The sequence below is a fragment of the Paenibacillus sp. ov031 genome, from assembly GCF_900143165.1.
Classification (GTDB): domain Bacteria; phylum Bacillota; class Bacilli; order Paenibacillales; family Paenibacillaceae; genus Paenibacillus; species Paenibacillus marchantiae.
Window position 1 is genome coordinate 1,386,796 of record NZ_FRDO01000001.1, and the last position, 115,343, is coordinate 1,502,138.

A 115,343-nucleotide genomic window follows, 5' to 3' on the forward strand; every position below is an offset into this window, starting at 1 on the left:
TGCCGCAGGCAAAGCACTTGCGCAAAGCCGCAAGGACGCAGTGGCTGAAGTTTACACAGGTATGGCTGATAACCAAAATCACTAATTTAATTTAAACCTAATTCATATCCGTTGAGATAAATATATTGACCCACATAATAGCGGTCTTAAGTTGTTTTGGAAGCGCTATATCAATTGGGAACACGAAGGGAGTCCACGCATGAAAACAATGAAAGTAGGCATTATTGGCTGCGGTAAAATCAGTGGTATTTATATGGAGAACTGTCACCGATTTGAGGTGCTTGATCTTGTAGCGGTTGCAGATCTAGATCGGAACAGGGCAGAGGAGCAGGCGGCTGCTTATCATGTTCCTAACGTATACACGGTAGATGAAATTTTGGCAGACCCTGAGATCGACTTGATTATCAATCTGACAATCCCTGCCGTTCATGCGGATGTATGCTTGAGAGCGCTCGAAGCAGGCAAACATGTCTACGTGGAAAAACCACTCGCAGTCACACGTGAAGAGGGTCAGGCGGTCCTGGAAACGGCTAAGCGCAAAGGGCTGCTGGTAGGCTGTGCGCCAGAGACGTTCTTTGGTTCAGGCATTCAGACGGCACTCAAAGTGGTAGAGGATGGTGTCATTGGCAAACCTGTGGCCGCTACCGCATTCATGATGAGCCGTGGGCATGAGCATTGGCATCCAGATCCGGAGTTCTACTATGCAGCCGGTGGCGGGCCGATGTTTGATATGGGGCCCTATTACCTGACTGCGCTCGTACAATTGCTGGGACCAATCAAGTCCATTGCTGGCATGACGGGCAAAGCGATGGAACAGCGGACGATCACGAGTGAGAAAAAGCGGGGTCAGAGCATCCCTGTTGAAATTCCGACGCATGTAGCCGGATTGTTGCAATTTGAGCAGGGAGCTATCGGCACGCTGATTACGAGTTTTGACGTATTTGGCGGAAGTGTGTTGCCACCGATTGAAGTATACGGCACGCATGGAACACTACAGGTTCCTGATCCAAACACATTCGGTGGTCCAGTTCGTTATCGCTTGCTAGGTGATGAGGAATGGACTGAGGTACCGCTTCTGCCAGGATATCAGGAAAATACACGTGGCATCGGTGTTGCAGATATGGCTTATGCCGTGGGCAGCGGACGTGCTCATAGAGCAAGTGGAGAGCTGGCCTACCATGTGCTTGAAGCGATGTGGGCGTTCCATGATTCTTCGGATGAGCAGACTTTTTATAAAATGGATAGCACATGTCAGCGCCCAGCTGCACTGCCGGCAGATCTTCCATTATACACACTTGATCAATAATCGATTAAGTTAGAAGTATAGCCCTGACTCCCGATACGTGGGAAGCAGGGCTATTTTCAATTTATATCAAGCATGATTAGGGTTCGAATCCTGCCTGGCTAATCCATATTTCATGTTCCTCAAAATGCGCCTTCATTCGCTCGACTACCATTTTGTATGCCTCAGGACTGAACCAATCTTCCTTGCCCACTTGTTCGTAAAGTGGCTTCATGCCAAGTCTCCGGGTTCGCTTGCCCTCACTGCCATCTCCCATAAAGTAATCATCAATGCATATACGATCAACAAGCGGCCTCAGAATGGCTGCAAAGCTTTCGCTGCTGGGCAATACTGGCGCAATAGCAGCTTGTGTGGGGATACCGGCATCTTGCAGTTGTTCCAGGGCACGCAATCTGCCCGCGATTGGCGGAGCTGAAGGACTGAACTGCTTGCGGATATCATCCAGATCCGTTTCCACGGTCATGCTAACCCGGACCCGGTCACCCAACTTTTTCAGCAGATCGATATCTCGGGTCACCAATGGGCTTCGGGTTTGAACCAATATAAAATCGGGTTGATGCTCAGCCATCACTTCTAGCAAAGACCGCGTGATTTGCTCCTTATATTCAACGGGCTGATACGGGTCTGTACTGGATGACATAAAAATAGTGACTTTACCTTTCGATTTCGCACGCTTCAGCTCCTTGGCAAACACATTGGCGGCTTCCTGTTTCACATCAACCCAGCTCCCCCATGGCTCTTTGCGAAATAAAGATATGGGCATTTGCCTGACATAACAGTAGGAACAGCCAAAAGCGCAGCCTGTGTAGGGATTCAGCGTATGCGTATAACCATTAAGGAAGCCGGTTCCTTTGTTCAGCAACGTTTTGGGTACTTTGTATACTAAGCTGGTCTTCATAATTGATCACGCCTTTGTTCACGATAATTGGCAGGTGTGCATCCTGTATGTTTTCGAAATACTGTAATAAAATACGCCGGATTGGCTATGCCAACCTGTCGACCGATATCTGTGACGGTAAGCCGGGTGCTTTCAAGCAATTTCCGGGCTTCGGTGACTCGTTTTTCCTGAATATACTCCACCGGAGTTAGGCCGGTAATCCGTTTGAACACCCGATGCAGATGATATGGACTTCCGTGACTCACATTTGCAAGAATATCTAGTGTGAGGGGCTCGGCATAATGATGTTCAATATAGTCTGTTACAACGGAAATCCATTCCTGATCGGGGACTCGCTCGCCCGTTGGTTTGCACCGTTTGCATGGACGGAAATGTCGCGCCAAAGCTTCTTCGGGATTGTTAAATATAGAGACATTCTCATATTTGGGTGCTTTCGACTTGCAGGAAGGTCGGCAAAAGATGCCTGTTGTTTTGACACCATAATAGAATTCCCCATCAAAGTTGCTATCGTTGTGGATAATGGCATTCCATTGTTTTTCATCTATAGGAACTGAATCTGATTGATAGGAATTGTGACTTTCCAAAAGAATCACCTCAAGTCTCATTATACCCCTGATTTATGGGAATCGACGAAGTTTCAAACAAAAAAGCAAGATATCAATATGTTGGAAATGGACATCCCTTCAATCTGGTTGAAATATAGGCTACAATGTACAGGATGGCAAGCTGTTTAATTGTGAAATTTATTTACGAAAGAGGTAGATTGAATGGTTCGTTTTGGAGTGGTAGGTACCAACTGGATTACAGAGAGACTTCTTGAGGCCGCTGCACAAGTCGAAGGATTCGAATTGACCGCCGTGTACTCAAGAACTGAAGATAAAGCTAATGCATTTGCAGATCAATATCACGCTGCACTTCGATTTACTAGCCTCGAAGAGATGGCTGCGAGTGATGGGCTCGATGCCGTGTACATTGCTACACCGAATACCTTTCATGCGGAGCAGGCAGAGTTGTTTCTGAGAAACGGCAAACATGTACTGTGCGAGAAGCCTTTGGCCGCCAATGGAGCAGAGGTCCGTCGTATGATTGATACAGCGCAAGAACATGGAGTTCTGCTCATGGAGGCCATGAAATCGACCCTTGTTCCCTCGTTCAAAATGGTACAATCTCACCTACATAAAATTGGGCCGGTACGTAAATATGTGGCGAGCTATTGCCAGTACTCTTCCCGGTACGACAAGTATAAGGAAGGAATCGTCCTGAATGCGTTCAAACCCGATCTTGCTAATGGAGCGTTAATGGATCTTGGTGTGTATTGTCTCTATCCATTGATTACGTTGTTTGGTGAGCCTAAACAAGTTCAGTCCCAGGCATTGATGCTGGAATCAGGGGTAGATGGACAAGGCAGTGTTATTCTGAATTATGATGAGATGGAAGCGGTAGTGACGTACTCCAAAATCTCCAATTCTCACGTTCCAAGTGAAATTATGGGCGAACGCGGCAGCATCCTCATTGACAAAATTGGTTCACCCGAACATGCGGAGATACGCTACAATGATGGTACGGTGGAAAAACTCACTGCCGAGCAAATTTACCCGTCGATGTATTATGAGGTGGAGGAGTTTGTCAATCTGATTCAGCAGGGCAAAAAGGAATCGGATATGAACACGTATGAACGTTCCTATGTTACCATGCAGGTGATGGATCAGATCCGGCAGCAGATTGGTCTTGTTTTTCCTAATGATAGTGAGCTGAGACGAGATGAGCAGAGATGAGCAGAAGAGCAGAGTAGCCGGCCTGGAGCTGGCACAGATTATTTTTATCGGGCGAACCTTCGAGGAATATATGAAGATGTTCAACCTGACCGTAGAAGAGATTAAAGGTAAGTCCATTCTCGATTGTCCGGGTGGGGCTTGTTCATTCAGTAGCCATGCGCGAGAGTGGGGTGCAGATCCCATGGCAGCGGATATCGCCTATGAACATGAGATCAGCCAACTGGAAGTGAAGGGACTTCAGGATATTGAACATACGATGAAACAAATGGAACAAGTACAAGACAAATATAGATGGGATGATTTCGGTTCTATTCAAGGCTTGAAAGAAGAACGTAGACGTGCAATCACATACTGTGTAGCGGATATGAAACGTTTCCCTGACCGTTATGTGGCTTCTGTACTGCCGGAGTTACCTTTTGCCGATGAACAATTCGACCTAACATTGTCAGCACATTTCCTGTTTACGTATGCAGATCGCCTGAATGCCGAATTCCATCTACAGACGATCCTTGAGCTGTTGCGAGTAACCAAGCGGGAGCTGCGTATCTTCCCTACAGTAGACTTGTCTGGCAAACGTTATGAGCACATGGATGAACTAAAGGCTATACTGGAAGAACGCGGATATATTACTTCTGAAGAGAAAACATCATACGAATTCCAGCGGGGAGCACATACGATGCTCCATATTTTGAAATCCCGGTAAACATACCTGAATTGCAACAGCACAGACAGCACTTCATTCATATGGAGGTTTTAATAAGATACGCATGACCAGAACAGGTTAGGAGGTTTTATCGGATGAAAAAAGTACTTATACTTGGTGGGACACGGTTCTTCGGCAAACGTCTGGTTGATCATTTGCTGCGGGAAGGAAAGTCTCAGATCACAGTCGCAACTCGCGGCAAAACGGATGTAGACTTTGGGCCTGAGGTCAACCGGATTAAAATGGATCGTGAAGACCCGAAATCTCTTGCCGAGGTTGCCCAGACCGACATGTGGGATATTGTCTATGACAACATCTGCTACTCGCCAGATGCCGCGAAGTCGGCTTGTGAAGCTTTTGCGGGACGTACCCAAAGATACATTTTGACATCAACGCTCTCGGTATATGGAGAGCCCAAACCTGGATTTACCGAAGCCGATTTCGATCCATACACCTACCCGGTGCAATACGGAAGCCACGAAGATTTCTCCTACGGCGAGGGTAAACGTCTAGCGGAAGCTGTGTTTTTCCAGGAAGCGGATTTCCCGGTGGCAGCGATGCGCATACCAATTGTACTCGGGATTGATGATTACACGCGAAGACTTCATTTTCATATTGAACATGTGCAAAAAGGAAAACCTATCGGCATGCCCAATCCGAACGCCGAGATTGGATTTATCAATTCCACCGAAGCCGCGAGATTTCTCGCTTGGCTTGGACATTCATCCATTACTGGACCTGTGAATGCAGCGTCCAAAGGGACGATAACACTTTCCGCCATGATGCATCTGATCGAAACGGTAACAGGCATGCAATCACAGGTATTGACCGAAACGATCAAAGAAGACATGTCACCCTTTGGAATTTCGGAATCCTGGACAATGGATACATCCAAAGCAGAGCAGGCGGGATATACATTCGAAGCATTAATGGATTGGTTCCCGGGTCTAGTTCGAGAAGTCGCTCTGGCACTTCAATCTGAAGGCTAGAATCCATATATATAAGAGGTACATTTCATAAAAAAACAGGACGCAATTCAGAGATATATTCTCCGATGCGTCCTGTTTGTATTTGCTTCAACAAAACAGTTTCTCTCAAGTCAGGGTTGGTCTACGACTGATTTTCCTTTTATTCGCAAGGTACAGAGGCCGAAGCGCGAATACGCAGCTCCGATGGCATAATGACGGTCTGTGGTTCCTCAGGAGCCTTGCCTTCAATTCGGTCAATCAGCATTTGCATGCCGATGGCACCAAAATCATAGGCAGGCTGTGCAGCAACCGTGAGAAAGGGATCAAAGGCAGAAGCCAAATCCAGGTCATCAAAACAGACGACCGAGATGTCTTCAGGCACACGCAGCCCCCGTTTACGTAAAAGTCGAATGACGCCAATGGCGAGCATGTTGTTTGCTGCAAATATGGCTGTAGGTTTGTGCTGATGTGCAAGCAAACTGTCGATACCCACTTCATCGCTGAAATCCCGGTAGCCTGTTCGAAGGATTAATCCTTCATCAAAGGGCAGCTGGGCTTCCCGGAGTCCCTCCATGTATCCTTCTTCTCGCAGCCGCGCAGTCGAAACTTCGGAAGAACCATTAACCAGAGCAATGCAGCGATGTCCGAGATTCGTCAGATAACGAATCAATTGAAGCGCACCATCTCGGCTGTCCCCAGCGATAACATCAGATGTAATTCCCGGGACAGTACGGTCCAAAATAACAAACGGAATGCTACGTTCCTGCAGCTGCTTCAAGTGATTCAGCGAGCGGTCCCCTGCAGGTGCAAATAGCACACCATCGACGCGAGTCGACAGAATGGTTTCCACATAATTTTTCTCCTTGTCGTAATCCTCGTCGCTATTACTGAACAAGAGCCGATAACCACGCAGATTTGCAGCGTCCTCAGCCCCCCGGGCCAGCGTTGTATAGAAGGGGTTCGTAATATCCGTAATCAGCAGTGACAGCATATGAGTCCGTTGCAGCACAAGACTGCGCGCATTCGAGTTGGGTATGTAACCAAGTTCTTCGATGACCTGTTGTACACGCTCGCGTGTCGCCGGGCTAATACGACCTGTTTGATTAATGACTTTGGAGACGGTCATGGCGGAGACGTTGGCTTTTTTGGCAATATCATAAATGGTAATCAATAGGATCTAACCTTTCCGCAACATAGTCTTTCCATTCTATAGGATAATGCCGATTGACAGCAACATAGGCTCATGCTATCTTAGGGTTACCGATAACCCTAATCATAAAAAAAGTTGATTTATTTCAGTCTCACCGCTCTTCATTTTGCTCACATCGCTTCCTTCACACTCCATAATAGGACAGCATAACGGAGTCAATAATATAGAGCGGTTTATTAAACTAATTATTTGTAAACGCATTCATAATGAGAAAAAGAACTGACCGTTGGCATGCAATGCTAGTGTGTTACCTCGGGTATCGGTGAAGAGAAGGAACAGAATCCCTAATTTGCCCCAACAAAATACACACGGACAAGTCACAAGTAATTCGTACCTATTCTATGAAACCATTGAAGGAGGACGTTTTAGTATGACACATCAGGATTATCGTTATAAACAGGCATTTCCCAAGATTGGTATTCGTCCCACGATTGACGGAAGACGCAAGGGTGTTCGTGAATCATTGGAAGAGCAGACGATGCGCATGGCGACGTCCGTTGCCGAGCTGCTCGCAACAGAACTTCGGTATCCCGATGGTTCGCCGGTAGAATGCGTCGTTGCCGAGTCCTGTATTGGCGGTGTGAACGAGGCAGCGGCAGCAGCGGAACTATTCAGTCGCTCCAACGTGGGCGTGACCATTACCGTTACACCATGCTGGTGTTATGGAACAGAAACGATGGATATGTCTCCTTCTATTCCTACAGCTATCTGGGGCTTTAATGGAACCGAACGTCCGGGTGCAGTATATCTGGCAGCAGTGCTCTCTGCCCATGCACAGAAGGGGATTCCGGCTTTTGGTATCTATGGCGAGGATGTGCAGGATGGAGGAGATACGACGATTCCTGATGACGTTCGTGAGAAATTGCTACGCTTCAGCCGTGCGGGTCTTGCCGCTGCAACCTTGAAGGGTCGTGCTTATCTGTCTATCGGCTCGGTATCCATGGGTATTGCCGGCTCCATCGTGAACGATTCTTTTTTCCAGGAGTATCTGGGCATGCGGAACGAATATGTGGATATGAGTGAACTGACTCGTCGTATAGAAGAAGAAATCTACGATCCTGAGGAGTATAAGCTGGCGCTAGCATGGGTGAAGGAGAACTGTAGTGAAGGACCGGACAACAATCCTGCCCATCTGCAGACAGACCGCAAACGCAAAGAGTATGAATGGGAAACGGTTGTGAAAATGACGCAGATCGTACGTGACCTGATGGCTGGCAATCCGAAGCTTGCGGAGCTGGGATTCACTGAAGAATCTATGGGCCACCACGCGATTGTCTCCGGATTTCAGGGACAACGACAGTGGACGGATCATTCACCCAACGGAGATTTTCTGGAATCCATCCTGAATTCTTCCTTTGACTGGAATGGCAAACGCTCGCCTTATCTGGTGGCAACAGAGAACGACAGCCTGAATGGTGTGTCGATGTTATTTGGTTCCCTGCTTACACATACCGCGCAGATCTTCGCAGATGTACGCACCTATTGGAGCCCGGATTCGGTAAAACGCGTGACAGGGCACCAGCTGGAAGGAAACGCAAAGGACGGTATTTTGCATCTGATCAACTCCGGTTCTGCGGCATTGGATGGTACAGGGCAACAATCAAGAGCGGGTGAGCCTGTGCTCAAGCCTTTCTGGGAAACTACAGACGAAGAGGTTCAGGACTGCCTGAAAGCCACCTCATGGCGGCCGGCATCCGTGGAATATTTCCGGGGCGGCGGCTATTCGGCTGATTTCCTGACCAAGGGCGGCATGCCTGTTACGATGACGCGTCTCAATTTGGTTAAAGGACTAGGGCCAGTACTGCAAGTGGCTCAAGGTTACACCGTCGACCTGCCTGAGGATGTGCACGATACGCTGGATCAGCGGACAGATCCGACTTGGCCTTCCACCTGGTTTGCACCTGTTCTGACGGGCTCAGGGGCTTTTACTTCGGTCTATGAAGTAATGAATCAATGGGGCGCGAACCATGGCTCCATCTCTTATGGACATATCGGAGGGGATTTGCTAACACTGGCCTCCATGCTTCGTATCCCAGTGAGTATGCATAATGTACCGAAATCCGAGATTTTCCGTCCACGTGCCTGGGGACTGTTCGGCACAAGTGAACCGGAAAGTGCCGATTACCGGGCATGCAGCGTCTTTGGACCGTTGTATCGTTAACATCCAAACGGCTTGTCGCGGAAGCGAAGGAGGCATGAGAGATGGGAACTCAGGCAACACATGTGCTTGCTGCCGATTACGGCGCCGGAAGCGGCCGGGTGGTCCGTGGGTCCTTTGACGGGAGTAAGCTCTCGTTAGAGGAAGTGCATCGATTCAGTAACGATCCTGTGCACCTGGGAGATGGATTGTACTGGGATTTCCTGCGACTTTTCCACGAACTGAAACAAGGGATTGTAAAGGGCATACAAGGCATCTCCCAACCGGTCCGTTCCATCGCTGTGGATACGTGGGGAGTCGACTATGGATTAGTGGACGGGGAGGGAAGATTATGCTTCACCCCCCGCCATTACCGGGAATCGCGTAATGCAAAGTGGATGGAAGAAGCCCTGCGCATGGTGAATGAAGAAGAGCTTTATTCCATGTCCGGTGTCCTGCCACAACAGATAAATACCGTATTTCAACTGCTTGGAAGTGTGCGCGAGCACTCGGAAGGTCTGCGGCCAGATGTGCGCATGTTATTGATGCCGGATTTATTTAACTATTATCTATCTGGTCAGCAGGCCTGCGAGTACACAATTGCCAGTACAAGCGGACTATTGCATGCCGGAGATGCTCGATGGAATGAACAATTGATTGGCCGACTGGGTATCCCTGAGACGTTATTCCCACCTCTCGTACAGCCAGGCACGGTGCTGGGGCAATTAACGGATGACTTGTGTGCAGAGTTGAAGATTGAACCGATGCAAGTGATATCTGTAGGTTCACATGATACAGCATCTGCATTAGCAGCCATTCCTGCGACAGATTCGGAATTTGCCTTTATTAGCTGTGGCACCTGGTCTCTCATGGGCGTGGAACGTGACATTCCTGTATTGGATAATCGTAGTCGTCAACTAGGGTTCACCAATGAGGGCACGGTAAATGGCAAAGTGCGAACCTTGAAGAATCGCTCAGGCCTGTGGTTATTGCAGGAGTGCAAACGGCAGTGGGAACGGGAGAATCAACGTTTTACCCATGAGGAACTGGTCCAGCTCGCTGCTTCGGCAACCGCTCACCAATGTTATGTATCGCCCGGAGACGGGGTGTATTTGGCACCAGGCGATATGCCAGAGCGAATCCGGCAACAGTGCAGTGTTAGCGAGCAAGCAATACCTGAAACGACCGGAGCCATTGTACGTTGTATTCTCGAAAGTTTGGCACTGGAGTTCAGACAGACTCTGGATGAACTGGAGCTAATTACAGGCACTCGGCCACGGGTGATTCATATGGTCGGTGGCGGTGTGCATAATCGCTTATTGTGTCAATTTACGGCGAATGCAGCAGGGATTCCGGTGATAGCGGGTCCTGCCGAGGCAACTTCAGCCGGAAATTGCATGCTGCAATTTCTGGCACATGGCGAAGTGAGCAGCTTGTCCGAGGTGCGAGAAGTTATGGCTTCTTGCTTTTCTCCCGAAACCTATGAGCCAGAAGACACCGCAAGATGGCAGGAAGCCTACGTAAGATACCAAAACCTGAATCAAACATTGGCGAGCAAATCCAATTAGATGAGCATTTTGTAAAATGCTTAAAAAGAAAAGTCAAAGGAGTGGAGCAGAACATGTCTGAACAACAGGTAAGGGAAGAATTGACCAAATATGCCCGCAGAGCGGTTGCTCAGGGACTGGTGGTTGGACCTGGGGGGAATCTGAGCGCCCGTTTCGAAGGAACGATGCTTCTTTCGCCGAGTGGTTACGCACTAGAGGATCTGGAACCTGACGAATGGATCGCGATTGATATTGCGACAGGAGAGACACGTGCCGGATCAACACGCCCTTCCTCCGAGGTGTTGATGCATCTGTATAGCTATCGGGTCAACCCTGACATTCAAGCCATTGTGCATACACATCCGGCATACACCATCGCCCTGAGTCTCGTTTTCGATGAATTGCCTCATTTGTTCCCTGATCAGTCGGCACTGGTAGGCGATATTGGCTTTGTCCCTTATGTTCTGCCCACAACCAAACTTCTTGCTGATGCGGTGGCTGCCAAGGTTGAAGAGCACACAGCGCTTATTCTGGTTAACCACGGATTGGTCACGACAGGTAAAAACCTGCGCGAAGCCTACTACCGCACCCAGGTGGTGGAGGAAAGCGCCAAGGTGTACATGATCGCCAAGGCAGCAGGGGAGCCTAAAGTGCTTACTGCGGAAGAATACAAGGAGATCCAATCTCTTGAAAGTGAAGCCTACCGCGTACAGCTGCTGCAACAACTCAAGTCGTAAATGAATATTTATAATTAAACGAAATTTAAAGGTTATCTCAACAAAGAGCAGATTACGTCCTCCAGAAAAAAAATCTGGAATACAGGATGTGAATTGCTCTTTTTTTATTTTGGATCAAACGGGGAGTACATGGTGAGAAAAATAATACATAGTAATTGGGTAAGAATTATTGAAATTATTGTCGATTGAAGGTATACTGTCGTTAATCATCAGTGAGTAACAACAAAAAAACTACAATTATTTATATATGAGGAGTGAATTTAGTGGGTCCTGAGCTAAACGAATTGGAGTTGGAATACGAACTGCTGAAGCAGCTTCGGGACGCGAGCGCTCCCATCGGGGCCAGCACGTTGGTTCATACCCTGGGCAAAACGTACGGTCTAAGTCAGGCTACAATCGGAAGAAGACTTATGGAGATGGACGTTGAAGGTTTCACGATACTGGAGGGCCGGAGGGGAAGGGTTCTGACCGAACAGGGGCTGGAACGAATCAAGATTCTGGAGAAGGATTTACAGCAAAAAAGTGTAAATTCCCAGCTCATTCAGATGCTGAACCATTCCGGTGAAAAGGCTCTGCTCGATGTCCTTGTAGCCAGAAGGGCTCTGGAACGGGAAATTGCTTCCCTGGCAGCACAACGAGCCTCCAAAGAATACATAGTGCTACTGGAAGCCTCTATTGCTACCCAGCATCAATTGCTTTCCCAGAATATTATTCCTTACGAGGAAGACCGGGAATTTCACAGGCTACTGGCTTATGCGGCTCAAAACCAGATTCTGCTGCATGCGGTTGAACTCGTCTGGGAGACAAGCCGTGATTTCCTGGAAACAGCTTATATTAGGCAAAGAGTAGGTAGCGAACTGGTCGTGGACCACCAGCGGATTCTGGAGGCAGTAGCAGCAGGCTCCCCGGAACAGGCTGAAGCGGCAATGGTGAATCATATTAACCAGATGATTGAGGATGTCAAACGATATTTTGCCATGCAGAACCTTAATATAACTTCGGATGAGACCCGGTGATAAAGGAGTTGAACTTGTGAAAACAATTTATCGATTAGGTATAGATATCGGAGGCACATTCACGGATGCCCTAGTTATGGACAATCATGGCAGGGTGATTGCGGCACTGAAAACGCCATCGATTGCAGCAGCTCCGGAACAGGCGATTTTTAATGCACTTGATCAGCTCAAGGAAAGCGGAATCGATCTTCATGAGATCGATCTGTTTGTGCACGGAACAACACTTGGGGTTAACACCCTAATTGAGCGTAACGGCGCAGTTACAGGTCTGTTGGTCACCAAAGGGTTCCGGGATATTCTCGAGATTCGGAGGCTACGACTCGAGGATACAACCAATCTGTATGGTGACAAGACCGATGCGCTTGTTCCGAGACATCTCGTTAAGGAAGTGGATGAGCGAGCACTTGCGAGCGGTAGCATACTTCAACCACTGGATCAGAAGCAACTGCTTCAAGCGGTAGACGAGCTAGTGGAAGAGGGGGTTACTGCCTTGGCGATCAGTTTTTTGCACGCTTATATCAATCCTGCTCATGAGCAGCTTGCGGAAGAGTTAATCAGAGAACGTCATCCGCACCTGTTTCTCTGCAGAAGCAGTGCCATTTGGCCGCAGCAGCGTGAATTCGAACGTACACTCGCCACAGCCATGAATGCATATGTTGGGGAACGCATGGGATCATACTTTCTTCGTCTGCAAGAAGGAATTGGCGCTTACGGTCTGAAAGCCAATCTGCTGTCCACGATGTCCAATGGTGGAATCATGACGGCGGCCAGAGCGGCCAAAGAGCCTGTACGTACTCTTCTGTCTGGACCTGCTTCCGGCGTAATCGCAGCAACCCATATTGCCGAGCAGGCCGGCATCCATCAAGTCATCACGTTTGACATGGGCGGGACAAGCGTTGATGTTGCCCTCATCGATAAAGAGCCTGCCTATTCTACCGAGAATAAGGTTGGGGATTTTCCAGTCATCATTCCCGCTGTGGATGTAACCGCGATCGGAGCGGGTGGGGGCTCAATTGCCTGGCTCGACTCCGTAGGGGTACTCAAGGTGGGACCACGAAGTGCAGGAGCCAATCCAGGTCCAGCCTCCTATCATCGTGGGGGAGAAGAGCCAACAACAACGGATGCTTATCTGCAACTGGGCATTTTGCAGGCTGATCGATTCCTTGGCGGACAGATGAATCTTTACCCCGAGCTTGCAGAACGTGCTCTGGGCAATCTTGGCGAACGGCTTGGACTAAGTCCCACGCAAACTGCACAGGCCATTCTTGATGTGGCCACCGCCAATATGTATGCCCAGTTCTCTCCGCTCATGGCACGCAAGGGGGTTGATCCCCGGGACTTTACGCTGCTCGCCTATGGTGGAGCTGGGCCAATGCATGCTTTTCTCATGGCGCGTGAAGTGGGCATCCGCCGAGTGCTGATCCCACCATCTCCAGGAACACTTTGTGCCATGGGCTGCACGGTTGCCAACCTTCGCAATGATTTCGTTCATACCTTGCACAAAAGCAGTCAGACGCTTGAGCCTGGTGAGTTATCGACTCTTTACACCAGACTGGAGAATCAAGGTCGTAGTTGGGTTGAAGAGGAAGCCCGCGGCGGAGTGAAACTGGAACATATCTATTGCTTATACAGCGCCGACATGCGCTACGAAGGTCAGGCCTTTGATTTGGAGGTTACGCTCACATCCGAAGAAATCGCCGATCCTGAGAAAGCAAGGATCAAATTCCATATGTACTACCAAAATGTGTTTGGCATCAGCCAGCCGGAAGCTGATGTGATGTTCGTTAGTCTGAGAGCGACCATTGTTGGCATTCTGCCCACCCAAAGCACAGCATCTCCGGCAGAGTTGCCATTCGATGAGAGTGAAGCAGAAGAACGGATCATCACTTTTGACCACGAACAGCGAATAGCAAAAGTTCTAAAGAGGGGACAGATCCCACTGGATATGCCCATTCTTGGGCCCGTTATTGTGGAGGAATATGATACAACCATTTTCATCCCGCCTGGGTTTACGGTATACCGGGATGGTAACGGTAATGTGATTGGGGAGGTGGAGCAATGATTGGCGACAAGGTTTTTCTTGAAATTTTCAACAACCGGATTCAGGCTGCGGTGGAGGAAATGGCCAATGTCGTGCTGCGCACGGGATTCACCGCTTTTGTTAAAGAAACGGGCGATTTTGGAACCTACCTCTTGTCACCATCCGGGGAAACGTTTGGGTCGCCATTGGAGACGGGTTACAATCTGTCCCTTGGCATCCCTGCTGCGGCGACCATAAACAGCATTACAGACTGGAAGGAAGGCGATCTGGTCATCTGCAATGATCCTTATTCCACCAAAGGCATGGTGACACATCTACCGGATGTTCATCTGATCAAGCCCTATTTTCACAAAGGGGAAATCATCGCATACGGCATGTGCTTCGTTCATTCTTCCGATGTAGGTGGTAAGGTACCGGGGAGCGTATCTCCAAGCGCCTACGATATTCATATGGAAGGCATTCGAATTGCGCCAGTCAAGCTGTATGAAGCAGGCGTTCTTAATGAGCAGATACTGCGCATGTTTCTGGACAATAGCCGCATTCCGGAGCAAAACCTCGGTGATCTCAAGGCACTGATGGCAGCCTTGAATCGGGGGGAGCAGCGACTAGAGGAGCTTATCGGCCGCTACGGTGTAGAGAGGATTCAACAGGGTATTAAGCAATTGCTGGAATACGCTGAGTTGAAGGCCCGCGCCATCGTACAGGAGATCCCGGATGGTTCGTATGAGTTCTGGGACTATCTGGAGAAAGGTCCTGGCGGTTATCCCATCCGATTGCGCTGCAAAATGACAATCGCGGGCAGTGATATTCATCTGGACTTTAGCGGAACCGACCCTCAGGTCAGAGCTTCGTTCAATATTCCTACCCACAATCAACAGGGGCATTACATGTTGGTTCCCGCACTCATTCGTTATTTCCGTACGCTCGATCCAACAATTCCATGGAATTCGGGCATGATTCGCATGGTTCGAAATTATGCACCACCGGCTTCAGTTCTCAACCCGGAGCCGATGGCAGCGGTTGGCGCACGAGCAGCTACCTTTATTCGGCTAATGGATGTCATCACAGGTGCTCTTGGAAAAGCTCAGGCAAGTAAGGTTCCCGCCGCAGGAGCAGGACAGGCATGCATCGTTATGATGGCGATGACAGATGCGTCAGATGGCAAAAAAAAGGTTGGCGTGATCCAGCCGATATGTGGCGGTTCAGGAGCAAGACCGATGAAGGACGGAATTGATGGCATGGATTTTGCCGTGGGTCATCTTCGAAACATTCCTGCGGAAACAGTAGAATCCGAAATGCCTGTGCTCATAGAGCATTATGGCCTTCGTGCTGATTCTGCTGGTGCTGGAACCTTCCGTGGTGGAAGCGGAATCGACCTGTGTGTCAAAATTCTTACACCAGATACCGTAATGACCGCCAGAAATATGGAGCGTATGGAGTTTCATCCGTGGGGCAGGCTTGGCGGAGGTGTTGGTACCCATGGGGAAGCGATTCTCAATGCTGGACGTGCAAGTGAACACCATCTGGGAAGAATTGATGAGTTGCTGCTCCAACCCGGAGAGACGGTGACGTTCCTGTCACAGGGCGGAGGTGGATATGGCGATCCATTTGATCGGGATCCAATGCTGGTTCTGGAGGATGTTAGAAGAGGACTGGTATCGACGGAAAAAGCTCTTGAACTGTATGGTGTCGTCATAGAAGGCCGGAACCTGAACGTGAGTGAGACCAGACAGTTGCGGGCCAAGCGGGAACGGCAGCAGGAAGAATTCGATTATGGCTGGACAAGGAAACAGTTCGAGGCCATATGGACTGACGAGATGCAAGTATCGCTGAATCAGGCGCTGCTGAATGTTCCGCTGGCACTCAGAGACTACCTGAAGCGTCAGACCATGGGAGCCGTGGAGGAGAAGCAAACTGCGACCGTATCCGTATCTCCACATGAGATATCAGGCATTATGGAAGGATTGCGTCAGAAAATAGGATTGCATTGATAAGGTACATGAAGGAAAAACGAATTAATTTTTGTCAAATTCATAAAACCAACTAAATCGATGGGGGAAATTCTCATGTTTAAATCAAACAAGAAACGCTTTCTCAGTCTCGCCTCACTGACACTGGCCGGTACACTGGTTCTCTCTGCATGCGGTGGAGCAAGTAGCTCCAGCAATACAGCAGGAGGATCCGATTCTTCTGGAGGAAGCGGAGACAAGGTTAAACTGACCATGTTTATCTGGGCTGGCTCCAATCAGGATGTCGTTCCAAAAGAAGTGGTTGCAAATTACGTCAAAGAGCATCCAAATGTTGAAGTTACTTTTGAAGAATCATCCAATGCAGTCATGTATCCGAAAATGGTCGCTGGCAAGCAGGCTGATCCCAACAATCCAGTTGTCAACTTTGGTTACTTCAACGCAGATGCGACGGCAAAAGGCTTGAACGATGATATGTGGGAGCCACTGGATACAAGCATCGTGACCAATATTAAGGATTTCCCGGAGCAATTCCACAAGCCTGACAACAAGGGTGTCGTGTGGGGAGTTTCGAGCTTCGCGCTTGTCTATAACAAAGACCTTGTAAAAACACCGCCAACAAGCTGGAATGATCTGTGGGATAACGAGGAATTCAAAGGGAAAACGGCACTTTGGGACTACATGTTCTATTCCTATATCTCTCCACTTCTTGCAGTCAAAGGACAGGAGCTTGGCGCATCGTATGAGAATCCGGAGCCAGCATTCCAGTTCTGGGCAGATCACAGTGACCAGATCGGCACATTGGTTACATCCAATGACCAGTTAAAGGCTCTTCTGGAGTCGGGAGATGCTCTGATTGCTCCTTTCAGTGCACAGGTTGCACAGACATGGATTGACGGCGGTTCTCCACTCGCTGTAGCGTATCCGAGCGAAGGAGCTATTTCCTTCCCGTACACACTTCAGGTTGTGAAGGGGTCAACACCTGAGCAGACACGTGTAGCCAACGAAATTATCAACGAGCTGCTGAGCGCAGAGGCGCTGTCACAATATGCAGAAGCAACAGGTACACCGGTAACCAGCACGACTGCTGCCGTTCCGGACAAATACAAGGACGATCCTTCCTTCTCCGTGGAAACACAGAGCAACGGGATTAGTCCTGACTGGGATGTTCTTGCTCAAAACAGCTCTTCCTGGAAGGAGCTATGGGACCGACTCGTCAAAACCAAACTTCAATAAATGATGGTTTTCAGACAAACCACGATAACGGGTTCTATTTCGAACCCGTTATGGACGGGAGGGAAACAGAGATGAGCAGTGAACAAGAACTCATTTCCATTGAAACACGAGAAGTCACAAAGACCTACGGAGAGCGAGCAGCGGTTAACCATGTGTCACTACAGGTGAAGAAGGGAGAATTCGTTTCCCTGTTAGGTCCGAGTGGCTGTGGCAAAACAACACTGCTGCGGATGCTTGGCGGACTTGAGCAGCCGGATCAGGGGTGCATTATGCTAGGAGGTCGGGATGTAACCGGCATCCCGGCCTACGGACGCAACAGCAACATGATTTTTCAGCAGCTTGCGCTATTCCCACATATGGACGTATTCAACAACATCGCCTATGGGCTAAAGGTGAAGAAGTTACCGAAAGCCGATATCAGGAAGCAGGTACACGAAATGCTTGAGCTGGTACAGCTCGGAGATTATGGCAGACGAGCTGTTTCCCAGTTATCCGGGGGGCAGGCTCAACGCGTAGCCATTGCTCGCGCGTTAATCAACAGACCCGAAGTTTTGCTGCTCGATGAGCCACTTTCCGCACTGGATATGCAGCTGCGTCTGGATATGCAGCGCGAACTGAAACGCATACAACGAGAGTTCGGCGGTACGTTCATCTTTGTAACGCATGATCAGAATGAAGCCATGAACATGTCAGATCGGATCGGCGTCATGCGCGCTGGCAAGCTGCTGCAATATGCTACGCCTGATGAAATCTATGAAAGACCGGCAGACAGCTTCGTGGCCAAGTTCATCGGCGATACCAATCTTCTGGCAACAACGGTGCTTGGACAGGATACGAATGGAATCCGGGTTGAATGCTTCGGGTATTCGCTGCTGGTGAAGACAAATGAGAACACCCCGGTTGCCCTAATAGGTGACCGGCACTCGTTGTCCATTCGCAACGAATATATTCGACTTGGAGAGGATGCGAACCCTTGCCTGAACAAACTGGATGGACGTGTCATAGAAGCAGTGTATGGCGGGGCAAATATTCGTTACACGATCCAGATTGCTGAGGGGTTTCTGGTTCAGGCCAGTGTACTGCATCAGCGAGGAGCCTCACGTTTTAGCCCGGGGGAGCCAATCCAGATTGGCTTTGATCCGGAGGACGCGCTCTTGTTATCCGAACCTTTGCTGCTTAATCCGGTACAGGAGGAAGGGATATGAATCGGGTTACGGATCGGATCGTGAATCTGTATTCATCCAAAAACCGCCGATGGATTACCCAGTTGCTTCTTCTGCTACCCGCTCTGACCCTGATGGGCATCGTGTATCTGGGTGGTCTGCTCATCTTTGGCAGGTACAGCTTTGATATCTATGAAAATGGCAAGCTCATCCGGGGCTGGGAGTGGGATGCCTATCATGCTTTTCTGTCCGATCCGTACTATTGGAAGCTGATAGGCACCACATTTCGCGTTGCCTTCAAGGTCACGCTATGGAGCCTGCTGCTTGCATACCCGCTAGCTTATTGTATTGCCAGCCTGAAGAAACCGGGCATGAAGCAATTGTTGCTGCTGCTTACGTTTCTTCCGCTGCTGGTCAGCGCGGTTGTTCGATCCTATGGCTGGCAGCTGCTGCTATCCAAACAGGGGTTCATGAACTGGCTGTTCATACGGCTTGGAATCACGGATGAAGGCTTCAGTATGATATATAACGAGACTGGTGTGGTTGTCGCTCTTGTTCATATTTTTCTGCCGTTCATGGTCTTTCCGATCCTGAATGTATTGTCACAAAGTGACGCTTCGCTAAAAGCGGCTGCACAGGATCTGGGAGCAGGAATCTGGCGGACATTCCTCACGATTACCCTGCCTTTATCAGCGAGAGGTATTGCTAGCGGGGTACAGATTGTATTCACGCTATGCCTCACGGCCTTTACAACGCCCCAACTGATTGGCGGAGGCAGAGTCATGACACTGCCGGTATTTATTTACCAGCGAACACTGGATACCAACTGGCCGATGGCTGCGGTAGCAAGTATATTCTTGCTCGTTTCTTCCATCATCGTTTCACTTTTGGTCAATAAAGGAGCCGAAATGCTGATGTTCCGTCGTTCCAGGAAGGGAGAGCAGGCTTATGGTTAAGTCGAAAAGGTTCACTAAATTGCTGCTCTATATATTTGCAGGGGCTGTAGCAGTTTATCTGCTGTTGCCACTGCTTATGATCCTATTGACATCAGTAGGTTCCGGATCGGCCAGTAAATTCCCGCCGGAAGGTCTTACCCTGAAGTGGTATGCGAATCTGGGAGAGCAGACTCAATTTCTCGTTGCATTCAAGAACAGTCTGATTGCCTCCACTGGAGCGGTATTGCTGGCGCTGATTACCGGAACACTTGCGGCGCTGGCTATCGTACATTACCCTTTCCCGGGTGCTGGCATCTTAAGAGCCTTTTTTGTATCCCCAATGGTTATGCCGAAAATTACGCTTGGTATTGCGTATCTAATTTTGTTCTCCAAAATGCATATTGCAGGCGGATTGTTCGCTCTTATTTTGGGTGAAGCGGTCATCGTGCTTCCATTCGTGCTAACGCTTGTAGGCAGTGCATTGGCCAACCTGCAGTCCGCACACCGAGAGGCGGCAGCAGACCTTGGAGCAGGGCCACTGCGTATCTTTTTTACAATCACATTGCCACAGCTTAGACTATCTCTGCTCCTTTCAGGGTCAATCGCATTTGTCTTCACTTTTGACCAGGTAGAGGCTGCACTACTGCTGCTTCGTCAGGACAGCTACACTCTGCCGATACAACTGTTTCTTTATATGGAAAAGTGGCAGGACCCGACGATCGCTGTTGTATCTGTCGTACTTATCGCTTTTGCACTGGCCTTGTTCATGATCATCAAGCTGGTATTGCGCTCAGTACCTGGACTTGAGAGTTTGTTTGGGGGCAGGAAAAACAAAAGGAGGTCTGAATCATGAACAATTCACATCATATATCCCACAGCTCGGGTCTCAACCGGGACCGGGCGGAAGACGTAATGAAAACTCAGGGACTTCGTGCCCTGATCGCAACAACTCCGGAAAATATTCACTATGTCATCGGCTCCCAGCTACGCGCAAGCAACTGGACCATGCAGATTTACGCCATTCTACCTGCCGACCGATCCGCTCGACCATGTATCGTCATTCCGACGAATCGTTTGGGCGTTGTGGCCCAATTCGGTATCACTGGAGTAGATATATTTGCCTACAGTGACTTCTTCGTGGAAGGTTCGATCGAAGGCAAACCTTCTACGGATGACATTGATCTGTTCTACTCTCTGCTACAAACGACAGTCATTCATCCAGGACCGATAGAAGCGCTTAAAGCTGCACTGAAACAACTCGACATCGAGAATCAACCGATTGGAATCGATGAGATGCGAATCGCTCCTGAACTTTTGGCACGGATCACGGAGGATGCGCCTCAAGGAGCAGTTGTTCACGCGTACAAGCTATTTCGCCAAATCCGCTTGGTTAAGACGCCTTTCGAAATCGAGCAGCTCCGACAGGCTGCCCAAGTCAATGAACGGATTGAGCAAGAGCTGATTGATCTGATCGCAGCCGGTGTTCATGAGAAGCAGCTTGCCGACCATTATCGGCTATCTGTGATGAAAGCAGGTGGGACTCCTGCAATGACTGCGGTAGGGGCGGGTCCGCGCAGTGCGCTGCCGCTCATCGAAAATTATTTTCATATCATCGAGCCAGGTGATCAGATCCGCTTTGATCTGTGCTTGCAACTGGAAGGATACTGGGGAGATACAGGGCGTACCGTTGTGGCAGGAGAGCCAACTCCCTGGATGAAAAAACATTTTAATGCAGTAAAAAGTGGATGGGAGACGGCACTTGAAACCGTACGCCCTGGCGTCAAGGCTTCCGACGTCTTTCATGCGGCTGTGTCTCGCGTGCAACGTGAGGGAATTCCGCATTACCGACGTCAGCATGTTGGTCATGCCATTGGCTTGGAACTGTATGACGACATGACCCTCTCTTCCGGCGACCAGCGCATACTGGAGCCCGGCATGGTGCTGTGTGTAGAGGTACCTTATTATGAGCTCGGCGCTGGTGGCTTCCAAATCGAGGACACGGTTGTTGTAACTCCAGATGGATATGAGTTTTTGACTCATATGGAGCGTAAACTGTTCATCAAATAACGATTAATGGAAGGCTTCAGCCAAGCGATCAGTCAGCAGCCGATCATGGAGCTTTCCTACCGAGAAAGTTGGAATATCATGATTCAGCAGGGAACTAAGACGTTTCGTAACATTAGCCTTGCGCTGTTTGCCGGAGGTTTTGTAACTTTTGCGTTACTATACAGCCTCCAGCCCCTGATGCCCGAGATTAGCGAGGCATTTGCGATCTCGCCTGCACATTCCAGTCTTACCCTCTCAGTTACGACGATTGCCATGGCACTGACCATGTTGTTTATCGGTTCCTTATCTGATTCATTGGGAAGACGATTTATTATGACAGCAGCTTTAGTTGTTTCATCTATTATTGCTATGATTAGCGCGTTTAGCCCTGGATTTACCGAGTTGCTTCTACTTCGAATTCTCCAGGGAGTTGCACTTGCCGGGCTGCCCGCGACAGCCATGACATATCTGTCTGAAGAGATTGAGCCTGCCAGTCTAGGGTATGCCATGGGCCTCTATATCAGCGGAAATTCGATCGGGGGTATGGCTGGTCGTTTTATCAGCGGCGTGATCACAGACTGGTTCAGTTGGCGTGCTGCAATTGGTTTTATCGGTATTCTTGGCCTATGTGCGGCTGTTATTTTCTGGCTTGTCATCCCGCCATCCCGCCATTTTGTCAAAGCGACTCCTGGATTCAAAAAGATCATTCCGCTTTTGTGGTCACAGTGTCGGAATCCACGTCTACTTTGCCTTTACGGATTGGGATTTCTTCTGATGGGGAGCTTCGTGACGTTATTCAACTACATTGGATTTGAATTGACAGGAGAACCTTATCATCTTAGCCAGTCCATCGTCGGTAGCCTTTTTGTCGTGTACCTTATGGGTACGTTGAGCAGTACCTGGATGGGCAGGCTTGCAGATCGGTATGGAAGATCGAATGTCCTTGGAATCGCGCTAGGTATTATACTGGCCGGTGCAGTCTGTACCATTCACCCCGAACTTTGGGTCAAAATAATTGGACTTGCCCTGTTTGCCTTTGGTTTCTTTGGCGGACATTCCATCGCCAGCAGCTGGGTTGGACTCGTGGCGGATCAGCATAAATCCCAGGCCAATGCCTTGTATTTGTTTTTCTACTACGTGGGATCAAGTGTCAGCGGAACTGGAGGGGGACTACTTTACAGCCATCTGGGTTGGATTGGCATTGTGGGCATGATTGGTCTGTATGTGGTAATCGGCTTTATATTGTGTCGGTTGCTTATAGAAAGGGTACAAGAACATAAGCTTACTTTTTAGCTAAACATAGATCGAAAGTTCGGTAATAAAAAGCACTCATTTTGACCCATAATCACCCAATAGTCCCTAATACAATAACTAACTTTTTTCGACAAGTATTGCATATCCCGAAATACCGAGTATAATACTGGGTAAATAGATGCAAAGGGGATGCAATAAACGATGAAAACACATGCCGAACTGAACTCACTTCTTGTTGACGATTATCTGGATCTCCTGAACATAGCGAAACAGCTAGGTGATGAGGAGTGGAAAGAGGCCATTCTGCAAGCATTGAAAGAAGAAGTGGATGCTAATCATCATCTGGATTCAACCGAGGTTAGACAGGATCTTTGGAGTCAATTTGAAGGTATTAACGAACAGATGCATGATCTGTTAATGCAACTGAAAAATGCCGAGGGTCCCGAAGAGAAAGAACAGATTATTGAAGCCATTTGGGGACTGAAAGTGGACCGCCATGCCATTACTCGCAAACTTGAAACCATGAGCCGTGCCAGCGCTGGACATCAATAAAGCTCTAACGTTTATTATAAAAAAATAAAAACCCGCATGCCGCCCTATGGAATTAATAATTCATGGGTTGGCATGCGGGTTTTGTGTTTGTTACTGTATTTGTTTAGTTAAGGGTTAAAACTGTTTAGCGAGTGTACGTGCCTCTTCAATGGCTTGCTGTTTGATCTCATCTGCCCGTTCCTTATATTGGTTATGTCCTTCCACAAAAATGCCTTCAAGCTTCGGAACACCCAGGAAAGACATGATAATGCTCAGGTAACGATGACCAGATTCCATCTGAGCCGCAGGCCCTTCGGAATAAATGCCGCCACGAGCCTGAATATGCAGTGCCTTTTTATTGGAAAGCAATCCAACCGGGCCTTGTTCCGTATAACGGAACGTTTTACCAGCCACGCAGATGGAGTCGATATAAGCCTTCATAATTGGAGGAAAAGAGAAGTTCCACATCGGTGTCACAAAAACATATTTGTCAGCAGAGGCGAATTGATCCGATAATTCATTCAAACGTTGAACCTTAGCCTTTTCTTCAGAAGTCAATTCGCTGCCGGATTGAAGTTTCCCCCAACCACTGAATACATCTGCATCAATATGAGGAATATCCGAGCGATACAAATCCAGATGAATAACCTCATCCGAGGAATGGCTTTCACGATATGCATCCACAAACGCTTTACCTGCAGCCATGCTGAAGGAAGTTTCATGATCATGAGGATGGGCAGTAATATACAATAATGTAGACATTCGGTTCTTCCTCTCTATGATGTTTTTTGCCAAAAAGGGCCGACATTAATAAGCGACCGATGTAGTATGCATCGTTTATAACGTTTTATACTTGGATAGTGACCTGGTACTCAATCATGTATAATACAATGGTGTAAGGTGAATCGAACGATAATAGGAATGAGTGAGATGAGCGCATATGGGAATGGATCTGGAGAAGCAACGATTAAGCATTGAAGCAGCGAAATTGTATTATCAGTCGGATTACAGCCAGCAGGATATTGCGGTCAGGCTGGGCGTGTCACGTCCAACGGTATCTCGGTTACTTCAGTATGCGAAAGATCGCGGTTACGTTCGCATTGAAATTATGGACCCGCTGGAGGATATCGACATTATCGCCGGGGAACTCAAGGCCAAGTATAATCTGGATACTGCGCTTGTATGTTTTGCCCCGTTGAAGAGTGATGAAGAAATTTTGAAACATATAAGCAAAAGAGCAGCAGATTACTTACAAGATACGGTGCAAGATGCGGACATTATTGGGGTAACCTGGGGGACAACCATGAACGCCGTAGCCCGTCAGCTTCGTCCCAAGCAAGTCAAAGGCGTGGAAGTGGTTCAACTTAAGGGAGGCGTAAGTCATTCCCACGTGAATACGTATGCGGCAGAAATTGTTCATTTATTTGCGGAAGCTTTCCATACGGTTCCCCGATATTTGCCTTTGCCCGTGATCTTCGATAACATTGAAGTCAAAAAAATGGTAGAAGCAGACCGACATATTGGCAGGATCGTGGAGCTTGGCCGACAGGCGAATATTGCCATGTTTACCGTAGGTACAGTGAAGGAAGATGCACTTTTGTTCAGACTGGGGTACTTTAATGATGAAGAACAGCAATTGCTGATGCATTCAGGTGCAGGTGACATTTGTTCACGTTTTTTTGATGCCGAGGGCCGATTGATCAGTGAAGAAATTAACAACAGAACCGTCGGAATTGATCTGGCTGAGCTGCGAAATAAGGAAAAATCGATTCTCGTGGCCGGTGGAAAACGTAAAATAGAAGCCATTCATGCTGCGCTCAAAGGTCATTACGCCAACATTTTGGTAACAGATCAATACACAGCTCAGGCTTTGCTTCGATTATAATGCAATGGATGACAACATCTGCCACGCAACATGGGCGGATGTTTTGCTTTCTTAGGCAGAAGCTATATTATACGGTTCCTCCCAGTGAGCGAAGTCATTTGTTTAGTGAAGTTTCCATGGAATGTGTTTAAATTTCAAGGTTGAACAAAAGTTCATATTGATTTTTACATATGTTCATGTTAGGGTAGGGATATAGAAAATAACTAGTTCAGATAAGGGGAGATTGAATTGACTACACCACAATTAGCCAAAATGATAGATCATACCTTGCTTCGTGCAGATGCAACACAAAGTGAAATGGCCAAATTGACCGAAGAAGCGAAACAATATCAATTTGCTTCTGTATGTGTTAACCCAGGCTGGGTTGCTTATGCTGCTGAACAGCTTCAAGGTACTGGCGTAGATATTTGTACCGTTATTGGTTTCCCTCTGGGAGCTTCCACTTCCGAGACCAAAGCATTCGAAACTAAAGACGCGATTGCTAAAGGTGCTACTGAGGTGGACATGGTCATCAACATTAGTGCTTTGAAAGACGGCAAAGATGAGTTTGTGGAACAGGATATTCGTGCAGTTGTTGAAGCAGCAGCGGGTAAAGCTTTGGTGAAAGTCATTATTGAAACTTGTCTGTTGACGGATGAAGAGAAAGTACGTGCATGTCAGGCAGCAGTAAAAGCTGGAGCTGATTTTGTCAAAACGTCCACAGGTTTCTCTACGGGTGGAGCAACACCAGAAGACATCGCTTTGATGCGTCGTACCGTAGGTCCAGATGTAGGCGTTAAAGCTTCCGGCGGCGTGCGTAGTCTGGAAGACATGCAAAAAATGATCGATGCAGGAGCAACTCGGATTGGCGCAAGTTCCGGTGTGAAAATCATGCAAGGCGAACAATCTACATCTAATTATTAAATCGTGAGTAATTTAGCTCGATAAATTCCACTAGATGGAATGCTTGGATGCTTTAAAAGGGTTTAACTTGTTCTTCATATCTATAAATGGATGTGGAGAACAAGTTTTAAAGCTGATCCAAATTTTCTATATTTTTAATTAAAACAGAATCATAAAAAACCGAATTTATTGTAAGCGCTTCAACCGTTTTCTGAAAGGTTAATTCATCACATATATGGGAAACCTTTGAGCTGAATGATCATCCGGCTTAACTACCTTCAAAGGAGAGATAGAATGAAATTCCTAATTGCCCTTCTTGGTATACTTGTTGTCTTTGGACTAGCTTATCTGGTCAGCAACGGTAAGAAGAAGATCCGATATCGTCCACTAATTATCATGATTGTTTTGCAAGTTATATTGGGATACGCATTGTTGAACACAGAAATCGGTACGTTTTTGATTGGCGGTTTCGCGACTGTATTTGAAAGTTTGCTTGGCTATGCAAATGACGGTATCTCATTTGTATTCGGTGGCTTGACTACCGTTGGTGCAGACAGTGGGGGCGCGCCGTTTTTCCTCAGTGTATTGATGCCGATCGTCGTCATCTCAGCGCTCATTGGGATATTGCAGTATATCCGAATCTTACCTTTTGTTATAAAATATATTGGTCTGGTATTAAGCAAAGTCAACGGAATGGGCAAACTGGAATCATATAACGCGGTTGCTTCGGCTGTATTGGGGCAATCTGAAGTGTTCATTTCTGTGAAAAAACAAATTGGGTTGCTGCCGAAACATCGGCTGTACACCTTGTGTGCCTCGGCGATGTCCACGGTATCGATGTCGATTGTCGGTGCCTATATGTCCATGATTGATCCGAAATATGTGGTTACGGCACTTGTGCTGAATCTGTTTGGCGGTTTTATCATTGCTTCCATCGTGAATCCTTATGAGGTTTCCGAGGAAGAAGATATATTGGAAGTACAGGAAGAAGAAAAACAATCCTTCTTCGAAATGTTGGGCGAGTACATTTTGGATGGTTTCAAAGTTGCCATCGTCGTAGCAGCAATGTTAATCGGTTTTGTTGCTTTGATCGCACTGGTTAACGGGATCTTCAGTGCAGTGCTCGGCATTTCGTTCCAGGAACTGCTTGGTTATGTGTTTGCACCATTTGCCTTCATTATGGGTGTTCCGTGGAAAGAAGCGATTCAAGCGGGAAGTATTATGGCTACCAAAATGGTATCCAACGAATTCGTTGCCATGCTTGATCTGACCAAACAGACTACATTGTCTGCCAGAACAACAGGTATCGTATCCGTCTTCCTCGTATCGTTCGCCAACTTCTCCTCTATCGGTATTATTGCCGGTGCGGTGAAGGGACTTCATGAGAAACAAGGTAATGTGGTGGCCCGCTTCGGTCTGAAACTGCTTTACGGTGCATCGCTTGTCAGCGTGCTGTCTGCGATCATCGCCGGACTGTTCTTGTAAAAGCCGGATTATTGGAAGGAGTGCTTAAGTTATGTCAACATTCAAAAGAGTACATCTGATCGTTATGGATTCAGTGGGAATTGGTGAAGCGCCGGATGCAGCGGAATTCGATGATTTCGATGTCGACACCTTTGGTCACATTGCACGTGAACGCGGAGGATTGAAGATGCCGCATATGGCCAGTCTTGGACTGTCCAATATTAAGGAAATTGAAGGTGTGCCTGTAGCGGATGCACCAAAAGCCTTTTACACCAAGATGCAGGAAGCATCCAGAGGAAAAGACACCATGACGGGTCACTGGGAACTGATGGGCCTGTACATTGATACCCCATTCCGCGTGTTCGCAGACGGATTCCCGGATGAGTTGATTCAACGCATTGAGGAAAAAACAGGCCGTAAAGTGATCGGTAACAAACCGGCCAGCGGCACGGAAATTCTGGATGAGCTGGGTGCAGAGCATGTTGAAACTGGCGCGCTCATCGTATACACATCCGCGGATTCGGTTTTGCAAATTGCAGCCCATGAGGATGTTGTTCCACTGAAAGAACTGTATGAAATCTGTGAGTTCTGCCGTGAAATTACACTTGAAGATCCGTATATGCTGGGCCGCATTATTGCACGTCCATTTGTAGGTGAAGCGGGTGACTGGAAGCGTACAGCTAACCGTCATGATTACGCGCTCAAACCTTTTGGCCGTACCGTGATGAATGAACTTAAAGATGGTGGATTTGACGTGATCGCTTTGGGTAAAATCGCAGATATCTACGATGGCGAAGGTGTAACCAAGTCTGTACGTACCGTCTCCAACATGGATGGCATGGACAAACTGTCCGAAACGATGGATGAGGCGTTCACTGGACTCAGCTTCCTGAACCTGGTTGACTTCGATGCCCTGTTCGGTCACCGTCGTGATCCACAAGGTTATGCTCAAGCACTTGAAGAGTATGATGCTCGTCTGCCAGAGATCTTCAGCAAAATGACAGACGATGATCTGCTGCTCATCACAGCTGACCATGGTAATGACCCAACCTACCGCGGAACGGACCATACACGTGAGTATGTGCCACTGCTTGTGTATTCTCCACGCTTCAGTGGGGGCAAAAAGCTTGAACTGCGCAGTACGTTTGCGGATGTTGGAGCAACAGTAGCTGAGAACTTCGGAGTGAAACTGCCTGAATATGGCACAAGCTTCCTGAAGGATTTGAAATAGTCAACATTTTTATCTTTAACTGAACTTGGGGAAAGCTGTTATTTTCTTGAAGCATAAAGTTGGACAGGATAACCACGGGGACAGCTTCGGCTGTTCCGGTTCCTGGCCTTCATTCAATCATATGGATAACTGGAGGAGATTTAATCATGAGTACACATATTGGAGCTAAACCCGGAGATATCGCAGAAACAATCCTTTTGCCAGGAGATCCATTGCGTGCAAAATTTATTGCAGATACGTACCTTGAAGATGTCGTTTGTTACAACGAAGTTCGAGGAATGCTCGGATTCACGGGTACATATCAAGGACACCGTATCTCGGTGCAAGGCTCGGGCATGGGGATTCCATCGTTCAGCATCTATGCTAACGAACTGATCAGCGAATACGGTGTAAAAAACCTGATTCGTGTCGGAACTTGCGGAGGTATGCAAGAACATGTACGTGTTCGTGATGTTATCCTTGCTCAAGCTTCATGTACCGATTCCAGCATGAACAAGCTCGTATTTGGTGGATATGACTTCTCCCCGATCGCGTCGTTCTCCCTGCTGAAAGAAGCCTATGACCGCGCAACTGCCAAAGGCATGAAAATTCACGTCGGTAACGTATTCAGCTCGGATTCCTTCTATCGTGACGATCGTTCCGTGACTGAGAAATTGATGCAGCACGGCGTACTGGGCGTTGAGATGGAAACAACTGCACTGTACACACTCGCAGCCAAATTTGGCGTAAACGCACTCACGATCCTGACTGTAAGTGACCACTTGCTGACAGGTGAAGAGACTTCCGCCGAAGAGCGCCAAAAAACGTTCAACGACATGATGGTAGTAGCACTGGATACAGCAATTACGCTGTAATTGTTGCTAAGCATCATTTGATTTTGATCGAAACTTTTGTTTCAAGCACGTAGTGGAGGACCCGGAATCGATTCTAAAGAAGCGAAGCGTTCGCCCTATAACAAAACATAAAATTTACACGATCACGAAGAGGGCAGAAAAAACCTGAAGAAGCGAAGCGTCCGCCTTTAGCACCGGATTTTCCCTTTAGAAAAGGGAATCAGAAAAATCTGGGGATAACAGCGGTTGGAAGGTTGTTCTGCCATCGGAGTGACCCGTGTAAATCACCCACAACGAAGGAGAGATCATCATGAGAATGGTAGACATTATTGCTAAGAAACGCGATGGAAAAGAACTGACAACAGCTGAGATTGATTTTGTTGTTCAAGGATACACACAAGGCGAAATCCCTGATTATCAAGTCAGCGCTTGGGCGATGGCTGTATTCTTCAAGGATATGACTGATAAGGAACGCGCAGATTTGACCATGTCCATGGTGAACTCGGGCGAGACCATTGATCTGTCCGCAATCGAAGGTATCAAGGTAGACAAGCACTCCACAGGAGGCGTTGGCGATACTACAACGCTGGTACTGGCACCGCTTGTTGCTGCTCTGGATGTTCCAGTTGCCAAAATGTCCGGACGTGGATTGGGTCACACTGGTGGTACAACGGACAAACTGGAATCTGTTGCAGGTTTCCACGTCGAGTTGGAGAAAGAAGAGTTCATCCGCCTCGTTAACGAACATAAAGTTGCCGTTATCGGTCAAAGTGGCAACCTCACGCCGGCAGACAAAAAGCTCTATGCATTGCGTGACGTTACAGCTACCGTTAACTCCATCCCACTGATCGCAAGCTCTATCATGAGTAAGAAAATTGCAGCAGGTGCCGATGCGATCGTATTGGATGTCAAAACGGGTGCTGGTGCATTCATGAAGACAACAGAAGATGCAAAAGAACTGGCACATGCCATGGTAAGCATCGGTAACAATGTAGGACGTAAAACAATGGCTGTCATTTCCGATATGTCTCAACCACTGGGCCTCGCTATCGGTAACGCGCTTGAAGTGAAAGAAGCCATTCTCACGCTGCAAGGTAAAGGACCGAAAGATCTGGAAGAACTCTGTCTGGCGCTTGGACGTCAAATGGTATTCCTTGCTGGTAAAGCAGACTCCTTGGAGCATGCTGAGGAGAAATTGAAAGAAGTGATCCAGAACGGTAAAGCGCTGGAGAAATTCAAGGACTTCCTGGCAAATCAAGGCGGAGACGCTTCAGTTGTAGATCACCCAGATCGCTTGCCACAAGCGAAATATCTGGTTGAAGTACCAGCGGATAAAGACGGATATGTAGCTGGTATCGTCGCTGACGAAATCGGTACTGCAGCAATGCTGCTCGGCGCAGGCCGTGCAACAAAAGAGTCCGAGATCGATCTTGCTGTGGGCTTGATGCTCAACAAAAAAGTGGGTGACCAAGTTAAAGCTGGTGAATCACTCGTAACCATCCATGCGAATCGTGAAGACGTAGCAGACGTAATCGCGAAGATCAAAGAGAACATTACTATTGCAGATCATGCAGATGCTCCTGTATTGGTGCATGATATCGTAACTGAATAATATATCAGGCAAACAAGGTTAACCTGATGCCGGAATAAAATTTAAAGCCCCGAAGTTATGCATTCCATAGCTTCGGGGCTTTTCTTATTTATTTTGCAATTCATCATACGTCACAACTGAATCTGCACTGGTATAAATGTATGGGGTAGATGGCTGATCGACCGGAGTTACCTTCGTCGCCCGAATCTCAATGGTGTCCTCACCATTCACTTGAGCAGAACCAATGGTGCCATCGATTTGTACCCAGCTGTCTGTAGGATAGCTGTCTGCATTCGGGACATGAATCATCACACCAAAGGGTGCCGCGTCTGCTGGGCAGCACATCACGAGAAATCGCCCTAATGCAAAATGAGATTCATGCTCCATACTTTTGTCTCGATATACAAACCCGGTAAGGCTGATAGCCTTGCCTGCAAATTGTCGTTGGAACATATCGATCGAACCTAATGTCTCGGAGAAAATTTCAGGATATACCTTTATGACTGATTCCGCATATAACTTCTCTGCCAGTTCGGCAAATTCACGACTGTACTCATCCGGGGGAACGAATTGTACTTTCGTGGCAGGCACAGATGATTCAGCATTTGCAGTTTTTTTGGATAGATCTTTAATGTCCAGTTCTACTGTATCAGGTAAGGGTTCTTTTCGACGAATTTCCGGAGGTCCATAGGTTAGGGACATGCCTTTTTGACTGGCCATAGAACTGCCTAGTGCCTGATCCGGCAAAAGAAAACCAAGTACTAATGGAATGGCAATCAATCCATACATCAGCGAGCTGCGTCCCCATCCTGAAGGAGGCGGATGCTCACAGTCGCAATGGAGCTGGCTATTACCGAATAGTCCGTGCCAGGCCATGATGGCGGCAATGAACAAAAAGGGAACAGGGCAGCAGAGTAACAATCGCTGCATCGTCGGCGCCAAGTAATAATGAAGAGAATCCGTTGTATTCAAATGAATGATGTATACGGCGAGCCCGCCGATCCACAGCGCACGAATCAGGTTATGCCACTGGATAGGGTGAGATTTGGTAACCGGAGCTTTGGTCACTGTATAACCAGGATGGTTCATGTAATCACCTCTTTTGATCAGATAATACATTCATACATGCTCATGCCAAAAGGTTAATCAACCACGATCCCGCGAAAACCAACGCAATAATCACCAGGCTCAAGCCAATAACAAACCGGGTGCGGAAGGTGGAGAGCAGCATCAATGTGCTTTTGAAATCAAGCATTGGACCGAGAACGAGAAAGGATAATAGCGGCCCTAACGCAAACGTGTGAGAGAAGGCTGAGGCTACGAACGCATCGGATGTCGAACAGAGAGACAATACATACGCAAAACCCATCATGAAGGCATAGGAGGCAACAGGCCCGTTACCCAGAGAAATGAGATCACTGCGGCTGATAAAGGTTTGAATGCAGGCTGTTATTAGAGCACCAATCACCAAATATTTGCTCATATCAACAAATTCGTCACCCGCATGGATGAAAAAGCTGCGCCAGTTTTTATCGTGCACGTGATCATGATCGGTAGAATGGGAATGAGGCTGTGCCATTTTAAATCCGGGATGTGTCTTGACCTCCGTCACTGTAGCCTTCGGTTTACGCAATGGATTCTGGCGGACGAACATATACACCAGACCACCGATCGCAGCTGCTACAGCAAAGGCCAGTCCCATACGGGCGATCGTAATTTCGGGATGGGAAGGAAAAGCGAGCAGGGTCGCGGTAAAGACAATTGGATTTACTACAGGGCCGCTAAGAATAAAGGTCACCGCGATATAGGGGGGCATGCCTTTATGCATCAACCGTCGAACGACCGGAATCATGCCACATTCGCAGATGGGGAAAACGATTCCCAGCAGACCCGCTACCAGCACACCTCCGACGGGGTTCTTAGGCGTTAGTTTGCGAATCATTTCCTCAGATACAAACCATTGCATTAGCGAAGATAACAGCACCCCTATGAGCAGAAATGGAGCGGCTTCGAGGAAAATGCTGATGAATACTGTTTTCATATTTTGTAAGGCTTCACTGTTCCATGCTCCTTTCAGATTGGGAGCCATCGTAATCAACACGGGAACAAGAAATGCACAGGGAATCAGGAATGACAGGAGCTTAAGATTGGCTGCCATTTTCATGGGATAAACCTCCAGAACCGGGACTTTGGTAAAATATATGCTTGTACCGTCCCCATCATACTCGTTCGCAGTAATTAATCAACATTTTTACGATTTACATATCTGGACCTTAAAAACTTCTAATGTTGACAAAAGAAACGATGTTCAGTTATAGTTTATTTTGTTAATCGTAATAATTACTATTAATTGGTGATTATTTTCAGCCCATCGGTCGAGTGTAAGCTACATAGCATTCCGATTTTTTTAGTTTTAAGAGGATAAATGGAAGGGAGTAATTAAAATGACAGAACAACAACAAGTACTACCCCGAGTTCCGGTTACGGTTTTAAGTGGATATCTGGGCGCAGGCAAAACGACATTGCTTAACCATGTGCTTCATAATCGAGAGGGTATGCGAGTCGCTGTCATTGTGAATGACCTGAGTGAAGTCAATATTGACGCTGGTTTAATCCGGGATGGTGGTGGATTGTCACGTATTGATGAGAAGCTGGTGGAGATGTCCAATGGTTGCATCTGCTGCACGCTGCGTGAGGATTTGCTGAAAGAGGTGGAACGGCTTGCGCTGGACGGTTCTTTTGACTATATATTGATTGAATCGACAGGTATTGGAGAGCCAGTCCCCGTTGCCCAGACATTTACGTATATCGATGAAGAGCTGGGGATCGATTTAACGAAATTTACGCGGCTCGATACGATGGTGACGGTAGTGGATGCTGCCCAGTTCTGGCGTGACTTCAATTCCAAAGAAACGTTGAAGGATCGGGGGCAGGAAGCCGGGGAGGATGATTTACGGGGGATCGTTCATCTGCTGACGGATCAGGTTGAATTCTGTGATGTGCTGATTTTGAACAAGTGTGATCTGGTATCGGAAGATGAATTACTCAAACTTGAGAAAGCACTACACGCGATGCAGCCGGAAGCCCGACTTATTCGCACCACACATGGACAGATTGACCCAAGGGAGATATTGAATACCGGACGGTTTGATTTTGAAAAAGCAAGCCAGTCTGCGGGCTGGATCCGCGAATTAATGAAGGAAGAGCACACACCTGAGACAGAGGAGTATGGCATTCACTCATTTGTGTACCACCGGAAACGTCCGTTTCATCCGGAGCGTTTGCTGCGTTGGATTGCGAAATGGCCTGATAGTATTGTGCGTTCCAAAGGCTTAATGTGGCTGGCTACACGTAACCATATGGCGATATCGTTCAGTCATGCGGGAACATCCAAGCAGTTGGGACCAGCCGGGTTGTGGGTAGGCGCGATGAGTGACGAAGAGCGACAAATGCATTTTGGTGATACTCTTCCGCCTATTCCGGATTGGGATGAGCAGTGGGGCGATCGGGTTACGAAACTGGTGTTTATCGGGATAGACATGGACCGAGCGGAGATCGAACGGACGTTAGATGAGACACTCCTTACCAACGAAGAGATGCAACTGAACTGGCGAGAACTGAAAGATCCATTTCCAGCGTGGAGTTGAAGTGAAAAGAAAAAGATCTTCAAGTTCAATGGTGCACCTGAAGATCAATGATTGTATTGGATTAAGGATTTTAGCTAAAGTACAAATCGCCAAGATAAAAATCGCCGTTGCCGCTTTTTTGCGGACTAAACACAAAGGAAAGATATACTCCAAAAGAACCCGTCCACCCTTGTGGATAATAAATGGCTTTGTAACTTTGACTTATTTTGGTTTTGTCATTCATTGAAATCACTTTAAAATCAGCTGATTTGATGTTAATCAATTGATCTGCATATTTGGTCAGTGTTTTTTTATCATTTGCTTCAATGAGACCTTTAACTTTAGTCTTGAATTTATCTTTTTGATACTGCTTGCCTCGATCAAAAAAGTCAATCTCGGCATTTTCAATGACTTTGTCATCTATGTATTTATCAAACTCACTAGTACTGCCCGTTTTAAGTGCTTTACCATACATTTTAATCAGTGTTAGAGATTCTTTTTGCAATTTGGCTATCATCTGAGCATCAGTTCCAGTCATCTTGATTGAGCCTGAAGTGCTCGAACTACTTGTTTTACTTGAATCTTCAGAACCTTTAGTACCTGTACTGCTGTTATTATTACTTGAACTACTAGACTTACCGCTACCTGAATTAGTAATACTTACAACTTTGTTGCTAACATTCAGAGATACGTTGGCTCCCAATGCTTCTGCTGTGGTACTTACAGGCAAGTAAACATCACCGTCATAAACTAATGCATTCAGTTTGTCTCCAGCTTCATTCTTGGGTGTCCAAGACAAACCGTTTACTTTAAAGCTAATGTTGCTGTCGAGTGCTGCTTCAATATCCTGAATTCCGTTTGAAGCTGCCACACCCAGGGCACCGAAAGCCAAACTGCATGCTACCAATGACCCAATAAAAGTTGATTTTTTGATCTTCATCTAGTTCCTCCGTAGGTAAATTATAATGATACCAAAGCAGTATATCATATGAAATTGTAATGTGCATACAAAATTTTACTTTAGTAGGTGAGGGGTTGACAAACATAAAAGCATGGGCTAAACTCATTAAATAGTAATTATTACGATTAAACAGATCAAAGGAGGCCATATCCATGAGAGTCATTGTAACCTTAGCCTGCACCGAGTGCGGAGATCGCAACTATACAACAACCAAGAACAAGCGTAACCATCCGGAACGGATCGAATTGAAGAAGTATTCACCACGATTAAAGAAAATGACCATTCATCGGGAAACAAGATAATTTTTTTGTCGTTTTTAAATCGTAATATTTACGAAAAGAGGAAAAACATGATTCTATCTTCCATGCGTGATGTGGTATTCGGATACGGCAAAGAGCCAGTCATTGACCAACTGTCGCTGGATATCCATGTGGGGGAGTTCGTCGGCATTACAGGACCGAATGGTTCTGCGAAAACAACCATGCTGAAATTGCTGCTGGGGCTGTTACAGCCCTGGAGCGGCACGGTACATATGAATGTGCAGTCCGTACGTGGCAGTAAGCTGAACATCGGATATGTACCCCAACAGGTAGCATCGTTCAACAGTGGATTTCCCAGTACGGTGATCGAACTGGTGCGATCCGGATGTTACCGCAAACTCGGCTTGTTCCGCAGATTCACATCCGAGCAGGAAGCCATTGTGGAACGCAGCTTGCGGGAAGTCGGCATGTGGGAATACCGCAACGTTCGGGTTGGAGAACTATCTGGTGGACAAAAGCAGCGAATCTGCATTGCCAGAGCCTTGGCAGGCCAGCCGCAGGTACTCGTGCTGGATGAACCGACTACAGGCATGGACCGGCGCAGCCGTGAAGGGTTCTATGATCTGATGCGCCATTATGCAGACGTTCATGGACTGACCATTATTATGGTCACTCACGGATTAGAAGAGATGGGCAACCGGTTGGACCGGACGATTACCCTGGAGCGGCAAGAAAGTGAGGAATGGCAGTGTTTGAGTACGAATTCATGCAGCGTGCTTTCTGGGCAGGCGGACTGATCGGAGTTATTGCTCCAATTTTAGGAGTCTATCTGATGCTGCGACGGCAGGTGCTAATGGCGGATACGTTGTCCCATGTTTCATTGGCAGGGGTTGCCCTGGGTTCTGTGATGAACCTTGATCCGGTGATCTGTGGATTTGCGATTGCGATTATCGGCGCATTGCTGGTGGAACAACTCCGGCGAAATTACCTGACATATAGCGAGGTGCCTGTAGCGATCATTATGACGTCGGGTCTGGCCCTTGCTGTGGTGCTCATGAGTCTGAAAACCAATCTGTCCAAGACATTCAGCTCTTACCTGTTCGGTTCTATCGTTGCCGTTAGTGATATGCAGTTATGGATTATGGCGGCTGTGTGCGTCATCGGACTGATTTTTTTCATCGTGCTCAGAAGGCCACTGTACAATTTAACGTTTGATGAAGAGACAGCTTCCATTGGAGGCATTCAGGTTAAAGGTTTATCCTTTGCATTTGCCGTTCTGACAGGAATGACCGTTGCTTCAGCCATGCCGATTGTCGGCGTATTGCTTGTGTCTGCTTTAATTGTACTGCCCGCTGCCCTGGCACTGAGATTGTCACGCAGCTTTGCAGCAGCGATCCTTATTGCAGTCGTCGCCGGATTAATTGGTATTTTTAGCGGACTGACAACCTCTTACCATCTAAACACACCACCGGGAGGAACGATTGCTCTCATCCTGTTGGTCTTTCTATTGATTGGCATATCAGCACAAAAGCTGATTGGACGATATAACCGTAAACGTCATCGTAAAGAGAGAAAACAACAACGTGCAACTCTATTCATACATTCAAGGGAGAATACGTCACATGAAATTCAATAAAAAATCAGCTCTTGCACTATTATTCAGTCTTACACTTATCGTAGCCGGTTGTGGACAAAATCAATCCGCTTCCGATTCCAGTACCAGCTCGGCCAGCACGCCGGTACCATCAGAGACCGAGGAAGCCAAACTGAACGTTGAAGTCAGCTTTTATCCGATGTATGAATTCACGAAAAATGTAGCGGGCGATCTGGCTAATGTTCATACACTCGTTCCTGCGGGTATGGAGCCACATGATTGGGAGCCGACACCACAGGATATTGCGAGCATCGAAAAAGCGGATGTGCTTGTTTATAATGGGGCGGGAATGGAATCCTGGATCGATCAAGTTACGGATAGTCTGAGCAATGCCAAACTCATTCAAGTGGAAGCGAGTCATGGGATCGATCTGCTGGAAGGATCGGAAGAAGAGGAGCATGATCACGAACATGCCGATACAACCGACACGCATGACCATGCGGATGAAGCGACAGCAGAGGAGCATAATCACGATCATGACGCCGAAGCAGAAGAAGGACATACACATACACATGATCATGATCACGGTGGACTTGATCCCCACGTTTGGCTGTCACCTGCACTTGCCGTGAAGGAAGTACGGAATATCGAGGCTGGACTCGCACAGGCTGCGCCTGAACATGCGGAGCAATTCAAGCAAAATGCCGACGCCTATGTTGCCAAACTGGAGGCACTGGATCAGGATTTCAAGGCAGCTGTAGCAGACAGCAAACGTAAAGATTTCATCACACAGCATGCTGCGTTCGGTTATCTTGCAAAGGAATACGGTCTGCAGCAAGTACCGATTGCCGGTCTGTCTCCTGAACAAGAGCCTTCTGCAGCTCAAATGGCATCCGTTATTGATTTTGCCAAGGAGCATCAGGTGAAGACGATTTTCTTCGAAACGTTGGTTTCATCCAAAGTATCAGAGACTATCGCCAGTGAAGTAGGGGCCAAAACGGCTGTATTGAACCCGATTGAAGGGTTGACGGAAGAGGAGATCGCTACAGGAATGGATTACATCGGCGTAATGCGGCAGAATTTGGAGGCACTGAAACTGGCACTGAATGAATAGCGGTTTTGCTACTTTAACAAGTTGAATTCACGAAAAAAGAGAACCCATTTGATGCCTGTCATCGAAAAAGGTACAATAATACAACATGCTGAGGAATGGCACAGCCATTCCTTTGCCTTTGGCCACGCAGAGAGCACAGGGATGTGCTCTTTTCGTTGTTCAAGGTGACGGAAATCATGCGGGGAACGGGAGGAAACGCCTTATGGATTCAGATGAAGAACAGGAAGTACTATTAAGCCAGCAGCCTGCCCATCTATGGAGAAGACGCAAGCTGGAGTTAATGCAGTGGACGGAACGCGAGAAGCAGACCGTGGCAGCGAAGAGAACGGAGATTTGGAACGATGTCGAAGTGGATGCTGAGTTAGTTGATGCCTTGACTTTGCTTCACAGAGCGGGCGTACGTACCGAGTTTTCTTGTGCTGGTGTGAGCCCGCTCGATGAGCCGATAGATCATTCCCTTTATGCCTATGTTACACTTATACAAAATGAGGCAGCCGATCGATTTGTGACTTATGCGCTGTCGCAGATGCGCAATAGATTGCTTGCCACACTGGAGACAGGAACGGGTCGATATGATCTGTCTTCTTTTTTCATAGGTCATAACCGGAGTTTCTGCTGGTGGATGCAATATTGCGCCGCGCATTTCATGGATCGAAACGATTTAAGTGTAGCCACGTAGTATAGTGATAGGTATTTTTACTCGGAGGCAAGGGAGGTAGGACCGGATTGAATAAATGGCTCAAAACCATACTGTTTCTGGTGGGTTCAGCGCTACTGACCCGCTTTATACCATTTTCTTCATTGTTCCGTAACCTGGATACGATGATACACGAATTTGGCCATGCACTGGTAACACTGTTGTTATCCGGCAAAGTATTGCGCATTGAGTTATACGCTGATCACAGTGGCGTTACATATTCATCCATGCTGACACCAGGCAGATCTATATTGGTTTCCTTAGCGGGGTATGTCACGGCGTCTCTCTTTGCCTGGCTGTTATTCTATCTTTACCGGAAAGGACGGCACATGTGGGGGCTCGGCATTATGACGGGTGTAGCTCTTGTGTCGCTTCTCTTCTATGTAAGGGGAGAATTCGGCATGCTCTGGCTTACAGGCTTTAGTGCGCTGAATGTTGTGATTATGATCTTTGGTGCCAAAATCGCGAAATTCTATTATTTGTTGCTGGCTTTCCTCACACTGGAAGAGTCCGTAGTTAGTGCCATGTATGTTGGGCTAATGTCCTGGACACAGCCTTCCCGGGCAGGGGATGCAGCCAATCTGGCTCAGCAGACATTTCTCCCGGCACTGTTCTGGGGAACGTTATTTGCACTGTTTGCACTGTGGTGTGCGAAGGGAGCACTGACGCTCTTTTTCCGAAAAGAAAGCACGGTCCGCACGTCAAAATCCCGTGGATTACGCGGGCGTAATGTTTAGAAAATAGAGAAGGCACTTCCTTTTTTATTAAAGGAGAGTGCCTTTTTGCGTGTCTTCGTGTCAATCTCCAAGATTGTCCCATAACACATAAAAGTAATAAATTTCTTCCATGATCGCCTTATCATCCTCAGCGGCAATACCGCCCTTCATCCGTGCAAGGGTACCCAGAATATCGTAAATCGTCTCACGCTCCACACTGAACTGTATGCGATTGACGATCTTGTCCCAGGCTTTCATCGCGTAATCGATTTGGGACTTGGCTTCAGTCCATTTTTTGCCCTCAACCTGTTTCTGCAATGTTTGTACAGATTCAAGCAAGCGATCATCAGCACCAAAGGGCTTTTTGAGAAGGGCTCCGCTTGCCATTATCGCAACGAACACAAGAATGAGGCAGATCGGAAGCACATACAGCAACCAGAAACGCGATTTCATTCAATCGCCTCCTTCATGTAAATTTAGAAAGGCCCCTCATAATCGCCCATATCGATTTTTTCGGTGATCTTATCTTTAAATAGATCAATATACAATTTATCGTTAGGCAATATGGCGGCAAAAGCAATATCCTGTATCGTCACTTTTTGCTTCTTAAGCTGCTCGCTGAGCCAGTTCGTATCTTTGTTTCGTTCCTCCAGATTTTGCTTAATCAGCACGCCATCAATGATAATCTCGGTCATCAGCTTACTCTTGGCAGGATGCATATGCATGTCCTTCGCGGTTACCGGTTGATTCTCTGGTTTCAACACAACAGAGAGACTGCCGTCCGGTTCAAGAATGGCATAATCCAGCGTAGTGATGTCAAATACATCCTTTTGCCGCAGCATCATGGTCAATTCGTCGAATTTCACACGCATTTTACTCAGGTTTTGTTCGAGAATTTTACCATTCTGGATGATCAGTGTGGGGTCAGAGTCCATCAGTTTGGAGATGGTACGATTTTTCAGCGTAATATACTGAAAAATAATCGTGATAATGGTGAAAATGGTCAAGGCCACAAAATGAATCCACGCCTTGGAAGATAGATCGGTCGCAAATGTACCTGCGATGGAACCGATCGTAATACCGTTAATGTAATCAAAATACGTCAAGTTGCCCATTTGTTGTTTGCCCAGCACCCGGGTATAGATGATCAGGGTCAGAAAGGCGATAATCGATCGCACAGCAACAACCCATGTTTCTTCCATCATGTATGTATCACCTTCCTTCGCTTCATCTTACAGATTGAAAATGTGAATGCTTGAAGCCATTCTTTAATTCCACCCAGCATATTTGTGGGCTATAACAAGCTTTTCCTAGGCTGGATAATCTTATTCTTGAACGCAAAAAACCGAAACCCGGCTAAGTGCTCCAGGCTTCGGTTAATCATTCGTTACATATCTTTAATTCGGTAAATCCATGGAATAGTAAATAGAATAGAGGTCATACACCCGAGTAAGCCATAAACCCTCCATCTACAGGAATAACCGTACCTGTAACAAAACCGGACTGACGTTCATCTGCCAGCCACATCAGCGTGCCTAGAAGATCTTCCGGTTTGCCGAAGCGGCGCATTGGCGTGTGCGCAATGATTTTACTTGAACGTTCGGTCGGCGAGCCATCCGGCTTAAGCAGCAGATTACGGTTTTGTTCAGTCAGGAAGAATCCTGGTGCAATGGCGTTTACTCGGATTCCCGATTCGGCCAGATGTACCGCAAGCCATTGCGTGAAATTGTTAATCGCCGCTTTGGCTGCACTGTACGCAGGAACTTTGGTCATGGGCGAAGGGGCACTCATGGACGAAATATTAATGACGGTAGCTGGAACATCACGTTCTATCATTTGTCTTGCGAAGATTTGGGTAGGGATGAGGGACCCAACAAAGTTCAGATCCATCACCTGACGGAATCCCTCGACACTTACATCAAAAAAAGTAGTGATATCCGGCTTCTCCAAATCTTCCTGTCTGAAAATTTCATTCGTGGTATTGGCACTGGCATGGTTGCCACCCGCTCCGTTAATAAGGATATCGCAAGGTCCTAGCTTCTCCTGAACAACAGCTGCTGCCGCTATTACACTATCGGCCTGGGTCACATCACAAGCTACAGCGATCGCTTTTCCACCCGCAGACTCGATTGCCGCAACAACTTCTTCCCCTTTGGATACGGTACGGTTCAGAATGGCTACACTTGCGCCATGTCGCGCGAGCTCTTCAGCCATAGAACGACATAGAACACCTGCCCCGCCAGTAATTACAGCTGTTCTGCCTTCCAGACGAGTTGATCTTTCTTTGGTAAATTCACTCATGCTTTTGACCTCCTTTGCAGAGAGTCCCAGACGCCCCACAGATACATAATCCCCAGAGCCCGATCATAGAGTCCATATCCCGGTCTGCATTGTTCTCCCCAGAGATGACGTCCATGGTCCGGTCGTGCATAACCTTCAAATCCAATATCGTGGTAGGCTTCCACAACACCGGCAATATCGACATTTCCATCCTGACTGCGGTGGGATGTCTCGATAAAGTCTCCATTATCATAGATTTTTACATTACGGATATGAGCAAAAGGAATACGGTCCTTGAACTCGTGGATCATACCGATAATATCATTGTTTGGATTAGCTCCAAGAGAGCCACTGCACAACGTTACACTATTGTAAGGGCTATCATACAAGTTCAGATATTTGCGAACATTGTCTTGACTCGTAATAATTTTCGGCAGACCAAAGATCGGCCAAGGCGGATCATCCGGATGAATGGCCATTCGAATACCTAACCGTTCAGCAGTAGGAATGATCTCCTGCAGGAAATAAAGAGCGTGTTCCCACATATCTTCCTCTGTTACATCCTTATAGGCTTCGAACAGACCTGTTAAATACTGCAATCGTTCCGGTTCCCAGCCGGGCATCGTCAATGCGGAATTTTCGGTAATGCGTCGAACCAATTCCAGCGGTTCAATATCGGCAATTTTGCTATTCTCGTAGAAGAGGGCGGTAGAGCCATCTTCCATCTCCTTATGCAAATCGGTACGCAGCCAATCAAAGATCGGCATGAAGTTGTAACAGATCACTTTAACGCCTACCTGGGCGAGTTTTTCCATCGTTTTTTTGTAATTCTCAATATATTGATCACGTGTAGGCAGACCGAGCTTGATGTCTTCATGAATGTTAACACTCTCAACGACATCCAGATGTAACCCGGCCTGATCTGCAGCAGCTTTGACTGCCAGAATTTTGTCCATGGGCCATTCCTCACCTGCCGGAACATCATGCAGCGCCCATACAATGCCTTCGACTCCGGGAATCTGCCGGATGTGGTTAAGTGTCACGGTATCATTGCCTTCTCCAAACCAGCGAAAAACCATTCTCATCACATTCACCTCATCAAGATTAGTTTAAAGAACAGGTAAATCCATCATCATTGAAAATAGGAAGGGTATGTATCCCGCAGGACAGCCAGATCCGTTACGGTCAAATGCAGATGTTCCTGCATAATGTGCTCTGCCGTTTGGGCATCGTGCTGTTGTATCGCCTGAACCATGGATCGATGCTGTTCGAGCAAATGATCCCAATGATGATCCGAAGACAGACGGAGCATTCGGCTCCGGTTCAGATGCACGTTCATATGCTGGATCACGGACCAGGTGTTTTTTTTGTTACAGCCTGCAAAGAGAGTACTATGGAATTCCTCATCCAATCCGAACATTCGTTCATCATCCGGTTCAAGTATGCATTCCTGCTGCTGCGCAAGGTTCTGCTCCAATATTTTCATGTGTTCATCTGGAAATTGGACACACGCGAGCCGTATGACGGCACGCTCAAGCTGCTCACGCATGAAACGTGCTTCCTCCACGAGATCAACCTGAATCAGAGATACATAGGTACCTCGCTGCGGATAGACTTCCAGCAGACCTTCCTGCGCTAATCGGACAAAGCTTTCTCGAACAGGGGTCCGACTTACATTGAACTCAAGCGAGATCTCTTTCTCCGAGATGGCGGTACCGGGAGGCAGCTTCAAACTCAGAATCAACTGCTTCAACGTCGTATAGACCGCCTCACGAGAAGAGAATGCCTGTTTGTTCAGAGAAGACGGGTTAATTAAGGATGATAATAATTCGGCTTTGGACGAAGACCTAGGGGGATATTCCATAATCTCAACTCCTTCAAGAACATACTACCATACTTGTATGGTAGTATGGAAGCGCTTTATATGAGTTAGTCTAAAATTTATCGCACAAGGCTTGCTGTTAGCGGGATGCTGGAGTAAACTATAGTCATTAGGTTCAAATGTTTAAACCAACAGACGTGACAATTGTGATATCTGTAGACATATAATAGAGGTGAAACCATGGGACAAAAAGCGATATCTATTTTTCAAACCTGCATCCCCTTATTCCAGGTACTTAGCGACAATCATCGTCAGGCGATATTACTTGCTCTTAGTGAGAAGGGCAGCATGACAGTGAATGAAATTACAGAGCAGTTCAGCCTATCCCGGCCTGCTATATCTCATCATCTCAAGTTATTGCTTGAAAAAGGGCTCATCTCCGTAGAACAGAAGGGCACACAACGATATTATTCCGCTTCATTAAGGTCCTCGGTAGAGCTGTTGAAGGAACTGGTTGGCGCGTTGGAAGAAGAGTGCTTATAAGCAAGAGTTGTTAACATGCCTAGGCATGTGGGCTAAATGTTCGTATGTTTAAACGAATCATCATTAACTCGAAGAGGAGTTGTATTATATGAGTGTCATGCAGGAATTAAGCGCACATGAAGTCGAAGAAATTTTACTGCAGCAACGGCATTTTTTTCGCTCAGGGGCTACTCGTTCGGCCGAGTCACGTATTACACATTTAACCCGGTTGAAACAGGCGATTCAGAAGTATGAGTCCCGTCTTACTGAGGCGCTCTATCAGGATTTGGGCAAGAGTGAGTTCGAATCGTATACTACAGAGATTGGATTCATGCTGGATAGTATCACGCACACCATTCGGCAAGTGAAGAAATGGGTCAAGCCGGTCAAAGTCAAAACCCAATTCACGCTGATCGGGTCGAAAAGTTATATCATTCCTGAGCCTTATGGTGCGGTATTGATTATTGGACCTTTTAACTATCCATTCCAGCTGTTGATTGAACCCCTGGTTGGTGCGTTTGCAGCAGGCAATACGGCAGTCCTCAAAGCATCAGAGAACACACCAGCCGTCTCAGCTGTTATTCGCGAGATGATTAGCTCGGTATTCGAACCAGCATACGTTCACGTGGTCGAAGGAGCCAAAGACACCACCACGGCGCTTATTAATTCGCCTTTTGACTATATCTTTTTTACAGGAAGTGTACCCGTTGGCAAAATTGTCATGGAGGCCGCTGCCAAAAATCTCGTTCCAGTGACGCTGGAGCTTGGCGGTAAAAGTCCAGTCATCGTGGATAAGCATGCAGATATCAAAGTGGCTGCACAGCGTATTATATGGGGAAAGCTGCTCAATACGGGTCAGACCTGCATCGCTCCGGATTATCTGCTTGTGCATGAACAGGTGAAAGATTCGTTGATCTCCGAAATGAAAGCAGCAGTGGAAATGTTCTTTGGCACAGATATTCAGCATAATCGAGATTATGGGCGAATCGTCAACAAGGCGCATTTCAAACGTCTCACTACCCTTATTGAACGCGATCAAGCCCTCGTCATCTATGGTGGTCAATCCGATGAGGAAGACCGCTTTATTGAACCGACATTTATTGATGCTGAATCGTGGGATGCGGCAACGATGGAAGACGAAATTTTTGGTCCGATTCTGCCGATTATCAGTTATTCCCATATTGATGAGGCGATTGCAGGAATTGAGAAGCGGCCGAAACCGCTGGCGCTATATCTCTTTACATCAGATACACAACTACAAGATAAAGTGATGCGCGAGGTTTCTTTTGGGGGAGGATGCATTAACGATACGATTACCCATGTAGCCAACCCACGTCTGCCTTTTGGAGGGGTAGGACATTCCGGTCTTGGTTCATATCACGGGCGTTATAGCCTGGAGACCTTCTCTCATATGAAAAGTGTGCTCAAAAAGAGCACCAGATTGAACTTGTCGATTTTATATCCGCCATACGATAACAAGCTGAAGACGATTAAACGTCTTTTGAAATAAAAGAACCGGCGTTTAATCATATACAACGTAGAGGCCATACTGGAATGATCTTCAATGGATGAAGCTCATTCCGGAACAGGCTGTTCCTGTCTGTAGCGTGTGGGTGAAATCCCTGACCAGCGCTTGAATTGACGACTGAAATGGGCAATATCCTTGTAACCTAACATGGCAGCGATGTTCTGAACCGAAAGCTTGGGGTTACCCAGCAGAACTTTGGCTTCATGCAGAACCATTTCAGATAAATATACACGTGGAGACTGACCATACACCTGCCGAAATACACGGTTACAATGCGAGGAACTGATGCCCAGCTCTGCTGCAATATCATCAATGCCATAATGGCTGTCGGACTCACGTCCCTGCTTGAACTGCTGACTTACCAGTGCTTGCAGCCTATTACGAATTTGATGGGCAAGTTCGATCTTTTCATATCCGTCCGTAAACATTTGAGCTGCTTCCTGAGAGACAGCCTCCCATAAATGGCCGAACAACTCAAATACCGCCGATTGCAGCTGCATGCGCTGCACCATCGTACTCGCCGCCCGGTTATCCGCAGAAGACATTAATTTGCGAAGTACAGGCTCGATCTGGTGGGTAACCGGACTATCTGCATCGAACAAAACCTGCTTGATTCGTGCAAGCAAAGAGAGAAATAACTGATCATCGATATCAAAATGCATGCAAAAATACGTAAACCCCTTGCCGTTATGGCTCAGGCTGGAATGAGTGCTTCCTGGAGGAATCAGGAGCAATTCGCCAGCCTTTTGAATATACAGTTTGCCATTCACGGTCATATATTGTTCGCCTTCTGTTACATAATTCAGCTCATATTGTGGATGTTCGTGAGCTGGATAATCCCAATCCGCGCCGACACTTCGCAAATGTATAGCGAACAAATTCACCGTTGTTTGTACATCTGGGTAAAACACCTCATGCATACTCTCTCCCAGAGCGGGAGGCAAATAGGTGGAAGACATGGAAGACCCCCTTAATAAAAATAGAAACAGATGTAACCGCTTTATTTATATTATAGTCTATTAGCTTGATTTGGGTAAATATCCGATTGATTTGACCATGGTCTACGGTGGAATGCCCATGGTAGGATGGGGCTAATGAAAACGTATGCAAACCATTTTGAGAGGGGTCATCGTTCATGAGCACATCCAAGTCCATCTTTTATAATGCCCATCACTCACCGATCGGGGCTTTTGCCAGCTTTACGCTTGGATACAAAGGAGCCAAAGGCGGACTAGGCCTGGAGCTTGGCAAGCCAGCAGATCAGAATATATATATCGGTTTACAATCTCGCGACAGTGAGAACTACGAAGCTTTACCATTTTTCGAAGCGGTTGAAGATGCAAGCGTTCGATATGATGTAGAGAAAGTGGACAATTCGGATTCAGATCAGGTGTCTTCGGCCTCGACAGAAAATGGATTGAGCACACCAGCGGCAGCACAGGGAACACGCCCGCTAATTTCAGCGTTCCGCGATGAAGAGATTACGCGCGAGTTTACTTCGGGAACAGATACGTGGACGGCGGGTGATCTGACTTTCCGTATTTACTCACCTGTGCGTCCTGTACCCGAACCGCTGAGTGGTGATCGTGAAGCAATAATGGATGCGCTTGTGCCTGTGGTGCTGGTGGAGATAACAATTGATAACACGCAAGGACGCCAGTCGCGTAAAGCATATTTTGGCTACCAGGGAAATGATCCTTACTCAGCCATGCGTATCATCGGAGGACCTGAGGGTGGGGCATTAACCGGAGTTGGACAAGGTCGCCTAACTGCCATTTTATCTGCGGATGAGGGTCTATGGCCTGCTCGAGGATTTACATTGGAGAAGATATTGCAGGAGAAACATCGTGAGAATCTGGCCTTCGGTCTAGGTGAAACAGCTGCGTTGTTGATGGACGTTCCCGCCGGAGAGAAGCGTACGTACCAATTTGCCGTCTGTTTTTATCGCGGCGGGATCGTTACTTCGGGTATGGACACGACCTATTGGTATACACGTTATTTTGCAGATATCCAGGAAGCCGGGAAATATGCGCTTAACCGTTTCAACGAGCTGACTGCTTCCTGTAAGGAAATTGAGCAACGTCTCGGAGTAGCTGCTTTGAGTGAAGATCAGTCATTTATGCTTGCCCATTCCATTCACAGCTATTATGCAAGTACACAACTGCTGGATGCGGATGGAGAGCCGTTCTGGATCGTAAATGAAGGCGAATACCGGATGATGAACACACTCGATCTGACCGCAGATCAGTTGTATTTTGAACTTGCCTTAAACCCTTGGACCGTGCGTAACGAGTTAGAGTGGTTTGTGAAACGTTACAGTTATACAGATCAAGTGCGGTTCCCGGGCGAAGAGAAAGAATATCCGGGCGGCATTACTTTCACGCATGATATCGGCGTAGCCAATGTATTCTCACGTCCGGGGCACTCGGCATATGAACTGGTAGGTATCGATGACTGCTTCTCGCAAATGAGCCACGAGGAACTGGTCAACTGGCTCTGCTGTGCAACTGTATATATTGAACAGACGCAGGACCGGGAATTTGTTAAAGAGATGCTGCCCGTCATTCGGGATTGCTTTGAAAGCATGTTAAACCGGGATCATCCGGATGAAAACCAACGCAACGGCCTGATGGGGCTGGATAGCAGTCGTACCAAAGGCGGAGCCGAGATTACCACTTACGACAGCCTGGATGTGTCACTTGGACAATCCCGCAACAACATCTATCTGGCTGGAAAATGCTGGGCCGTCTATGTAGCCCTGGAGAAGCTGTTCGCTGCAGAGAAGCTGGCTGATTTGTCTCATCACGCAGGACGTCAGGCGGATCGCTGTGCAGCCAGTATCGCAGCCAAGTTAACCGATAGTGGTTACATTCCAGCAGTTATCGACGAAAATAATGATTCCCGTATCATTCCGGCCATTGAAGGCTTGGTGTTCCCATACTTTACCGGTTGTGAAGGCGCGCTGGATGTAAATGGCCGTTTCGGTCCTTACCTGCAAGCACTCCGAACCCACTTTAAAACGGTTCTTGTCCCTGGTACGTGCCTATTTGAAGATGGAGGCTGGAAACTGTCCTCTACGAGCAATAACTCATGGCTCAGCAAAATATATCTATCCCAGTTCATCGCACGAGAACTGCTGGGCGTGGAATGGGATGAAACAGGGAAGGCATCTGACGCTGCTCATGTAAACTGGCTGCTGCATCCAGAGGAATCTTACTGGTGCTGGAGTGACCAGATCCTGGCAGGTGTGGCGGTCGGTAGCAAGTATTACCCGCGCGGAGTAACATCAATTCTATGGCTGCTCGAAGGCAAAGGTAATCGTCTGGAGCAGATTTATGCCAGCAAGGAGGCTGTACAATGAGCAACACAACCCTTCAATCGAATTTTTCCGGCCCTCAATACGATGCGTGGCTTGGATATCTTCTAAGTCAAACCGCAGTAAAAGGAGCCGTCAAAAAATCAGCCCCTGTCTGGAGTCATATCGTGACTGTAGCGGAAGATCAGGAAATTATATCAACAGCATCAGCCGAGCTGACTCAGGGACTGGATAAGCTGTTTGGCATCAAACCGAAAGTTAATCAGGAAACTGTCAGTCAAGTGAGCAAATCGGATTCAGACCACCAGGAGGCACAAGGGATCTGGCTTGGCACATGGACCGGTTCAGAAGCCGTGGCTCAGGCCTTCAGCGACACGGAACGCTCTACTGTGCAGGGAGAAGGTTATATTATCCGCGAAGATAAAGAGCAGGGTAGGCTATTTATTGGTTCTGAAACCCCTCAAGGTGTTCTATATGGTACTTTTCATCTATTAAGGGAGCTTGTTCTGGAGCAAGAAAACTCAAACGAAGTGCACCCTGCTGGGGGAAGATTAAGCTACATTTCCGAGCAGCCTGTTAATGCATTACGCATGATCAATCAGTGGGATAATGTGGACGGCAGCATCGAGCGTGGTTATGCTGGAAAATCCATTTTCTATGACAATGGAGAATTCACTCGTGATCTTGCACGTATTCGAGATTATGCCAGATTGCTTGCTTCTACAGGCATTAACGCTATTTCAATCAACAACGTAAACGTGCATCAGCGTGAGAGCCTGTTCCTGACGGAACGTTTCCTGGGTGATGTTGCGAAGGTTGCTGCCCAATTCAGAGCGTACGGCATCCGATTGTTCCTTAGCGCCAACTATGCTAGTCCAATAGAGATTGGTGGATTGCTTACGGCAGATCCGCTGGATGAACAGGTCCGTGAATGGTGGAACATTCAGACAGCCAAGGTGTATGCGGCAATCCCGGATTTTGGCGGCTATCTGATCAAAGCTGATTCGGAAAATCGGCCTGGACCCTTCACATATAACCGTGATCATGCCGATGGAGCGAACATGCTGGCCGAGGCACTTCGCCCGTTTGGTGGACTGGTAATATGGCGCTGCTTCGTCTATAACTGTAAACAAGACTGGCGTGACCGCTCCACGGATCGTGCACGGGCGGCATATGACCACTTCAAACCACTGGATGGCCGATTTGCGGATAACGTCATTTTGCAGATCAAGAATGGGCCAATGGACTTTCAGGTTCGCGAGGCCGTATCTCCACTGTTCGGAGCAATGGAGAACACAAATCAGGTATTGGAGTTCCAGATTACGCAAGAGTATACGGGTCAGCAGCGGCATCTGTGTTATCTGATTCCACAGTGGAAAGAAGTATTGGATTTTGATACGTTCGCCAAGGGGCCGGGTTCTGAAATCAAACGCATTGCTGACGGTTCTCTGTACAACAGGCCCTACAGCGGCTTTGCCGCAGTATCCAATATCGGTGCAGATGCTTGCTGGACAGGACATCCGCTCGCTCAGGCGAATCTATATGGATATGGAAGACTTGCTTGGAATCCAGAGCTGTCATCGGAAGAGATTGCGGAGGAGTGGGTCAGACTTACATTCGGACATGACGAAGAGGTCGTTCGTCTAATCTTTGGCATGCTTTTGAATTCACTCCATATCTATGAAAGTTATACGGCACCGCTCGGTGTAGGCTGGATGGTTAATCCGGAGCACCATTATGGGCCTAATGTGGATGGCTATGAATATTCCAAGTGGGGCACGTATCATTTTGCCGATTGTGATGGCATTGGTGTGGACCGGACAATGAGCAGTGGAACAGGATACACTTCCCAATACCACCGCGAAAATGCCGAAAGATATGAATCCGTAGACTCCTGTCCGGACGAGCTGCTATTATTTTTCCACCATGTCCCGTATACGCATGTTCTGAATTCTGGCAAAACGGTCATTCAGCACATTTATGATACACATTTTGATGGAGCAGAGCAGGCGAAAGCATTAGCACAGACCTGGAGACAGTTGGAAGGCAAGATTGATTCAAATGTATTTGATAAGGTGTCTGCGTTACAGGCAGGGCAGGCGGAGCACGCCAAGGAATGGCGAGATATGATCAATACGTACTTCTATCGCAAAAGTGGTATTGCAGATAAACAAGGAAGAACGATATATTAATCTGGATACGAGAGTATATAAAACAGTCGGATCTTCTTCGGAGGAAAGAACAACGTTGACATACACGAGAAGGAGGGAACATATGGGAGATCATCAATTACCCGAAACTATGAAGGCTGCTGTCATGACAGAGCCGGGGCACATCATCATTGAAGAACAGGCTGTACCACAGCCGGCTGAAGACGAAGTGCTCATTCAGGTGATGGCCGTTGGCGTCTGCGGATCGGATGTGCATTATTTTGAACATGGTAGAATTGGCCGATTTGTAGTTGAGAAACCGATTATACTTGGACATGAATGTGCAGGTATTGTAGCGGCTGTAGGCTCAAGAGTTTCACGGTTGAAAGAAGGAGATCGGGTAGCCATTGAGCCCGGGGTAACCTGCGGACGATGCACGGCATGCAAAGAAGGTCGTTATAATCTGTGTCCCGACGTGCAATTTCTGGCGACGCCTCCGGTGGATGGGGCATTTGTACAGTACATGACCATTCGGGAGGATATGGTTTTCTCGATCCCGGATCATCTGTCTTTTGAAGAAGCAGCCATGAATGAACCTTTCTCGGTTGGCATTCATGCTGCAAGACGCAGTAAACTGGCTCCGGGCACTACACTTGCCATTATGGGCATGGGGCCTGTTGGATTGATGGCCGTTGCAGCTGCCAAATCGTTTGGCGTAGAACGCATCATCGTCACCGATCTGGAGGAAGTGCGGTTAGAGGCTGCTCGTCGTATGGGCGCAACCCATACCATTAATGTACGGAACGAGGATGCACAGGCGGTGATCCGTGATTTAACGAACGGCGTCGGAGTAGATACGGCTTGGGAAACTGCGGGGAATCCGAAGGCGCTTCAGTCGGCATTATATTCGCTCCGGCGAGGAGGCAAGCTTGCTATTGTAGGACTGCCTGCACAGGACGAAATTGCCTTGAATGTTCCTTTTATCGCGGACAACGAGGTGGATATATACGGAATCTTCCGTTACGCCAATACGTATCCGGCGGGAATTGAATTTCTGAGTTCAGGCCAGCATGATGTAATGTCCCTGATTACTGACCGTTATTCGCTTGAGGAGACGCAGCAGGCCATGGAACGGGCATTGCACAACAAAAGTGGCAGTCTGAAAGTAATGGTGTATCCGAACGGCAAATGAATCTAGTTCAAAGGAGCCCTGATATTTAGGGCTTCTTTTTTTGTATTTTTCGCCATAAAAGGATTAAACAAGCTTCCATAACGTGGTATAATGCTTGAAGATTTTAATATATAAAATGATACACACCAAATGGGTTAATCAGCATCTAGCGAAAGGAACTGAAGGTTGTGAGAACACATGAATTTATGATTCACTCTGATTTCCACCGAGATGATCTGATGTCTGTATCTTCGCAAGCGTCGCGTTTTGCCTCGGATATTTCATTGTCATTTATGGATGCGAATCATGAGCATCGTGTAGATGTCAAAAGCCTGCTCGGAATGGCGCTTCTCCCCATTCGACATGGCAGTGTGGTGAGATTGCAGACACGGGGAAGAGATGAACTGGAAGCATTGGAATATATGCTAAATGTACTTGAGAAGGGCTTAACTTGAACTCTGAAACCTGTGCAAATCACAGTGAATTATAAAATATTTATCGTTTCTTCAATTCCGACTGGTACTTCGTCCAAAAAAAGAGTATAATAAAATTTAGTTCTATTCTAAGAAGTACCCATATTAAAGGAGTGTAAATAGATTATGCCAAAAGCTGATATCCATCCAAAGACACAAACAGTAATTTTCTTCGATGCAAGTGCTGATTACAAATTCCTGAGTTCTTCGACTAAATTCTCGAACGAAACAATGGAATGGGAAGATGGTAACTCTTACCCAGTAATCCGTGTGGACACTAGCTCCGCATCCCACCCATTCTTCACTGGTAAACAAAGAAACGTGGACATCGGTGGTCGTGTTGATAAATTTAACCGTAAATACAACATCAAATAGGTTGTCCAAACCATTACAAGAAAACCTCGGGATTAATCCTGAGGTTTTTTTGTATACATGCCGATAGGTAAACCCATGTAATTCCGACTTAAAAGTAATTCTAATACCCATATATATTCAATTCCTCTAAAATTAATTCAACCAATTATTGCGCTTACAATAGTTTCGGATGTACACTAGGAAACAGAGTCAGACATATTGGAGGAGGAAATAGAGATGAGCAACATCAATCATATGGTAACGTTTACACTTTACGCAGGTAAAGATACACCAGAAGCAGAGGCATTTTTGAAAGAAAGTGCGGATGCACTGGCGAATATTCCCGGTGTAGAGCAATTCCAGGTCCTGCGTCAGGTGAGCGAAAAGAACGAGTTTGATTACAGTTTTTCGATGGTATTCGCCAATCAGGCTGCATATGATGCATATAATGATCACCCGGTTCACCGCAAATATGTGGAAGAACGGTGGGAAAAAGAAGTTAGTCGCTTCCAGGAAATCGATCTCATTCAGCACGGAAATTAATAAAATGATGAGTCTCATTGAACCAAACCGAAAATAGCATGAACTTCGAAAGCGTTTTCCAGTTTGATTAATAATGGTTACATCATTTTAAAATCCTTCTTTCTTCATCGCAAGATTTCATAATTACACGTTGCTCAAAGGAGGGGACTGTCCCTATGAAATTGGATCTTACAGGTAAAACGGCACTGGTGACAGGCGCAACCGGTCAATTGGGAAGGGTCATCGCTCGTACGTTAGCAGACTGTGGTGCTGATCTCGCGCTGCATTACATAAATAATGAAACGAAGGCTAAAGAGCTTCAAGCTGAGATTGAAGCCATCGGTCGAAAAACGGTCATTGTTCAGGGCGATATCACGAAGCAGGATACGGCATTTCGGTTGCGGGATGAAATTCAGTCCAGCCTCGGCGATGTCGATATCGTTGTTGCCAATGCAGTCATCCAATATGCCTGGACAACGGTGCTGGAACAATCACCGGATGATTATATAAGCCAGTTCGAATCATGTGTGATGCAGAGTGTGTATCTTGCCAAAGCATTCATCCCATATATGAAAGAAGCCAGAGCTGGTCGATTCATTGGTATCAATACGGAATGTGCGATGCAAAATTTTGCTACTCAATCTGCATATACAGCAGGAAAACGCGGCATGGACGGTTTGTACCGTGTGTTGGCGAAAGAGGTAGGCGAATATCAGATTACGGTCAACCAGGTTGCACCTGGATGGACGATCAGTGAGCGCGATCGCAACAACGAGTCGGGCCATGATGAGGGTTATATTCAAACTGTTCCGTTGAAACGTAGGGGAGAAGATCAGGAAATTGCCAATGCCGTAGCATTTCTGGCATCCGACCTGTCCTCTTTTATTACAGGAGCTTATATCCCAGTCAGTGGAGGCAACGTGATGCCTGCCATTTAATATTGATTTATGGATGTGAATGAATTACTAAACATGCAATGAACCGCTTTTTGAACCATAACAACCCATGATCCGTTTGTCAGTCCGTGACAAGCGGATTTTTGTATATATCCATAAATACATATGATTTTGTTTCTAATTTCAAAAGATTGGGGTAAAAGAATAGGTAGTTTAACGCGGTGGAAACATAACTCAAAATAAGCGAATAAAGGAGACCGACTTGTCATGAAAAAAACAATTGCAGACGTTCTGGTCGAAGCACTATTGAACGCAGGCGTCAAACGCATCTATGGTATCGTTGGAGACTCCTTGAATGCGGTACTCGATTCCATCCGTCGTTCGGGTAAAATTGAATGGATTCATGTCCGCCATGAGGAAGTTGCTGCTTTTGCGGCAGGGGCAGATGCCCAAGTGAGCGGAAGTATCGCCGTATGTGCAGGCAGTAGCGGACCGGGAAACATGCACTTGATTAACGGTCTGTACGACTGTCATCGGAACCGTGTACCGGTACTTGCCATCGCTGCTCATATTCCGAGTGATGAGATTGGGAGTGAGTATTTTCAGGCGACTCATCCAGAGTATTTGTTTCAGGAATGCAGTCATTATTGCGAAGTCATCACAACAGCCAAGCAGATGCCACGTTCCTTTACGATGGCAATGCAGACCGCAGTAGCGCGTTCAGGCGTTTCCGTCATTATACTGCCGGGGGATGTAGCAGCTTTAGAAGCGGCTGACCTGCCTGTGCCGGAGCATGTATATCATGCGACACAGCCTGTTGTACACCCTTCCGAACCTGAACTGCGGAAACTGGCGGAATTCCTGAATCAAGGCAAAAAAATTACGTTGCTGTGTGGTGCAGGCTGCGCCGGTGCACGTGAACCTCTGATGCAGCTCTGTGATCGCTTGAAATCCCCTATGGTTATTGCTTTGCGAGGCAAGGAATACCTGGAATACGATAACCCGTATTCGGTGGGCCTCACAGGATTAATCGGATATTCGTCTGGTTATCATGCCATGATGGACTGTGATGTGCTACTGATGCTGGGAACCGATTTTCCGTACCGTCAATTCTTCCCGGAAGATGCGGTTGTACTCCAAGTGGATATTCAGTCTTCACACCTTGGTCGCCGTACAAAGCTCGATTATGGAGTGTGCGGAGACATAAAGGCCACCATTGAAACATTATTACCTTTTCTGACGGAAGAGCATAGCGACAAACATTTGCATAAAAGTGTGGAACGTTACGAGAAAGTTCGTAAAGAATTGGATGAGCTTGCCGTAGGTAAACCCGGAAAAACACCAATTCATCCACAGTATCTAACCAAGGTTATCAGTGATGCTGCAGCTGAAAATGCAATCTTCACCTGCGATGTAGGTACACCTACGGTATGGGCGGCTCGCTATATTGAAATGAGCCGTAATCGTCGATTGTTAGGTTCATTCAGTCATGGCACTATGGCGAATGCTCTTCCACAGGCAATTGGAGCACAGGTGTCTGATCCGGGAAGACAAGTGATTTCCTTGTCCGGTGATGGCGGCATTGCCATGCTGATGGGTGACCTTCTGACGCTTAAACAGCATAATCTCCCGATTAAAGTTGTGGTGTTTAACAACGGTGCACTCAGTTTTGTTGAACTGGAGATGAAAGCTGCCGGATTGCTTGAATCCGGTACCGAGCTCGTAAATCCCAACTTTGCCATGGTAGCTCAAGCGATGGGTCTCGAGGGGATACGAGTTGAAGATCCGGCTGATCTGGAAGAGGCTGTAGAGCGTGCATTGCAGCATGATGGCCCTGTTCTGATTGATGTTGTGGTGAACCGTCAGGAGCTGTCCCTGCCTCCGAAGATTAATATAAAACAGGCCGAAGGCTTCACCTTATGGATGATGAAGGCGGTGCTGAATGGGCGTGGCGATGAGCTGATCGAGCTGGCCAAAACCAATTTGCTAAGATAAGTATTAGGTTTTCCTTAGCATTATCGCACTGTGTTCAAGTGTCGATCTGACAAGATAAATACATGAAATTAAACTGTACATCTCACCAAAAAGAAGGGGAATGTTACACGCTTTTATTAAGGAGTTCTCCTTCTTGAGATGTGTGGAATGTGATGAATATTATAGTATGTATTCATATTATATGGTTTGTTTTTAAATTGAAACTCCTTTAAAATAGGTAAAGTCAGGCAGGATTCAAGGCTTTTCACCCTACATATGTTGCATTCCGATGCAAGAACGCTTCATATCGAATTAATAGATCCGATGACAGATGACGAACACACATGGAGGAGATCCAAATGAGTCACAAAGGAAAAGTAGCAATTATCACTGGAGCAGGAAGTGGATTGGGCCAAGCGACTGCACTAAAATTGGCAGAGAAGGGCGCATCTATTGTGGTCGTTGATCTCGTGGCAGAGACGGGTCAGGAAACTGTAAAACAGATTGAGAAGCTGGGCGGTAAAGCCATTTTTGTACAAACGGATGTAAGCAAGGCGAACGAGGTAGAGAATTATGTTAACAAAACGATCGAGGAATTCGGCCGAATCGACATGTTCTTCAATAATGCCGGGATCGCTGGTCCTGGTATCAAACTAATTGAGCATACTATCGAGCAGTTTGACCAAATCATTGATATTAACCTGAGAAGTGTATTTTACGGATTGAAGTATGTGATTACCGAAATGCTCAAAACTGGTGGTGGTTCCATCGTCAATACGGCATCTACAGCAGGTATTGTGGGTGTTCAAGCAGTTGCACCATATGCAGCGACGAAGCATGGCGTAGTTGGACTAACACGTACAGCGGCCATTGAGTATGGTAAAGAAAACATTCGCGTGAATGCCATTGCCCCAGGTACAATTGAAACTCCAATGGTGGTTCAGTTTGGTAAGGATAATCCTGAAGTATTCAAAGCGACCCTTGACAGCATTCCGTCCGGTCGTCTCGGTAAGCCTGAAGAGATTGCCAATCTGGTATCCTTCCTGCTAGGAGACGAAGCTCCGTATATTAATGGCGCTGTTTATCCGATTGATGGTGCTGTAACTGCACAATAAGGCACCAATCAGACTGGAATAAGAAAGAGAGGCTACTGTAATTTCACAGTGCCTCTCTTTTTGCGTTTTATCATTTTTATTCTTAAACTTAAGCTCAATCATGCCACATTGGAAGATTTGCTCTGTGCTGTTGTGGCCATTGCCGGACGATAGGCAAGAATGATGATGATCATTGCAATTAGCACCCCTACAGCTCCAATCCAGGTGATGGATGACAATGATACTGAGCTGACGGCGATTCCCCCAATACCGGCACCAGCAGCCATGGCTAGTTGCATAACTGAACTGTTCAGACTTAACATAATCCCGGACGATTCTGGAGCCATTGTAACCAGATTATATTGCTGTGTTGGGCCGGAAGACCAGGCGGAGAAGGACCATAGAATCAACACAATGAAGATGGCCACACCTGAATGAGCCGTGATGTTCAGCATCAGCATACTTACGACATGCAAGGCCATTCCCAGGATAAGTGTTCGCTTTACTCCCATACGATCGGCGCTGTATCCTCCAGATTTGGAACCAATCAGACTTGCGATTCCAAAAGCCAGCAAAGCGGAACTTAACAACGTTTCGCTCATGCCTGCAACAGATACCAAGTAGGGTGAAATGTAGGTATACGCAATAGAATAGCCTCCTAACCAGAAAAAGCTGACAAGTAACGCAAATCCAATACGAGGTTGTTTTAGGAGCGCTAATTGTTTTTTCAAAGGAACGGGTGCTTCGCCTTCAGATGGCGGGATCGTAGATGCAATAACAATCATGGCAATCACACCCAAAATCGCGATACCTGCAAAAATAAGTTTCCAATCCCAAGCTGCAGCAACCATTCTTCCCAGTGGAACTCCCACAATCAGGGATGCGGTAAACCCCGTAATGACCGTTGCGATAGAGCTGGCCTGTTTGCCTGCAGGCGCTATTTTGGCAGCGACTGTCAAGGCTGTTACAACGACGACTCCGGCTCCCAGCGCCATGAGGACACGTGCAGCGATAAAGAGTCCATAACCAGGTAACAGGTAGGCCAAGACATTACCAACGACAAAAAGTCCCAGAAAGTAGAGCAGCAGCTTTCGTCGATCCATGCGGGATGTTAAAGCGATAATGATGGGCGTACCGAGTGCATAAATGAGCGAAAAGATTGTGATCAGCTGTCCCGCAGCAATCAACGATATATTCATGGTGTCCGAGATCCGATCTAGAATGCCTGCAATGACATATTCGGAGGTCCCTACAAGAAAGCTGACCAAGGCTAGGACATAGATTTTCCATGTGTTAGACATGAGTATATAACCTCTTTCTGATTATAATTATTATATTTTTAGAAATATAGAAATAAAGACGAGAGAACAGGATTAAGAAAAAACTAATCTACAAATAAGACAAAGCGAGTACTTAATCTATCAAATGTACCGGGTGTTAAGGCAAAAGGGTATTTATACGACTACGATGAGGCTCAGCGGACCAGGTAGCATTACCAATATAATGATTTTATATTTCTAGTATTATGGAAATATAAAACAAAAATTTTACTTCTCCAACAGATATGGAACGAATCTCTGTACAGTGTCCGTATTCAGACTGTAGTAAATATACGTACCTTTCTTTTGTGAGGTCAACAAACCACAATCGGAAAGTTGTTTCAGGTGATGAGATAAAGTGGAGAGCGCCACGGTTACAAGCCGATTCTCTAAATCAGCTGGGCAGAGATTGCTTTCACCCGAAAGGATCTGAATGATTTTATATCGCGTTTGTTCTCCAAGAGCTTTGTGAATTTTCACAGCCTGTTCAGTATCAATCGGATTGGATTGCATCAAAATCGGTCCTTTCGTCTTTATTTCTTATTTCTATAAATATTGAAATAACTTTATCATGTCTTTTGAAAAAAGTAAACTCCCCGCAAAGATCGTTGTTTCCAGTTGAACATGAATCAACTGAAAGCAAAAACCTTTGCGGGGAGTTGGGAAGCCCATCTAAACTCACTTATTACAGGCGTTCAAGAGACTCAACATAATCTTTGGCATCTTTCAATGACAGGTTTCTCGCCTCACGAGCCTTTTTGATTGCAATTATTTTCTTGCCCTGTTGTGCAAGTGCCTGCAATTCTTTATCAAGTTCAGTCAGGTCAGCCTGTGCCGGTGGAAGTGGAGATACGTTCATTGCAGAATCGTTATAACTGAGAGGGGAGTGTGCGGTACTGCCTGAACCATTTTCCAGACGTTCAACATCCCTTTTCAATTCATTCAACTGGGTCTGCAAGCTGATGACGCGAACTAATAAGATAAGAATAAGAAATAAAAAAACGACTAAAACAATGGTGTTTATTTCCATGCAGTCAGGTGCCTCGCTTTCCTTGCTTCAAATACATAACTATTTAAGCTGTACCGGGATCTCCTTAACACCTCGAACAATCATGCCGGGTCTCCATTCAAGTTCATTAACATCCGTCTGCAGCTGCATATCAGGAAAGCGGCGAAGCAGCGTATTAATGGCAATCTCGCCTTCCAGTCGCGCGAGAGGGGCTCCCAGACAGAGGTGAATGCCTTTGCCAAAGGCCAAATGTGGGCTCTTCTCGCGAGTGATATCAAAAACATCGGCATCCTTAAATTTCGCTTCATCCCGATTGGCTGAATCCAGCGCTACAATAACAATTTCGCCTTCAGCGATGTGATGTCCATGAAATTCAATGTCCTCGGATGCCCAGCGGGATGTGCTGAACTCAACCGGTCCGTTATAACGCAGCATTTCTTCTACGGCGTTATGGATTAATTCAGGCTGCTTGATCAACAGGTCGCGTTGCTCCGGGTGCTCCAATAGAGCAAGTACACCATTACCGATCAGGTTAACGGTTGTTTCGTGTCCGGCGATGATCAGCAGAGCAACTACACCGAGCAGTTCCTTTTCAGTGAGTTGTTCTCCAGATTCTTCTGCTACAACGAGCTGGCTGATCAGATCGTCACCCGGCTGCTCGCGTACTTTGGCAAACCAAGCATTCAGGTAATCAATGAATTCCTTGGCATGCTTCTCAAACACTTCGGAATGCTCCGCACTTGTCGCATCGATGATGGAATTGGACCATAGACGGAATTTGTCCTGATCTTCAAGAGGTACGCCCAGGATCTCGCTGATCACAATGATCGGTAATGGAAAAGCAAACTCATCAATCAGATTCATCTTATCCTGAGAATTGAGATTATCCAGAAGATCGTCAGCAATATCTTGAATATGGCTTCTCATGCCCTCAATCAATCTGGGAGTAAAAGCCTTCTGTACGAGTCCACGTAACCGGCGATGATCAGGTGGATCGGAAAAAAGCATGTTATGCACGAATATATTTTGTTGATCGGGTCCATAACGTTTGACTACATCCTTACTGAAACGGTTGTCTTTTAATACTTCGACTGCATCCTCATATCGGCTAATAATCCAACCGAAATCACCATGAGGGAACAGGATTCTGTAAATGGGATCATTCTGTCTCAACTTTTCATATACGGGGTAAGGGTTCTGTGTAAATTCTTGAGTGAACAACTCAGACTGTGAAGTTTCATTAGTACTCAAATGGTTAATCTCCTCTCATCAAAAGCTCGTATTGTTACGCATCTTATCTAAGGGATCATATGTTAATTTCGGTGGCTTCATACGAAAAGCCTGCACCATCTATATATTCAATATTGTATGGATTGAAACCTTGTTTTTGACTAACAAATATGGTATAGAAAGCCTACTTAATTTTAGATAGAATAGCATATGGAATAAGGAATAAAATCAATAGAAATGAAGTAAAGACACAGACTACTTGGCTGTGTTTTTTTTGTGCGATTGGACTTTAGCTGCTTGAACCATATTACGGAGCGTTTAATGAACTATAGGGACGTATGGCCTATAATATGAAGTTTTCTACTACAACAACGTGGATTCAACTTAGTTTTGAATGCAGTCGCCATAATGCAGCGATATAAGTAATTCACAATTATGCTACGAACTATGTCCATTGGCTCAGGAAGAATGCCGATAAGAAGGACGTTTCAACCATTTTTGGCGTTTTCTACGTTCGTTCAAAGGCTGCTGTGATAAGATAAAGCTTAATAAGAACATACGATCTGTTTATGCGAGAGGAGAAACCTTGACGATGGAGATGCTTAAGCCGCCCGCCGAGACACTATATGAGACAGAATTAAGGGCACTGCGCGAAGAAGATACGGGAAAACGCCCTCCAAACTGGCTGCTGTCCCCTACATATGTGCGTGATTTTATTATTGGCAGGGATAAGCCAGCCATATTGGATGGAGAAGAGATCACGATTACGAGAAAATTTTATGGCAACGATGTGCTCATTGAACGTGCAGTAGTGACACTGGCAGGCAATCGTGGCTTGATGCTGGTAGGGGAGCCTGGGACAGCCAAGACTATGCTCAGTGAATTGCTAACCGCAGCCATTTCAGGTACCAGCCTAAACACAATTCAGGGTACGGCAGGTACAACCGAAGACATGATTAAATATTCCTGGAATTATGCCATGCTGCTGGATAAGGGCCCGTCCGAAGCCGCACTTGTGCCCTCACCTTTATATAACGGAATGAAGAAAGGAATTCTTACTCGTTTTGAGGAGATTACACGTTGCCCCGCTGAAGCACAGGACAGCCTGATCAGTATTCTGAGTGACAAGGTAATGAGTATACCTGAGCTGGATGGTGGTGTGCTGTTTGCCAAACCAGGGTTTAACGTGATTGCTACGGCGAACATTCGCGATAAAGGTGTCAATGAAATGAGTGGTGCGCTGAAGCGCCGTTTCAATTTTGAGACGATCAAACCGATCAGCAGTGTGAAAATGGAAGCCAAGATTATTGAATCCCAAGCGCGAAGCCTATTATTACATAGCGGAATAGACACCGAGATTAATTCGGATGTGGTTGAATTGCTGGCCACGACATTTATGGAGCTTCGCACAGGAATGACGCGGGAAGGTTACAAGTTGGATACGCCCCAAGCGTCCATGAGTACGGCTGAAGCCGTATCTGTATATGTACAGAGTGCAATGACTTCCTATTATTACGAAGACAAGGGAATCGCATTGGATCGGCTGGTGCAAAACATGTTGGGGACGATAGCGAAAGAAAGTGACAAGGATCTGTCCATCCTCAAAACCTACTTCTCTAAGGTCGTGAAGGAGCGGTCCAGAGAAGAGGGAATTTGGAAGGATTACTACGAGGAAAAGAAATGGATCGGTTAAGAGGAAAAACGGATCTGGATGTTGCCCAGTTAAAGACGCTATTTGAGTCCCAGGTGTATAACCTGAACAACGGAACGCTTTATTTTCCCATACGCCATCATAGTCCAGCCTGTTCCTATCATTTGCTGCGATTGATTGAAGAATACAAGCCGGGCATCATTCTTATCGAAGGACCTGAGAGCGGCAATCCATTACTTCAAGTTCTGGCTGATGAGGCAACCATACCTCCTGTTAGTCTTTACTACACCTATGAGAGTGAAGAGGAGAGAGCGGCCTGTTATTATCCGATGCTTCGTTACTCTCCTGAATATGTAGCGCTCAAAGAAGCAGCTCGGCTGAGCATCCCTGCAACTTTTATTGACCTGGATTATCATCATTTCTCTAAGCCCAACAAGGCAGAACAGCGGGAGATATCCATTCAAGACGAGACTTTGCTCGCAGGGTCTGAGTTTATCCACCGTTTATGTCAGAAAACAAACTGCCGAAGTTTCGATGAATTGTGGGAGAACGTATTTGAGATTGGTGGTCTGGAGAAGTCAACACAGGCATTTGTACAGGATGTATTCACGTACTGTACCTTATCCCGGATGTGTTATTCAGCGGAGCGCTTGCACAGTACAGGTGATTTGGCAAGAGAAGCTCATATGAGAAGTCGTATTAAACAGGCTGGGCAAGAGCATGAACGTGTGCTTGTTATCACTGGCGGATTTCATACGTATGGACTGCTGATACCCGAGAATCATGGGACGGACTCAGAAGAGATGACGTTGCAAAAGCATGCGAAGGCTCAGAATTCGGTGCATCAGCAGATGTATCCCATGGTCTACACGTTTGTCGAAGCGGATCGGCTGAATGGGTATGCAAGCGGCATGCCTTACGTGAATTATTACGAACAGATCTGGACCCAGCTGCTCCGGCAAAAGAGCTCCGTGTATAATTTGACCGCTTTGGATTTGTTATCACGACTAACCCGCAAGCTGAGGGAAGGACATGAACATGTATCAACCAGCGATGCTATTGAGGCGTACAGTATGGTTCAGGGCCTCGCAGGACTGAGAGGAAAAAGGGAAGGCGGAGTCTATGAGCTGATGGATGCAACACTTTCTTCCTTTGTTAAGGGTGAACTTACGTTATCTTCAGACAAACCAATACAAGAACTGCACAGATTGCTAACCGGGGATGTCATCGGAAAAGTGGCTCCCAACCCATTCAGTATTCCGATCGTTGAGGATTTCAAAGAACGTTGTACGGAATCAAAACTTCAAATTCGTACTACAGGCCAACATAAGAAAATACTTGATTTATATGCCAAACCAGATCATCGTCGGCAAAGTCAATTGTTTCAATGTATGGTATATCTCGTTCCGGATTTCGCGAAGCGACAATCGGGCCCGGATTGGATTGCACAGCGCGACATGAACCTTGTTCGGGAGACGTGGGTATATACCTATTCATCCAGAATTGAGGCTCGATTAATCGAAAACTCGCTCTATGGAGGCACAATTCGGGAAGCCGCTACGCGCAAGATGGAAGAGGAAATGCAGGGAATACCGGATCATCACAGCGGTGACCTCACCAAATCCATGCTTCAGGCTCTGCTCATGGGCCTGCAGGATACCGCAATGAAGCTGTATGACCAAGTGAAGTCAGCGCTCCGAAAGGATGGGAATTTCTTGTCGTTGTGCGGAAGTCTGCATATTTTGAATCGAATTCAGCAGCATCGCAGACTTCTTGGGTTGACTAAGGAACAGCAGCTCCTTAATCTCGTGTCCGAAGCCTATAACAATGCCGTGGACAAACTGATGCAGCTCTCAAGAACGAATCCGGATGAACATGAAGCGATTGTCCAGGGACTGAAGCTGCTTGCCATGCTGGCAGAATCGTCCGAAGAGCATTTCCGGGATGAACCATTCAGGGCACATCTGGATGAACTTCTGTCAGACAGCCAGCTTCCGGCACAGCTGGAGGGGGTGTGTATTGCCATATCTTCAGGACTTGGGGACAGGCATAGAGAAGAGATCGTGGATCGAGCACGTGCATATATCCGGGGATCGCAGGAACAGACTCGCCAGACTGCACTTTATCTACAGGGCGTGTTCTCTGTAGCACGGGACGCTTTTTTGTATGAAGATCTGCTTTTATCGGAGTTGAACTATATGATTGAGCAGCTTGATTATGAAGAGTTTATTCGCATGATCCCTGAACTTCGTTTGGCGTTTACTTACTTTACCCCCATGGAGACAGGCCTGATTGCGGATCGGGTTGCGAGCTTGCATCAGGTAGAGAACGAAGAGATGTCATGGCCTTCCGTTGACGAGCGATTGCTGATCCAGACGAAAACATGGGATGAAGCCCTTCGGAAGGAGTTTGACGCATGGAAGCTGATCTGAATGAGCTCAATACTACCAAGGAAATGGTGAAAGACAATGCAGAGCTGAACCGGGCAGAGACCTTAAACCGTTGGCGCCTTATTCTAGGTAAATCCTCCGAAGAAGGACTGTCCAATGCAGATGACTACTCCCCTGATGATTTTAAATATACCGAAGTCGATGAGATTCTCGGATATCTGTATAATCGCGAATATGGTGAAGAGCAGGGTTACAGAAAAGGAGGAGGAAGGGGCCCCTCGGATCTAACCGTTCCCAAATGGTTGCATAAGGTCAGGGAACTGTTCCCGAAATCAACGGTAGAAATTCTGGAGAAACAGGCGCTTGACCGTTATGGCCTAACGGAATTGTTAACGGACAAAAAGCTGCTGGAATCCCTCGAACCCAATATGAACCTACTCAAGAACATTATGCAATTTAAAGGACGAATGAAAGGCGACGTATTAAAGAGCGCCAAGGAAATCGTACGAGTCGTGGTTGAAGATCTGCGACGCAAACTGGAATCTCAGACCAGAGCAAGCATTATGGGGAAACGCAGCCGTTATGCATCCAGTTCGGTGCGTTCCTTGCGCAATTTGAATTTCAAGCAGACGATTACCAAGAACTTGAAGAACTATGATAAAAACAATCGAAGATTTGTAATTGATCGTCTATATTTTGACGGGAATATCCAGTCTCACAACAAGTGGGACATCATCATTGGTGTGGATGAGAGCGGAAGCATGTTGGATTCAGTGATATACAGTTCGGTGATGGCCAGCATTTTCTATCGCCTGAATGCACTGCGAACGAAATTGTTCATTTTTGACACACAGGTTGTCGATTTGAGTGACAGGCTGGAAGATCCGGTAGATGTGCTTATGAATGTGCAGCTTGGCGGGGGAACGCATATTACGAAGGCACTCCGTTATGGTGAAACGTTAATCGAAAATCCTGGGAAAACGATATACATTCTCGTTAGTGATTTAGAGGAAGGTTACCCGATCCAGCACATGTATAAAGCATGTAAGGATATTCTGGATACGGGCTGCAAATTGCTTGTGCTGACCGCACTCGATTTTAACGGAGATACCGTGTACAACAAACATGCTGCGCAGACGTTATCCAATATGGGTGCACATGTAGCTGCGATTACGCCCAATGAATTGGCAGACTGGATTGGCGAAATTATTACTTAATGGTTATATACAAGATCATTTATAAACTTATTCAAGGAGGAATGTGTAATGTTAACCGCAGACCGTGCAGTAGAAGCTTTGGTGGAGAAGTTTGCAGAGGTGTGTTCCAATGAATATTCGTTGAAAACGGACCGGAGTTCGGAAATCATTGATTATGTGATGGGAACGACGGATAAGTTTCCTGATATGATGGGAGGTTCCAGCCATTATGCGTACCAGACGATAGAAGTACTCATGAAAATTGCCAAAAAAGATGACGGACACATCTTTTTTCGAGCGGGAGCCATTGTAATTCATATGGAATCCAATTATTCCAGAAGAAATTCGTGGAGAACCGATGGTTTTACGCTCTGCCTTGGAAACGACTCGGAAGCTTATGGACTGAGTGGAAAGAGCAAAACCAATGATCGGATGGGCGGTTTGCTGTCCCGTTTGGAGAAAATCAATCGCTATGCTGGAGAGAAGGAAATTTTGGATGAATTAAAGAGCAGACTGAAGGGGAATTTGCATGATGTAATCAATGGAATGATACTCCTTCGACTCTATTCAGATCTCAATGATAGCCCTTCTCATCTTGCCCAGGTACAACAGTTCACTCAATCTCTGCCTGCATTATTTCAACACGTGATGACCCATGATACAAGTAAGCTGCGGAACGAATTGCGTACATTGATTGAGCCACTGGTGGTTTGCAATTTTCAAACAAAACATAACAAATCTGCATATGAATTAAATGATGAATTTCTCCGGGAGAAGCATAATCGGGTTATAGCTGAGAACTATTCGAATACTTCTCTTTCCAAAAAGGAGCAACTATCTTACAGTGAGTTCGACAAGACGATGATCCTTTTGAGCAATGCTTTGTTATATTTGGTTAACATCAGTGGCGGCAAACAACGTTTCCTTGAAAACAATAGTGAGACCGGTCTTATTTTGCTCGAAGCCATAAACCAATTACATGAGATCTATCCACTTGAAGTTCGGCGCTATTTGTTAAGTATGGATACAAGAACGAAAAATGCCAACGAATTGCTGTCAGGGCTGGTGCCCCTGGACGAGCCATATCAGCTCATCGAAATGTTGCGTAATGAACTCGAATCGTACACCATACCATGGCAATTTCTGCAATCAACGATTGTGAATGATCCGCAACAAGCGATTCGTGCATACCACATATTAAAACCCCCATTCCTTAAATTGTGTATTCAAAAAGTGCTGGAGGACCATGGAATCGCAGTGCCAGATGTGGATGAAACGGTTGAACAAGCCGTGTTTAGTGCGCTTCGACATCCATTAGATGGAGGCAGACAGGGAATTGCGATTGCACGATATTTGAACGGTGAAAGCTCCTTTGAAGAATACTGGGAAGATCCGAATAGTCGAGGACTGTTTAATAACCTGAATCGTGACAAAAGGCGTGTTCACAACTTGATCAGCATTAGTTTCCTGCCTTTGAATTCGGAGGCGATGCGTCGGTTCGTGATTCTAACCACGTATCCCGAGTGGACACTGGATATTGTTTCTGATATGTATCAATCTTACGCGTTTAGCGGTGAGAAGCTGTTGGAACTTTACGGCCAAGATCCAGAGGTAAAACAAGAGAAATTGCTGTCCAGTCTGATTTCTCTCAACGGTATGACCGATTATAAGTACAAATCGATGCCTCAGGATGAATATCGCCGGATCATTCAGCAAAATCTGGACTTTGCTCTGGGACAGTACAAGAAACTGCCCACGGACACGCGCATCTTAATTTTGGAAATCACCTTTGAACAACGTCACGACCTATCGACTAAACAGGTAGCTGAAGCGATTCGTGCCGGATTGCAGGATACATCCAAAAAGGCAAATGGAGTGGCGTTATCTGAATTCAATCGGATTCCTGACCAGGAGTTATATACGGCAATATACCGTTCGGAGAAAAAAACGGGTGTGAAAGAAATGGCTCTGAGCGCTATCCGCAGTTTGGATCGTAGCAAGGATATATATCTTGAGCTTCTGAAGGTTGAGAAGTCTGCCGAATGGAAGAACCTGATTCAAATTCTGCTGGATACCGCGGATCAAAGTCCAGAGTATGCTCATGCGGCGCTTGCAGATCAGGCAGATGCCAAAAAGCTGACCAGACTAAGCTGGTTGTCCTTGAACGATCTTCCTTCTCTGATACGTTCAGAGGACAATCAACCATTAGATGATAGAATCAAGCAATATATCTTGGTGCAATCAATAGATCATACATCTGCGCCGAACGAAAGACTGAATGAACTACGTGAGTATGTAAGCGAGGACTCGCTCGCAAGGTTTGCGAGCGAGCTGCTACAGTTGTGGATACAGGAGAGTGCTTCTGCGAAGGAGAAGTGGGTAATGTACCTCTCGGCACTCTTTGGCGATACTCAAATTGTGAATATATTGGCTCCCCAAATTAAGGAATGGACAGAAAACAGCCGAGGCGCCATTGCAGCTGATGCTGTAAAAGTACTGGCCTATCTTAAGGAGCCTTCTGCTCTTATGGCGATTGACAAGATTAAACGCACTGTGAAGAACCGCCAGGTTAAGGGTGCGGCTGAAGAAGCGTTGCAGCTGGCAGCAGAAAATTTGGGACTCACCTCGGAACAACTGGAAGATCGACTCGTCACCACACTTGGTTTTGATAAGAATGGAACGATGCAGCTGAGCTACGGGGAGCGTTCATTCCTGATTAAAGTGAATGGAGATCTGCAAGTCGTTGTTGTAAATGAAGAAACGGGTAAATCTGTGAAGAGTCTACCTGCTCCTGCACAGAAAGACGATGCTGAACTTGCAGCACAATCTAAGGCGCGTTTCACACAATTGAAGAAGGATCTCAAAACAATGGTTAACATCCAGGCGCAACGTCTGGAAGAATCTTTGTCTAAACAACGTCTGTGGTCTGCTGAGGAGTGGGCAGCATTGTTTGTACAGAATGTAATTATGCGGAAATTTGCTGTAGGTCTGATATGGGGCACATATGAAGATGGTCAGTTGGTCACCACGTTCCGTTATATGGAGGATGGCACGTTTAATACCGTCGATGAGGATGAATACGAGCTGCCTTCGGGATCTCTAGTGGGATTGATTCATCCACTCGAACTGGACCAATCTACGCTCGAAGGATGGAAAACGCAGCTGGAGGATTATGAGATCAAGCAGCCGTTTGAGCAGCTGAATCGTCAAATTCATGTGCCTGAGGATGAAGACAAAAACAAGGTTGAATATGACCGCTTGCCGGAGTCTGATTTCTCTCCTACCGCATTCCCCAAAGCACTGGAGAAATACGGATGGATCAAAGGTCCAGCGCAGGATGGCGGCTGGTATCATGAATTTTACAAAGAGTATGGAGATCTTATCGCAGAACTGCGCTTCAGTGGTACCAGCATTTCATATTATGAAGGATTGGAAGATATCACGCTGGAATCTCTGCACTTCTTTAAACCTGGCAGTCAGAAACACTATTATTATAGCGATCACAAGTCCATTGCTTTGGGTGAAATTGCAGGTCGTGTGTTCAGTGAGACGATCTATGATATTTTAAGAGCGTCAGGACGTTGATCACGTGAGTGGATTTGAACAGAAATTCCGGATATTTTCGAAGCTGTGTACAGAGGATTATTTGATTCGACATGCCAACAAAGGGTTGTACAAACGGTCTCTGAAAGAGTTGGATAATGGCGTGACTGTGCAATACACTTGGAACAAAGCCTCTGTGGGTTGTCAGTTGAGTGATGGTACACATTGTACACTTGAAAATACGCTGGATCATTGGGAGTGCTCCTGTCCGGCAGACAACATTTGCAAACATATACTGATTTCAATTTTATATTATCAACAGGAACATCAGATAGAAGATACATTCAATCAGGGTGAAGCATCGTCATCAGCAGAGTTGGAACCTGAGTCTGGTCTGGTAACGGAGTCCCGCTTCCGCTGGATGGTGGAATCGGATCTTGCTCCTTTGATTAAGTCGTATAGCTCTTCCTTAATTGAGGAGGTTCTGTTCCGATTAAGATATCCGGAGCAGATTGAAGTATTGGAAGATACTCTTCTAACGGTGCGTCTAGTGAAACAAGAAATAGAGGTTTCGTTTACAGAAGAAGCTAGTCTGGCTAAGGCCCTGTGCAAAGTAAAACAAACTGCCGGCAATATGGCCAAGCTTGAAGCATTATTACGGTATCGGATGCAACAAGGTTTGAATGATACGGAAGCCATAAGTGGAAGAGTCCATGATGCCACGTTTTCACTTCAAACGGTGCGGGAATGTCGTTCCATGCTGACAGGTCTGCTAAAGACGGGACTTGCTCGTCTACCACAATCGTATATGGCTCAATTGGAGACACTGGCGATTGCGGCCCATAGTGGTCATCTTCCTGACGTTGAGCGGAGTTTACGCGGGATTCAGGGGGAACTGCAATTGTTTTTTAACCGACACGTACGGTTTTCCATGCAATCGATGCTTGATCGGGTAAGCAAGTTGTATCTTGCATTACAGGTGCTTGAACAAGAGAAGGTATCTGCATTCAAACAAAGTCAGCTCATTGGCAGTTTCCGAAGTAAATACTATACGGTTCCAGAGCTGCATCTGTATGGATTGGGTGCTGATGCATGGGAGACACGCTCCGGTTACCGTGGAATCACTTATTATTTCTATTGCTTTGATGATGCGGAGATCTATACGTACAGCGATGTGCGGGCGGTGTACTATGAAGATAATCAGTTCTCATATACAGAGCATTATGGTTCCTTCACTCCATGGCTGCCCAATCTGACTTTTCGTCAATTTGCCGGGGAAGAGGTGCAGTTTCGCTCGGTCAAAGCAAATGAAGAGCATAGACTCTCCTCCGGGGAAGGTGCAAAACTTACGTTACTGCCCCGAACAGGAGTTGAAGAGGTGAATCTGGGCAAGTACATGCAAGATATACCCTCCGTACTCGCTGAGGATGCACGCTCATTTGAGTTGTTTTCCGTTCCGAAAGAACGACTGGCGATGATCAAGGTTGCCCGGATTGTAGAGCATCGCTTCGATAAGCAATCACAGGACTTTATTCTAACGATGGAGAGTGACCATGGGGAGACGTTGGATCTGACTCTTCCTTATTCAACGGAATGGGAGACCATGATCAAAAGGTTGGAGTCGGGTTATGGAACAGGAACACTCGAAAACTTTTATGCTTTCGTGCGTATAGAGCAACAACGGATATACCCGATCAGCTTCCTGAAGGGTCCAATAGTGATCAGTCTGAAACTGGATACGGGTTATGGAAGGACGGGGAGAATTGGAAGACTATAGTCAGTTGATGCAGAAGATCAGCAGCTGGTCAGAAGAGCTGTTGCTTCGAGGGTTATCCCAATTCACACTGAAAGATATTGAAGTATTGGAACAGCTAATCGTGAAGACCTCGAGGTTCCAAATGACTTTCCTTCGTGAAATATTGGAACACATGATCGAAGAGGGACGAAAAACCGCTTTGGGGAGCGGCGATGAGGAGCTTATGTTGCTTCATTATTGCCGCCTCACACAGTATGTACAGCTCAGCACTCAGGAATCATCCTGAACGGATTTACACATAAAGAATTGCAGAAGCATGAGCCTCTGCAATTCTTTTTATTTCATTTGAGTAAATTAGGTTTTTGAACCTCCAAAGTTAACGGTTATATTCGCTCAGATGTCATATCCCCGCTTATGATGCATACCCATACCATTAGGCGAATGCTGTCTTAAGGAGGAAACAGGCATGTCCATGAGCGAACCTCTGTTAACGCAAATTGTCAATCAACATATCCCGGCTGACGCGACTGTCGTCACCATTGATAAACCGGTCAAACATCCGGCCATTTATGCTTCAGATTTAACCGGAGACGGAATGCCGGAGATTGCTGCTGTATATGAGCAGGGCGGAGAATTAATGCTGCTTGTTCTGAAATTTTACCAGGGTCACTGGATCAAGATGTCTTTGACCAAAGGCCTGGGTTATGGTGTTACCTTGCTGACAGCGGCATCTGTGACATCCACGGCGCGGAACAATCTCATTGTTGGCTGGCAGGTCGGTGCGATCTGGTCGAAGCTTGCTGTATACGATTGGACAGAATCAGGACTGACAGATCAGGCGCCAGAAGATTTGTATTACAGCCATGCGGAAATCATCGATATGCCGGGTCACCACGGCAGAGATGGCAAAGTAGAGATTGCACTCTGGATTCATGATACAGGTGAAGCTTATCGGGTCGAGATCATCCGCTGGCAGAATGGTAAATGGGTTCCCGCAACAGATGTATATCCGTATTACTTTCCTAAGGTAGTAAAGTATTACGAACAATTGGCAGAACAACATCCAGATTATATTTTCTATTGGTATTATCTTGCGGACGCTCAGTATAAAGCCGGATTATTTCCTGCTGCACTCGTTTCGGTCCAAAAAGCGCTAAGTTTCAGTGACCCCTACCCTTCACGGGAAGTTCTGCTTGAGCTGGAAAAGAAGATTAGGCAAGCCATAGGCACAGAGGTTCCGCGTGAAACGACGTGGTTATTTCCGATATCAGTTAGAACAACAACTGGAACCCGGTGGGGTTATATGGACGCCCAAGGTCGTATTCGTCTTGAACCGATACTTGACGATGCCCAAGACTTTCAACGAAATGGCCTGGCTGTCGTCGTAAAAGACGGGAAGACTGGCATCATCAATCTTAACGGGCAATTTGTCGTTCGACCTGTATACGATTCCATTAATCCTTTTTCAGAAGGTCGGGCCATTGTCATTGATTCCCAAGGGTTCAAGATGATTGATGAACAAGGCGCCGTATTGACCAAACGGGCATATCCGTTTATTGCCGATGTGAAGGACGGTCGAGCGCTATTTTACCTTTCAGACAGCAGTCAGGCAGGCGGGGAAGTCAGTCGTTACGGTTATTTGGACACCTCTGGAAATGAGGTCATTCGGGCTCAGTTCACTTCAGCGAACGATTTTCAGGATGGCAAGGCCGTTGTGCAGATCAAAGAAAATGAATATGCGTTAATTAACCGAAATGGTCAGCGGCTGGCGACGTATCCGTATGCCTACGTAGGACCTCTGGGTAACGGATTACTTCCTTTTCAGAAAGAGACATCGGGTAAATACGGTTATATCGACGAAAGTGGTCATATCCGAATTCAGCCGAGCTTCACTTCGGCATTTCCGTTCAGTGGTGGATACGCTATTGTGAATACAGCGGAGGATTACAACTACATCTATGGCGTTATTAACACACAGGGCACATTTACCATCCAACCCGCCTATAATGACATTCGAGATCTGGGAGAACATCGGCTAGCCCTGGGGCAAGCGATTGACCCCAAACAGTCTTTCTTAGGTTCGGTCTATGCAATTGCAGATGTCACTGGTAGAAAACTTTCCGATTTTGTATATACGGATGTATCGAATTACAAGGGAGGGCTGGCTTCAGTCACGAATGGAACACAAACGTTCTTTCTGGATCTAAATGGGCGACCTGCATTGGGATACCCCCGTGTTGAAGGCTCGGGCACACTTGAATTGGTAGCTCCCGATCTGATTAAGGCGTATGTGGACCAGCGCGTATCCTATGTAAACCGAAACGGGCAGATCATTTGGCGGCAAAATACAATCGTTCCTCTTCACCCGCCTTATCGTGTACGGGAAGAGAAATATAAGCCAAACCCCGATTACCTCGTGTATTATCCGCAGGTGGAAGGGTTAACCGATCAAGCCGTTCAGCTTGCAGTAAACGCCAAGTTAAAGGCACTTTCCCAAGTGAAGCCAATCCCCGCGGATCAGAAGCTGGATTACACGTATACAGGGGATTTTGATATTACGTTCTACCAACAGCAATTGCTTCAACTCAAACTTACGGGTTATAACTACCCGGCTGGTGCAGCACACGGCATGCCAACGATGATCTATGCGATCATTAATCTGAGCAGTGGTCAGATGTATGAACTCAAGGATTTGTTTAAACCGAACAGTGATTATGTGAAGGTACTTAGCAAAATCGTAGGAGATCAGATCAAGAATGATCCGCAGTACTCTTATGTTTTTCCGGACACGTATGAGGGAATCAGCCCGGATCAGCCTTTTTTTGTCACAGCGGATGCACTGCATCTATATTTTAGCCCTTATGAAATCGCTCCTTATGTCGCGGGATTTCCGACATTTACAATTCCTTTTACGCAGATCAAGGATATCATTAATACAGAGGGTTCATTCTGGAAAGCTTTTCACGAGCAGCCGTAACCAATCCATGTCACCCCGTAACCTAATGCCTACGAATGGTGTTTAGATAGGGGAGGGATTTGGATTGTTGCTGAATGCGGTTCAACGTTTTCTGGTTTTAGGGATTGAGTTTGTTATCGTGATGCTGAGTGCTGTGGTCGCACTTGAATTTCTGGAAGGGTTCAAAATTGGAACGAGCGAGTATTATGGTTTTCGGAATGCGGGTCACATATTTTTTCTACTGATTTTTATCACCTTTAGTCCATATGTATTCGCATTTTATACTGTAGTTGTAAGTCCAATTTCATGGCTTCTGCGTAAATATGTTCCTTTTGTTATTGCCAGGGTGTTTGTATATAGTGCTGGTTGCGGGTTATTAGGTTCATGGGTATTTGAGCAGATGTTCAGTGACTACATGATCGAGTCGTATTATCTGAACCGAGCGACTTCCATCTGGCTATTTGCTCTTGCGGGGGTGATTTACGCAATAGTAGAAAATAGGGTTTTGCAAAGGAATAAGGTGCGAGCAGAGAACATTGAAATTTCGAATAAAGTATGAGAACTATAAGGGTGGTTAGGATCTTTCAAAGAGATCAATTTTCTGCCCCGGATTATTCATAACGAAGTTAGCCAGTCTTCATCGGTAAGAGGCCATATGTTCCATATGGTCTTTTTATGTTTGCCTGAATTTTCATTTGAAATAAAACAGAATGATCCATTTATTATCCGTATAGAGGTATTTTTGCTCCGTATTGAGGTAGTAGCTAATCAATGGGCTGTGAGATATTAATTGGGCGTATATAACACTGCGCGATATTGAGAATGATTATTAATGTCAGGAGGAGCGGGATGAACACCACATCTGAAGTATCCGGTTTAATGGAAGTAACCAAAGAGCGGAAAGGTTTGCTGATTACAGCAAGTATCTTCTCGATTTTATCGAGTCTGCTGCAAATAGTTCCATTTATCGGAGTGTATAAAATCGTCGAAGAACTGTTAATCCATGCTCGGGAGCCATCTGGCCTGGACAGGGATTTGCTGATGTATTGGGGATTCGTCTCTTTTGGAGCGCTGATCGCCGGACTTATTGCGCTTTATATTGGAGGCATGTGCTCGCATATCGCTGCGTTCAATATCCTGTACCAGCTCAGAGTAAAGCTTGCCGACCATGTGGCAAAAGTGCCGATGGGGTATCACACTCGAACTGCGACAGGTGAGCTGAAAAAAATCATTGAAGTCAGCGTTGAGAAAATAGAGAAGTTTATAGCGCATCAGCTTCCCGATCTCGTAAGTGCGATTGTCATTCCACTGGTGCTGCTTTGCTATTTGTTCTGGCTAGATTACCGTATGGCACTGGTCTTGCTAGTTCCCATGATTATCGGGTTCTGGCTGCAAAGCAGAATCTTCCGAAATGAGCGGGGGCGTCAGGCATATCGTGATTTTCAGCATGCGATTGAAGAGATGAACTCAACAGGGGTTGAATACGTAAGAGGAATGCCGGCGGTAAAAGTATTCGGTATTACAGCGGACTCGTTTCTTACCTTTAAACAGGCAGTAACTCGTTATCGCGATATCTCGTTGAGAATAACCGATTTATGTAAAACGTCGTATGGCATGTTTTTCATCATCATAATTTCGCTGGTTACCTTTATTGTTCCGATCGGCATTTTACTTTCCAGCGGAAACGCAGGCAATCAGTCATTCGCGATCACCTTTATTCTATTTCTGATCATTACACCAAGTTTGTCCGCGCCACTCTTGAAGCTGATGTATCTGGGCAGTGGCATGCGTGAGATCGTGGAAGGTCAGAATCGAATCAAGGCTGTATTTGCCGAGTCGGTTGTACAGGAACCTCTCTCTCCGCAAGTGCCCGATACATATGAGGTGGTTTTTCGGCAGGTATCCTTTGCTTATGAACAAAAGGATAGCGAAGCGTTCAAACCTGTACTTCAAGAAGTTGATTTTGTAGCTAAAGCAGGAGAAATGACCGCATTGGTTGGACCTTCGGGTGGCGGAAAATCTACCATTGCCAATCTGCTTCTGCGTTTCTGGGACGTGCAGCAAGGCGAAATTACAATTGGCGGGGTTCCTATTCAGGAAATGGGGACAGAGAAGTTAATGGAGACGGTTTCGTTTGTATTCCAGGACGTACATCTGTTCTACGATACGATTGAGGAAAATATCCGCATGGGCAATACAGCTGCATCGCGGGATGATGTCATTGCTGCGGCTCGAACAGCTTGTTGTCATGAGTTTATTGAGAAGCTGGATGAGGGATATGACACCAAAATTGGAGAAGGCGGTACGTACCTGTCTGGCGGTGAAGCTCAACGGATTGCCATTGCGAGAGCTTTACTCAAGGATGCTCCCATTCTCGTATTGGATGAAGCGACAGCATATGCGGATGCAGAAAATGAACATAAGATCCAGCAAGGACTGGCCCAACTGGTTCAAGGGAAAACGGTCCTGATTATTGCTCATCGTCTAACAACGATTCGGTCAGCTGAACAGATCCTGGTCATTCGCCAGGGTACCATTGTTGAGCGAGGTACACATGATCAATTACGCGAGGCAGACGGTTTGTATGAGAAGATGTGGCAGGCTCATATTCATGCAGCTTCGTGGAAGCTTGGAGGTGCGAAGCAATGAGGAACTATTTATACAATATATCGGGTGGAAACCCCCGCAGTCTGCTTCCCTCCATCATAGCCGCCATTCTGGACGGGATTGCCAAGATCGTTCCGGCTGCGCTGCTCGTTGATATTTTCAATACGATATACAAATCCTTCGCTGAACCGGATAAAGGACTGGACATCCAGCGAATGTGGGTGGTGTGCTGCATTCTGTTTGCATGGCTGTTGGTGGAATATGCGGCTTACTCTTCTCTCTATGATAAAACTTATCGGGCAGCATACAGCCTCGCCGCAACGGGACGTTTGAAGCTGGCTGAACATATTCGTCATCTGTCATTGGGTTTCTTCGGCAAAAGGGACCCGGGAGATCTGACCAATCTGATTCTGAGTGATTATGGACAGGTAGAGCATACGATCTCTCACAATCTGTCACAGCTCATCAGCGCAATTGTGCTGCCGGTGTTGGCTTTTGCTGGACTGCTGTTTGTAGATTGGCGAATGGCAGTGGCGATGTTCATCGCTGTTCCACTGGGGGTGGCCTTGTTATGGATGACAGACTCCATTCAGGCTCGCTTAAGCGAGAATCATGTGAGAGCCAAGAACGAAGCGGCCAGTCGGCTGCAAGAGTATTTAACGGGGATTCGTGAGATCAAAGCCCACAATATGGGCGGAGAACGATTTGAACGACTGCGTCGTTCTTTTGACGAGTTGAAGTCGGCATCCATTCGGTTGGAAGGCATTATGGGTCCGATGATTATGGGCGCGATGTTGCTTGCGCGTTCCGGCATGACGTGGATGATTTTGGCGGGGAGTTATTTGCTTGCTGGCGAGGAATTGACATTGCCGATATTTCTGCTGTTTTTGCTAGTCGGTACCAAAGTGTTTGAACCTCTGACCGTTGCGCTGATGAGTTATGGCGAGATGCGGTACTCCGCATATAGTGCACGGCGCATTATGGAAGTGCAGCAGGAGGCGCCGATGACAGGAACAGGAAGCGTACAACCTAATCAGGCGATTTCGTTTGACCGCGTAACCTTTGGTTATGATGATGAGCTGCCTGTGCTGAAGAATTTGTCGTTTACCATCCCTCCGCACACCATTACTGCACTTGTAGGGCCTTCCGGCAGTGGTAAAAGTACGGTTACCCGTCTCATTGCGCGTTTCTGGGATGTGCAGTCTGGTTCCATTACCATTGGCGGGCAGTCGATTAACCGTATGGACCCGGAGAAACTGTTGGAGGATATTTCTGTTGTCTTCCAGGACGTGTATCTGTTCCAGGATACGATTGGTAACAACATACGTGTAGGGAAGAAAGAGGCTACCCAGGCAGAGATCGAAGAAGCAGCACGCCGGGCTTGCTGTCATGAGTTTATCGCAAGTCTGCCTCAAGGATATGACACGTTAGTGGGAGAAGGAGGCTCGACGTTATCTGGTGGGGAAAAACAGCGTATATCGATTGCACGTGCGTTGTTGAAAAATGCATCCATCGTATTGCTGGACGAAGCTACGGCATCACTTGATCCAGAAAATGAAGCCGCAGTTCAGCAAGCGATTAATGAGCTGGTCGCGAACAAAACGGTAATTCTAATCGCTCATCGTTTGAAAACGATCCAAAATGCGGATCAGATCCTTGTCCTGGATCAGGGCCAGCTTGTGGAACAAGGAACGCATGAGCAATTATTGCTAACATCAGGTATCTATTCGCGTCTGTGGCAATTACAGCATGATGCCGAGGGATGGCAAGTAAAAGTAAATGTGTAGAATTGGAGAGGAGAATAGTTCAAATGTTAAAACGAATTCATATATGGATTGCATTATGCTCCATGCTGATGCTTGCGGCTTGCGGAACTGAACAGACAAGCAGTCAGGAGGTTAGTTCGTCAGAGGGAACGACGCAAGCGACAACGAAAGTCATCACCAATCCAAATGGAGAAGAAGTCACAATCCCCCTTAATCCGGAGCGGATTGTGGATCTGTCCGGCTCAACAGAGGAATTATTGATCGTTGGCAAAACGTCTGTCGCAACAACCAGCGCCGATTATGGGCAGCAGGATCAGATCACTCCACCCCTTAAAGACAAGTTGGATGCAAGTACCTTGGTTCTGGGGTGGTTGGGCAGCAAATTCAGTATAGAAGCGGTGACTGCATCTAACCCGGATCTGATCATTCTGGGAAAGGATTTTAATACAGATCAGTATGAAACCTTATCCTTGATTGCACCGACAATTGTTTTGCCATACTCGTATTATGATTGGAGAGAACGTCTGACGTTCCTAGCAGATACGTTCGGAGAAGAAACCAAAAAGGATGAGTTCCTGGCTAAATATGATGCAAAGTCGGCTGAGTGGAAGCAAAAACTCGAATCGGCTGTGAACGGTGAATCTTTTGCGGTCATCGAAACCTATCCTAACAATCTGGTGATCTATTCGAATAAAGGTGCGGCAGAGATGTTGTACGGCGAGTGGGGCCTAAAACGTACAGAAGGTATTCCTGAGCCCGAAGGCTGGGGAGGCAAACAGATTAGTATAGAGGCGCTAATCTCCGTCAATCCGGACCAGCTGGTGCTGATGGAGAATAGCGAGAACAAGATGGAAGACAGCAAGGTGTGGAATAACATGAATGCCGTCAAGGATGGGAAGATTTATAAAATCTCCAGCGTAGATAACTACAATTATTCTTATACGGCTATGGGACGGATGGAACTCATGGATCGTTTGGGTAACCTGATTTTGGAAGGACAGAAGTAACGCTGAATAGAAATATAACAAAAGATTTAAAAGTTAAAAGGTTCGCCATGAAAAGGCTTCTCAACAAAAGTTGAGGAGCCTTTCTCGATTCCTTGAATAGGATGATTAAGAACTTAATGGAATATTTTTCTGTTATACTACATGGATATGTGTCTACATACATTCAACTAAATCCATATGAAAGGAGGCATTCATTTGAGAGAAGCAGGTTTTTGGGTTAGATTAGGAGCAAACTTGTTAGATGGAATTATCGTTTCAATCCCTTTAGCCATTATTGTAGGTGTACTGACTGGAAATTTTGATAATGACGAGCCTTTAGCTAAACTACTGAGTGGATTATATTCCATTTTATTACCTGTATTATGGAGTGGCCGAACGATAGGAAAACGTATTTGCGGAATTCGAATTCGAAAATACGATACACATGAGCCCCCTGGAATTGGAACCATGCTCATGCGAGTTGTTGTTGCAGGACTGGTATATGGAATCACATTTGGCATTGGTTTCATTGCGAGTGTCATCATGGTTGCTGTACGAGAAGACAAACGTGCAATACATGATTTTATCGCAGGTACCGAAGTTGTTTGGGACTAAAAATGCGAAGGTAATCCCCGGCACAAATATTGTTTATGTTCCAATCCACTCATATTCATCCACGTTACAGACGATGAACCTTGTTCATGGTCTGTTTTTTTGTGCTGCCATAAGTACAGTCACAAACCCGCGCCAACACTGCAAATTCAAGGCATTGCAGATAATTATATAGAGAATTCGTCTATCGTTTTGGCTAAATGATCATTTGGTTCTGACGAAATCAACATGTCATTTCATCTTTTGCGAATATCGCTACAATGCGCTCTCCCTTACTCTGAGGTAGAGCACAGACATTTCCAAAAGGTGGAGGATAAGGTCCATGAGAAGAAAAGTGTTATCTACGAGTTTGATGATCCTGTTATTAGGTACAACGATCCTGGGGTGTTCGTCCGGAGACAGTAAAACGGGCGAAGCTGAAAAAGGGACACCAAGCGGATCAACGGAAGCAACAACCTATCCGATTCAAACGGATAAGACGCTTACGTACTGGGGTGAAATTAACGGAAACTTGATCGGGGTCAAAAATTCGCACAGCGAAATTCCATTCTTTCAAAAATGGCAGGAAAAAACCGGTGTGCCACTCAAATTCACGGCACCACCGACAGGTCAGGTCAGAGAATCTTTTAACGTGATGCTGGCATCCGGGGATTTGCCAGACATGCTGGAGTACAATTTCATCGGAGATTTCCCCGGTGGACCGGAGAAAGCCATCAATGATGGTTACATCCTCAAACTGAACGATCTGATTGACCAGTATGCTCCGAATCTGAAGAAATACCTGCAGGACAATCCGGACATCGACAAGATGGTCAAAACGGACAGTGGCAGCTACTATGTATTCCCGTTCATTCGGGGAGATGAGTACCTGCGTGTCTTCCAGGGTCCAATCATTCGTAAGGATTGGCTGGATGATCTGGGACTGCCAGTTCCGGAAACGATTGATGAGTGGACAACAACCCTGAGAGCTTTCAAAGAGAAGAAAGGCGCAGCCGCTCCGTTCTCTGTTGTAAGTAAGCCACGATTCTTTAACGATTCCGGTAATGGTGCTTTCCTGGGCGCCTTCGGTGTAAACCGTGGATTCTATCAGGAAGACGGACAGATAAAATTTGGTCCTGCGGAAGAAGGTTTCAAAGAATACCTGACGTTATTCCAGGAATGGTACAAAGAAGGTTTGATTGATAAAAACATCTCGACTGCGGATACCAAATCCGTTGACGGTAACCTCGCTTCGGGTGCTACTGGCGCTAGTGTTGGTAACGCAGGCGGAGGTATCGGCAAATGGCAGCCGCTCGTAGAAGCAAATGATCCGGATGCCGTTCTGGTCGCTGCACCATATCCGGTACTTAACAAAGGGGATATTCCTAAATTCGGCCAGCTTAATCAAGGTTATGCCTCGGAAGGTACGGTTGCCATCACGACGGCAGCCAAGGACCCGGAACTTGCCGTTCGCATGCTGGATTATGGTTACAGTGAGGAAGGGCACATGTTCTTCAACTTCGGTGAAGAGGGTGTCAGCTATAACATGGAAGGCGATTATCCGAAATTCACGGACTTGCTGCTGAAGAATCCGGATAAACTCGCTCCTGCACAAGCGATTTCACTATATGCCCGCAGCAGCTATAACGGTCCGTTTGTTCAAGACAAACGTTATGCCGAGCAGTTCTTTGCATTACAGACTCAGCGCGATGCCATTGATGTATGGAAGAATACACAGGCCGCCAAATATAATCTGCCTTCAATCACACCTACACCTGAAGAAAGCTCCGAATATGCGACCATCATGAATGATATCAACACGCTCGTCGATGAGATGACCATCAAAATCATTCTGGGTAACGAACCAGTGGATCAATTCGAGAGCTATGTCGCGAAAATGAAATCGTTACATCTGGATCGAGCTATTGAAATCCAAACAGCAGCACTCGAACGCTACAACAACCGGTAATTGTAAAAGGGGAGGGCACTAGCCCTCCCGATTGAAAAGAGGTGAAAAGGTACATCATGAGCAATCGTCAATCCTTTAGAAGCCGGTTCGTGCGGGACTTCATGATGAACAAGTATTTATATATCATGATGATTCCCGTTATTGGATATTATTTAATATTTCATTACGGTCCGATGTACGGTGCAATTATTGCCTTTAAAGATTATTCTCCGATGAAGGGCATTTTGGGGAGTGATTGGGTTGGGCTGAAACACTTTGAAGAGTTTTTCAACAGTTATTATTTCTTGCGTGTTCTGAAGAACACCCTTCTTATCAGTTTGTACACGCTGGTCTTTGAATTCCCCGCACCGATTATTCTGGCGCTGCTCATCAATGAAGTACGCAAGCGCACGTTCAAGCGGGTCGTTCAGACGATAACGTATATGCCTTATTTCATCTCTCTCGTCGTCATATGCGGTATTATTACGGACTTCACGAACGCGGATGGTTTAATCAATCGCCTTATCATGATGCTTGGATATGACGGTCAGGCGATGCTGCAAAAGCCGGAGCTGTTCCGTCCGATCTATGTCCTGTCTGAAATATGGCAGCGGATCGGTTGGGAATCCATTATCTATATCGCTGCGTTGATGAGCATCGACCTGGAGCAGTATGAAGCGGCGAAGATAGACGGAGCGAGCCGTCTCAAGCAAATGTTTCACATTACGCTACCCGGATTGCTGCCTATTATTACGATCATGTTCATTCTCCGGATGGGTAATATGCTGAATGTCGGGTTCGAGAAAATCATTCTCCTTTATAATCCGGTGACCTATGAAACAGCTGACGTAATCTCCTCCTTCGTATATCGAAAGGGATTGTTGGAGTTCGGATGGAGTTACAGCTCGGCAGTCGGTCTATTTAACTCGGTGATCAATCTCGTTCTTCTGATTTCGGCGAACTATATCAGCCGCAGAGTGAGTCAAAACAGCTTATGGTGAGGTGGTAACTTTGATTAAGGAAAGCGGTTGGTTTGACCGAATCTTTACGATCTTCAATTATACGTTTCTAATCCTGCTCGTCATCGTAACATTGTATCCGCTGCTCTACGTGTTATTTGCGTCCTTAAGTGATTCGGCGCAGCTGTTAGCAAACAAAGGTCTCTTGTGGAAGCCGGTCGGCTTTAGTCTGGAAGCTTACAAGAGCGTGCTTGCCAATCCAGGTATAGCCACAGGTTTCCGCAATACATTGTTTATTCTTGTGTTCGGCGTTATCGTCAACCTGTTCATGACTGCGCTTGGTGCGTACGTGCTATCCCGTAAAAACGTGATGTGGAACAAGGTGTTCATGTTCTTTATCGTGTTCACGATGTTCTTTGGCGGCGGGTTGATTCCACTTTACCTGGTTGTAAAAGGCGTTGGCCTGTTAGATACATTGTGGTCGACCATTCTGCCTTTTGCCATCAGCACATTTAACCTGATCATCATGCGAACGTCATTTATGGGCATACCGGACAGCCTGGAAGAGTCGGCCAAGATTGATGGAGCGAATCACTTCACCATTTTGTTCCGGATCATTATTCCGTTGTCCATGCCAGTCATTGCCGTGATGATTCTGTATTACGCAGTCGATAAGTGGAACGGATGGTTCTATGCGTCTGTATTTATCAAAAGTCGAGAACTGTTCCCATTGCAATTGGTGCTGCGTGAGATTCTGATCGCCAATTCCACGGAGAGCATGTCGGCCGGTGCATCGGCTGGAGATCGCTTCCAGATCGGGGAAACCATCAAGTATGCGACGATTATGGTAGCGACGATACCAATCCTTTGCATCTATCCGTTTTTGCAGCGCTTTTTCGTGAAAGGTGTCATGGTTGGTTCATTGAAAGGTTAATCCAGAGAATTTAATAACGGTAAGGAGGTATGAGGTTACATGAGCGTATTAAATGAAGTGAACAAAGACGTGTGGGATCAGATTAAAAGTAAAGCCGATCAGATGCTTGCAGCCATAGGTGAAAAGTCTCCGCATGTCGCTGGAGCAAATGGCATCTATGACGACATGAGAATCGATTGGTGGACCTCGGGATTCTGGCCGGGTATGTTATGGATTGTGTACGATATGACGGGTGATGAGAAATATAAAGAGGCTGCATGGAACTGGGATGAACGGCTATCGGAACAGTTTCTCGAAAATAACTACTTTGATCACGACGTGGGCTTTCATTTCCTGCCTACGGCCGTCATCAAATACAAACTCACCGGAGATGCTGATGCCGCAAGGCGTGCCTTATTTGCCGCCAACTTCCTGGCTGGCCGCTTTAATACCAAAGGTAGCTTCATCCGGGCTTGGAATGGTGACATGCTGGGCTGGTCGATCATCGATACCATGATGAACCTGTCGTTGCTCTTCTGGGCGTCTGAGGAGAGTGGAGATCCGCGTTTCAGCCATATCGCCAAAGCTCATGCGGATATGGTCATGAAGCAATTTGTGCGGGAAGATGGTTCTGTGCATCATATCATTCGATTTGATCCCGAAACAGGTAAACGGGCAGAAGCGATAGGGGGACAGGGAGCGGCGCCGGATTCGGCATGGAGTCGTGGAGCTGCTTGGGCTTTATATGGATTAACGAATACGTATCGATATACAGAGGACCCGTCATATCTGGATGCTGCAGAGCGTGTGGCAAACTTCTTCATTTCCAGCCTGCCTGAGGATAGCGTTCCGCATTGGGATTTCCGTGCTGAGTCCGAAGAAGGGGAGGAGGTTCCACGAGACAGCTCCGCTGGTGCCATTGCTGCTTCCGGATTGCTTGAGCTTGCAGATGTACTTCCTGATCCGGAGGGCCGACTCTATGCTACCGTTGCCAAACGTATCCTGAGTTCCCTGCGGGATCATTATGGAACCTGGGATCTTCCTGAGCACGAAGGTATGCTTCTCGAGGGAACCGGTCATAAACCAGCAGGTCAGAACGTAAACGTCTCACTCATTTACGGTGACTATTTCTACGTCGAGGCGAGTGCCAAATTAAACGGTTGGAAGCACCGCATTTTCTAAAAAATTTCTAAAAATATTAAAAAAACATTCTCAACTTGATACCGAATTGATACCGAATGCCCGATAGACGAAATTAGTCTATTCGGGCTATTTGTGCTTGATTTGACGGGGGAAATCGGTGGTGGCTACCCTTTTTGTCAATCGAATTGAACTTTTTATCTATATCCCAATCGCGCTCTTACCGTTATAATAAATTCCTGATCCAAACATAGATAATCTACGAAGAGTTGGGTGATGAGTTGTTGCTAAACATTCGATATTTGTGGCAAAAACGAGAAAGCATAATTGTGACCTGGCTTGTCTCTTACAGTGCTGTTTTGATTGTGCCGATTCTGATCAGTTTGGTTATTTACATGCAAGCAAATGAGACATTGAAGAGTGAAATACATCGGGCCAACGATTCTTTATTGAAGCAGATGCGATATACGATCGATACACAAGTTGATCTGATGAAGCGGTTAAACATGGAGATGACGTGGAGCCCGAATCTGCAAACGCTGATGTATTCCAATCAGCCTGCCAAAGAGGCGCCGTACACGGCTTACCAACTGGTAAAGGAACTCCGTCTCTATAAAACATCCTACGCATCCATCGATGAATTCTACGTCGTGTGGAAAAAAGATCAATCCATTCTCCGTTCAGGTAATATTCGGGATATGCGAACGGCATTTCATACCATACATAACACAGGTGCAATGTCTTTCGAGGCGTGGCGGGATCAGATTCTGGGTACAGAGACGAATCAATTCGTTATACTGCCACATCAGAATGCAGCTCCGGCGGAGTCTTCCATTGCGTACATTACACGTCTGCCTGATGATTTGAATGGTCAGGAGACCGGTACGGTTGTCGTCATGGCGGATACGCGAAGATTCCAGGAAGCAATTGAGAGCATTTCGGGTTTTAGTGATGCCACGCTGCTGATTCTGAACCAGAATAACGAGATTCTGATGAGCAATCATCCGGGGTCAGAGGAATTGAAGCCATTCATGAATGGCAATCAGGTTCAATTGGATAACGCCAAGGTAGGCAAGTCGGAGATGTTCTACATGGACTCTGCGGTATCCGATCTCAAGTACGCATTGATTATTCCCAGCAGCCTATATTGGGAAAAGGCAGTGTATGTCCGCAATTTTACGTATATCAGCATCGTAGTGAGTCTCATTAGCGCGGGTGTACTGACCTGGTTCTTCATGCGCCGGAATTACTCCCCAATCCAACAGCTCGTGGAATCACTAAAAGACAAAAATAGTCAGAACGAACCTGCTGATCGGAACGAACTTCGGTTTATACAGAAGGTCATCATGAACACACGTTCAGAAAAGAATGAGATTGCCCAGCAGTTGCAGAAACATCAGCAGGTGCTGCGCTCCAATATGATTAATCGGCTTCTCAAAGGCAAACAGGATACGCTTGTGCCTTATGAAGATGCATTCCGTTCATTCCATATGCCGCTGTATTCAAGTGAATTTGCTGTTATCCTATTTGTTATCGAGAATGAAGAGAATCTCTATGGAAAGCTGCCAGGTATTGATATCAACGAACGAAACAAGCTAATCCATCTCATTATTTCCAATGTGGTTGAAGAACTGGCTTCAGAGCGTCAGCACGTCGGATATGTGGCTGAAGTTGATGATATGATGGTCTGCCTTGTAAATATGAAAGCGGATTCTTCGGATTGGAACCAGGATCTTCATCACATTGCGGCAGAAGCGCAGCGATTCCTGGAACGTTATGATATGGAATTGACGATCTCCATCAGTGGACGCCATACGTCGTGGATTGGTATCGCCGAAGCATACCAGGAAGCTGTAGACGCGATGGAATACAAAATGGTGCTTGGCAAAAAAGGTATCATTACCTATGGCGATGTCCGCAGCGATGCGATGGCGGATGACCCGTTTGGCTACTACTATCCGCTTCAGGTGGAACAGCAGCTTCTTAATTTCATCAAAGCGGGAGATACCGACCAAGCCAGCGCTTATATGAACGAGATTACAGAGCGAAATTTTGATAAACCGATTATGTCGCTCACACTTGCACGTTGCCTGATTTTTAACCTGGTAGGTACAATGATCAAGGCTATCAATGATCTGGGGGACAGGGATAACCATACGCTAACCCAATACCCGCATCGGATTGAGGACATTATTGCTGGGGATACCATTCAGGAGATGCAGGAGGCATTGCAGAACTTGCTTGAGGAGGTATGTTCCTATGCCGCTGACAAACGCGCAACGAATGTATCACAAGAACGTGAGGATTCCCTGCGTCATCTCAGTACCCAAGTCACGCAGTATATTGAGAATAACTATACAGACGTGAATTTGAACGTCAACGCCATTGGTGAGCATTTTGAGCTGAAGGGCAGTTACTTGTCCAAACTCTTCAAGAATCAGACAGGTGAGGGTCTGCTGGACTGCATTCATAAGTGCCGTATCCGACAGGCTAAAGAAATGATTGAGCATAAACAGGAATCCATTACAGAAATATCCCGAATGGTCGGGTATAACGATGCAGCAACTTTCATCCGAGTGTTCAAGAAATACGAGGGTATTACGCCCGGTAAATATAAAGAAATCAGTTGATTGATTTGAAAGGAGACCGGAACATGAACGTAAAGAGAACGTTGGCATTCATAACAAAGTTGACAGGATTCATCCTACTGCTTGGCATGCTGACTGCTTGCGATCAGAACGGGACAGATTCGGATGCCAAGCTGGATGAACGTTCCGGCTCATCAGAGTACCAGACCGTCTCAATTGCTTCACCCAATGACGCTGGAAAATTAACCTACTGGGCAGAATTGAATGGCAATGCAGCGAGCATAAAATCCAGCTTCAATGAAGTTCCTTTTTTTCAGGAGTGGCAGCGGAGAACCGGAGTCAACCTTCAATTCATCCGGCCTCCCGCCAATCAGGCCAAAGAAGCGATTAATGTGCTGCTTACGTCCGGAGAACTGCCAGATATGATTGAATACGAGTGGAGCAATTATCCCGGTGGGCCGGAGAAAGCGATCAAAGACGGATATATTCTGAGATTAAACGATGTTATTGATCAATACGCACCTCATCTGAAGCAGTACCTGACGGAGCATCCAGACATTGATATGCAGATTCGCACAGCGAACGGAAGTTATTACGCGTTTCCTTTTATTCAGGGAGATGATAAGCTGCGAACCTATCAAGGGCCGATTATCCGGAAGGACTGGCTGGATGAACTTGGACTTGATGTGCCAACAACGATTGACGAATGGCATACGATGCTTCAGGCATTTAAGGACAAAAAGGGAGCTGACGCCCCGCTTACTTTTCTAGGTGTTCCGAATCCGTTATTTGGTATCGAAGGTGGAGGTTTTATTGGCGCTTTTGGCATTAAAAAGGGGTTCTACGTGGAAGATGGCCAAATTAAGTTTGGGGCACAAGAACCTGAATATAAGGCGTTCCTATCCTTATTTCGTGAATGGTATGCGGAGGGACTCATTGACAAGAATCTAGCTGCCGTCGATTCGGAGACTCAGGATACAAACATGACCACAGGACGCAGCGGCGCGAGTATCTGGAATGCAGGGGCGGGGATTGGTACATGGCTACCCATCTTGCAGGAGACGGATCCCCATGCAAAGCTTGTGCCAGCGCCATATCCTGTCATGAACCAAGGAGATCGCCCGAAATTTGGTCAACTTGCTCCCGCGATCGGTTCCAGTGGAGTCGCCATATCCAGCAACAGTCATCATGTAGAAGAAGCAGCACGGATGTTGGACTACGGGTATGGGCCTGAGGGACATTTACTGTTCAACTTTGGTATTGAAGGTGTCAGTTTTGAGATGAAGGATGGGTATCCGACGTATACGGAAACTATTTTGAAAAACCCTGATAAGTGGTCGCCGGCGCAAGCGCTTGCGATGTACACCAGAGCGAGTTATTTCGGTCCATTTGTGCAGGATACGCGATATATGGAGCAATATTATATTTTGCCGGAACAGAAAGAGGCGGTGCAGTTATGGTCCAGTACGGATGCTGTTCTCCATCAGGTACCTACTCTGCCTAAAACCGAGAAAGAAAGCACGGAGATGTCAGTCATCATGCAGGAAGTGAACAAAGTGGTGGACGAGATGTCGCTTAAAATCATTTTTGGCATTGAGCCGTTGGATGCATTCGATACGTATGTCGAGCAAATCAAGTCATTACAGATTGATCGTGCGATTGAGATTCAACAGCAGGCGTTAGAGCGATATAATCGCGCTGTATCCTCTAAATAAACCCTTATATTGTATGAAATGGGCATTAAAGTGTCGTTTTTGTTGATGTAATTTCGTTCCCTCGTGCTCTACAATCGGTTATGACATGCTGAGTTGGCATGCACATGGCTCTTGCTTGAGCAGAATCGGAGGTGACTATAGGGTTTCTTGAAACCGCTCACATACTCTGAAATCCAAAAGGAGGAGAACGAAAGCATGCGTAGAAAGTGGCCTTTTTTATTGTTGGCATTTACGTTGACTGTTGGATTGTCTGTACCTGGAACCCAGGAGGTTCGAGCGTCAGAGGGTGACTCACTGCCATCTATTGATCGTGCTGGTGATAATCTATCTCTGGGTGCGGATGGCAGAAGCAGACTCTATCCAAACGATTGGTATCCTGGATTTAAAGATGAACAGGGAAGGTTTCTGCATGACTTTTCGTATGCCGGTTATCGGCGTGGGGAAACAGAACTACCTAAAACGCCTAAAAACAAACGTATCGACGTTACCAAATCACCTTATTTTGCCGATCCTTCAGGGAATCGAGATGCAACACAGGCTATTCAAAAGGCAATTGATGCTGCTGTTGCGTTAGGTGGGGGTGTCGTGTATCTTCCCAAGGGTACATATCAGGTTAACCCTCAGGACGGCAAGGATTATTCACTAAACATTCCTGCAAGTCGTGTGGTCCTGAAAGGTGACGGGATGAACAAGACTCATATCTATAATGCACAGCAAAATATGAAAAACAAGGACATTATCCGGATCGGTAACGGAGATTGGAAGAAAACCGGAATTTCTGCGAAACTTCGCAAGTCGGTTACTGATCCAACCGTCCTGCTACCCGTTGAGGACACAAGCGGGTTTGCGGTGAATGATTACGTGGTCATTTCATTCGAAACGACGCCGGGTTTCTTACGGGAACTTGGCATGCAAAACAAGTGGTCGTCACGTCTTGGTAAAGTAGAACCGTTATTCTATCGCCAAATCGTGGGCGTAGATCCGGAGAATAAAACGATCACGTTAGACATTCCGACACGTTATCCTATGAAGCTGCGCGATGATATCACAATTAGTCAGACCGCAGATCCGATTGTCGAAGTAGGTTTGGAGGATTTCTCAATTGCAAACATTCAAAATGCGAAGTCGGGGCTTGGTGAAGATGACTTCAAAGTCGTTGGGACTGCTGGTTATGAGGCCGATAATGCTAAAGCTGTCAATGTGATTGCAGTGGCCAACAGCTGGATTCGAAATATTAACACCTATAAACCAGCTGGCAATACAGATTACCACCTGTTATCCAAGGGTATTATTCTGGATCGTACGAAGAACGTCACTGTGGATCATGTAACCATGCAGTACCCGCAGTATCGTGGAGCGAATGGGAATGGTTATTTATATCAATTTATTGGCAATGATAATCTCATTAAGAATAGTAAGGCAATAGGAGCTAGACATAGCTTCACATATGCCAACTTCTCTGCGAACGGGAATGTGCTGCAAGGTTCGTATTCTGAGAAACCTTCATTATTAACTGATTTCCATATGTATTTAAGCATGGCGAACCTGATCGACAACCTGGTAGTTAACGGGGACGGGATCTCTGCCATTACACGGGATTATGGATCATCCGAAACGAATCGTCATGGGGTGGTAACCACTGAAAGTGTGTTCTGGAATACGACCGGTCAGGCGGCACACCCTAGTAAATCCGGTGTTATTGTAGAATCAGAACAATTCGGGAATGGATATGTCATTGGAACCAAAGGAAAGGACACCGGCGTGAACGTCAACATTGTCGGTTCTATTCCGGATGCGAATACGCAGCCATTTGATATGGCGGAAGGCATTGGGGAGGGCGATCGTTTATCCCCGCAAAGTTTATATCAGGATCAGAGCAAGAAGCGCATCAAAGATATTCATCTGGGGCTTCAATCCCTGTTGGTGAATGGCGAAGCTATTGGGGGGATGCAGTTCTTAAGAACGGATTACGTCCACACTTTGCCTTATGGTACAACTGAAACGCCGATCATCTCTGTAAAAGCTTATGCCAAGGATGCAAAGGTTAAAATTAAGCAACCGCAAGGGACTAATGGAACTGGAGAGATCACTGTATCCTATCGGGGCCACAATCAGAACGTACGGGTGAAGTTTAAGGTAGCTGATACACCCGTACTTCCAGAGAACATCTCCATAAGTCCCAATAAAACAGTACCCGGCTGGAGAGTTACAGGTAATGCGATCAGCGCAGGCGGAAGCGGAGAATTATCCTCGTTTCTAACATTAGATAATGGAGAAATCGTAAACATCGCAGAATTGAATGTTCCTGTAACGTACACATCAAGTGATGATACGATTGGATATACAGAAGGAACTACATTCCATGCGCTAAAAGCGGGAAAGGTCGACATCGTCGTGAGCTGCGTCTTTAATGGCGTAACGGTCGAGGCACGGGAGAAATTTGAAGTCAAAGAGCCTATGGCCGAACCGGAAGGGCCGTTCGCTGTCGTAACCAAGGTGACGGCAAGTGCAGATGATGGCAATCTGCCGATTCATACGATCGATCGTGATCCAGACTCCAGATGGTCTGCAGATGGAAAGGGCCAATACCTGCAATTGGAGCTTGAGCAACAGACTCAAGTAGGGCAGGTAAGCATTCAATTCTATAATGGACATACGCGATCCAATTATTTCGATTTGGAGATATCAACTGATGGTATTAATTACCAAAAAGTATTAAGTAATGTGGCCAGTCAAAAACAGGCGGCTTATGAAACATTTGAATTTGAACCGGTTCAGGCCAAATTCATTCGATTTGTCGGGCAAGGAAATGAATCTAATACCTGGAACAGCATAATTGAATTTTGGGTACACGAGAATTAAAAATGACGTAGGATAAAATCAAAGAAATTTAGAGAGTCAAATATAATATGCGCTCATTATAAAGCTGGAATGAGTGCATATTATATTTAAGATAACTGAGTTGTGTGATACGACAATTATAATATGCGGGATCACATATTTATCCATACGAATTTAAAAATATCTCGGGGGTTATAAAAAGAAAAAGCCACATTTATCCATGGGATGTAAGTGTAAGTTGAGTTGATTATGGAATCATCAGTTAACTGAAGATAAGATAATTGATTGGGTGCAATGTAATGATTTGATAATGATGAGGTTCGTTTGAATTATAACAACTGTTTCACAAAACTCGTATTTTGTACATATGTATAGACGTCAGTTCGTTGCGATCAATCCTAAGTAGTTTAATGTAATCTATTAAATGAGTGTTCTCCTTAGATGTACATCTAATCGGTAATCGGACTATGTTCTTGTCCATTCCGGCAATAGGTACAAGTTCTTGTCCTTGGCTCGGGACAAGAACTTGTACCTATAAAATAAAAAAGCCGCTAAAATAGCGACTTCAATGGGAACATGTTCTTGTCCTTCGACAGTTGTGTTGTGTTTTGGTGTCAGTATACCGTTATCCCATACTTAATTGAAGAGAAAGATGTTGAACAAGAATTGAGCTGCTTTTAGCCTAGCAGCCCCGATCTCAATCATAGAATGTGTTGAAGTTACATACCTAATCGGCATTGAAACAAAGTTGTTTCAATACCTTGCATACTTCGTGACCTTTAAATTTTGCGGTTTTTGACGTCGATTCACAGAATACGCATTGCCCTTTGTCTTTAATTAACGGAGCAAATTTGGATATTGGTAGGTAACTTTATGATGTCATTCGTACTCATTCAGTTTCTTTCATTGTTTCAATACTTTATGCCAATTTATTTTTTGCAATTATATTTTCAGGGTCAATTTTTAAGATGCGGATGTAACAAGCTCTTTCTTTTTCTATTAAATGGATCAAACTATAAATTTGAGCTAATAGTAACAAAATATCTATATCAATCGGGTCTAATGATGAGGCATGTTCTAATAGTTTAATTGAGGTCTCATAATTGCCTTGCCTCTCAAGCAACTTACCTTTGAAATAAAGCGCAACAGTATTATTTGGATCAAAACTTAATATTGAATCTAAATAATATGCTGTTAATTCAAATTGATTTTCTTCAAGATAAATTTTTGCGATTTGTAACCTTACATCGTAATCTTCAGGTTCTGATATTAGGATCTTTTTAAAATAGATAATAGCTTCCTCTTTTTTTCCCATATGCTTTAACACTAATGCTTTGTTATACATTGCATTAGTTGATGATGGATCTATCTGTAAAGCCCAATGAAATTCTTCGAGCGCTTCTTGATTATTGCCCAATTCATGAAAAATTAATCCTAGGTTAATATGGGCCTCTTCTTGATTAGTATTAAGTGCTAATGATTTTTGATAGTATTCTATTGCTTTCTTAAATTCCTCCTTTTTTTGATAACAAAGGGCAAGATAATACAGAGCATCTTCAGAATTTGAGTTTATCATTACTGCACGTTTACAAAAAATTAATGCATCTTCAATATTGCCTAATTGTAAATAGACATAACCTTTATTAAAGTATAATCTTTCCCATGTAGGGAATAGTCTAATTGCCCTGTCGTAAACTTCAATTGCGGCATTATATTCTTTTAACTCTGTAAGACATCTTCCCATGTAATTCAGTGTATCTTGGGTATCTATATTATCATTGAGAGCTTTTTTAAAGTAAACTAATGCTGCATCATAATTACCTTCTGCATAGTACTCTTCCCCTTGTTCAAAAAAAGTCATTTTTTTGCATCTCCTTTTTATAATATTGACCCCAACAAATAAGTTGTTGAGGTCAAAAATACTAAGATCAATTGATAATTAATTATCTATACATGTCCAAATCATTCCAACTTCTATTGTTATCATTTCTTTGATCTCTTTTATCTCGGTGTAATTCTTTTGTACTTTTTTCCCTTTGAGACCTTGAACCAAATTTATCATTTATTTGTTTCTTTTCTCTTTTTTTCGCCTCGCTCCCTCTCATTCTATCGTTCTTAGCCATTTTGTCTCTATTTGCGAAATACTGATATCCTTTTTTAATTCCATATCCTGCCGCTATACCAAGTCCTACTGCTGCAGTTACGCCCAAAGCGACTTCACCCACACCTGGTATCGCATACACACCAAGTGCCCATGCAAAATCTCCATTAGGATCAACACTGTTAATTGGATCATTGGCAGCATAAATGTACAAATTTGAATCGATTGGCTCAACATTATCTTGGCTAATAAAACGACCATCTTGTGGGTCGTAATATCGGTTGAATAGGTAAAACATATCCGTTTCTTCATCGAAGTAATAACCACTATAAGTGAATGGATTATATAAAGTTCCTGTCTTACTAGTTAAATTACCCCAAGGGTCATATGAATAGCTGGAAACGATATTACCATTAATATCGGTTAATCCTACTACATTTCCGTGTCCATCATAATTATAATAATACGTTTTTCCATTCTGTGTTTGACTTACCCGCTTACCCAAAACATCATACGAATATGATACATTTAATCCTGTTGTAATATTGTTTTCTACAATAAGATTTCCTGTACTATCTTCATACTGGTATTTGTAGTCATTAAGGATAGAACCAGTACTGCTTTTTACTATTTTCTCAGTCCGTTGCCCCTTAGCATTATAGCGGAACTCAACGGAGCTACCGTCTGGTTGTGTTTCTTTGGACAGCTTGTCATCCGTATTCCATTCAATATGAATACTACCTTGTTCAGTGAGTTGGCCTTTTTCGTTATACGAGTAGTTCAGAGTACCATTGGGTCCATTTACATTCGTTAATTGGTTCAAATTATTATACGTGTATTTGGTAACTCCAGTAGCATTTGTCATCGTTAAACGATTACTGGTGTTGTCATAAGAATAACTCGTTGTCCCTGTATTATCCGTATAATTTTTCAAACGACCAGTCTCATCAAATTCGTAACTAGATGAGGATGATAGGTTATTTGTTACGGTTTTGATTCGTCCATTCGAATCAAGATCATAAGAGTATCCCCATAATAATGTTGTCCCTTTTTTGTAATCAACATTCTTGAGTCTATTCGTATTATCATACGTTAGAGATTGGACTACACCATCGGCATCTGTCCGTTGGACTGAAGTGACATTGCCATTCGGATCATAACTAAGATCTTCTATAGTTTTTTGGTTAGAATCCTTGACTTGTTTAAGTTGATTTGCTTTATCATAAGAGAAAGACATTCCTTGCCCCCATCCATTCTGTGGGTTCCAGGCAATCAAATTTTGATTGTTGTCATATTGATAAGCAACTTGAGGTGAACTTTGTACTACCTGACTTTTAACATCATTTGTCGCTGTATGATCGTAGTTGGTTGTTTGGCTAGCACCTAGTACAGTGTCTTTTATCGATATAATATTTCCATTCGAATCATACGTAGGATCATAAACCATTTCGGGCGTGGAAGCACTGGCTGAAATTCTTTCATCTAGATTCTCGAGTTCATCAAGCCAATTATACTGATAATTTGAGACATGTCCATTTGGCTCCGTTACTTTTACCAATTGGTCTGCACCGTTATATTCCATCGTGGTGAATTGATTCGCTGCATCTTCACTAATAACTTGATTGATCCCTTGTGAATCATATTTGTAGACTGTTTTATTATCATCAGCATCCGTTGAAGACGTTCTATTTCCATACGAGTCATAGGTATAACTCGTGCTTTGCAATAATGGATTTGTAACTTTAAGAAAATCACCAAATATATTGAATTCATAGGTCGTCTTTTGATTTATGGCATCCGTATAACTCGTGCGGTTACTATAACTATCATATGTCGAGATTTCCTTATGTTGTTCTGGATCCATTGTACTTGTAATGTTACCATTGAGGTCATACGTGTTAATGGTATCATTACCTTTCGGATCAGTAATTACCAGCTTGTTATAATTATCATCCAAAGCAAAGCGGGTGACCCTTGATAACGAGTCGGTTATTTGGGTTACCACATAATTCGAATTCGAATTATATGTCGTTGTATTTCCATTCCGATCCGTAGCTGTTGACACAAAATTCGGTAAATCATATGAATATGTGGTTCCAGGTCGACTTGCTAAATCAGCATTTGCTCCCTCACCAAAAGGTTCTTGTACCTTCTGCAATAATTCATTATTGTACGTAAATGACGTTTTCCGTCCACTTGGATCTGTGACTGTCGTTAAGTGATGGCTCGAATCGTAGGAAAACTTGGTTATTCGATAATTGGTTGCATCTAAATAAGCATCAACATTTGCCAGATTGCCAGCGGTATCATACCCGTAGTTAATTTTACGACCAACGAAATCTGTGATATTAGAAATTTTCCCTGATACATTGTAATTCATCGTAGTGACCCGATTGCTAGGATCTGTTATAGAAGTAAGTTGGTTTGAGCTGTTATATCCATATGATATTTTATTTCCATGGAGATCTTGTTCATACAACAACTTTCCGGTATACACTTCTGTATAACTATCACCATTTGCATCAAAATGCAATTTTGTACCATCTTTATAAGTTAAGTCATAACCATTAACGGCTCCGTATGATTCGGTGGTTCGTGTGATTTTTAAATAAGTTCCCGGCGGAGATTGGTAACTATCGGAAGTTGAATTATAGGTGAATTCATGATAGGTACCGTCAGAATCTTTATAGACCAATTTACTCCGGTCATAACGCTCCATAATAGCTTCGCTGCCCGAATAAGACCAACCATATCCGAGTGGGGAATCTTCTAATGCTTTCGAATTATAGGTTCTTGTAAAGTCAACTCCCATACCACCACGGCCTTTTAGGCTTAGGTCATTATATTGGATAACATTGTTACCTGTAGTCATATTCGTATAGCTTCGACCACCGACCAAGTCATGGCTATCGTATGTCCAATACTTTTCAAGCCCAAGACGACTCCCGTTAAAATACGTAACAGACAGCATTGGGCGATTCGTTGCATTCAATGTAGAATCGCTCGAAATAAACTTTTTATACGAGTTTGTAGATTCAGATAAACTTTTCAACAAAATTCCGTAGTTTGCACTTCTCCATTTATCAATTTGATTTGTGACATCCCATTTATAATTAACCCCAAGATCAGTTAGATAACTAACTTGATTTGAATCTAATAAAGTGCTTTTGTAGTCGCCCCCCTTATTAGTCCAAGCTGTTGTTCCATTTGTGGTGTTCCAATTTGTGCTTTCCTCTAACCAGGACTTGCTTAGTTCGTATGCACCAATTTCAACATTAGTGTCATTAGCCACGCTGGAAAGCCATAAATTCACATCGGCGCTTAAGATATTTGCACCCACTGGAATCGATGAAACATTAAACTTTAATAAAGATCGAATGACATTGTTTTGCGTGGAGTCTTTGTATAATCCAACGCCTAATGAGGTTTCGGTTCCACCGGTTTGTGTTGGGAAATAACTGCGGATGTTGGTGTCATTCCCGTCGGCTGCATTTGGCTGAAACCGGATAATTGTAGGATCAATCGTTACGGGATAGACCCTCTTAGGATTTTCAAGCCAGGCTCGGTCAGGAATGATGTCAACAAAATATGTAGAGCCTCGTTTAACCAATTTCATATTCACGTCATAGGAACGTGCTTCCTCAGGAATATCATCAGATTGTTCTATCTTCTTGTACCCTTCTGGAATATAGGAATCATACATAAACGGTTGTTCAATATAAAAGACTTTTAAGTGGCTTTTCTTATCAACAAAATAGATTTTCCCAGTACTATCTTGTTCCATACCCAAACCTTTTATTTTGAATTTATATGTGAACTTTACTGGCGAGGAAGCGGAAGGTGCCTTATCCAGAACAATATCTTCCTTTAATTTGCGGTCCTCAACTGTGTAATTTATATTGGTGTTGTCATACAAGTTATTGAAACTTAACTTATTATTCTTGTAAGAAGCAGCACCTTCATGGGAATTTTTAACAAATCCAGAGTCTAGATTGTCAGATTGTGATGCGGGGTCCATCACAATGGATAAACCATCCATACCAATGGTAACTAGATTTTTGTCTAAATTGCGCTTTTGAAACTTTACTTCAAAATCGTTTGATTTATTTTTTATGACGTTATTGTTAGTATCCACAATCAAATTATTATCAAATCTACTCCATTTATTGTTGTTACTTTTATAATGAATGGGCTCTTGATATATTTGTGTTGTCAATGTTCCGTTTGAATTCAGAAATGTCTCCGAATCCTGGGTCCGACGATCCTCCAGTTCAACTCTAGATGTGGTGATTTTTTTTGATAGAGTAGCTGGAACAGAACTTGCTGCATTTGCCTTTAGCGCTTCCGTTGGAATTGTTTGAACGGCAATTGTGATTGCCAGAAAAAGCGATAATCCTCGGTAATACTTTTTTTTCTTTCCTTCAAATAAACTCATGTGATATTCCCCTCGCGTTTTTTCTAAGATGCATGACTAAATTTATTCTCTAATTTTTCCTCCTTAACACAAAAATACACAGCTAAATAAATATATACTAATTTACGTAAAAACTAGTTGTAAATTATTACTGGGTTCCCAGTAATATGAGGGATCAATTAGAAGAAAAATTGAGCACTATGAATAAGAATCGAGGACTAAAAATTCAATAGAGATGGACTTATCAAAAAAAATGATCCTCAAGAGTAAAGCAACAAGGGGGATTTAGGGGAGTAAACTAATAACACAAAAAAAGGATCTAGTTGGCTCCTTTATTGTGACTTAGATATTTCAAGTTGATATTTTGTGAAGAATTGCGACGTTGTCTGATGGATACGCCATCTAGAAAACACTAACATTTCTTTTGCGTAATTTCTTAAATACGAGTACTCCTTATTGGACTTAATAAAACTTAATATCTTTTCGGCAAATACTGTTGGATTCATCTCTTTTGTATTTATTTCGAGGTCATATTCATCAAAATTTCTTCTTGTGTGAATGGCCCGCTCCAGATCCGTGAGTGATATCGTTCAACAATTGACCGGGGTCGTCCAAAAGTCAGAATAATTTCATTAGAACTCACATAACCTATACCTTTATGATAGCAGTCGCATCTCCAGAGACGCTTTTAACAGAATCTGACCTGATACTAATGGAAGAGGGTAGCCCTGTTCATGACTTCACACTGAGCCTATGTGATGCTCTTCTTCAGTGGTCCGGTCACCATTAAGCTACGTATATCCATGAAGCAAAACTCCACCCATATAGGGCGGTGGTTACAAGGTGGATAACTATTTTAAGTCATTAAGGAGGATGCTTCATACATCAAAATTTGAATATAATCCATTTTAGTCCCGAGCATTTCAATATATTCAGCAACTTATATCTTGCTTTACAAACTTGAGTTCCCTTTCCTCTTCAACAAGCGATGCTTTCGAGCCATTGCGGAAGAGGAACGCTAACTTGCTCTTATCCATTACGGTAATCGGTACAAGTTCTTGTCCCTAACAATTACAAAATCAGCACTAAGTACGATATCTGCATATGTTTCCCCTCCTTTGATCCAAAATCACATCCAGTTTCCTCCCCCTTTTCTTTGCTAAAGTGCTTTTACAAGTTTGTTTTATCTAATTCAAATGAGATCACAGTTTTAATTGAAGTACTTCCGAGCATTAAAGCTGGTTTCTTTGACTAAAAACAGCATTCAGTGTTTCAGTCACCCAAAAGGACACAACACTTCTACTCAGATCTTCATTTAATTGAAATGCGAAATCTGTCCTGCATAATGCTACTTATTGAGGTTTTAATTACATGGCTTTTCATTTATACATCCATCTAATCGGTAATCGGACTATGTTCTTGTCCATTCCGGCAATCGGTACAAGTTCTTGTCCTTGGCTCGGGACACGAATTTGTACCGATAATATAAAAAAGCCGCTAACATAGCGACTTCAATGGGAACATGTTCTTGCCTCTCGACAGTATTGCTGTATTCTCTGACCAGATTGGTCTTTCACTTCAACTAATTGATTCAGTGCATCATAAATATACGTTTGTTTGCCATCGTCCTTTTCCATTGACAGATGTCAACTGATTGGCGTTATTATGCGTATATGTTGTTATTTGCTCTTGCCCACTGCTGACGTCTACCTTCTACGTACGATTACCCTCCTTGTTAGACCCTGTAACTCCTTTTTCGAGCTCTAATAAGTATTCTGTCCATCATTAGGTAATTAGCTAACTCGTTTTCATGAAGGCTAAAATGAAGTTCATTACAAATATCACATTCATCATAATTAAAAAAGATTCGATTGCCTAAAACTGCTGGAATAACATCTGCCTCCTTTTTAAAAGGCACATAGGAGGCCCTTTGACCGCAAAAAGGCAAATTCTATCTTGGTAATTCCCTATTTGTACATACGAGAGGTAACCACTTGTGGGAGCGATGCCCTTCACACTTTACCTGTTTTCTTGGATCTGAAAATCATGAAACTAATCGCAGCCAAAACCCACACACCAATGCCACCATATAGCATTACCAAGCCAAAGCCGTGCACAAGAGCTTTATGGACCAAGGCTCCTGACGTATCTAGAGAGGACAGTTCTGGAAAACTCTGCTTGAGAGATGTAAAATTTCCGGCCGCTATTTTCTCAGCTAAAGTCCGCAATTTCGTTGTATCGAAAATCCCATGAAGTGCTCCCTTCAAATAAGACAAAATACCATTCTGCAAAATGAATCCCATAACAGCGATGTTAATAGCTAGACTGATCAATCTGGCACTCATGTCTATACCCGAAGCCATGCCTGCACGTGTAATCGAAACCGAGCCAGTCGTCGTGTTGGTTACAGGCGTGTTCGTCAATCCCAGCCCGATACCAGCCAGCAGAGAACCTGGAAGCATGGTTAGCCAGTTGGCGTTATCTCCTCCACTACCATATTTCATTAAAATGAAGCCCGTACCGATGATGAACAAGCCCAATGGAATAACTATACGCGGCTGATAACGGAGCGAAAGGCGCTCTGCCAAGGGAGGGATCACCAAGGTTGGCAGAGCATAAGCCAAGAGAGACAGCCCAGCAGCTACAATGCCATAACCAAGACCGCTCTGAAAATAAATCGGCAGATAGATCATGAACGGCCAGAAACTGAAATTCATGCCGATAGAGCCAAGAAGAGCACCGGAAAAATTACGTATCTTGAATACGGAAAAGTCGAACATCGGATGGGCGCTAAGCGTTTCCGCAAAAAGAAAAATAATGAAGCTTGTTGATGCTGCAACAAGAACGCCTATGGATACTACGCTAGTAAAGCCATGTTCGGTTCCTTGAGTGATAAAGTATGCCAGACCAAAAACCGTCAACGAAAGCGTGACGATGCCAATAATATCTAGTTTTTCCGCATGAGGATCGCTTGATTCATCCACACCGCCAAAAACAAGGATCAATGTGAGGATAGTCAGTGGGACGTGGATCAGGAAAACCCAATGCCAGTTTAATACGGCCACAATCATCCCCCCAATAATGGGTCCAAAACCAAGGCCGATACCAAATACGATCCCCCATACTGCAAAGGCTTTGCTACGCTCCCGCTCCTCCTGAAACCGATGCGAAAGAATTGCAATCTGGCAAATCTGCATTGCACCCGCACCCACACCTTGAAGAAATCGACTGATGATTAGAACCGATGTGTTTTGTGCCAAGCCACAAATCAAAGATGTAATACCAAACAAGACGAGGCTAATAATAAAAATACGTCTCCTTCCATAACGGTCAGCCAGCGTTCCCACTGCCATCAGAACCGTCGCACAGGCAATGGTGTAGGCGTTCATAATCCATTGCATATCCTTGAGGTTTCCATGCAGTACCTTTTCCAAGGTAGGCAGAATTACTGGCACACTGGAAATTTCGAGGCCAAACATTAGTGCGGACAAACATATCGCAGCCAATGCGTATATATTTTTGCTAGAATGGGAAATAGTCATTGAAAGTACCCTCCAATATAAACACGTACATATAACTCTTCTGTAATTACTTTATTTATTTCATATCTACTCATTGCTTGCCATCCTCTCTGACTTCTCATGTATAATTTACGTGTGTCTTATTATATAATTTATATCTTCCATTTTACATATCATATAAAATCAAATATGATAATTATGCTAAGTAATAAAAGCTATTTTCTTCAAAACACCTTAAATTTAAAGGAGCTTATTCAAATGGATCATGTAGATAAACAAATACTCTTCTATCTTCAAAAACAGGCGAGGATTTCAATGACTGAGCTAGGCAAAAGCATTGGGTTATCCCAACCTGCCGTAACGGAACGAGTTAAGAGAATGGAAGAGAAGGGAATCATCGAAGAATATCACACCGTTATTTCTCCTGAAAAAATTGGGAAGCATGCGACTGCCTATATGCTTTTTCAAACTAGAGACTGCTTGGCATTTCTTGATTATGTCCATGCATCTCCCCATGTTGCTGAGTGCCACCGCATAAGCGGAGAACATAGTTATTTATTAAAAGTTGTAACAGAATCCACACGCACGCTCGAGGAGTTCAGCAATCAGTGCGATAAATATGGAACCTACACCATCTTGATTGTCATGTCTTCACCGATCGATCATAGTCTTCTCATTCGTTCTCTCGAAGAAGCCAATAGAGCGGACTAATTCCAAGCTGAACTTCCAAAATCATAATCAAGTTCTATATCAACGGACGTTTACAGATATAATAAGGGCCTTAGTCCGAAGAAACTCAGGACCAAGGCCACTTATCTCATTTTTTTACTGTGGAGAATTCCATTTTAATCAATTCCTACGGTCCGATGTCATACAGATCAGAGGTTTTAACTACATGTGCTTAATTTTAGATAATCATCTAATCGGTAATCGGACTATGTTCTTGTCCATTTCGGCAATCGGTACAGGTTCTTGTCCTTGGCTCGGGACAAGAACCTGTACCGATAAAATAAAAAAGCCGCTAAAATAGCGACTTTGAATGGAACAATGTTCTTGTCCCGTGACATCTCTCTGTGAGATCCCTAATACCTTACCTATCATAGCCTTTTCGTTTTAAATTAAACCCATGCTATCAACACTCAACTTGCTCCGTCAATTAACATTTATGTTAAATTCTTAAAAGGGCAGAAATTAGTTAATCTGCCCTTTTCTTTGAAAGTTATTGTTTGTTAATGAGATAGGATTCATTCGTTCATTGTATATCCCCCTCATCATTTCTAATTTAGTGTCCATGTAGAAATTCTTAAAGGGTAAGACCACCATCGGCTACGATAATGGAACCTGTCATATAACTTGATCCATCCGAAGCCAGGAATGCAACGACTTGAGCGAGTTCCTCTGGTTCAGCAAACCGTCCAATTCTCATATTAGGGAATTCTTCTGGCATATATTCATTGTCTTGCAGCATTTGTGGAACAGCCGCTGTCAATGGTGTAGCTACACCACCAGGACAGATCGCGTTAACACGGATACCTTTTCTGACGTATTCAAGCGCAGCTGCCTTGGTTAAACCGGCAACGCCGTGTTTGCTGGCTGTATAAGCGGCCAAGCTGTGTTCAGCGCGAATGGCTGTTGTAGATGCAGTATTAATGACATGACCGTATCCTTGTTCGTCCATCACTCGAAGTGCATGTTTCATTCCGAGGAATATGCCCTTCAGATTGACATCGATGATTCGATTGAAGTCTTCTAGGCTCATGCTATGGAAACTTTGGAACTGTTGGATGATTCCGGCGTTATTAAAAGCTACATCAATTTTTCCGTACGTATTAACAGCTTGCTGGATATAATTTTGAACATCATCTTCTTTGGAAACATCGGCTTGTACAAAAATGGCTTCGCCATCTTGCTCCTTTACCAGCTCCAGTGTCTCTTGTCCTGTTGCAGTATTATAATCGACCAGAACCAGCTTGGCTCCTCTGGCTGCCATCAGAATGGCGCTTGCTCTTCCTATTCCACTGCCTGCTCCTGTGATTGTAATGACTTTACCTGCCAGGGAATCAGATTGTTTGTTTGCAGCAACCGCAGGTTTGGTTTTCGGAGTTTCTCCTGACACAATTGAAATACCAGCCAAATCATTCTTTAAAGCTAGCAATGTAACTTCAGGAATATCCACTTGAGGAACCGCTACCAACTGATTTAGTGTGAAATTGGAAGCCATCTTAAATGTAGGAGCGTTAATAAACTCGGGTAGATGTTTAGTTAGAATTGCTAACGCCTCTTCATTATTCAGTAAATCCCCGATTTCAATATTTTCATTGTAGGCCATTATTCTTCATCCTCCGATACATGATGTGTGTAAAATATTAAATGATAGTATGACTATCATTTTGATTATTAAGATATCATTTATTGTCTACATTTGCAATTATCATTTGAATACTTGGTAAATTATCGAGGTGGAACGGGAACAAGCCGCAATTGATGATCCAACTGGATTGCTGCTGCTTCTGATAAGAGATCACCCCCAAAGTCAAGAATAGCTCGGAGAGGAACTTCCATTGCTTCTTGATTCAACGATTCGCCAAGAACAGGTATTGCGGCTAAAATGACCTGTTTACAGACTTCATTTTTCCACAAAACACCCAGTTGTACATCCAAACTGTATTGATCAACAGAATCAACCTGAACGCTCTCTCGCTCCGAGGCGAATTCACCAAATATGCCTCGGAGCCAGCTTATACAAAGACGAAACCACTGCGCAACAGCCGGTTCGACCATGCTGCGTAACCCTCCTGAAGTATGAGGTCTTGCGAGCGATAAGCCATGTACGCCTTTGGTAAAGATATGCATCTCAAACGGGACATTTGCATGGTTAAGAGCTTCTGCAAAAGTCAAAGCGTTACTAACTGGAACCAATCGATCCTCGTACGTGTGAAATATGAACGTTGGCGGTGTTAACGCATCTACAGACTTATCGACGCCTGGTACCAGTACAGGGAAAATACGGCTCATCGATTCCACAATGCATGGATAACCAAGAATCATGGCATTGGGCCTAATCTTTCCCATAGTTCCTAACGCTGCCGCTAAGTGTCCACCAGCCGAGAAGCCACATACAGCTATTTTGTCTGGATCAATCCCCCACTTCGAACTATTCTCCTGAATCAATTCCAGTGCTTCTTCTGCATCATTCAAAGGTTTCGGAAATACAGCGTTCTGATTAATCGAATATTGTAACGTAAAAGCCTGGTACCCCTCCGCTAGAAAAGCCATCGCTATCGGTTCTGCCTCCCGCTCTGAACATGCTCTGTATGCCCCACCAGGTAAAATGAGAACAGCAGGTCGATTGCCCATGTTAGACATTCCTTGTGAAGAATCCAATACATAAGCCGTTAGACTAACGTTCGTATTGGTGAGTTCAACCGTTGTTAACTTCATATATCCTCCTATATTTTCATTTATAGTATATTGAAGCGTTCTCAATTTAAATTTTAGCGGTTCTTCTTTCTTCGAGATCTTTAAGGACTTTAGGGAATTCTTTATCCAGTTTGTAGAAGAACAGACAGATTGCAATCACGACCATTACAACAATAGGTACATATATGTTTAAAGCAATAATAGCTTGTTTAGCTGCATCACCTTGCTCGCTCGCCTGCTCCACGTAACCACCTAAGGCTAGAAACCATCCAATCATGGCTGCTCCCAAAGCAGTACCCACCTTGTTGCCAAAGGCATTAACACTATTCGTTAACCCAACCATTCTTTTACGGAACTTCCATTCTCCATATTCAATCGTATCCGTGGTGAGTGCTCCTCCAACTGCCATGAGAGGAATCGTACCCAGGGTTTGGAATACCGAACACACAAGTCCTAGCATAATACTCTCGGGTGCAATCAATCTAGCCGTTGCTCCAATCAAACCAATGATAACACCACCAAGAGCTGTGTTACGTTTGCCAAACTTTTTGATAAAGGGTCCCGACAAGCTAAAACCGATCACGACCGGAATAAGACCTATCCCTCCCATAATGGCAACCAGATTCACATCTCCCCAGATGTACTTGGCGTAATAGGTTCCTGCAGCGACACCTAATGCGAACAAAATATGAGAAAAGCTACCAACAGTGAACATCAAAAGCCAGTATTTATTGGAGATCAACATTTTCAAACCTTGGACTAGTGAAATTTTCTCCTGAAAAACGCCAAGCTCGTCCAATTGTACATTGTTATATTTCTCTCTGTTGGAGAAAAAGGCGATGAGTATTCCTGCCGCGGCCATGAATGCGAAAATCCCGGCTAATATAGTCCATTCCCTTCTGCCACCACCCATAGCGTTGACAATAGGAAGAAAAGCAATCGCCACAACCATTCCTGCTAAATAACCGCTACTTGATCTGATAATACCCATTAAAGATCTTTCATAGGTGTTGCGTGTAGTCAGGGCCATCAAACTTGAGTAGGGTATGAATGTAGGTGTATACACCATAATGTAAAATACCAGATTTGTTATAATGGCATATACAATTTTACCAGTGACGCTGATATCCGGAACTGAAAATAACAGTAACAACGATACAAACATCGGAATGCTCATCCAGAGTAGCCACGGACGTGCTTGCCCATACTTGGATTTAGTCCGGTCTACGAGCACGCCCATGCCCACATCTGCAACTGCATCAAGTAGTTTGGTAACCAATAGAACAGTTCCTACAATTGCTGCCGATACACCTACAACATCCGTGTAATAATACGTAATTAGTCCCAGCAATCCGCTTGAAATGTTCAGCCCAAACATTCCCATGGAATCTCCGATCAGTCTTTTAGTCGGAATTTCACGTTCAGGTTGATGAGGTGTGTCTGTGTGAGATGTGACGTGTTGGTCATTTACTGCAACTCCCATAGCTTTTCCCCTCCGATATACTCTTGATGGATACGCAATGAATTCGCTTTCATACTTATATTGTAAGATCCATACAGGAATGCGGATATAACGCGTTGTTAAGATGAAATAACGTAATCCAAATACAATATCGGAGGTGAGTACCTTATAAAAAAAGAAGCCACGATAATTGTGGCTTCTCTTCATTCAATATGAATAAGTACGTTTATCATTTAATGTAAATCAGAACGAAACCGGGAAGTCTTTTAATCCGCGAATAATCATGCCTTGGCGCCATTCCAATGATTCCTCTGTTGTGTTCAGACGAATATCAGGCATTTTACGCAGTAACGCATGAATAGCAATCTCCCCTTCTAGTCTCGCTAAGGGTGCTCCAAGACAGAAATGTATGCCCTTTCCAAAGGCAATATGATTATTCACCTTACGTGTAATATCAAACGTATCCGGCTCGGGGAACTGCTGTGGATCACGATTTGCAGACGAAAACGAAACAAAGAGCATATCCCCTTGTCGAATATGTTTTCCGCCATACTCTACATCTTCAGTAGCCCAGCGTATGTTGCTCACTTCTGCCGGTCCGTTATACCGAAGGATCTCCTCCAGGGCTGGATGAATCAATTCAGGATCATTCAAGAGCAATTGCTTCTGCTCCGGGTTATCAAGCAACGCCAGCATACCGTTCCCGATCAGATTCACGGTTGTTTCATGGCCTGCAATGATTAGAACGAAGACAAGGGCATATAGTTCCTGCTCCGAAAGAACATCTCCCTCCTCCTCCACGCTGATGAGGTCGCTAATCAGGTCTTCCTGAAGATGTTGGCGTCTTTCTGTGATCAACACATGCAGATAGTCTACGAATGCCTTCATGACCTCATCGCTCTTCTCGTTCATATGTGGATTGTTGAATCCCTCCATGATGGTATTGGACCACTCCTGGAATTTGTCCTGATCCTCTAGAGGAACCCCCAACATTTCACATATAACCATGATCGGAAGGGGAAAAGCATAATCTTCGATCAGATCCAGTTCCCTTTTTCCACTCGCCAGTACCTTGTCAAGCAATTCATCACTTATTTCTACAATTCTACCGCGCAGGCGCTCAATCATACGGGGTGTAAAAGCTTTCTGTATCAATCTCCGTAGACGGCGGTGATCCTCCGGATTCACACTAAGCAAATTACGAGAAATGATCTCTTGATGTGGCGGAGCTGCCCCCTCAACATTTCCCATGAACGGAGGATTCGTCACAAAGCGTTTATCCTGAAAAATCTCAACGGCGTCTTCGTAGCGAGTAATCATCCATGCAAAGTGACCACTGGGCAAAGGAAACCGATGCACTGGATCTTCGTTTCGCAGCTCCTTGTAGACCGGAAAGGGATTATTTATAAACGATTGATCAAGAAAATCAACTCCCGACTTCGAATGTCCCTTGTTGCCATTGGTAAACATTACAACGCCTCCCGAATATATGATAGTTTGTATATCAATACAATATCAATTCTATCATTACCGAATACGACTTTCAAATTTTGTAATCTTACGTACCCTGCTACACTCACTGGTCAAGCTGAACCATCGCCAACTTGCGATCAAGTTCATCCAACTGTTCTTCAGGTGCGCTGAAGGATGGATAACTGGCCAATTCACGTATACTCGCTTCTCCCATTGGTCCAATGGTTTCTGGATTCAACGTAGCAAAAACTGGTGAAAATCCGCTTAAAGCTTCGCGGCCTCCCTCATTACGAAGCAAGTCATTGAGTGGAGTGTGTGTGCTAAGAATTTTCTTGTATACTTTGGATGGAGCATAGCTTACTTCATACGTACCACTACTCACTTCAATTATGGTATTCTCTTCTTCCTGTGTGACAGGTAATCCGGAATCGGTAAGGATAACACCGTTCAGGGTCACATTCTCCATTTGAGCATGTGGTAGTTTTATCGTAGCTGTTGCATTGAACGGTATGGAGAAGCTGAAGAACAGATTCCCTTGCTCGTTGAATTTCCATTCGCTCTTATACCGTCCTGCTGCCGTATCTACATGAGCTTTAACCCATTGGATTCTGAAATCAGGTAGAGGTGCCAGTAAAGCATGACGGAATCCTGGATTATCCTCGACGGGATTGATTCCTGCCATATTCCGATACATCCATTCTGCAACCGCTCCATAAGCATAATGATTGAGCGAGTTCATGCCATCTCCGCTGATTTTCCCATCCGGAAGAATAGAGTTCCAGCGTTCCCAGATCGTTGTCGCCCCCATATTGACCGCATACAGCCAGCTTGGATAATCATCATTCAGCAGCAGTGTGTATGCAATGTCGTTGCTTCCATGCTCTGACAGAACCCGGTTCAGATAGGGTGTTCCAACAAAGCCTGTTCGCAAATGGTTCTGGTCTTTGCGCAGACGCATGCGGATGTCTTCCTCAATCCGCGGAGTGTGTTGTTCTGGCACCAGATTCATAAACAAGGCAACCGCATATGCCGTCTGCGTATCTACAGCGAGACGTCCATTGCTGGTAAAGAATTCATCCTTTATCGCTGCTCTAACCTCTAGTGCCAGTTGCGCATAGGTCTCCACGAGGTCTCCATGTCCCAGAACTTTGGCTGCCTTCGCTACAATATCTGCTGAATAAGCGTAATACGCTGAAGCCACAAAATGATTATCCGTTCCCCCCATTGGAGAATCGGGATTACCCCCATCCAGTGCAAGCCAGTCACCAAAATGGAAACCTACTGTCCATAACCGTTTGCCGCCTGATTCATCATCGGTACGTTTGATGAAGTCCACCCATGCCTTCATGCTGTCAAATTGTTGCTCAAGAATACCCTTATCTCCAGAGTGAACGTAACTGTTCCATGGAATAATGGTGGCTGCATCGCCCCAAGCACTAGACCCACCGCCTTGCACTCGGCCAACGGGGATCACCATGGGTACCATACCTTCCCGATCTTCCTGTTCCATCCATAGATCATAACCATACTTACTAAAGAAAGCATAGGTATCCATGTTGAAATTAGCAGTACCAGAGAAGACCTGTGCATCACCTGTCCAGCCCATTCGTTCATCCCGTTGCGGACAATCTGTAGGTGTATCCAGGAAATTTCCTTTTTGACCCCATAGTGCATTCTCATATAGACGGTTGATTCCTGAATGGCTTGTCTCCAAATATCCGATGCGGTCCATATCCGAGTAAACAACACATCCTGTAAAATCGTCTAAGTCCAACTTACCAATCCAACCCTCTACTTTGATATATCTGAAGCCGTAGAAGGTAAAGTAGGTTCGAATGATGGCTTCATTGCCATCTGATGTATACGTATATTCCGCCTTGGCCGATCTAAGATTCTCCCGATAGAAATTACCATCCTGAAGTACTTCGCCATATTGTAAATGAATGACTGATCCACGCGGTGCCTGAGTGCGAAATTGTAGCCAGCCGACCATGTTTTGTCCCATATCAATGACGGTCTCCCCAGCTGGGGTGGTGAGGACCTCGATCGGTTTTAATGTTTCCTTGATCACAACGGGGAGACTCTTTCTAGCCATCAGACGCTCGTAGCCTAGATTCGTTTCTTTGACTGGATATTCCTCAGAAACATCCAGAGTAGCATCATAAATTTCTCCATCATAGATGTTACTATCCAACACCGGGGAGCGGGTAGCTCGCCAGGACGTATCTGTTTTAAACACGACTTCGGTACCATCTGTATAGGTAATAATGATTTCGGAAATCAGTGCAAAATGGTCTCCATACAGCTCCCCTGTTGTATCGCCTTCAAAGCCAAAGCGACCTTTGTACCAACCGTTCCCGAGGCCTACATCAACCGTGTTTGTACCAAGCTGTAGCATATCTGTAATATCGTAGGTCTGATACTGCAACCATTTGTGATAGGCATTATAATGGGGAGCCAAATATTCATCTCCAACCTTGGCGCCATTAAGCGTCATCTCGTAAACACCCAGACCACATACGTAGGCACGGGCTTGTACCACTGAACCCGCAATTTCGAAACTTCTTTTCAAGACAGGATGGACTGAACTGTCCAGTTCAGGGGTGATCCACTGAGCTGTCCACGCCTCTTCCTGCTTTGCGGTTTCAAACCAAGCTGTCTCACTGATGGCATCTTCACCACGTTCGTTCCAAACCCGTACTCTCCAGTAATATCGGGTCCTTGGAGCTAACGTCAGAGACGGTATATATGCGAGTGAATCAATGTCCTCTTTTTTACCACTGTCAAAAACGATGTTAATGAAGGCTTCATCCAGCGCTATTTCTATTTGTGCAGCAATCTGTTTAGTTGCAGTAGTCTCCGTAACAACATAAGATAAGCTTGGATATTCTATTGCGAATCCTAACGGATTGGATACATGATTTGTTTTTAAATTTGTGATTTTCATGACTTTACCCTCCATTATCGTTGAATACGTTCTCACAACTTTGTTCTGCATTATTGAGATTGGATTGACCTGTACCACTCGTTCACTTCGTCCGTCATTTGTTTTCCGCCAGATTTGAGCCATTTCTTAACAAAATCATCAAAAGCCTCTATAGGCTGCTCGCCATAAATAATAGAATTAAAGGTATCCAACTCCATCTTTTGCAGATAGGTGTTCCTTGATCGCATTATTTTCGTCGCCGGTCCTTGAAACAGGTTTCGTTGGTCTATTTTTTCCTGAGTCGCCTCAACAACGTCTGCCTGTGTAACCGGCAACTCATCCGGGTTGTTCGGGTCTACCCCCATGCTGAAAAAGACGGCTCGATCATAAGCATTCAGTTGTTCACCCTTGCCTAGTTTTAAAATGGCGTCTTTAAATCGTGAGGGGTAGCTTGCATATTGGCTAAACAATGTATATTTGGAGGTATTTACTTTTCCTCCTGGAATTGTACTGCTCTCACTGTTAATAGATCCATCCTGTTTCAGAACATAGTCATACCCGTTTTGATAGGCGCTAAGAAAGAACGGATCATCGGTTACAGTTGCTTCATATAAATAGTTCTGGTATTTAAAAAATGCCTGTAACGCTTCTTCAGAAATGTCTTTGCTAATAAGGAGAGCAGCACTGTAAGAATTGCCCGCCAGTCTCCCTGCTGTTCCATCAGGACCCGTTGGTATCGGATTAGGAATAAATTCTGCTTGAGAATCTCTAGCTATGAGCTGCTTCACCGGATAGTCAGCAAACCATCGTGGTCCTGCAACAATTCCGACCTTGCCGGCAATTACGTTTTCGTTAACTTGACTGAAATCTTGTAATGCAACGTTGTTTCCCATATATCCTTTGCTTTGCCATGATCTCAGTCTCAACAGTGCTTTTTTGATCTCCGGTTGAATGCTGCCGTACATCAACTGTCCCTTTCCATCTTCACCCCATATTTCAGGAAGGGCTCCATAAGCCCCGAATACCCATGAGATATCTCCTGTTGGGGAAGCCAGATACTGATCCTTGATGGCAAAATCAATGCCGTAGGTATCTTTTAACCCATTCCCATCCGGATCATCATAAGTAAAGGCTTTCATGATTTGTTCGAGTTCATCCAGATTACGCGGGGCTTCAAGTCCCAGTTTATCCAGCCAATCTTTACGGATCCATAGTACAGCTTGTGAAACTTGTTCAGTAATAATGGGGATTGCCATTCTTTTTCCATTTTCAGTGAACGGTTGCCAGGCTTCAGGAACTTCAGCCATAGCCGCTTTCCAGGTGGGAGAGGCGTATTGATCAAAGGCTTCTCCCGCATCCAATACCTTTCCTGAAGTCAGGAACTGATTCGTCGTATCCATGACTTTAGATGAAAATACATCAGGAAGTGGGTCATCGGAAGACAACATTAATCTAAGCTTCATATCGTAATCCTCCACTGGAGCACTCCATTGTGTGCGAATATCCACCCCCAATGTCTTCTTGGCCCAACGTATATGTACGTTATCGGACGCCGTTTCGCTGTTTTTGTATACGGTGGTTGGTTCATCCATCTTAACGGTGGTTAGGACGACTTCATGTTTAACAGATTCCTGTTGAGGAGTTGTTTCATCACATCCCGTCAATAGAGCCAAACAAAGGACGGACAGAAGCAGGGATTTTTTCCTCCAGCTCATATTCAAAATTCTCCTTCATCTATTTCATCTTAATCATATCGTGACAACTATGGGATCGAAATAACGCTATTTCAACATTCCATAATTCAATCTTAACTTACGCTTCTATTACTCTTTGTTTCACTTGTGTTTCTCCTTTGGTCGCCCTACAATGAGATATATTTACATCATTGGCAGGGGGAATAGCGGTGTGAAGCAGAAGTACAGAACATTCCTGAACATGGTGGCAATTACTTTGATTATGCTTGCAGCAGTATTAATCATGTACACCTTCTCTGTCCAGTCCAGCTTGGATACAGTCAAAAAAGATATTGAGGCCAACAACCTTAATCGGGTTCAATTTGTAGTAAATACACTCGACCAGAACATAGATCGGTTAAATATGCTTGCCATTACACTGGAAACGGATAATACAATTGCTCTCCTTCAATCGATCGACGTCATGAGTGCATTTGAGCAAGTTCAGCTCATTCAGAATGTTGAGGCCAGAGTGAAACTTCAAAGTCTTTCGGAAGGATGGAGTAACAAAATATCCATCTACTCCATCCTCCTCAATCAATGGATTGTATCTTCGGAAAATCAGATGCAGTCTCCTGAGAATGATTCACCACAGTCAGGGTGGAAAATCGATCCTGTTTCAGGGGCATTTTATAAATACAAGACGAATTCCGAGCTAATTATGCGAATGGAGTTCCCTCGGGGCAATCTGGAGGAACTTGTAGAAAACTCACATCAGGGAGAGAATGAGGCCGTATTCTATCATCCGAATCAGGGATCCATTACT

Annotated in this window: 89 protein-coding genes (2 of these 89 only partly in view); 63 read left to right on the top strand and 26 right to left on the bottom strand. The window is 45.4% G+C overall.

What is annotated here, in order from left to right; translation table 11 throughout:
• Positions 1–85, top strand: the final stretch of a protein-coding gene (locus BUA17_RS05970; RefSeq protein ID WP_072732919.1) for a ThuA domain-containing protein. Its footprint begins 644 nt before the window's first position; 85 of the gene's 729 nt are visible here — the last part of the coding sequence; its start codon lies beyond the left edge, outside the window; its stop codon occupies positions 83–85.
• Positions 86–199: 114 nt separating this feature from the next.
• Positions 200–1,306 carry a Gfo/Idh/MocA family protein gene (locus BUA17_RS05975; RefSeq protein WP_072732920.1) on the top strand — a complete coding sequence of 369 codons (1,107 nt, stop codon included), beginning with the start codon at positions 200–202 and terminating at the stop codon, positions 1,304–1,306.
• Between the two features lie 76 nt (positions 1,307–1,382).
• Here the strand turns inward: BUA17_RS05975 and BUA17_RS05980 are convergent, their stop codons facing one another.
• Together BUA17_RS05980 and BUA17_RS05985 are read right to left on the bottom strand one after the other, a co-directional pair.
• Positions 1,383–2,201: an SPL family radical SAM protein gene (locus BUA17_RS05980; RefSeq protein WP_072732921.1), complete on the bottom strand. Its 819-nt coding sequence runs from the start codon at positions 2,199–2,201 to the stop codon at positions 1,383–1,385.
• Positions 2,198–2,794, bottom strand: coding sequence for a bifunctional transcriptional activator/DNA repair enzyme AdaA (locus BUA17_RS05985; protein WP_348537061.1), 597 nt, complete (start codon positions 2,792–2,794; stop codon positions 2,198–2,200). The genes BUA17_RS05980 and BUA17_RS05985 overlap by 4 nt, the downstream gene beginning before the upstream one ends.
• Before the next feature lie 174 nt (positions 2,795–2,968).
• On the opposite strand from BUA17_RS05985, the gene BUA17_RS05990 reads away from it, so the two are divergent.
• The 3 genes from BUA17_RS05990 (at position 2,969) to BUA17_RS06000 (ending at position 5,668) form a co-directional block, all read left to right on the top strand.
• Positions 2,969–3,976, top strand: a complete 1,008-nt coding sequence (locus BUA17_RS05990) for a Gfo/Idh/MocA family protein (protein ID WP_072732923.1) — start codon at positions 2,969–2,971, stop codon at positions 3,974–3,976.
• Positions 3,963–4,679 carry a class I SAM-dependent methyltransferase gene (locus BUA17_RS05995; protein ID WP_072732924.1) on the top strand — a complete coding sequence of 239 codons (717 nt, stop codon included), beginning with the start codon at positions 3,963–3,965 and terminating at the stop codon, positions 4,677–4,679. Before BUA17_RS05990 ends, BUA17_RS05995 begins: the two co-directional genes overlap by 14 nt.
• Before the next feature lie 95 nt (positions 4,680–4,774).
• Positions 4,775–5,668, top strand: a complete 894-nt coding sequence (locus BUA17_RS06000; RefSeq protein ID WP_072732925.1) for an NAD-dependent epimerase/dehydratase family protein — start codon at positions 4,775–4,777, stop codon at positions 5,666–5,668.
• Positions 5,669–5,807: 139 nt separating this feature from the next.
• Here the strand turns inward: BUA17_RS06000 and BUA17_RS06005 are convergent, their stop codons facing one another.
• Positions 5,808–6,818, bottom strand: coding sequence for a LacI family DNA-binding transcriptional regulator (locus BUA17_RS06005; RefSeq protein WP_072732926.1), 1,011 nt, complete (start codon positions 6,816–6,818; stop codon positions 5,808–5,810).
• A gap of 409 nt (positions 6,819–7,227) precedes the next feature.
• On the opposite strand from BUA17_RS06005, the gene BUA17_RS06010 reads away from it, so the two are divergent.
• The 13 genes from BUA17_RS06010 (at position 7,228) to BUA17_RS06070 (ending at position 23,488) form a co-directional block, all read left to right on the top strand.
• Positions 7,228–9,018, top strand: coding sequence for an L-fucose isomerase (locus BUA17_RS06010; RefSeq protein WP_072732927.1), 1,791 nt, complete (start codon positions 7,228–7,230; stop codon positions 9,016–9,018).
• A 41-nt stretch (positions 9,019–9,059) separates the two neighbouring features.
• Entirely contained in the window at positions 9,060–10,562 is a 1,503-nt protein-coding gene (locus BUA17_RS06015) for a rhamnulokinase (RefSeq protein ID WP_072732928.1), read from the top strand.
• 53 nt (positions 10,563–10,615) lie between these two features.
• Positions 10,616–11,278, top strand: coding sequence for a class II aldolase/adducin family protein (locus tag BUA17_RS06020; protein WP_063563905.1), 663 nt, complete (start codon positions 10,616–10,618; stop codon positions 11,276–11,278).
• A 263-nt stretch (positions 11,279–11,541) separates the two neighbouring features.
• Positions 11,542–12,294, top strand: a complete 753-nt coding sequence (locus BUA17_RS06025; RefSeq protein WP_090950051.1) for a FadR/GntR family transcriptional regulator — start codon at positions 11,542–11,544, stop codon at positions 12,292–12,294.
• A gap of 16 nt (positions 12,295–12,310) precedes the next feature.
• On the top strand, positions 12,311–14,356 hold the full coding sequence (locus tag BUA17_RS06030; protein WP_083584593.1) for a hydantoinase/oxoprolinase family protein: 2,046 nt from the start codon (positions 12,311–12,313) through the stop codon (positions 14,354–14,356).
• A complete protein-coding gene (locus tag BUA17_RS06035; RefSeq protein WP_072732930.1) occupies positions 14,353–16,326 on the top strand; it encodes a hydantoinase B/oxoprolinase family protein in 1,974 nt (657 codons plus the stop codon). The genes BUA17_RS06030 and BUA17_RS06035 overlap by 4 nt, the downstream gene beginning before the upstream one ends.
• A gap of 75 nt (positions 16,327–16,401) precedes the next feature.
• Positions 16,402–17,538, top strand: coding sequence for an ABC transporter substrate-binding protein (locus BUA17_RS06040; RefSeq protein WP_072732931.1), 1,137 nt, complete (start codon positions 16,402–16,404; stop codon positions 17,536–17,538).
• 71 nt (positions 17,539–17,609) lie between these two features.
• A complete protein-coding gene (locus BUA17_RS06045) occupies positions 17,610–18,743 on the top strand; it encodes an ABC transporter ATP-binding protein (RefSeq protein WP_079695970.1) in 1,134 nt (377 codons plus the stop codon).
• Positions 18,740–19,657 (top strand): ABC transporter permease, encoded by a 918-nt coding sequence (locus tag BUA17_RS06050; protein ID WP_072732932.1) that lies wholly within the window; start codon positions 18,740–18,742, stop codon positions 19,655–19,657. The genes BUA17_RS06045 and BUA17_RS06050 overlap by 4 nt, the downstream gene beginning before the upstream one ends.
• On the top strand, positions 19,650–20,489 hold the full coding sequence (locus BUA17_RS06055) for an ABC transporter permease (RefSeq protein WP_072732933.1): 840 nt from the start codon (positions 19,650–19,652) through the stop codon (positions 20,487–20,489). The genes BUA17_RS06050 and BUA17_RS06055 overlap by 8 nt, the downstream gene beginning before the upstream one ends.
• Complete coding sequence (locus BUA17_RS06060; RefSeq protein ID WP_072732934.1) at positions 20,486–21,703, top strand: M24 family metallopeptidase; 1,218 nt, start codon at positions 20,486–20,488, stop codon at positions 21,701–21,703. Before BUA17_RS06055 ends, BUA17_RS06060 begins: the two co-directional genes overlap by 4 nt.
• Before the next feature lie 78 nt (positions 21,704–21,781).
• Complete coding sequence (locus BUA17_RS06065) at positions 21,782–22,975, top strand: MFS transporter (protein WP_072733499.1); 1,194 nt, start codon at positions 21,782–21,784, stop codon at positions 22,973–22,975.
• A gap of 162 nt (positions 22,976–23,137) precedes the next feature.
• Positions 23,138–23,488, top strand: coding sequence for a hypothetical protein (locus tag BUA17_RS06070; RefSeq protein ID WP_063563897.1), 351 nt, complete (start codon positions 23,138–23,140; stop codon positions 23,486–23,488).
• Positions 23,489–23,602: 114 nt separating this feature from the next.
• Here the strand turns inward: BUA17_RS06070 and BUA17_RS06075 are convergent, their stop codons facing one another.
• Positions 23,603–24,229: an FMN-dependent NADH-azoreductase gene (locus BUA17_RS06075; RefSeq protein WP_063563896.1), complete on the bottom strand. Its 627-nt coding sequence runs from the start codon at positions 24,227–24,229 to the stop codon at positions 23,603–23,605.
• A gap of 184 nt (positions 24,230–24,413) precedes the next feature.
• On the opposite strand from BUA17_RS06075, the gene BUA17_RS06080 reads away from it, so the two are divergent.
• From BUA17_RS06080 to BUA17_RS06105, 6 genes are all read left to right on the top strand, one after another.
• Complete coding sequence (locus tag BUA17_RS06080; RefSeq protein WP_053780650.1) at positions 24,414–25,352, top strand: sugar-binding transcriptional regulator; 939 nt, start codon at positions 24,414–24,416, stop codon at positions 25,350–25,352.
• A gap of 252 nt (positions 25,353–25,604) precedes the next feature.
• Positions 25,605–26,255 carry a deoxyribose-phosphate aldolase gene (gene deoC / locus BUA17_RS06085; RefSeq protein WP_072733500.1) on the top strand — a complete coding sequence of 217 codons (651 nt, stop codon included), beginning with the start codon at positions 25,605–25,607 and terminating at the stop codon, positions 26,253–26,255.
• Positions 26,256–26,528: 273 nt separating this feature from the next.
• Positions 26,529–27,719: a NupC/NupG family nucleoside CNT transporter gene (locus tag BUA17_RS06090; protein ID WP_053780590.1), complete on the top strand. Its 1,191-nt coding sequence runs from the start codon at positions 26,529–26,531 to the stop codon at positions 27,717–27,719.
• A gap of 31 nt (positions 27,720–27,750) precedes the next feature.
• Complete coding sequence (gene deoB / locus BUA17_RS06095) at positions 27,751–28,929, top strand: phosphopentomutase (protein ID WP_072732935.1); 1,179 nt, start codon at positions 27,751–27,753, stop codon at positions 28,927–28,929.
• 146 nt (positions 28,930–29,075) lie between these two features.
• On the top strand, positions 29,076–29,783 hold the full coding sequence (deoD, locus tag BUA17_RS06100; RefSeq protein WP_063563894.1) for a purine-nucleoside phosphorylase: 708 nt from the start codon (positions 29,076–29,078) through the stop codon (positions 29,781–29,783).
• Positions 29,784–30,072: 289 nt separating this feature from the next.
• The gene (locus BUA17_RS06105; RefSeq protein WP_064638097.1) at positions 30,073–31,374 is read left to right on the top strand and encodes a pyrimidine-nucleoside phosphorylase; all 1,302 of its coding nucleotides are present in this window, start codon (positions 30,073–30,075) and stop codon (positions 31,372–31,374) included.
• Positions 31,375–31,458: 84 nt separating this feature from the next.
• Here BUA17_RS06105 and BUA17_RS06110 read toward each other — a convergent pair whose 3' ends face one another.
• Together BUA17_RS06110 and BUA17_RS06115 are read right to left on the bottom strand one after the other, a co-directional pair.
• Positions 31,459–32,442 (bottom strand): TIGR03943 family putative permease subunit, encoded by a 984-nt coding sequence (locus tag BUA17_RS06110; protein WP_083584655.1) that lies wholly within the window; start codon positions 32,440–32,442, stop codon positions 31,459–31,461.
• Positions 32,443–32,482: 40 nt separating this feature from the next.
• Complete coding sequence (locus tag BUA17_RS06115; protein ID WP_072732936.1) at positions 32,483–33,517, bottom strand: permease; 1,035 nt, start codon at positions 33,515–33,517, stop codon at positions 32,483–32,485.
• Between the two features lie 280 nt (positions 33,518–33,797).
• Between BUA17_RS06115 and BUA17_RS06120 the strand changes: the two genes are divergently transcribed.
• Positions 33,798–35,000, top strand: coding sequence for a GTP-binding protein (locus BUA17_RS06120; protein WP_072732937.1), 1,203 nt, complete (start codon positions 33,798–33,800; stop codon positions 34,998–35,000).
• Between the two features lie 70 nt (positions 35,001–35,070).
• Here the strand turns inward: BUA17_RS06120 and BUA17_RS06125 are convergent, their stop codons facing one another.
• Positions 35,071–35,919 carry a stalk domain-containing protein gene (locus BUA17_RS06125; protein ID WP_072732938.1) on the bottom strand — a complete coding sequence of 283 codons (849 nt, stop codon included), beginning with the start codon at positions 35,917–35,919 and terminating at the stop codon, positions 35,071–35,073.
• Between the two features lie 173 nt (positions 35,920–36,092).
• Between BUA17_RS06125 and rpmG the strand changes: the two genes are divergently transcribed.
• From rpmG to BUA17_RS06155, 6 genes are all read left to right on the top strand, one after another.
• Positions 36,093–36,242 carry a 50S ribosomal protein L33 gene (gene rpmG / locus BUA17_RS06130; RefSeq protein ID WP_024631975.1) on the top strand — a complete coding sequence of 50 codons (150 nt, stop codon included), beginning with the start codon at positions 36,093–36,095 and terminating at the stop codon, positions 36,240–36,242.
• Between the two features lie 47 nt (positions 36,243–36,289).
• Entirely contained in the window at positions 36,290–36,997 is a 708-nt protein-coding gene (locus tag BUA17_RS06135; protein ID WP_072732939.1) for a metal ABC transporter ATP-binding protein, read from the top strand.
• On the top strand, positions 36,943–37,836 hold the full coding sequence (locus BUA17_RS06140) for a metal ABC transporter permease (RefSeq protein WP_072732940.1): 894 nt from the start codon (positions 36,943–36,945) through the stop codon (positions 37,834–37,836). Before BUA17_RS06135 ends, BUA17_RS06140 begins: the two co-directional genes overlap by 55 nt.
• On the top strand, positions 37,823–38,908 hold the full coding sequence (locus BUA17_RS06145) for a metal ABC transporter substrate-binding protein (RefSeq protein WP_072732941.1): 1,086 nt from the start codon (positions 37,823–37,825) through the stop codon (positions 38,906–38,908). Before BUA17_RS06140 ends, BUA17_RS06145 begins: the two co-directional genes overlap by 14 nt.
• Positions 38,909–39,110: 202 nt before the next feature.
• A complete protein-coding gene (locus BUA17_RS06150) occupies positions 39,111–39,587 on the top strand; it encodes a hypothetical protein (RefSeq protein ID WP_064638083.1) in 477 nt (158 codons plus the stop codon).
• 47 nt (positions 39,588–39,634) lie between these two features.
• On the top strand, positions 39,635–40,342 hold the full coding sequence (locus tag BUA17_RS06155) for a M50 family metallopeptidase (RefSeq protein WP_064638081.1): 708 nt from the start codon (positions 39,635–39,637) through the stop codon (positions 40,340–40,342).
• Positions 40,343–40,402: 60 nt separating this feature from the next.
• On the opposite strand, the gene BUA17_RS06160 is transcribed toward BUA17_RS06155, so the two are convergent.
• The 5 genes from BUA17_RS06160 to BUA17_RS06180 form a co-directional block, all read right to left on the bottom strand.
• Positions 40,403–40,774, bottom strand: a complete 372-nt coding sequence (locus BUA17_RS06160) for a DUF4363 family protein (RefSeq protein ID WP_063563885.1) — start codon at positions 40,772–40,774, stop codon at positions 40,403–40,405.
• Between the two features lie 23 nt (positions 40,775–40,797).
• Entirely contained in the window at positions 40,798–41,526 is a 729-nt protein-coding gene (locus tag BUA17_RS06165; RefSeq protein WP_079695960.1) for a DUF421 domain-containing protein, read from the bottom strand.
• Between the two features lie 232 nt (positions 41,527–41,758).
• The gene (locus BUA17_RS06170) at positions 41,759–42,622 is read right to left on the bottom strand and encodes an SDR family oxidoreductase (RefSeq protein ID WP_072732942.1); all 864 of its coding nucleotides are present in this window, start codon (positions 42,620–42,622) and stop codon (positions 41,759–41,761) included.
• Complete coding sequence (gene uxuA / locus BUA17_RS06175; protein WP_072732943.1) at positions 42,619–43,686, bottom strand: mannonate dehydratase; 1,068 nt, start codon at positions 43,684–43,686, stop codon at positions 42,619–42,621. The genes BUA17_RS06170 and uxuA overlap by 4 nt, the downstream gene beginning before the upstream one ends.
• 47 nt (positions 43,687–43,733) lie before the next feature.
• Complete coding sequence (locus BUA17_RS06180) at positions 43,734–44,465, bottom strand: GntR family transcriptional regulator (protein ID WP_082935071.1); 732 nt, start codon at positions 44,463–44,465, stop codon at positions 43,734–43,736.
• Positions 44,466–44,663: 198 nt separating this feature from the next.
• Between BUA17_RS06180 and BUA17_RS06185 the strand changes: the two genes are divergently transcribed.
• Together BUA17_RS06185 and BUA17_RS06190 are read left to right on the top strand one after the other, a co-directional pair.
• Positions 44,664–44,966, top strand: coding sequence for an ArsR/SmtB family transcription factor (locus tag BUA17_RS06185; protein ID WP_063563882.1), 303 nt, complete (start codon positions 44,664–44,666; stop codon positions 44,964–44,966).
• Positions 44,967–45,063: 97 nt separating this feature from the next.
• On the top strand, positions 45,064–46,455 hold the full coding sequence (locus BUA17_RS06190; RefSeq protein ID WP_072733502.1) for an aldehyde dehydrogenase: 1,392 nt from the start codon (positions 45,064–45,066) through the stop codon (positions 46,453–46,455).
• Between the two features lie 65 nt (positions 46,456–46,520).
• Here BUA17_RS06190 and BUA17_RS06195 read toward each other — a convergent pair whose 3' ends face one another.
• The gene (locus tag BUA17_RS06195) at positions 46,521–47,432 is read right to left on the bottom strand and encodes a helix-turn-helix domain-containing protein (RefSeq protein ID WP_072732944.1); all 912 of its coding nucleotides are present in this window, start codon (positions 47,430–47,432) and stop codon (positions 46,521–46,523) included.
• 176 nt (positions 47,433–47,608) lie between these two features.
• On the opposite strand from BUA17_RS06195, the gene BUA17_RS06200 reads away from it, so the two are divergent.
• The 9 genes from BUA17_RS06200 (at position 47,609) to BUA17_RS06240 (ending at position 58,444) form a co-directional block, all read left to right on the top strand.
• Complete coding sequence (locus BUA17_RS06200; protein ID WP_072732945.1) at positions 47,609–49,834, top strand: glycoside hydrolase family 52 protein; 2,226 nt, start codon at positions 47,609–47,611, stop codon at positions 49,832–49,834.
• Entirely contained in the window at positions 49,831–51,981 is a 2,151-nt protein-coding gene (locus BUA17_RS06205) for an alpha-glucuronidase family glycosyl hydrolase (protein ID WP_072732946.1), read from the top strand. Before BUA17_RS06200 ends, BUA17_RS06205 begins: the two co-directional genes overlap by 4 nt.
• Before the next feature lie 82 nt (positions 51,982–52,063).
• Positions 52,064–53,131 carry an NAD(P)-dependent alcohol dehydrogenase gene (locus tag BUA17_RS06210; protein WP_072732947.1) on the top strand — a complete coding sequence of 356 codons (1,068 nt, stop codon included), beginning with the start codon at positions 52,064–52,066 and terminating at the stop codon, positions 53,129–53,131.
• 167 nt (positions 53,132–53,298) lie between these two features.
• Positions 53,299–53,565, top strand: coding sequence for an HPr family phosphocarrier protein (locus BUA17_RS06215; RefSeq protein WP_063563877.1), 267 nt, complete (start codon positions 53,299–53,301; stop codon positions 53,563–53,565).
• A gap of 144 nt (positions 53,566–53,709) precedes the next feature.
• The gene (locus BUA17_RS06220; RefSeq protein WP_063563876.1) at positions 53,710–53,958 is read left to right on the top strand and encodes a type B 50S ribosomal protein L31; all 249 of its coding nucleotides are present in this window, start codon (positions 53,710–53,712) and stop codon (positions 53,956–53,958) included.
• Positions 53,959–54,174: 216 nt separating this feature from the next.
• Positions 54,175–54,480 carry a Dabb family protein gene (locus tag BUA17_RS06225; RefSeq protein ID WP_063563875.1) on the top strand — a complete coding sequence of 102 codons (306 nt, stop codon included), beginning with the start codon at positions 54,175–54,177 and terminating at the stop codon, positions 54,478–54,480.
• A gap of 155 nt (positions 54,481–54,635) precedes the next feature.
• Positions 54,636–55,397 carry an SDR family NAD(P)-dependent oxidoreductase gene (locus tag BUA17_RS06230; RefSeq protein ID WP_072732948.1) on the top strand — a complete coding sequence of 254 codons (762 nt, stop codon included), beginning with the start codon at positions 54,636–54,638 and terminating at the stop codon, positions 55,395–55,397.
• Between the two features lie 225 nt (positions 55,398–55,622).
• Positions 55,623–57,350 carry a ubiquinone-dependent pyruvate dehydrogenase gene (gene poxB / locus BUA17_RS06235; protein ID WP_063563873.1) on the top strand — a complete coding sequence of 576 codons (1,728 nt, stop codon included), beginning with the start codon at positions 55,623–55,625 and terminating at the stop codon, positions 57,348–57,350.
• Positions 57,351–57,688: 338 nt separating this feature from the next.
• Complete coding sequence (locus tag BUA17_RS06240) at positions 57,689–58,444, top strand: SDR family NAD(P)-dependent oxidoreductase (protein ID WP_063563872.1); 756 nt, start codon at positions 57,689–57,691, stop codon at positions 58,442–58,444.
• A gap of 98 nt (positions 58,445–58,542) precedes the next feature.
• Here BUA17_RS06240 and BUA17_RS06245 read toward each other — a convergent pair whose 3' ends face one another.
• From BUA17_RS06245 to BUA17_RS06260, 4 genes are all read right to left on the bottom strand, one after another.
• A complete protein-coding gene (locus BUA17_RS06245) occupies positions 58,543–59,724 on the bottom strand; it encodes an MFS transporter (protein ID WP_072732949.1) in 1,182 nt (393 codons plus the stop codon).
• A gap of 246 nt (positions 59,725–59,970) precedes the next feature.
• Positions 59,971–60,255, bottom strand: coding sequence for an ArsR/SmtB family transcription factor (locus tag BUA17_RS06250; protein ID WP_063563870.1), 285 nt, complete (start codon positions 60,253–60,255; stop codon positions 59,971–59,973).
• Positions 60,256–60,427: 172 nt separating this feature from the next.
• Positions 60,428–60,772, bottom strand: coding sequence for a ribosomal L7/L12 family protein (locus tag BUA17_RS06255; RefSeq protein WP_063563869.1), 345 nt, complete (start codon positions 60,770–60,772; stop codon positions 60,428–60,430).
• 39 nt (positions 60,773–60,811) lie between these two features.
• A complete protein-coding gene (locus BUA17_RS06260) occupies positions 60,812–62,002 on the bottom strand; it encodes a cytochrome P450 family protein (RefSeq protein WP_072732950.1) in 1,191 nt (396 codons plus the stop codon).
• A gap of 571 nt (positions 62,003–62,573) precedes the next feature.
• On the opposite strand from BUA17_RS06260, the gene BUA17_RS06265 reads away from it, so the two are divergent.
• From BUA17_RS06265 to BUA17_RS06355, 19 genes are all read left to right on the top strand, one after another.
• The gene (locus tag BUA17_RS06265; RefSeq protein WP_072732951.1) at positions 62,574–63,674 is read left to right on the top strand and encodes an ATP-binding protein; all 1,101 of its coding nucleotides are present in this window, start codon (positions 62,574–62,576) and stop codon (positions 63,672–63,674) included.
• Positions 63,662–66,064, top strand: coding sequence for a DUF5682 family protein (locus BUA17_RS06270; protein WP_072732952.1), 2,403 nt, complete (start codon positions 63,662–63,664; stop codon positions 66,062–66,064). The genes BUA17_RS06265 and BUA17_RS06270 overlap by 13 nt, the downstream gene beginning before the upstream one ends.
• A 23-nt stretch (positions 66,065–66,087) precedes the next feature.
• On the top strand, positions 66,088–67,239 hold the full coding sequence (locus BUA17_RS06275) for a VWA domain-containing protein (protein ID WP_072733503.1): 1,152 nt from the start codon (positions 66,088–66,090) through the stop codon (positions 67,237–67,239).
• Positions 67,240–67,287: 48 nt separating this feature from the next.
• Positions 67,288–70,803, top strand: coding sequence for a DUF4132 domain-containing protein (locus tag BUA17_RS06280; protein WP_072732953.1), 3,516 nt, complete (start codon positions 67,288–67,290; stop codon positions 70,801–70,803).
• Positions 70,804–70,807: 4 nt separating this feature from the next.
• Positions 70,808–72,538, top strand: coding sequence for a hypothetical protein (locus BUA17_RS06285; RefSeq protein WP_072732954.1), 1,731 nt, complete (start codon positions 70,808–70,810; stop codon positions 72,536–72,538).
• Complete coding sequence (locus tag BUA17_RS06290) at positions 72,525–72,803, top strand: hypothetical protein (protein ID WP_139295615.1); 279 nt, start codon at positions 72,525–72,527, stop codon at positions 72,801–72,803. Before BUA17_RS06285 ends, BUA17_RS06290 begins: the two co-directional genes overlap by 14 nt.
• Positions 72,804–72,983: 180 nt before the next feature.
• A complete protein-coding gene (locus BUA17_RS06295; RefSeq protein ID WP_072732956.1) occupies positions 72,984–75,494 on the top strand; it encodes a WG repeat-containing protein in 2,511 nt (836 codons plus the stop codon).
• Between the two features lie 64 nt (positions 75,495–75,558).
• The gene (locus tag BUA17_RS06300; RefSeq protein WP_072732957.1) at positions 75,559–76,032 is read left to right on the top strand and encodes a hypothetical protein; all 474 of its coding nucleotides are present in this window, start codon (positions 75,559–75,561) and stop codon (positions 76,030–76,032) included.
• Between the two features lie 290 nt (positions 76,033–76,322).
• Positions 76,323–78,122 carry an ABC transporter ATP-binding protein gene (locus BUA17_RS06305; RefSeq protein WP_072732958.1) on the top strand — a complete coding sequence of 600 codons (1,800 nt, stop codon included), beginning with the start codon at positions 76,323–76,325 and terminating at the stop codon, positions 78,120–78,122.
• Positions 78,119–79,867: an ABC transporter ATP-binding protein gene (locus tag BUA17_RS06310; protein ID WP_072732959.1), complete on the top strand. Its 1,749-nt coding sequence runs from the start codon at positions 78,119–78,121 to the stop codon at positions 79,865–79,867. The genes BUA17_RS06305 and BUA17_RS06310 overlap by 4 nt, the downstream gene beginning before the upstream one ends.
• 23 nt (positions 79,868–79,890) lie before the next feature.
• Positions 79,891–80,853: an ABC transporter substrate-binding protein gene (locus BUA17_RS06315; RefSeq protein ID WP_244552081.1), complete on the top strand. Its 963-nt coding sequence runs from the start codon at positions 79,891–79,893 to the stop codon at positions 80,851–80,853.
• A gap of 189 nt (positions 80,854–81,042) precedes the next feature.
• Positions 81,043–81,447: an RDD family protein gene (locus tag BUA17_RS06320; protein ID WP_231952750.1), complete on the top strand. Its 405-nt coding sequence runs from the start codon at positions 81,043–81,045 to the stop codon at positions 81,445–81,447.
• Between the two features lie 319 nt (positions 81,448–81,766).
• Positions 81,767–83,392 carry a type 2 periplasmic-binding domain-containing protein gene (locus tag BUA17_RS06325; protein ID WP_072732960.1) on the top strand — a complete coding sequence of 542 codons (1,626 nt, stop codon included), beginning with the start codon at positions 81,767–81,769 and terminating at the stop codon, positions 83,390–83,392.
• 56 nt (positions 83,393–83,448) lie between these two features.
• Complete coding sequence (locus BUA17_RS06330) at positions 83,449–84,372, top strand: ABC transporter permease (protein ID WP_072732961.1); 924 nt, start codon at positions 83,449–83,451, stop codon at positions 84,370–84,372.
• 10 nt (positions 84,373–84,382) lie between these two features.
• Entirely contained in the window at positions 84,383–85,264 is an 882-nt protein-coding gene (locus tag BUA17_RS06335) for a carbohydrate ABC transporter permease (RefSeq protein ID WP_063563855.1), read from the top strand.
• Between the two features lie 39 nt (positions 85,265–85,303).
• The gene (locus tag BUA17_RS06340; protein ID WP_072732962.1) at positions 85,304–86,425 is read left to right on the top strand and encodes a glycoside hydrolase family 88 protein; all 1,122 of its coding nucleotides are present in this window, start codon (positions 85,304–85,306) and stop codon (positions 86,423–86,425) included.
• Between the two features lie 287 nt (positions 86,426–86,712).
• A complete protein-coding gene (locus BUA17_RS06345; protein ID WP_244552082.1) occupies positions 86,713–89,013 on the top strand; it encodes a helix-turn-helix domain-containing protein in 2,301 nt (766 codons plus the stop codon).
• 23 nt (positions 89,014–89,036) lie between these two features.
• The gene (locus BUA17_RS06350) at positions 89,037–90,686 is read left to right on the top strand and encodes an extracellular solute-binding protein (RefSeq protein WP_072732963.1); all 1,650 of its coding nucleotides are present in this window, start codon (positions 89,037–89,039) and stop codon (positions 90,684–90,686) included.
• A 195-nt stretch (positions 90,687–90,881) separates the two neighbouring features.
• The gene (locus tag BUA17_RS06355; protein WP_072732964.1) at positions 90,882–93,548 is read left to right on the top strand and encodes a discoidin domain-containing protein; all 2,667 of its coding nucleotides are present in this window, start codon (positions 90,882–90,884) and stop codon (positions 93,546–93,548) included.
• Between the two features lie 898 nt (positions 93,549–94,446).
• On the opposite strand, the gene BUA17_RS06360 is transcribed toward BUA17_RS06355, so the two are convergent.
• From BUA17_RS06360 to BUA17_RS06370, 3 genes are all read right to left on the bottom strand, one after another.
• Positions 94,447–95,388 (bottom strand): tetratricopeptide repeat protein, encoded by a 942-nt coding sequence (locus tag BUA17_RS06360; RefSeq protein ID WP_063563818.1) that lies wholly within the window; start codon positions 95,386–95,388, stop codon positions 94,447–94,449.
• A gap of 82 nt (positions 95,389–95,470) precedes the next feature.
• Positions 95,471–100,063 (bottom strand): DNRLRE domain-containing protein, encoded by a 4,593-nt coding sequence (locus BUA17_RS06365; protein WP_063563817.1) that lies wholly within the window; start codon positions 100,061–100,063, stop codon positions 95,471–95,473.
• Positions 100,064–102,054: 1,991 nt separating this feature from the next.
• Positions 102,055–103,584, bottom strand: a complete 1,530-nt coding sequence (locus BUA17_RS06370; protein ID WP_072732965.1) for an MFS transporter — start codon at positions 103,582–103,584, stop codon at positions 102,055–102,057.
• A 237-nt stretch (positions 103,585–103,821) separates the two neighbouring features.
• Here BUA17_RS06370 and BUA17_RS06375 point away from each other — a divergent pair, with 237 nt between their 5' ends.
• Complete coding sequence (locus BUA17_RS06375; protein WP_072732966.1) at positions 103,822–104,274, top strand: Lrp/AsnC family transcriptional regulator; 453 nt, start codon at positions 103,822–103,824, stop codon at positions 104,272–104,274.
• A gap of 592 nt (positions 104,275–104,866) precedes the next feature.
• On the opposite strand, the gene BUA17_RS06380 is transcribed toward BUA17_RS06375, so the two are convergent.
• The 6 genes from BUA17_RS06380 to BUA17_RS06405 form a co-directional block, all read right to left on the bottom strand.
• Entirely contained in the window at positions 104,867–105,619 is a 753-nt protein-coding gene (locus BUA17_RS06380; protein WP_072733506.1) for an SDR family NAD(P)-dependent oxidoreductase, read from the bottom strand.
• Between the two features lie 395 nt (positions 105,620–106,014).
• On the bottom strand, positions 106,015–107,004 hold the full coding sequence (locus BUA17_RS06385) for an alpha/beta hydrolase (RefSeq protein WP_072732967.1): 990 nt from the start codon (positions 107,002–107,004) through the stop codon (positions 106,015–106,017).
• Between the two features lie 46 nt (positions 107,005–107,050).
• Entirely contained in the window at positions 107,051–108,466 is a 1,416-nt protein-coding gene (locus BUA17_RS06390) for an MFS transporter (RefSeq protein WP_170867793.1), read from the bottom strand.
• A 222-nt stretch (positions 108,467–108,688) separates the two neighbouring features.
• The gene (locus BUA17_RS06395) at positions 108,689–109,915 is read right to left on the bottom strand and encodes a cytochrome P450 family protein (RefSeq protein WP_063563813.1); all 1,227 of its coding nucleotides are present in this window, start codon (positions 109,913–109,915) and stop codon (positions 108,689–108,691) included.
• A gap of 106 nt (positions 109,916–110,021) precedes the next feature.
• Positions 110,022–112,865 (bottom strand): alpha-L-rhamnosidase, encoded by a 2,844-nt coding sequence (locus tag BUA17_RS06400; protein WP_072732968.1) that lies wholly within the window; start codon positions 112,863–112,865, stop codon positions 110,022–110,024.
• A 50-nt stretch (positions 112,866–112,915) separates the two neighbouring features.
• Positions 112,916–114,559 (bottom strand): type 2 periplasmic-binding domain-containing protein, encoded by a 1,644-nt coding sequence (locus BUA17_RS06405; protein ID WP_072732969.1) that lies wholly within the window; start codon positions 114,557–114,559, stop codon positions 112,916–112,918.
• Positions 114,560–114,749: 190 nt separating this feature from the next.
• On the opposite strand from BUA17_RS06405, the gene BUA17_RS06410 reads away from it, so the two are divergent.
• Positions 114,750–115,343: the 5' portion of a sensor histidine kinase gene (locus tag BUA17_RS06410; protein ID WP_063563810.1), read on the top strand. The gene runs 1,086 nt beyond the window's last position; the window shows 594 of its 1,680 coding nt (coding positions 1–594); it begins with the start codon at positions 114,750–114,752; the stop codon falls past the right edge of the window.

Excerpts from the sequence above, each read along its gene's own strand:
- BUA17_RS05975 (WP_072732920.1), top strand. The coding sequence starts at position 200 with ATGAAAACAATGAAAGTAGGCATTATTGGCTGCGGTAAAATCAGTGGT.
- BUA17_RS05980 (WP_072732921.1), bottom strand. The coding sequence starts at position 2,201 with ATGAAGACCAGCTTAGTATACAAAGTACCCAAAACGTTGCTGAACAAA.
- BUA17_RS05990 (WP_072732923.1), top strand. The coding sequence starts at position 2,969 with ATGGTTCGTTTTGGAGTGGTAGGTACCAACTGGATTACAGAGAGACTT.
- BUA17_RS05995 (WP_072732924.1), top strand. The coding sequence starts at position 3,963 with ATGAGCAGAGATGAGCAGAAGAGCAGAGTAGCCGGCCTGGAGCTGGCA.
- BUA17_RS06000 (WP_072732925.1), top strand. The coding sequence starts at position 4,775 with ATGAAAAAAGTACTTATACTTGGTGGGACACGGTTCTTCGGCAAACGT.
- BUA17_RS06010 (WP_072732927.1), top strand. The coding sequence starts at position 7,228 with ATGACACATCAGGATTATCGTTATAAACAGGCATTTCCCAAGATTGGT.
- BUA17_RS06015 (WP_072732928.1), top strand. The coding sequence starts at position 9,060 with ATGGGAACTCAGGCAACACATGTGCTTGCTGCCGATTACGGCGCCGGA.
- BUA17_RS06020 (WP_063563905.1), top strand. The coding sequence starts at position 10,616 with ATGTCTGAACAACAGGTAAGGGAAGAATTGACCAAATATGCCCGCAGA.
- BUA17_RS06035 (WP_072732930.1), top strand. The coding sequence starts at position 14,353 with ATGATTGGCGACAAGGTTTTTCTTGAAATTTTCAACAACCGGATTCAG.
- BUA17_RS06040 (WP_072732931.1), top strand. The coding sequence starts at position 16,402 with ATGTTTAAATCAAACAAGAAACGCTTTCTCAGTCTCGCCTCACTGACA.
- BUA17_RS06045 (WP_079695970.1), top strand. The coding sequence starts at position 17,610 with ATGAGCAGTGAACAAGAACTCATTTCCATTGAAACACGAGAAGTCACA.
- BUA17_RS06050 (WP_072732932.1), top strand. The coding sequence starts at position 18,740 with ATGAATCGGGTTACGGATCGGATCGTGAATCTGTATTCATCCAAAAAC.
- BUA17_RS06055 (WP_072732933.1), top strand. The coding sequence starts at position 19,650 with ATGGTTAAGTCGAAAAGGTTCACTAAATTGCTGCTCTATATATTTGCA.
- BUA17_RS06060 (WP_072732934.1), top strand. The coding sequence starts at position 20,486 with ATGAACAATTCACATCATATATCCCACAGCTCGGGTCTCAACCGGGAC.
- BUA17_RS06065 (WP_072733499.1), top strand. The coding sequence starts at position 21,782 with ATGATTCAGCAGGGAACTAAGACGTTTCGTAACATTAGCCTTGCGCTG.
- BUA17_RS06070 (WP_063563897.1), top strand. The coding sequence starts at position 23,138 with ATGAAAACACATGCCGAACTGAACTCACTTCTTGTTGACGATTATCTG.
- BUA17_RS06075 (WP_063563896.1), bottom strand. The coding sequence starts at position 24,229 with ATGTCTACATTATTGTATATTACTGCCCATCCTCATGATCATGAAACT.
- BUA17_RS06080 (WP_053780650.1), top strand. The coding sequence starts at position 24,414 with ATGGATCTGGAGAAGCAACGATTAAGCATTGAAGCAGCGAAATTGTAT.
- deoC (WP_072733500.1), top strand. The coding sequence starts at position 25,605 with ATGATAGATCATACCTTGCTTCGTGCAGATGCAACACAAAGTGAAATG.
- BUA17_RS06090 (WP_053780590.1), top strand. The coding sequence starts at position 26,529 with ATGAAATTCCTAATTGCCCTTCTTGGTATACTTGTTGTCTTTGGACTA.
- deoB (WP_072732935.1), top strand. The coding sequence starts at position 27,751 with ATGTCAACATTCAAAAGAGTACATCTGATCGTTATGGATTCAGTGGGA.
- deoD (WP_063563894.1), top strand. The coding sequence starts at position 29,076 with ATGAGTACACATATTGGAGCTAAACCCGGAGATATCGCAGAAACAATC.
- BUA17_RS06105 (WP_064638097.1), top strand. The coding sequence starts at position 30,073 with ATGAGAATGGTAGACATTATTGCTAAGAAACGCGATGGAAAAGAACTG.
- BUA17_RS06110 (WP_083584655.1), bottom strand. The coding sequence starts at position 32,442 with ATGAACCATCCTGGTTATACAGTGACCAAAGCTCCGGTTACCAAATCT.
- BUA17_RS06115 (WP_072732936.1), bottom strand. The coding sequence starts at position 33,517 with ATGAAAATGGCAGCCAATCTTAAGCTCCTGTCATTCCTGATTCCCTGT.
- BUA17_RS06120 (WP_072732937.1), top strand. The coding sequence starts at position 33,798 with ATGACAGAACAACAACAAGTACTACCCCGAGTTCCGGTTACGGTTTTA.
- BUA17_RS06125 (WP_072732938.1), bottom strand. The coding sequence starts at position 35,919 with ATGAAGATCAAAAAATCAACTTTTATTGGGTCATTGGTAGCATGCAGT.
- rpmG (WP_024631975.1), top strand. The coding sequence starts at position 36,093 with ATGAGAGTCATTGTAACCTTAGCCTGCACCGAGTGCGGAGATCGCAAC.
- BUA17_RS06135 (WP_072732939.1), top strand. The coding sequence starts at position 36,290 with ATGATTCTATCTTCCATGCGTGATGTGGTATTCGGATACGGCAAAGAG.
- BUA17_RS06140 (WP_072732940.1), top strand. The coding sequence starts at position 36,943 with ATGGCAGTGTTTGAGTACGAATTCATGCAGCGTGCTTTCTGGGCAGGC.
- BUA17_RS06145 (WP_072732941.1), top strand. The coding sequence starts at position 37,823 with ATGAAATTCAATAAAAAATCAGCTCTTGCACTATTATTCAGTCTTACA.
- BUA17_RS06150 (WP_064638083.1), top strand. The coding sequence starts at position 39,111 with ATGGATTCAGATGAAGAACAGGAAGTACTATTAAGCCAGCAGCCTGCC.
- BUA17_RS06160 (WP_063563885.1), bottom strand. The coding sequence starts at position 40,774 with ATGAAATCGCGTTTCTGGTTGCTGTATGTGCTTCCGATCTGCCTCATT.
- BUA17_RS06165 (WP_079695960.1), bottom strand. The coding sequence starts at position 41,526 with ATGATGGAAGAAACATGGGTTGTTGCTGTGCGATCGATTATCGCCTTT.
- BUA17_RS06170 (WP_072732942.1), bottom strand. The coding sequence starts at position 42,622 with ATGAGTGAATTTACCAAAGAAAGATCAACTCGTCTGGAAGGCAGAACA.
- uxuA (WP_072732943.1), bottom strand. The coding sequence starts at position 43,686 with ATGAGAATGGTTTTTCGCTGGTTTGGAGAAGGCAATGATACCGTGACA.
- BUA17_RS06180 (WP_082935071.1), bottom strand. The coding sequence starts at position 44,465 with ATGGAATATCCCCCTAGGTCTTCGTCCAAAGCCGAATTATTATCATCC.
- BUA17_RS06185 (WP_063563882.1), top strand. The coding sequence starts at position 44,664 with ATGGGACAAAAAGCGATATCTATTTTTCAAACCTGCATCCCCTTATTC.
- BUA17_RS06190 (WP_072733502.1), top strand. The coding sequence starts at position 45,064 with ATGCAGGAATTAAGCGCACATGAAGTCGAAGAAATTTTACTGCAGCAA.
- BUA17_RS06195 (WP_072732944.1), bottom strand. The coding sequence starts at position 47,432 with ATGTCTTCCACCTATTTGCCTCCCGCTCTGGGAGAGAGTATGCATGAG.
- BUA17_RS06200 (WP_072732945.1), top strand. The coding sequence starts at position 47,609 with ATGAGCACATCCAAGTCCATCTTTTATAATGCCCATCACTCACCGATC.
- BUA17_RS06205 (WP_072732946.1), top strand. The coding sequence starts at position 49,831 with ATGAGCAACACAACCCTTCAATCGAATTTTTCCGGCCCTCAATACGAT.
- BUA17_RS06210 (WP_072732947.1), top strand. The coding sequence starts at position 52,064 with ATGGGAGATCATCAATTACCCGAAACTATGAAGGCTGCTGTCATGACA.
- BUA17_RS06220 (WP_063563876.1), top strand. The coding sequence starts at position 53,710 with ATGCCAAAAGCTGATATCCATCCAAAGACACAAACAGTAATTTTCTTC.
- BUA17_RS06225 (WP_063563875.1), top strand. The coding sequence starts at position 54,175 with ATGAGCAACATCAATCATATGGTAACGTTTACACTTTACGCAGGTAAA.
- BUA17_RS06230 (WP_072732948.1), top strand. The coding sequence starts at position 54,636 with ATGAAATTGGATCTTACAGGTAAAACGGCACTGGTGACAGGCGCAACC.
- poxB (WP_063563873.1), top strand. The coding sequence starts at position 55,623 with ATGAAAAAAACAATTGCAGACGTTCTGGTCGAAGCACTATTGAACGCA.
- BUA17_RS06240 (WP_063563872.1), top strand. The coding sequence starts at position 57,689 with ATGAGTCACAAAGGAAAAGTAGCAATTATCACTGGAGCAGGAAGTGGA.
- BUA17_RS06245 (WP_072732949.1), bottom strand. The coding sequence starts at position 59,724 with ATGTCTAACACATGGAAAATCTATGTCCTAGCCTTGGTCAGCTTTCTT.
- BUA17_RS06250 (WP_063563870.1), bottom strand. The coding sequence starts at position 60,255 with ATGCAATCCAATCCGATTGATACTGAACAGGCTGTGAAAATTCACAAA.
- BUA17_RS06255 (WP_063563869.1), bottom strand. The coding sequence starts at position 60,772 with ATGGAAATAAACACCATTGTTTTAGTCGTTTTTTTATTTCTTATTCTT.
- BUA17_RS06265 (WP_072732951.1), top strand. The coding sequence starts at position 62,574 with ATGGAGATGCTTAAGCCGCCCGCCGAGACACTATATGAGACAGAATTA.
- BUA17_RS06270 (WP_072732952.1), top strand. The coding sequence starts at position 63,662 with ATGGATCGGTTAAGAGGAAAAACGGATCTGGATGTTGCCCAGTTAAAG.
- BUA17_RS06275 (WP_072733503.1), top strand. The coding sequence starts at position 66,088 with ATGGTGAAAGACAATGCAGAGCTGAACCGGGCAGAGACCTTAAACCGT.
- BUA17_RS06280 (WP_072732953.1), top strand. The coding sequence starts at position 67,288 with ATGTTAACCGCAGACCGTGCAGTAGAAGCTTTGGTGGAGAAGTTTGCA.
- BUA17_RS06295 (WP_072732956.1), top strand. The coding sequence starts at position 72,984 with ATGTCCATGAGCGAACCTCTGTTAACGCAAATTGTCAATCAACATATC.
- BUA17_RS06305 (WP_072732958.1), top strand. The coding sequence starts at position 76,323 with ATGAACACCACATCTGAAGTATCCGGTTTAATGGAAGTAACCAAAGAG.
- BUA17_RS06310 (WP_072732959.1), top strand. The coding sequence starts at position 78,119 with ATGAGGAACTATTTATACAATATATCGGGTGGAAACCCCCGCAGTCTG.
- BUA17_RS06315 (WP_244552081.1), top strand. The coding sequence starts at position 79,891 with ATGTTAAAACGAATTCATATATGGATTGCATTATGCTCCATGCTGATG.
- BUA17_RS06325 (WP_072732960.1), top strand. The coding sequence starts at position 81,767 with ATGAGAAGAAAAGTGTTATCTACGAGTTTGATGATCCTGTTATTAGGT.
- BUA17_RS06330 (WP_072732961.1), top strand. The coding sequence starts at position 83,449 with ATGAGCAATCGTCAATCCTTTAGAAGCCGGTTCGTGCGGGACTTCATG.
- BUA17_RS06340 (WP_072732962.1), top strand. The coding sequence starts at position 85,304 with ATGAGCGTATTAAATGAAGTGAACAAAGACGTGTGGGATCAGATTAAA.
- BUA17_RS06350 (WP_072732963.1), top strand. The coding sequence starts at position 89,037 with ATGAACGTAAAGAGAACGTTGGCATTCATAACAAAGTTGACAGGATTC.
- BUA17_RS06355 (WP_072732964.1), top strand. The coding sequence starts at position 90,882 with ATGCGTAGAAAGTGGCCTTTTTTATTGTTGGCATTTACGTTGACTGTT.
- BUA17_RS06360 (WP_063563818.1), bottom strand. The coding sequence starts at position 95,388 with ATGACTTTTTTTGAACAAGGGGAAGAGTACTATGCAGAAGGTAATTAT.
- BUA17_RS06365 (WP_063563817.1), bottom strand. The coding sequence starts at position 100,063 with ATGAGTTTATTTGAAGGAAAGAAAAAAAAGTATTACCGAGGATTATCG.
- BUA17_RS06370 (WP_072732965.1), bottom strand. The coding sequence starts at position 103,584 with ATGACTATTTCCCATTCTAGCAAAAATATATACGCATTGGCTGCGATA.
- BUA17_RS06375 (WP_072732966.1), top strand. The coding sequence starts at position 103,822 with ATGGATCATGTAGATAAACAAATACTCTTCTATCTTCAAAAACAGGCG.
- BUA17_RS06385 (WP_072732967.1), bottom strand. The coding sequence starts at position 107,004 with ATGAAGTTAACAACGGTTGAACTCACCAATACGAACGTTAGTCTAACG.
- BUA17_RS06390 (WP_170867793.1), bottom strand. The coding sequence starts at position 108,466 with ATGGGAGTTGCAGTAAATGACCAACACGTCACATCTCACACAGACACA.
- BUA17_RS06395 (WP_063563813.1), bottom strand. The coding sequence starts at position 109,915 with ATGTTTACCAATGGCAACAAGGGACATTCGAAGTCGGGAGTTGATTTT.
- BUA17_RS06400 (WP_072732968.1), bottom strand. The coding sequence starts at position 112,865 with ATGAAAATCACAAATTTAAAAACAAATCATGTATCCAATCCGTTAGGA.
- BUA17_RS06405 (WP_072732969.1), bottom strand. The coding sequence starts at position 114,559 with ATGAGCTGGAGGAAAAAATCCCTGCTTCTGTCCGTCCTTTGTTTGGCT.